The sequence below is a fragment of the Aeromonas sp. 25-248 genome (genome assembly GCF_053005425.1).
Genome location: NZ_JBRKTB010000002.1, coordinates 280,171 through 395,513, shown reverse-complemented (window position 1 = coordinate 395,513; position 115,343 = coordinate 280,171). Strand labels below are relative to the sequence as shown.

The window sequence follows — 115,343 nt, the reverse complement described above, 5'->3', positions numbered from 1 at the left end:
TGCTCGGAGAGCTGACCCACCCAGCGATCGAGCGGAGCCGGCAGACTGCGGGCATATTGCTGCAGGGCGAACACCGGATCGGCGTACTTGTTGGTCATGCGCAGCTGCACCGCTTTCAAGGCGGACTGGCCCGGCTCGGTGGCGTTGACGATGAGCTCCAGGTAGTGCTGCAGCTCCACCAGCTTCTGGTTGACCTCCTGAATGAGCGGCCCCTGCTCGCCACGTCCAGCCAATACTCCATTAGTGGCCATAAAGGGACGACCGATGCGGGCACTGATGGCCTGGGCCGGATCCCCTTCCACATCGGAGATCTTGCGAATGCGGGTGTTGTCATCCAGCGAGGCCAGCACCCGCTGGAACGGCTGATCGTTGCCGGTGATGGCAGCGAGCACGTCCAGCGCCTGCTCCGGGCTCTCCAGGGTCTGCACGTCCAGATTGGTCAGCAGTTTTTGCCACTGGTTGACGTAATCGGTGACGTAGCGGTCGTTGACCTGACGGGTGATCTCCTTGCGATCCGCCTCGCTCAGCTGGCTCAGTTTGCGCTGGCCCAGCACCCAGGCATCCATCGCGGTGAGATCGATGAGCGCCTTGTCTTGTTTCAGGAAGAAGTCGTTGAAACCGGGCCAGGTGAGCAGCCGCGGCACCTGACCGGCGTTGTCGCTGCGCAGGGCAAACACGGTGTCGAAGGTGGGGCCCACCTCGTCACGCACGTTGAGATCCGGCGGCAGCACGTCGTTCGCCTTCACCACCAGATTCTGGTAGACCCGCTGATACATGGGCAGCTTGCCGAGCTCGCGCTGGGCACCGTAAACCGGCTCCTTGAAGGGCACGAAGGCGGTGATGGCGGCCTGATCCCGCTCGGCTCTGGCGCCATACCAGTTGGTGTGATCGAGGGCATAGTCCAGGTGCCCCATCAACTGCTCCTGTACCGCCCCCTGCCCCGGAAAGGCTTTCTGCCAGCGGCTCGCCATGTACTGCGCCACCAGCTCCTTGTTGCGACCGGACGCATCATCCAGCATCCGCATCACCCGCAGGATGGCGAGCTTCTCCTCGCTCCCCGCAGGTGCCTGCTTGAGATCCTCAAGCAACCCCTGCATCTGGGCCGGCAGAAAGCGCAGGCTCAGCAGTTGCAGGTAGGAACCCTCCACATAAGGACCTATTTCGTCCCCCTGATAGAGACCGAGGTCCGCCACCAGCGGCATCCGCTCACGATAGTTGCCAAAGGAGAGGGTCGCCTCGCGAATGAGGTTGAGGCGCGGCAGCTGGCTCACACCGAAGGCGTGGGCATCGGCCACCTCATTGGTCTCCATGAAGGCCTGGGCCTTGGTCAGTACGTTGCGACCCGCCTCCTCGTTGACCCGATAGAAGTAGTGCCAGCCACCGATGAGGGCGGCCGAGAAGAGCGACAGACAGCTGAGGCCGATGGCCATGCGGCGCCGGCGATAGAGGGTGTGCAGCCGGTTCTCCCCGGCCAGATGGGCCTCCGGGAAGATGATGGAGGAGAAAAGCTGGCGCACGAAATAGGTGTTGGACTCCCCGCGCAGGGCCGAGTGGATGGGCTCTGGCAGGTTGTAGCGGCGGGAGGCCGCCTGGGCAAACGCATCGAACGGCACCCCCTGCTGATAGACGGAGCTGACATAGACCCCGCGTACCAGCAGCGGCTTGCTCTCCTCGATGGCCAGGGTCTCGGCCAGCAGGCTGGTCACGTAATCCTTGAGGCCCGCCAGCTGGCGCACGAACGAGAACAGCGCGTTGCGCTGGGCGGCATCGAGCCGGCTCAGCATCAGTTCGGGCAGATTCTGGTTGAGGTTGTCCACCCACTGATCCCAGAACAGGGCCAGATCCTGCTGCCAGTCGGCGCCAGGCTTGAAGGTCACCCCCAGCACGGCCTCGCGGGCCTCCTTGTCGAGCTGCTGGTAGATCACCTCAAAGCCGCGCAGCAGATCGAGCTTGGTAAAGGTGACATAGAGCGGCAACCGGGTATTCATGGTGGCCGACACCTCCTGCAGGCGCGAGCGCATCAGCTGGGCATAGGCCTTGCGCTCGGCCACGCTGGCGTGGGAGAGCCAGGCCAGATCCACGGTCAGCACCAGGCCGTTGAGGGGCTGACGACGACGGTGTTCATTGAGCCAGCCAAGCAGATGCAGCCAGAGCCGCTCATGCTTGCGGGCCTGCGGATCCAGTTCGGCTTCGCTCTGGGAGAGCAGCACACCGGCGGGATCCAGCATCACGGCCTGTTCCCCCAACCAGCAATCCACCAGCTGATCCTGCGCCACGTCGCGCAGCTCGGTGTCGAGTCTCGGGTTGAGCTTGTTGGCCGGGTTGGCGCGGTGAATGAGGCTGCTCTTGCCGCTGCCGGGCAGGCCCAGCACCAGATACCAGGGCATGGCGTAGAGCGCCCCCTTACCCAGATGAGTATTCAACGCCTGCAGCCAGCGATCGAGGAACAGCGCCTGCCTGTCGATGAGCCCCTTGACCGGATCCTGCTCCAGCACCACCTCGCGCTGGCGCTCGGCTTTGAGCTGCTGCATCTTGCGCCACACCCGCCAGGAGACCACTCCCAGCAGCAACCAGAGCCAGAGCAGGGTGAACACCACCCGCCCCCACAGCGGCTCGAACGGCTTGGTGCCGCGCACCTCGAGACGAGGGCCCAGCCACCACACCAGGATGAGGGCGAGCACCCAGAGCACAGCACCGAGCAGGGGCCAGGAGGGTTTCAATTTCGGCAGCTGTTGCCGCAGAAAAGTAAAAATGGTTTTGAACATAAAATGTGATCCAACTCCGACTCAATGACTCATTTCGGCACTCATTTCGACAACGGCGCCGCCAGGCTCTCCAGGCGGTTGACCAGCCCGGGCTCCCAGTGCGACAACCCGAGGCGACTGGCCTCTTGCCACAAGTGTTGATAGTGCTGGCGCGCAAGCGCCTCCATGCCTTCCTGCGCCAACAGCTCCGCCTGCACCAGCAAGGCGTGGAAGCGATCTCTTGGCTCTTTCAACTGCGCAATCCGCTCATCGAGCAGGGCAAGCGCCGCCGCGATCCCCTGCTCGCCGTGGCGCTGGGCGACCTCCTCGGCCAGCCCCGCCTCGCCACTGCCCGCACTGCCGCCCTTGGCCGGTTGCAGCCAGCAGCCGCACTCGGGGGAGAGAAACGGCGAGCCGTCGCTAAAAGCAAGCTCCCGCAGGGCCGGCAGGCGCTGCAGAAAAGTCCCGAGCTCCTCGGCGATCGCCTGGGCCACTGCCCCAAAGCCGAGCTTCTGGGCCACCTCGGCCGAGAGCCTGTGTCCCTCAAACCAGTAAGGTGCCAGGGTCAGGCTCTGCTCGATGCGCTGCCAGAGCCCCTGATCAGGAGCGTTCATGGCGGCGCGGTACTCGTCCACCATGTCCGCCGACATGGGTGCCAGCGGGGTTTTATTGCCCGCCCCGCTCATGGGGACCGCCGTGATCCCGGCCCAGACGGCATGACGGCGCAGCCGATAGCCAACCGCAGCATCAGGCTGGCGTTCGATCAGGAGCTCAGCCACCTTGAGCTGGGTCTGGCGCCAGGCGCGATCGTTGGAACTGTCGACGTCGATGCCAGCACTGCCGCCACCACCGCTGAGCACCATGGCGCCGGTACCGCTGGCGGTCGACGCCGCCAAGGCCGGGGAGCCCGCTGCCGCCGCGCCGCTGCTCTGGGGCTGCCCAGCAGCATCAGCCTGCGCCTGTGCCACCTGCTGGCGCTGGGCCCGTTTCAACCCCATCACCAACGGGTCGAGCAGCTCTCCCTTGTCGGGACACTGCGCCAGCCAGACCCGCTCCAGTTGCTCGGCCTGGGCCAGCAACTGGGCCAGCTCGGCCGCCGAAGCGCTCTCGCAAATGCGCGGCAGGGCCCCTTCGAAGCGCTTGACGATCTGCACCATCAACCGCTGTTTCTGGCTGGCATTGCCGGGCCAGGCCAGCAGCCAGTAAGCCTGGATCCAGGCCTCCAGCAGGCTGATCGCCGCCCCCAACGGGGTCGCCTTGGCCGGATGCTGCAGGCAGCGCAGCAGCTGGGCCAGCACCCGCATGTCCTTGGTGCGGCTCTCCAGCAAGCCGAGGCAGGCCTCGGCCACCGCATTGAGATCGACCTGGCTGTGAGCGAGGGAGCCCAGCTTGACCAGCTCGGTCTCCACGTAGTCCCAGCGCGGCTCGTCGGCCAGCACGGCGCTCTTTATCTGTTCATCCGGCAGACTGGTGAGCAGGCGTGCACACCAGGGGTGTTGATAGCTCATCTTCCCCCCTACCAGCGGCACTGCTGACGCAGCGGTGCCAGCGCCTCTTTCAGGCCGCTCAAATCGACCCGCAAGAGGGCACCGTTGTCGGCCCGCACCTGCAGCTCCCGATGGCCCAGCCAGCGCTTGAGCTCTTCGATGGCGGGCAGACCGCGGCCATATTCCAGCAACAGACCCTGATCCCGAATAAACCAGCTCTGGGAGCCGGCACTCGGCTGACCATCCAGCTCGACCTGCACCTTCTCGCCGCTCCAGGGCTGATCCAGCCGCAGCCGGATATGGGTGATGCTGTCGACGCAGCCGATGGAGAGCGTCGCGCCGCGCAGCGCCGGACGGGTCAGGGTTTCACTGCCACGCGTTTCATCGCTTTGCAGGAGGAAGGGGGCGCTCGCTGGCGTGCGGGCCTGCTCCTGAGCCCAGATGGCCTGCCAGGCCGCCGATTTGGGGGAGTCCCCTTCGGTGGCACTGGCCGCGCCATTGCCGATGGCGTCGTAGCAGGCGAGTCGCACCAGCGGCGAGGGCTCCTGCCGGCAGGCCTGCCAGCGCGCCATGTCCAGCGGAGCCTCGGCCGCACTGGTGGCCAGCAGCAGAGGCAATAGGGCGATGACGCTCATCAGTTCACCTCCAGTTTCTGGCACTTGTGATCCAGGGTGCGTTTGGGAATGTTGAGGCTCTCGGCCACCAGCATCCGGTTGCCGTGGAAGTGGCGCAGGCGCGCCTCGATGACGGAGGCCTCGTACTGCTGCATGGCCCGGCGCAGATCGCGGATGTGGTTGTAGTCGTCCATGTAGCCGGGCAACTCGACGCAGACCCGCTCGCGCAGCTCTGGCGGCAACGCCTCAAGCCCCACTTCCTCCCCGTGACGGGTATGGGCACAGGCCACCTCCAGCAGGTTGCGCAGCTCGCGCACGTTGCCGGGGAAGTCATAGGTCTGCAGCTGTTTCAAGAACTTGCGCTGCAAGCCGGCAAGCGTCTTGCCATCCTGGGCGGCAAACTGGGCCATGAAGTGCTGGCAGAGCAGCTGCACATCCTCGATATGCTCGCGCAGGGGGGCGATCAGCAGCAGGCACTGACAGAGACGGTGGTAGAGGTCGGCCCGAAACCGCCCCTCCTCCACATGACGGGTGAGCGGCTGGTGGGTGGCGGCGATGAGGCGAAAATCGGAGTGATACTCCTGCTCGGCCCCGAGCGGCCGGTAACTGCGGGTTTCCAGCACCCGCAGCAGCTTGGCCTGCATGGCGGCGGGCATGTCGCCCACCTCGTCCAGAAACAGGGTACCGCCGTTGGCCTGGGCCACCAGCCCGGTCTTGTTGGCTAGGGCGCCAGAGAAGGCCCCCTTCTGGTAACCGAACAGCTCGCTCTCAATGAGGTTCTCCGGGATGGCGGCGCAGTTGATGGCGACAAAGGGCTTGTTGGCGCGATCAGAGCACTGGTGCACCAGCCGTGCCACCACCTCCTTGCCGCTGCCAGTCTCACCCTGGATCAGCACGGTCAGCTTGTGCTGGCCAGCTTGATTGATCTGCTCGCGCAGCCCGCGGATCACCGCCGACTGGCCGACCAGCTGATCGCCGAGCAGCTTCTCGTGCTGGCGCAGCCGCTCCCCCTCGCCCTTCATCTGGCGCAGGGAGTCACGCAGTACCCCCTGATCCCGCCGACTGCGACCAAGATCGCGAATGAGGGTGAGCTGGTTGCAAAAGACCTGGGAGAGCTGGGCCAGCTCGGGGCCGTCGGCCCAGGCCCGCAGCACCTCCCCCTCATCCATCAGGGCCAGCACGGCAAACGGCTTGCCGTTGCCATCCAGCAGCGGATACGCGTGCAGCCCGCACTGCTGACCAAGGTTGGCCAGCAGTGCGCGAAAACCGGCGTGCTCGATGCGGGCACCGCCGTAGAGGGAGTCCCAAGTGCGGGACTGGGCCTTGTGCAGCACATAGGCAAGGGGGTGGGAAAAATCGTCCACCGCCAGCCCCAGCGCCACCTCCTTCCCCCTGACCCAGCCTTTGCACTCCAGCTGGCGGCCGCTCACATCCAGCATGCCGAGCAGCAGCCCCTTGGGCTGGAAGCTGGCATGAACGGTCGAGCTCCACCAGTGGCACAGGTGCGGCTCATCGCGCTGGGCGGTGAGGGCCAGGGCAAATGCGAGGGCTTGCTCCATACTCAAGCCCCCACCTCGGCCACGAACTGGTGATCGGCCACGGAAAAGTGGACGCGCTTGATGGGGTCACCGGCCGAGAGGCGCTGCAGCAGTTGCAGGGAGACCGGCGGCAGCAGGGCGCCGTCGATGACGGATTCGAGCATGCGGGCGCCGTTCTCGCTGCGATTGGCCCGCAGCAGGATCTCCTCGGCCACCTCGTCGTCCAGCACCACCTCGGCGCCAAAGCGCTCCTTGAGCAGCTTGACCAGCCGGTTGAGCTTGCCGCCCACGATCTGCACCAGGGTGTCGTGACCGAGCGGCAGATAGGGGATCACCTCCATGCGCGCCAGCAGGGCCGGCTTGAAGAAGGCGGCGAGCTCCGGATAGAGGGCATCCAGCAGCACGTCGGGCTGCTCGGCATGGTCGACGATGGTCTGGAAACCGAGGTTGGAGGTGAGGAAGAAGACCACGTTCTTGCAGTCGATGATGCGCCCTTCCCCATCCGCCAGCTCGCCCTTGTCGAACGCCTGATAGAAGAGGTTAAGCACATCCGGGTGCGCTTTTTCCACTTCATCCAGCAGCACCACAGAGTAGGGCTTCTGCCGAATCGCCTCGGTCAGCACGCCCCCCTCGCCGAAACCGACGTAGCCGGGCGGCGAGCCGATGAGGCGGGAGACGGTGTGCTTCTCCTGATACTCGGACATGTTGATGGTGGTCAGGTACTGGCGACCACCGAACATCAGCTCGGCAATCTGCAGCACGGTTTCGGTCTTGCCGACCCCGCTCGGCCCCACCAGCAGGAAGGCCCCCAGCGGACGGCCGGGACGACGCAGGTCGGCACGTGCGGTCAGCAGGTTCTTGTGCAGGTGGGCCACCGCCACATCCTGCCCCTTGATGAGCTCGCCAAGGTACTCCGGCAGACGGGTCACCACATCGAGCTCCCCTTGGGAGATGCGATTGAGGGGCACGCCGGTCCACTCGGCGATGACGGCGGCGATCTGGGTCTTGTCGACGTGGGCGGAGACTAGCACTTCCCCCTGCTGCAGCTCGGCCAGCTCGCGCTCGAGGGTGGCCAGCTGCTCGGCAGCGGCCTGCGGATCGAGCGGCGCATCGGCCAGATCCAGCGCCTCTCTGGCCAGCATCTCATCCTGCTGATCGGCCAGCAGGGCTGCGCGCAGCTCGACAATCTGGTGCACCAGCCCCTGCTGTTGTTGCCACCGGGCCTCCTGCTCGGCCAGCTCTTCACGGCAAGCTTGCTGGGCCGCCTGCAACTCGGCCAGGCGCTCTGCGTTGTCACCAAGACCTATCAGGCTCTGGCGCTCCAGCTGGCGGATCTCCAGCTCGCGCTGGCGCAGCGCATTTTGCAGGTGGCTGACCGCGCGCGGCGGCGTGGTGAGGTTGATAGCCACCCGGGCACAGGCGGTATCGAGCACGTCAATCGCCTTGTCCGGCAGCTGACGGCCGGAGATGTAACGGGCGGAGAGCTGGGCGGCAGCCTGCAGCGCCTCCTCATCGATCAGCACCCCGTGGGCCTTCTCGTAGATGCTGCGCAGGCCGCGCAGGATCACGGTGGCCTCGTCGGCATCGGGTTCACCGACCTTCACCAGCTGGAAGCGGCGCGACAGGGCCGCGTCTTTTTCCACGTATTTCTTGTACTCGCCCCAGGTGGTGGCGGCGATGGTGCGCAGCTCGCCCCGGGCCAGCGCCGGCTTGATGAGGTTGGAGACATCCAGCCCGCCGGCCTGGTTGCCGGCCCCGATCAGGGTGTGCGCCTCGTCGATGAACAGGATGACAGGTTGCACGGCGTCCTTGACCTCCTGCATCACCCCCTTGAAGCGCTTCTCGAACTCCCCCTTGACCGAGGCGCCGGCCTGCATGGCGCCAAGATCCAGGGTCATCAGCTCGACCCCGCGCAGCTTTTCGGGCACCTGGCCCGCCACCATGCGCAGAGCCAGCCCCTCGATCAGGGCGCTCTTGCCGACACCGGCTTCCCCCACGACTATGGGGTTGTTCTTGCGACGACGGGAGAGGATGTCGATCATCAGGTCGATTTCGTGATCCCGACAGAGCACGGGATCCAGGCTGCCCTGGCGGGCCTGTTCGGTCACATTGACGGTAAAGCGGGCCAGCAGGCTGGCATCGGCCGGCAGCGCGGCCTGGGCCGTCTTGCCGCCGGGGGTAGTGGTGACTTGTGTCTCGGCAGACTCCTTGACCCACTCGTCGAACTGCTGGCGCAGCAGCTCGCGATTGACCTTGGCAAGCAGGCGGGTCACCGAGCCCGGCAGGTAGCGCTGGGGGGTCATCAGCAGCACCAGCAGCATGACGCCGCTGCGCAGCTGGGCATGTTGCAGCTCGGCAGAGGCGAGCAGCCAGCTGTCTTGCAGCCACTCCACCAGCATGGGCGAGAAGGAGGGGTAACCCTGGCCATAGCCGTTGTCGGCAGCGGACGGTTGCAGCAGGGTCTTGAGCTCTTCCACCTCCACTTCGGCCACCTTCAGGATCTGGCGCACGTCGCTCAGCGGGGTCTCCAGCATCTTGAGCAGCAGGTGCTCGATGCGGATCTCGGCTCCCTGGTGATTGACACAGAGGGCTGCAGCCTCCTCCAGCATGTGACGGCAGATAGGATTGAGTCTTTCCACCAGTACCGGTAGCTCTATACGAATCAAGGCGTGCTCTCCTTAAGTTTTATTTTAATAATTCGCCCAGTTGACGCAGCACGTCCTGGGTCTGGTTATTGAGTTGGTGGTGATAGAGGCCGAAGATCAGCGCCAGGATCAGCGCCCCGCCCATGAACAGGCTGCGCAGGGAGACCTGCTTGCGCAGCTGATAGCGGGAGGCCTGCTGCCCCAGATCGAGGTGAAACACGCTGGGCGCCTCGCCGCCGGCCTCGGGGGCCAACTGCTTGTGCAGCTGGCGCACGATGCGCTCGAACTCCCCTTGTCCCTTGCTCATTACCTTGTAACGCCCCTCGAAACCGAGGCACAGACAGAGGTAGATGAACTCCAGAATGTCGCGATAACGCACCGGGTCTTCCTGCAGGCGGGCCAGCAGCACGAACACCTTCTCGCCGCCCCAGGTCTCGTTGTGAAAGCGGGTCAGCAGGGAGTGCTCGGACCATTCGCTCTGGCTGCCCCAGTCGCGGCCCATCACGGCCTCGTCGATGAAGGTGCAGAGGATGTAGCGAAACGACAGCACCACCCCGTTCTCGTAGCCCTGGGCCATCAGCTCCTGTTCGATGGCCTGGATCTCGGTCACCACCCGCTGGTAGAGCTCGGGCACCCAGTCGTAACGGGACAGCAGGCGCACCCGCTGCACCAGCCCCAGCAAGGGGGTCACCGCATCGATCATCGGATTGATGCTCTGGCCGCGCAGGCGGAACCAGTAGTCCGAATCCATGTCCAGCTGCTCGGCATGATCGAACAGCAGGTCGCTGAGTTGCTCGTTCTTGATAATGTCCGTGGTCATCTCTGCTTATTCCTTGGTGCGATCACTGGCTGCGAATGGCCCAGAGCTGCATGTCGAGCTCGGGGAAGTCGCCGGCGATGTGGAAGGCAAGGGTGTTGCCCACCGCCAGCATCTGCCAGGCCGGGCTCTGCCGGTCGAGCTGGAAGTAGCTGTAACCGGCGTGATAGGGCAGCTGGCGCGGCGCCACCGGCAGCGGCAGCAGCGGAATGCCGGGCAGTTGCAGGCTGATGAGCTCGCGGATCTTGTCGCTGGAGGCCACCTTGGTCTGCTGCAGCAGCTGTTTGCGCAGCTGCTCCTGCGGCATGCGGGCACGCACCGCCAGCACGAAGTCGGCGCTCTGCATCAGCTCGCTCTCGTTGACCATGGCCACCATGATGCCGTACTGGTGCTTGCGCAGCTGGATGGAGACGGCGCGCGGCGACAGCACTGTGCTGAGCGCCTGGCGCAGGGCCAGCATCACCGGCTCGAAGCTCACCTGCTGATCGTCGTGGCGATAGGCGGGGAACTCGGGCGGCAGGCGGGACTCGTCGGTAAAGGTCATCAGCTCGCCACAGAGCTGCACCAACGATTCGTGCAGCCGCTCGGGGTGCAGGGTGCCAAGGCGCGCCAGATGGGAGAGCTGGGGCTGGGCCCGGTTGAGTAGTTGCAGCATCATGAACTCGGCCACGTCGGCCACCCCCTGCTGACCCGGCGCGGCAATACGCTGGGAGAGGCTGCGAGCCCGCTCGGCCACCAGGCCAGCCGACTCGCCGAGGAAGCGCTTGAGGGTCGGGATGGCGGAGACGCTGATGCTGCAGGGCATGAAGTTGGGATCCAGCACCAGACCGCCGTCCGGACGCTTGTCCAGGATCCGGGCGATGGCGAGCGAGGCGTAGGCGCTGCGATCCTCCCGCTCCAGCATCAGCCGCAGGCTGACCCGCCCCACTTCGAGGGAGACCACGTCCCCCCCTTCGCTGTGCAGGTCGCGCACGTCGTGGCGATGGGCCTGCAACCGGGTGGCCACCTGACCGCCCTGATTGACCTCGTTGACGCCGCTCACCGAGAGCGGCAGCGCCAGATAGACCTTCTGGTTGGCCACCGAGGCGTCGGTGACTTCCAGCGGGGTCGGCAGCACGTCGTCATTGGGGATGTTGAACACGGTACCGTCCGGCAGGATGCCGGTGGCCCCCACCAGGGCGATGCGGCCAAAGCCCAGGTAATCCTCGTTGATGGCAAGCGACTGCAAGCCGTAGAAATAGTCGGACAGCGCGCTCAGGCGAGCGTGCAGCGCGTAATCCGAATGTCTTTGTTGTTGCTGGAAGTGCTGGGGCTTGATGAACAGCCCCTCACGCCAGATAACCCGATTTCGACTCGACATGGTTATTCTTCTTCTTTTTGCAGTTCCACTTCATCCAGGCGCAGGTGCACCAGGATTTGATAAGCCGTTCCCTTGCTCTTGATCTTGATGACCTTGCGCCACTCGGCGCTGTCGGGGTCGGCGTAGCGTGCGATCACCCCGATGTAGCGGGTCTTCTCGTCGAGCTTGATGGGGGGCAGGTATTTGAACTGGCCCGGCAGCAGGGTGTAGTCCTGATGGTCCAGGTAGTTCTTGCCAAGGGCCTTTTCCACGTCCGCGGTCACCTGGTCGTAGTCGGTGGCAAGCAGCTTGGAATCCTCCGCCAGCAGCACCACCTGAAACTCGATGGGCGCCGCCTCCCCGCTCTCGTTGGGGTTGACGTCAGGCTCCGCCAGCAGACTCAGCCCAAGGGTGGAGGGTTGACTGTCATTGCTGCCCACCTGGATATCCGGGTTCATGGCCACATCGGCCATTTTGCCCATGGTGGTACAACCTGCCAGGGCCAGCAGCGCGGCGCCCAGCATCAGCGCTCGTATCATCAAATCAGTCCCTGTTGCTGACGCACGGCCTGGTCATAGGCCTGGGCATACACCTGGTGGAACAGCTTGTCGAACCCCTGCTGACGGGCGGAGGTGAGCTCGCGGTAGTAGTGCTGGTACATGTCCCAGGCCCAGCCTTCGTCGGCCGTGCCCGGTGCACCGCTGCGGCGGTATTGCTCAAAGCGCCCCAGCAGCGCCTGCGGCGAAAATGCCTGCAAGATGCTGTCGAGCGCCGCGCCGATGGCCTGCTGGTTCGCCACGTGGTGGATGCGCACGTTGTGCAGGCTCTCGGCCACCGCTGCCGGTGCACTCAGGTGAACCGGGCTCTTCTGCTCGGCAAACAGCACCGCCAGGGTCTCGTCATAATCAAGGCCCAGGCGCAGCGGGTTGTCCTCAATGGGACGCAGATGCTTGTCCGCCAGCGCGGCCTGTTCGTTTTGCAGTTGCAGCAGCCCTTCCACCATGGCCCGCACCGTCTTGCCCATCTCTTCGAGCATGTCGTGGGCCTGCTGGGTGTCCTGCAGTTGCAAGGGTTGACCCAGGCCGCGCATCAGCGGGGTCAGGGCTACGTGGTCGACGCCGTCCAGCGACAGCTGATAATCGGGATGGTTCTCGATGGCGGGCATATCCAGAAATTCTTGGTTCATGGTGTTCTCGACAGCAGAAAAAGGGGCAAGAGGGGGAACGTCCACATCCGGTTGTGAACGCAGTGAAGCCTGCAGGCGACCGTCCGCCAGCGGGCCTTCCATCAACGGATTGGGCGCCCTGCGCTCCTGCTGCAATGCCAGCAAGGGATCGGCCGCCAGGGTACGCGGATCGTCAGCTGGTACGACGGGCTCATCGCTGGTCAGCCACTCATCGAGCTGCTCGGTGGGACGGTTGCCCAGCACCTGTTGCAGGCTCTGCTCGGGGGTGATGGCCCCCAGATAGGCGCGCAGCCGGAACGGGCCGATCACGAGCTCGTCCCCCTGCTCCAGATGCACCTTGCGGGCCCGCCCGATGGGCGAGGTGGCACCGTTGATATAGGTCTGGCCGCTCAGATCGCACAGGCAAAAGCGACCGTCGTTGAGCTCGATGCGGGCGTGGGCGGGCATGACGGCCCCCAGCCTGTCGCGCAGTTGCCAGTCATCCTGTTCGGAGGCCCCCAGGGTCCCCCCCATCTCATCGAAGCGGTACTGCACCTGCTGGCTGCCATCGAGCTGTTCGCTGTTGAGCACCACCAGGGAAAGTTGCTGGTTAAAATCGTCCACAGTTACTCCTGCACTGATTCCTGTAGTTAAATTTTCTGCGCTGCTGATCTCTGCACTTATTCCTGCACACAAATGGTCACAAACGGATCACTCGGCGGCTGGCCGAGAAAGGTACTCCACCCCAGGCGGGCACTCTGCTCTTCCCCCAGCCTCAGTCCCCTCGCCTGCTCCTGGCCGAAACCCAGCCGCAGATCCCAGGCCAGCTGATCGCGCAGGATGAAGGAGACGAAGGTCACCAGAGCCTGGAAGTGCTCCCCGTTCGGCAGAAAGCCGAGAAACTGGCCAAAGCTCAGGTTGTTGATCTTCAACAAGAACTTGCCGGCACAGTCGTTCACCTTGTCGCCGATGACAAAATCGCTCCCCAAGGTGGCGCAGGCGCCGCCGAGGCGATTTTGCTGATCCTGATGAATAGGCACCTTGCGCCATTGCCAGGCGCTCACCTGCACGTCGGCCAGATCGAAGCAGTGGGCCACCAGACCGGCCACCACCTCGGGGGAGCGGCTGGGGCTGGCCAGCATGCCCGCATAGGAGAGCATCTTGGCCCGGTTGACCGGCAGGCTCTGGCAGACCGCCTCATTGCCGAGCCCCACCAGGGCGAACATCAGGCGGGAGAAACCATCCTCGCCGTTGTCCTGAAACCGCACGTGGTAGCGATACTTGCGCCAGATCCGGTGCAGCAGGGTCAGCAGACGGTGGTGGAAGAAGTCCAGAAACAGGCCGAGCTTCTGCTCCCCCTGGGCGTACTCCCACGCCAGCGAATCGAGGTAATAGCCGGGCATAGGCGACTGACTGCCGTGCAGGCCGAGGAAGGCCACTTCCAGCTCGTGGCGCCCCTGCCCGTCCCGGCCAATCTGCAGCACGTCGCTGGTGGGGAACCCCAGGGAGGCGGTCGCCTTGAAGCGGATGTTCTCGTCACCGGGCAGGTAGTCGAGCCCCCGCTCCTGATCGGCGCCATCGAGCCGGTTGAGCAGTTCAACCAGCTGGAAGAAGTTGAAGTGGGGCGCCTCCCGGGCGGCGCTCACATCAGGGAGTGCTGACCGATCTGGACTGGCCATTGATAGCGCTCCTTGTTGTCGAGATTGACCACCTCAAGCAGGTGGAAGGCGTTGACGCTGGCATAGAGCGAGAAGAAGTGGGCCAGCACGGTACTGAACAGATAGAGCTCCCCTTCGCTGCCAAAGGCAGACTGACGGATGGAGAGCACCGACTTGAGTCCCCGCACCGGCATGCCGCGCACCAGCCGATCCACCGGCTTGGTCTCTATCTCCTCGATCCCCGCCAGCCGCTTGCGCGAGGCCTGCTCCGCCTGTTTGTCGTGCAGCGCCGGAAAATCGTAGGTGCGCAGCACCTGCACCAGGGCATCGCGGCGCAGCAGGGAGACATAGTTGAGCGACAGGTTGGATATCAGCGTCCAGTGCAGACTGCCGTCCAGCGCCGGGCGCAGCGGCCGGGTAGGCCGGATCAGGTTGCGGAAGGTGGCAAAGGAGGGCGAGCTGCCGGTGGGTACGCAGACGCTGCCCACCTTGAGACGGGCAGCGCGAGAGCGGTTGGTACAGGTGAGCGTCACCGAGATGGATTCATCCAGTTCGACCGTGGTGGTTTCATCCCCGCGCACGAACGAGAGGCTGTGCTCGAAACCATCCCCGCTTACCGCCTCCTTGACCCGCACCCGGTAGTAGAGCGCCAGCCGCTGTTTGGCCCGCTCGATCTGGTGCTGGAAGCTCTCGAATGGCTGATAGATGCGTGGCGTGCCGCGGGAGCGGCCGAGGTTCCCCTCGACCCAGCCTTCCACCTGATCCACCGAGAAGATCTCGAAGCTGTCGGCGTGGCGATAGCTCGCCTTGAGGGGGTACTCCGCCTGACGGCCATTGAGGTTGACCGGCTCGCTGTCGTGCTGGAACAGGTTGATGGCCGGCACGCAGTTGAGCATGAAAGAGTCGGGACGGATCTTGAGCTCCGCCGGCAATGGCCGGTCGAAGCAGAAGTGCACCTTGAATTCGCTCACCGGCAACGGCTGCTTGGGCCAGTCGCCACCGGAGAGTTCGAAGAAGAGGAAGCTTTCCGGGAAGCAGAAATACTCCTGCAGGATCCGGTAGCCGGAATAGACGTTGTTCGGGTAGGGCAAGAGCGCATCGCCGCGCTCGAAGCCGACCGGTTTGAGGGCCTTGGCCTCCTGGCGAAAGCGCTTGCCGTCGATCTCCAGCTCGATATGGGAGAGCTGGTTGGAGAGCCAGAAGTAGAGCTCGTAGGCGGTGTAGCTGTCACCACCAAGGAAGAAGCGCAGCTTGTCCAGCTGCAACTCGCTAAGCGGCAGAGGGGCATGCAGGGCGATGTCCAGCGAGATGGTGGAGAGATCGTTGCCGCTCTGGGCGGCGATCTGACGGATATCGGCCGGATAGACCCAGGTATCGTGACAGGTCTGGAAATGACAGGTCACCTCGTCCAGGGGCAGGCTGTCGAGCTGGCAGCCTTGCCTGACCAGCGCCGGCTGGGCGATGGCCCCCGGAATGACCGAAAACTGCATGATGGTCATGCTGGGCACGGGACGCAGGTAGTTGGGCCAGAGCATGTTGAGCAGACCGTGGGTCAGCTCGGGAAACTCATCCTCAATCTTGGCGCGCAGGTTGCCCGTGAGAAAGGCGAACCCCTCCAGCAGGCGCTCCACGTCCGGATCGGTGTTCTGCTCCGACAGAAAGCGGGTGAGCTCGGGATAGGCGTCGGCAAATTCGCGCCCTTGCAGGCGCAAAAAAGCCAGCTCATCCCTGAAGTAATGTTCCAGCGACATTGATCAGACCATGCGGTAGTGACGGTGACTGTCCATGTGGACGTTGAACGAGGTAACTTGCTCGATATGCTCCAGCCGCACGTGGGCCGTCACCTGAAACGTCATCTCAAGCGGGCTCGCCTGATAGTCGGGTGAACGGACTTCCACATGCACGATCCGCGGCTCATAGCGGCGGATGCATTGCCGGATCGCCTCCCGGATCCGCCCCTTGATGTCGGCACTCCCCTGGGTGGCGTCATTGAGATCGATGACGCCAAGTTCGGGGGCACTGCGACAGTTGCCGGGACGGGTGTTGAGGATCTGATCGAGCTGCCGTTTGACAGAGTCCACCAGTTCATCCACTTCCGAACGGGGGGAGGAGCCAAGCCCCTCCCCCCGGATGCGATCAAACAGACTGGCCGCATTGCCTCTATCCCAGGATGAGAGATGCGGCATCGGGCTTTATTCCTTGTCCAGACGACCTACCAGAGAGAGCTCGAAGCTCGCTCCCATGTACTTGAAGTGCGGGCGCACGGCCATGGCAACCTGATACCAGCCCGGCTCCCCTTCCACGTCCAGCACCTTGATCTGGGCGGCGCGCAGGGGACGACGGCTGCGCACGTCCGCAGGGGGGTTCTCCTGGTCGGCCACGAACTGACGGATCCAGTTGTTGAGTTCCCGTTCCAGATCCTGGCGTTCCTTCCAGGAACCGATCTGCTCGCGCTGCAGCACTTTGATGTAGTGGGCCAGGCGGTTGATGATGAACATGTAGGGCAGCTGGGTACCCAGCTTGTAGTTGGTTTCCGCTTCCTTGCCTTCCTTGGTGTTCGGGAACACCTTGGGCTTTTGCACCGAGTTGGCGGAGAAGAAGGCGGCGTTGTCGCTGTCCTTGCGCATGGTCAGGGTGATGAAGCCCTCTTCCGACAGCTCGTATTCACGGCGATCCGTGATGAGCACTTCGGTCGGGATCTTCGCCTGCAACTGACCCATGGCCTCATAGACGTGCACCGGCAGATCGTGAATGGCGCCACCACTCTGCGGACCAATGATGTTCGGGCACCAGCGGTACTTGGCGAAACTGTCGGTCAGGGAGGTGCCCATCAGATAGGCGGTGTTGCCCCACAGGTAGTGATCATGGTTCGAGCTGATCTCTTCCTGATAGTTGAAGCCCTTGATGGGGTTCTCCGTCGGATCATAGGGCAGACGCGCCAGGAAGCGCGGTGCGGTCAGACCCAGATAGCGGGCATCTTCCGACTCGCGCAGGGAGCGCCACTTGGTGTAGGCCGGCCCTTCGAATACCGATTTCAGGTCCTTGATGGAGGGCAGATCGGTGAAGCTGTCGACCCCGAAGAAGGCGGGGGCGACGGAAGAGATGAAGGGGGCATGGGCCATGGCGCCCACTGCACTGACATACTGCATCAGCTTGATGTCAGGGGAGCTGTGGGTGAAGGCGTAGTCACCAATCACGGCGCCGACCGGCTGTCCGCCAAACTGGCCATAGCCGCTGGAATAGACGTGCTTGTAGAGGCCGGACTGGGTGATTTCAGGAGAAAATTCAAAATCCTCCAGCAGCTCTTCCTTGGTGGCGTGCAGCACCTGGATCTTGATGTTCTCGCGAAAATCGGTGCGATCCACCAGGAGCTTCAAGGAGCGCCAGGAGGACTCCAGCTCTTGCAGCTCCTTGGCGTGCAGGATGACGTCCATCTGCTTGCCGAGCTTCTTGTCGAGCTCGACGATCATGCTGTCCACCAGCGCCTTGTTCACCGGCTCTGTGGTGGTGCCGCTGTCCAGAATGTTGGCAATCAGGGCTGCAACGCCCTGCTTGGCGACGCTGTAACCCTCATCCACCGGGGTGATGCGGGCCTGCGCCATGATTTCGTCCAGCAGGGACGAGGAGGCTGCACTCGCCCCCGCTTGAACCTGTTCTTCGACCAGAGACATAATTTTTCCTTATAAGTCAGTCAATTAATCTGCTGATCACTCGGCAGGCTTAATCAAATCCAGCTCCTTGAGCAATTGCTCGCGAGCGTCGTCACTGGACAGCAGATCCTGCAGACGGTTGCGGAAGGCGGGGATATTGCCAAGCGGCCCCTTCAGGGCAACCAGCGCCTCACGCAGCTCCAGCAGCTTGCGCAGCTCGGGCACTTGCTGGGCAACGCTGTCAGGGGTGAAGTCTTCCAGGGACTGGATTTTGATCGACACGGGCAACTTGTTCTGGCTGTTCTCCTCCAGGCGGTTGGGAACCGAAAAATTCAGCTCCAGTGCAGATTCTTTCATGACGGACGAAAAATTATTCTTGTCGATGGAGACGGTCTGACGCTCCTCGATGGGGGTCTCTTCAGAGCGCCCTTTCATATTTCCAACCACCATCATGGTCAACGGAAGCTCTATTTCCGCCTGTTGGCCACCGGTTGCCGGCACATATTTGATATTGATACGTTCTTTGGGCGCAACAGTGGCGCCATCAATCCCTTTTCCCATGCTCTAGATACCAAGTTGAGGATCCATGAAGACCCAAAAGCTTATAGCCAATGCTTTTGTCGGCAACTGTAAAAAATGACAGTTGACGTGCTCAGGACGAAAATGAACAAAAAAGCACCAACCAACCACGCCTTTTCGATATATTCCAGGAGAGAGCCTGGATATCCAAAAGGCAGCATTCAGCTTGTTATTCAATACAATCCGATTACGTCTCTACTCTTCGTTAGAGATCATATCTGGCTTAAGAGCCATTTGTAGCGAATGGTATATTTTTGATGATGATAACGTCAACGACAAATATATCTGCAAATGTATAAAAATCAAAATAAATGCACAAATATCAATAAAAACAATAAGATAGAGCCAACCCATCAAAATGTAAACTTGAGGCGAGAAGTGTAGGGAAGTTGTATTTAGTGAAGCGTTAAATAGGAAAAATCTGATTTTAAATCTTCATGACTTCTCATGATAAGCCATAAACCGCGCTCATTTTCCGAACACAAAAAGAGATTTTTCTGACAACATCCGATGTTATTTTTGTCAAAAAAACCGCCAGGATGTATTATCAAGGCGGTATTGGGTGGCGATAATAAGTGGGAAATGGCTTTATCCACTCACTGTTATTTTTATCACTATGTCTCATTCATGTTATAGGAATGACATCATATGCCCTCTGACGTCTGCCCCATTTCACCGTGTTTATCCAGTCTGATGAACCAGTGCTGCGCCAGTTTTTGACCGGCACTTTTTTCTTGTGCCGTCATGCCTTTTTCAAGTTCACGGCTGGCGGCGGTTGCATCAATATTGCCATCCGTTGCGGCCAATAAATACCATGCATAAGCATGCAATCTATTGCGGGGGGCTCCCCATCCCTGCTCACGCATGATGCCCATGCGATATTGTGCTTGCCGATGATTGGCGTTTGCCGCAGCCCGATACTGTTTCATGGCTTCGGTGTAATCAGCCTCACCACCCAGCCCCAGTCGCAGCATCTCGCCGTAGGCATATCGAGCCTCGACATTGCCCTGCGAGGCGGCCAGAGAGAGGCTCTTGCGCGCAGCTTTCAACTCCCCCCGTTCCTGTTGCAGGGTCGCCAGTTCAAGCTGAGCCTGACTCACACCACCCGCGGCAGCCAGATTCAGCCAGTGCTCACGTGCGGTGATATCGCTCTGCTGCAGGCTCAATTGATATTCGGCGTCATGGGAACCATTGCCTGCCGCCAGCTCCAGCCAATAACGGCCAAGCGCCAGGTCCTGGGCAACCAGATCCCCCCTCAGATAGGCCTGCCCCAACCACAGCTGGGCAGGAGCAGCCCCTGCATTGGCGGCGCGCTGATAGAGGCTGAATGCCTCTTCAGAGGGCGCCTTGCTCGCCAGTACCAACAAAGCGTCCGGCTGTTGCTGGGCTGCGGCTTTCTCATACCAGCGCAGGGCAAGATCGGCGCGCTTGATCACCCCTTTCCCTTGCTCATAGCGAGCGCCAAGCTGGAATTGGGCATCCCGATTCCCTTGTTCGGCGGCTTTCTCCAGCCACTTGACGGCCTCTTCATCGGCCCCCGCCTGATCTGCATACCACTGCCCCAGAACCAGTTGGGCATTTCCATGATCCCGCTTGGCGGCCTGCTCGAACCAGTTGAGGCACTCACTGGTAAGCTTCCCCTTGTGCCGTTGCCGGCACTCCTGACCCAGTTGATAGCTGGCCTCCGAATTGCCCAACTTGGCGGAGCGCTGCCACCAGTCATGGGCCAGCTTGGGATTCTTGGGCTCACCCAGGCCAGTCTGATACCAGCTCCCCACCTGTAGCGCGGCCTTGCCTCGTACATCCGCATCTGCCGCCAGCGGTCCTGCTTGGTCCGCAGCCCGCTTCATCCAGCGCATCGCCTCAGGATAATCCGGTTTGGCCGCCAGGCGATTAGCCAGCTCATATTGCGCCTTGCCCTGGCCCTGCTGGGCGGCTTGCAACAACTGCTGCTCATTCTGAGTTGACATGCTTACCGAGCATCCTGAAATGGTCCAGGACAATAACAGAATGCCAGTCACTGACATTAATTTTAAAAACATATTCCTGTCACTACCTTGTAATAAAAATCAAAATTGCTCAGCGCACTTATCCACTATTTCATCACAATCATTATTTACGAAATTGATAACACACTGACTGTTTTTTCAGCAAATTATAAAGCATCATTCTTCTTGTTATTACCAAACCGGCATAGATATATACCTAACACCTCTTCACTATATCATAGACATCCAAATTATCGATAAAGCCAGACACTGACGCCTTAAACCAAACTTTAAAATCTTGGCAGCACACCTTCAATTACATCTTCACATCTTCTTGTGTTTTTATATAAAAGCCGAACCTTCACCAAAGAAAACAACTCCAGTATGGAATGTTTCAACATACAAGCGATGAGTAAATATCCATATAAAAGGATGACTTATCTTCACCAACAGAATAACTGTATTCATCTTTAGAAATAAAGATAGCGTTTCCATATTTGTTTATCATAACAAAGTCATCAAGAAATCCATTTGATGTTACAGACCGTTTTATAATTCTCTCTAAAACTCCCCCGTCAGAGCTTAGCTCAACCTCAACATCTATATTCACATCTTTAGAGTTAAAGATAAGCAACCATGCGCCTCCCTCCCCTTTAGAGATATGGATGAAGTGGCGAATCAAGGCAGTTATTGCAGCATCAGAATCATGATGCTCATTAATGACATTAGCTCGAGAAAAAACCTTCTTATAAAACTCTGAAGCAGGGGATTGTTCAACAAAGCGATATTTACAGTTAAGCCCCTCAAAAAACATCGAGGTATTTTTCTGCTTCATATAGAGCTTAAGTCTAGAATTCATTTATTTACCTTCCCTTTTCTGAAACCAAACTTTATTTCAGGAAAATGCCCTGGGTACTGTTTGTACTTGCCGGGAAGCATGGGAGAACCTTTACTATCATCAGCGCCATGAAAGTGAGGGCCTCGACCAAACTTGTCATCATCATGAAGCACGATATATTTTTTGCTTCCATGAACATCAAACTCATAGACAGTTCGATTCTCATATTCTTTATCATAAACATATTTATGTGTTTTATATTGAGCTGAACGTGGGATGCCTGCTGCTTCTTTTGCAGCTCGAAAGCTCTCACGCCTTGAAGGCGACGCGTCGGGACACTGCCCCGGCACATTACTTAACCCCAGCGGATCCACCCAACCAGTGGGGTTGGGGGCATACTGGTAGTTATTGAGCCCGCCGGCCAAGCCTATCGGGTCAGGGGTGATAAATCTACCCGTGCCGGGCTGGTAGTAGCGGTGGCGGTTGTAGTGAAGCCCCGTCTCGGCGTCAAAATACTGCCCCTGGAAACGCAAGGGGGTTGCCACCTCGGCGATCTCTTCACGCCAGACATTGCCATAGGCTCGATAGCGCACCTGCCAGGCGGTGGCCCCGCTTGTGCGGGTCAGTGCCAAGGGCGTGCCCAGGTGGTCAAGCTGGTAGTGGAATACCTCGGCCTTCTGCCCCTCCCCTTCCAGCTGTGCCAGGGGTTTGAAACTGCCGGGTTCATAGATAAAGCTGCGGTACTGCTCGTCAGTACGATGCTTGTCGTCCCCGAGCAGATAGCAGCTCTCGGCAATCAGGTTGTTGGCCTGCCACAGGAATTCAGTAACCTGCTCGCCTTTTGCACCCTTTACCGTCTTGCGAATGCGGCGACCAAAGGCATCGTAGTCATAACAGGCGGTGCTGCCATCGGGCAGTTCGGCCCTCACCAGCTGGTGCTGGCAGTCGTAGTGATAGCGGGTCACCAGTTGCTGGCCCTTGCCGCGCCGCTCCAGCGCCAAGCGGCCAAATTCGTCGTACTCGAAGTGGCGATCGCCACTCAACAGCAATCGGTTCCCCTGGGTGCGAGCCCCATCGAACTGACCACCCGAACGCTCACCCAGGAGGTTGCCGGCCGGATCATGCAAGAAGCGCTCGGTCAGCTCGCCCCGTACCTCCAGCAAGCGGTCCAGCGGATCGTAGCGGTAGTGCTGCTCCCCCTGCACGCTGTCATCGATGTGCAGCAGGTTGCCCGTTCTGTCATAGCCATAGCGCCGCTCGCGGGCGACCTGCTTGCCCCGCTGCAGACGCAGTGCCGAGAGGCGCCCCTGCTCGTCATATTCGTACTGCTGGGTCAGTGCCCCCTGCTGCCTGCGCAGCTCAAGCCCACCCACCACCTGGTGGCGAGTGAGTTCGGCGCCGTTGAGATCAATGCCGCCAAGCGCCCCGTGCTGATAGTGATAGCCAAGCCGGTTGCCGTCGGGCAGTTGCCAGTGTGACAACCGTCCCATGGCATCGTATCGGAAATGGCTTGAGGCCCACCCCTGATGCTCGGCCACCAGATGACCGGCACCATCGTAGTCAAATGCCAGGGGCCAGGCGCCGTCGTCGACCCGGATGAGCTGACCATGGCCGTCGTACTCGAAGGCGATCTCGCGACCATCTGGCAGGGACTTTTTCAGCAAGCGCCCCATGGGGTCGCGCTCATAGCGGGTGACCAGTTCGGTCTCCTGCTTGCCGAACTCCACTTTTTCGCTCAGGCGTCCGTTGAGATCATAACGGTAGGCGGTGGTGCGACCATCGAAGCCGGTTTCCCGTGCCACCAGCCCGTTGGGATGGTAATGGATACGATGCTGTTCACCATGCTCGTTCTCGATTTCGCTGAGGAACAGCTTGGCATTGTCGTAGCGGTATTTGAGCTCGCTGCCATCGGGGTTGATGCGCCGACTCACCAGATGCAGGCCGGGGTGATATTCGAAACGTGTCTCGCGACCCAGCTCGTCCCACTGCGCCGTGACCTTGCCATAGGCGTTGTACTCATAGCGGCGAACGCCGCCCCCGGGCAGATGGACTGCACTGAGGCGATCTGCCGCGTCCCATTCATAGCGTGTGATTGCACCACGCGGGTCTTGCCGCACGATCTGGCGGCCCCGCTCGTCATAGCGCCAGCGGCTTATCCCGCCATCGACCCCTTTTTCTTCGATCAGTTGGCCAAGGCGGTTCCATACCAATTCGGTGCGGGTGCTGTCCGGGTGAACCACAGCGCACAGCTTGCCCTGAGGGGTATAGCCATAACGGGTTTCGTTCCCCAGGGGATCCCGCCTGGCAATCAGATCCCCTTGCAGGTTGTGCTCAAAACGCCATTCGCGCTCCCCCTGCACTACCTTGCGAACCCGGCCATCCCAGTAGTGATAGGCAGTCTGACTGCCGTCGGGAGCCACTTCGAGGGCCAACATCCCCTCTTCGTCATAGTGATAATGGGTCTCGGCCCCCAGCGGATCACGGGCCAGTACTTTCTGACCCTTGCCGTTGTAGGCAAACTCGGTTATCGCACCATCCGGATCCTGCTGGCGGACAAGACGTGCCTGGCTGTCGTGCTGATACACCTCCTGACTGCCATCGGCATTGAGTACCGTCACCTCGCCCTTGTCATCATCCCAGCCATAGGTGACATCAAAACCCGCCACATCGCTCCAGTGGCGGATGGCGCGGGCAGCCTTGCCTTCCCCTTCCCACTCCCAGAAGAAACCGGCACCGCCAGCCAGACGGCGCTCCACAATGACCCCATCATCACGATAGCGATACCACTCGCACTCCCCGGCCCCATTCTCGGCCGCTACCAGGTGACCATGGTCATCGTAGTGGTAGCGTTGCAGCGTGGCCTGGGGCTGCCAGGCAATGCCATCAAAGCGCTGCAACTCGAGCACCATGATGTGGTCGCCCTCGTAAGCGAGACGAAGGGCCAGCCCAGCGTCATTTTCAACCCAGGCGGGGCGCCCTTGACGGTCAGAACGCACTGTCAGTCGATTGCCGTAGGGATCGGAAAAACCGGTCAGCAGCCCAATCTCGCCATGCCAAGTAAAATGCAGGAACGGCGAACCGGCCTTGGCCAGGATCACTTCATCAGCCTCGTCACCGAGGTAGACCGCCGCCTCCGACAACAGGTTGGTCACCATGGGTCTGGCGGCTGATGGCAACGGCAGTTCGGTTGCCAGGGACTCCTCATCCCACCAGGTCAGGGTATCGCCGTGACGTTCAAGTCGGTGCGCAAGGGCATGCGTCCAGCCAAGCCCCATGCCGCAGGATTGCGCGACGGCAGAGGTGCGATAGAGGCGCCCGAAGACAAAGGGAAGCAGACCCGGCAGTTCGCCATCTTGCAGTGCCAGCAACTCTTCCCCCGTCACCATGGAGACCGGGCAGTTATTCTTGCAGGTGCTGGCTTCCGGTTGATGGGGCCGGTTATTCGGGGTAACTGCCTGCTTGGAGGCATCAGGTGTCTTGTTCACCTGTTTGATCTCGGTGTGCCCCTGGAATCGGCGTTTGGCCGCCGTGCCTTTTTCCACCAACGTGTTGGCATTGCCATCGACCAGCTTGAGATCCGCTTTTTTGGCCGGGCTCAACGGTGCAGCCCCGGCGACCAGCACCTTTTTCGCCTGCTGGGCGTGCTGGGCCAAATTGTGCTTTTTGGAGAGATTGACCAAGGAGGTGACCAGTCGCATGACCCGGTCACTGTTCTTGGCCATGGTGGCAGCCTTGGCACCATAGCGTGCAGCCAGGCCTGCCCCGCCGGTCAGCACCACCCCGATGATCACGTCAATCAGTACCGACGAAATCACCTGAGCACCAAACTCGGTCTGCTGATCCGGGGGCAGCATCTTGACCCAGCACACCAGGGCATAGGCATAAAGATAAAGCAGCGCCTCATCTTGCAGTACCAGCATGGCAGCTTCCATCTGGGAGGCCCCGGCCTTGGCCATGGCCGCAGCGTCCACGCCGAACTCGGCCAGCTTTTTGGCGTTGCCTACCGGATCGGCCAGCAGGTTGTAGATTGTTTTAAGATCGTCCCACACCCCGACCAGTGCCTTGCCGATACCGCTTGCCGCCGCCAGCGCATGGCTGCCAAACCCGCCACCAGTGCCGCTGTAACGGGCCCACGCAGCCTTGTGCTCACTGTTCCACTCCTTGGTAAGCCATACCTCCAGGTCTTTTTGAACCGGGGCATAAGAGGCAAACAGCGTATCCAGATCGCTCTTCTTCACATTGGGGTAGAAGGTCACCCGATAGGACTTGCCCGGGGTCAGCTTACCAACCTCGGCAATGCCCTTGGCATCCAGGGTTCCCTCCTTGACTACTGCCTCGCTGACAAAACGTCCGCGCACCAGTTTCCCCGCCTCCACCTTGTATGGGGTATTGCCGATGGGAATAAACCTGACGGATTCGAACAGATGAACCAACCGCAGCGTGCCGCTCAGCGGGCACTGCGTCACCACGGACTGCGCCTTCTTGCTGCCGAACGATGCCGTGATGGTCTTGTCGCCCACCTTGATGGTCTGCTCCATGTCCATGCTGAGCATGTCACCCAGGAAGAAACTCTCGGCATCCTTGCGATAGGCACTCAGGACATTGCGATAATCGGCGATCACTTCGTTGAAGACGGCCTGGCCGACATTGCTCATGCTTGAACCTCATTGATCAGCGCCGCTTCCAGCGCCGGAAACAGATCGATATCGGGGGATGGATGACGGGAAACAAAACGGGCGACCTTGCAGCGCAGGTTCGCCTCGGGAAACGCCCAGTAGAGCTGACCGTTGTGATCCGCCAACTGCTGCATCAGGTTGTTGATAAGAGGGGCGGGATCCTGTCTCGCCAAGGTCGCGGCAATGGCAGGGGGCAGCTCCCACCAGGGGAATGCGCGTGATGCTGCGGCTTCTGACGCAGCCCATTCGAAGCCGTCCCCCCCGACCCAGATCCCGTTCACTCCAGGCAGCAGGGCGGTGAAGCCCTCTCCCAGCTGGACCAGAATGCGTTTCAGATACACGCCATCCCAGTAACGGAAGAAGACCGCCTCCCCCTGGTGCCAGATCTGGGTCAGCCCCTGCAGATGGGCATAGAGGGCATCGACAGGCTGCTCGCTCGCCACTATCCAGCCCCAGTCTCTCGCCTCGGCGCCCTGCGCCCACTCGATAAAGGGGCTCTCCTTGTCGAGGGCCACCAGATAGGGCATGACGGGATGCCAGTCTTCATAAGGGGTGCCGAGATAGAGCCCGCGTGGCGTTTCGCGGCCATCGAGCTGGTAGTAGTGCTGCAAGGGAGCCGCATCGCAGGCCCCCGCCAGCACGGCATAAAGAGGGGCTGATTGCCTCTGTATCCACGCTCCCAGCGGTGTGCTCTCAAATCTCACAGCCACCCTCCTTGCATTTTTCACACTCTTCACAGAAAGGGGCGGCACTCTTCATGGTGGCCAGTTGGGCAGGAGTGAGCGGTACCTTGGGTTTGGGGGGAACACTGACACCCAGAGGGCCCAATGGTGACTTGCCGCCCCATCCCGAGCCGGCACCCGGGCTGCCGCCCGAGTTCATCTTGATGGTGGGCCCCACCAGGGTGACGCCGCCGCCATCGACCTTGATGAAGCAGCCGCCCACCTTGACGGTAATGTCTGAGCCCGCCTCCAGCACCACCTTGGCACCGGCTTTGACGTGTACCTCCTGCCCTGCCTGGGTGAGCCAGCGCTGGCCGAGTTTTTGATGCATGGAGGTGTCAACGCCGAGTGAGTAGTCCCCCTTGATGTGATCCCGTTTTTCACCGTTCACAGTGAGGTGATCATTGGCCTTGATGCGGGTCACCCGCTCATTGTCGATGTCCCAGTGTTCGTCGTGCTTGATGTGCCAGGCGGCATCGTTCTCGATAAGCACGTTCAGGTCTTTCTGACCGTGGATGTAAATCTCTTCCTGCCCCGCCTGGTCTTCAAAGCGCAGCTCGTTGAAGCCTTCACCCTGGTGGGTTTCGGTGCGCAGCACGGTGCGGGTCTTGTTGGCTGGCAGCTCGTAGGGCGGCCGATTGGTGGCGTGATAGGTGCGGCCGGTCACGATGGGCTGGTCGGGGTCCCCCTCCAGGAAACTCACGATGACCTCGTGGCCGATGCGCGGGATGGCCATCATGCCGTACTGACCGCCGGCCCAGCCCTGGCTCACCCGCACCCAGCAGGAGCTCTGGTCGTTGGAACTGCCATATCTGTCCCACGGGAATTGCAGTTTGACCCGGCCATGCTCGTCGCAGTAAATCTCCTCACCGTCGGGACCCACCACCATGGCGATTTGCGGGCCATCCACCATCGGCTTGTGAGGGGCCTCGGGGCTGCCGATGCGTGCTCGCCAGGTGGTGCTCGCTTTCACCACGCCAAATTCGTTGTGGTAGACGGTGGGGCCGCAGCCCCCCTCCTCTTCCAGTGCCTGCGGCTGCAAGCCGGTGTGCTGGATGCGCACCACTTGCCAGTCGGTGTTGAGGCTGCCGTTGGGGTGTTCGGTCAGTGAGAAGGTCTGGCCCGGCAAGAGGGCTGCGCTGTTGGACTTGCCACTGCCCGCCACAGCGTCATTGCGCAGGGCATCCAGCCGGTGCTGGGCAAACGCCTTGCCGCTCGGGTCCGCTTTGTAGCGGCCCGGGTAGTCGAAGTGCTGGTAGGTATCGCGCTGGTGTTCGAGCTCTGTGCCCTGCTTCTTGTGAGAGAGACCATAGGCCGGGGTCTTGAAGCTGTAGTCCTTGAGCTCCACATCCGAGGGCCGCACCGCTTCGCGGTAGTGGAACTGACGGACATAGGAGCCCTGCTCCAGGGAGCGGTTGCCGAGGTTGAAGAAGAGTTCGGGGCCAGCGGTCAGGGCGGCTGAGTCATCGGCAAAGACGATGCGGTGCTTGCCCTGCTCGAATTCGTGGAAGTAGAACATCCCCTCTTCGGCGGCGAGGCGATTGAGGAAATCGAGGTCGGTTTCCCGGTACTGAACGCAGTATTCCCGCTTGGCGTGCTCATTCTTGAGCGCAAAGGCATAGTCGGTGATGCCGTGCTCTTGCAACAGGATGGAGAGGATGTCATCGGGTTTTTGCGCCTGGAAGATGCGGGAGTTCTGGCGAAGTGACAGACGCCACAGCGCCGGTTGCACCATGAGCTGATAGCGGGTGCGGCGAAAGCCGCTATCACCCTGCGCGAAGTCACTCACCACCCCGCACACCCGGCGCTGCAGCTCGCCGTTGTACCACACCATCAGCTCGCAGGGCTGGTCCAGCACGGTGCCAACGTCGATGTCGGGCTGGGCACTCGCCAGCTCCAGGCGCAGGTTGAATGGCCGGTTGAGCGCTTCATCCAGCGCAAACTCGGCCACCACGAAGGTGCTCTCGGGCAGGGCCCCCACCTTGACGGTAAATTGTAATCCTGTGCTGTCTGCCATCGCTGCGCGCCCCTGAAATATCGTGCGGCCCCATCAGGTGGGGCACATCAAGCCATGTGAGAGCTTCGCCATCGCCTGGATTTTTCTTTCACCATGGCTGCCGCACGCCCTTGACGGCGTGCGGCAAGACGTAAACTCGGATTTTTTCTTGCACCCGCTCACACCAGGCAAACGGACAGAAGAAAAAACGCGTGGGTTGAAAAATCGGAAATACGGTCTCCGGGCAGGTTGTCCTTGCAGAGACGATAAAAGGGCACCGCAAGCAGTGCCCTTTGGCTCGGAATTACGCTTCGATCGGCGCGCGCCAGTCATCCGCACCAGAGGTGCCGGCAACGGTGTGCTCCCAGTCGATCTTGCGGTAGGCCATGGAGACCTGGATCAGCTGGGTGAAGTCGGACTTCGCCGGATCCTGGCAGTGGGGCATCTGGCAGTCGATGTCGACGATGGTGGCATCGGTCAGCACAGTGCTGAAGAAGTGCTCCTGCTTGCCCTCGACGGAGGTGCGGTACCACTTCAGGGTCACTTTCGGCAGCATCTCGCCGGAGGCCAGGGAGTTGTACATCAGCGGCACGGCCTTGTTCAGGGCAACGGTGAACTTGAACGGCTTGTGGACACGCTGACCCGCCGGCTGGCCGGATTGCGGATCGGTCGGTACGGTGACGACGTGCTGGAACTCTTGTACCAGCATCTCGTCTTCATGGCCCTGCACGAAGATGTTGCCGACGGAATCGGAGGTGAAAGCACCGGCAGTGATGTTGCCCTGGGTTTGACCTTCGATGCTGATATAACATGGAGTTGGCATGGAATTGCTCCTGATGGTTGAACGGTTATGACACTCGTCCGAATCCGTTAGCAGTGACCATGCCAATACATTTTTTTGTTTTAAAACAAATAGTTGAATAGAAAACCGATTCGCGCACCCACACCATGACGCAACAAGTTGCGCAATCAATGCATTTACCCATTAAACCTTGCACATGCAGCATAAATGACTGGTGTGAATGCAACATATTGCGCGTGGCGGAGTTTATCTCTGCCTTCAAGCTGCTTCCCCAAACCTGGCCAGCGGCATCTCCGCTTCGCCTGCGAGCCACTCCCATCACAGACATGACCAGATTGTCGCCAACTAAAACAAAAGGGCCTGTCTCGCGACAGGCCCTTTTGCTTTAGTTGGCTGTATGGGCGGGATGATTCACCGCTGCGTGGCTCACCCCTTCGGGGCGGCCTGCAGCCGTTCATCCCGGCAAGCTGCTCTGCTCGAACCCGGCGAGGGTTCTCACCCCCCCTCTTCGAGATGAGCTGATGACGCCTCCCCAAAGCAAAAAAACCGACCATAAGGTCGGTTTTAACATCTGAGGATGGGTCGGGATTGACTCGCGCCGTCCCTGGCGCTCGCCCTGCGGGCGGCCTCTGGCCGTCCATGCGGGCTATCCTGCCCGCCTGTCGAACCAGGGCCCGAACCAAGCCGCCCGTCACCGGATAAAACAAAAAGCCCCGTCTTTCGACGGGGCTTTTTGTTTTATTTGGCGGTGAGGGAGGGATTCGAACCCTCGATACGTTGCCGTATACACACTTTCCAGGCGTGCTCCTTCAGCCACTCGGACACCTCACCAAATTTTTACTTCTTTGAAGTGGCTTTCGGAGCACGTAAACGTGCATCTTGCCGACTTCGTCGGTGGGCAGCCACTCGGACACCGCACCCAATTTTGGTCTGTGCTTTAACGTGTTCAGCCAACACGAATTCGCTGCGCCGTTGCGCTGGAACGGGGCGTAATGTAAGGGATAGGCGCGAGGCGGTCAATGCAATTTTTTATCTTTTGCCACTGTTTGCTCAATAAGCGAACCAAGTGACTAAAAATATGCCATTTCCTATCCCTTTCCATCAATTTTCAACCTCTTCGTGCAAATGTTCTCCTCGAATCGCCTCTTCCAGCGAACCGTAGAACTCCAGCTCTCCCGGCACCGGACGCACCTTGGCCCGCGCCAGGGTCTTGAGGGGCTGGAATTGCAATTCAGCCACCTTGAGACGGACCCCCGCCTTGGCCATGCGTTTTGCGAACTGCTGGAAGGCGGTGAGACCGCCAGCATCCAGGATGGATACCGCCTCCATTTGCAGGATCAACTCCTTGTGGTCCTTCACCTGGGCAAGCAACTCGTCAAAGACCCGCTCGGCGGCGGCAAAGAACAGTGGCCCGTTGATCTTGTAGACAAGGGTCGAGGGGGACACCTCGCTGGCATAGCGTTTGTGAGCCGCCAGATTGTGCAGCCTGGTCATCTTGGCTATCTCGCGCATGAACAGCAAAGAGGCCAGGATCACCCCGAAGGTGATGGCGATGACCATGTCGAAGATGACGGTCAGCGACAGGCAGACCAGCAGCACCAGTACATCGGATTTGGGCGCCCGGCGCACCAGATCCACCACCTTGTGGGCCTCGCTCATGTTCCAGGCCACCAGCAGCAACAGGGCGGCCATGGCAGAGAGCGGCAACCAGGAGAGCCAGGGAGCCAGCACCAGGATGGCAGCCAGCACCACCAGCGCATGGACAATACCGGAAATGGGCGAGGTGGCACCGGCCCGCACGTTGGCGGCGGAGCGCGCGATGGCGGCCGTCGCCGTGATGCCGCCGAAGAAGGGAGCCAGGATGTTGCCAAGGCCCTGCCCCACCAGCTCGCCGTTGGAGCTGTGCTTGCGACCCGTCATACCGTCCAGCACCACGGCGCAGAGCAGGGATTCGATGGCCCCCAGCATGGCCATGGAGAAGGCGGCGGGCAGCAGCCGCTCGATGGCGGCGAGATTCCACTCCACCGGCGCCCCGTCCGGCCCCGGCAGCGCCCAGGGCATCACCAGCGTCGGCGCGATGGGGGGAATACCCATGCCCTGACTGCCGTCGGCCAAGGTATAGCTGAACTTGCTGCCGATGGTGGCGACGTCCACCCCGAACTGGTGCAGACCAAACCCGAGCCCCACCCCCACCAGCACGGCGGGCAGATGGCCGGGGACCGGCAGGCGCAATCTCGGCCAGAACAGCAGCACCGCCAGCGTCGCCACCCCGACGAGGGTGTCCCCCCACTGCCAGCTTGGCAGGGCATGGGCCAGCGCCTGTACCTTGCCCAGATAGGTTTCCGGCATCTCCACGACCTGCAGGCCGAAGAAATCCTTGATCTGCAGGGTGGCGATGACGATGGCGATACCACCGGTGAACCCCAGGGTCACCGAGGGGGGAATGTACTCGATGAGGCGCCCGAGGCGCGCCATGCCCATGGCCACCAGGAAACAGCCCGAGATGAGAGTGGCCATCAACAAGCCGCCCACGCCGAATTGCTGGGCCACCGGGTAGAGGATCACCACGAAGGCGGCGGTGGGGCCCGAAATGGAGAAGCGGGATCCCCCGGTCACGGCGATGACGATGCCGGCGATGATGGCGGTATAGAGCCCGTGCTGGGGCGGCACCCCACTGGCGATGGCCAGTGCCATGGCAAGGGGAATGGCGATGATGCCGACCGTGATGCCGGCGATGAGGTCGCGGCCAAAGCGCGCCACGCTGTAGGGTTCGTCAATGCAGGATTGGCGCAATGCGATGGCCAGCTTCACGCCTTGTAAGGAAGCTTGATTGTGCATGTCTAGGGTAATACCAGAAGAGGGAGACAAAGGCCGGGGTGAACCGGCACCCGATCATCATCAAGGGCCGGCAGAGCTGTCGACGCGGCGATGGTATCGAAGGCAACCATACCCGACCCGGCCAGATAATTCGATGGGCAGGATCAAGAAATGGCCATGAGCGCGCAATATTGTCGGTGACACCCCGAATATCAACGCCGTTTCCCGCCACGGCAGGTTTCCCCGGGCACGGTACTCTGCGGATGAACGACATCACGCCTCCTCCTGGCAGTAGGCGGGAATCAGGATACCAAGCAGGCACAACCCGACCGAAGGCGCGATCTCAAGCTCCTGATTGTGCTGAAAATAGTCCGCGCTGCCCAAGTTTTGGGCAAACGGGCCAAAAAGCCATTTTTTACGCCGACAGGCGGGTTGACACCCGGGAGATGGGCCATTAATATCCGCCCCGTCTCGACGAGACAGGCCATTCCTCCTTAGTTCAGTCGGTAGAACGGCGGACTGTTAATCCGTATGTCACTGGTTCAAGTCCAGTAGGAGGAGCCAATTCCCTCGTAGTTCAGTCGGTAGAACGGCGGACTGTTAATCCGTATGTCACAGGTTCAAGTCCTGTCGAGGGAGCCATATTCCATGCCTCAAAGGCCCGATCGCAAGATCGGGCCTTTTTGTTTTGCCTGTCTCTGGCATCCAATGCCACCACATTGGCGCCTTTTGCATGTCAATGCTCTCGCCCTGCCCCCTATACTGGTCCTCATTCCGCTAGCACTGACTTCACCTCGCACGGCAAAGGCGCACGCATGGCACACAAATCTCACTTTTCCCTGGACGTCGGATGGCAGCTACTGCTCAAAGACCTTGGCCTGCCATCCAGGCATGTCTTGCGCAGGGCACTGCTGCCGGAAGACACGTTGTCGCGCGAGAATCATGGGTTGACCACCGATGAGTATTTCCGTTTCTGGCGGGCGCTGGAGCAGGAAGCCAATGACGTCCTGTTTCCCTTGCGGCTCATCGAGACCGTTTCCAGCGAAGTCTTCAGTCCCCCCTTGTTTGCCGCCCTGTGCAGCCCGGATCTGATGCGGGCTGTCCAGCGGCTGGCCAAATACAAGGCGCTCGTTGCCCCCATGAGCCTCGAGATCTCGGTAGGCTCCTGGGGAGAGATGACGCTCTCCCCTCGCTGGCAAGGAGGGCACACCGAGGTCCCGGTCTCCCTGCAGGTGGTGGAACTCGCCTTCTTTGTCCGACTGGCACAGATCGCCACACGTGAGGCGATCTGTGCCGTGCGAGTGACACTGCCTGCGCTCCCTGCTGGAAAGGCACTGCAGCGCTACGAGCGCTTCTTCGGCACCGCCATCACACTTGGAACCCATGCCAGCATTACGTTTTCTGCCGTGGACGTGCTGCGCCCCTTTCTCACGAGCAACGAGGGGATGTGGCGAGCCTTCGAGCCCGAGCTGCGTCGCCAGTTGTGCGAAATGGACTCTGCCGCCACCACGGCGGAGCGGGTGCATGCCGTTCTGCTCGAGCTCTTGCCAAGCAACTCGGCCACCATTGAGGTGGCGGCAAGTCGCCTGGGCATGAGCAAGAGAACCCTGCAACGCCGGCTGGAAGAGGAAGGGGAAAACTTTCGAGCCCTGGTCAGCGAGACGCGAAGAAGGCTCGCCTGCCACTACCTTGAGCACACAACCCTGTCTGGAGGGGAGATAGCCTTTCTGCTTGGCTTCGAAGATCCCAACTCCTTCTACCGCGCATTCCAGGATTGGACCGGGCGGACGCTGGAAAGCACTCGCCAGTCATATCGATTCAACTGAGGTCAGCCTCATGACCACCCATATCAATCCCGTCGCGTGCTGCTCGCCGGGGCCACCTTCGCCGTCGCTGGCAGCCGGGAGGCATTTAGCGCCGTCGACTTCACGGCCAATCTGGCCGCCGCCAGGGCCGCGGTCAAGGACGGTGATCGCCGCACAGGCTGACTCGAAAGCAATAGGGATGGCGCAGTTCGATGGCGTCATGGCGCCGTTTGCCAGAACCATGGCATCACGGGTCGGATATGGTATCGATACCGCAGGCAAGCCGATTCTGGACTCGCATGCGATTCATTTTGCTCAAGGATCTTCCATATGAACTCAAACGTTGTGCTCGTCACCGGCGCCTCCTCCGGTATCGGAGCGGCCACCGCCATGAAACTGAAGGCTCTAGGATTCACCGTGTATGCCGCAGCGCGGCGCATCGAACGCATGCAATGCCTGACAGACGCGGGGATCCGCGTCATCGCCATGGATGTGACCCAGGATGCATCTATGCAGGCAGGAGTTGAGAGAATCATCACCGAAACCGGCAAGATCGACGTACTGGTCAACAATGCCGGGTATGGCTCCTACGGCTCGGTTGAAGAAGTCTCTCTCGAGGAGGGTCGCACCCAGTTTGACGTCAATGTGTTTGGCGCCGTTCGCCTCATCCAGCTGGTGCTGCCCCACATGCGCGCCCGACAGACTGGCACCATAGTCAACATCACCTCCATGGGCGGCAAGATCCACACCCCGCTAGGAGCCTGGTACCACGGAACCAAGTTCGCACTGGAGGCCATCAGCGATTGCCTTCGCATGGAGGTGGAACCCTTTGGCATCAATGTAGTAGTGGTAGAACCGGGTGGCATCAAGACCGAGTGGGCCGACATTGCCGCGCAAAAACTGCGCGAGGTCTCCGGCGAGGGGCCTTATGGTCACCAGGCCCTCCCCATGGGGGAGTCCATGATCGGACGCGCCAGCCGCCAGCGCCAGTCCCCGCCGGAACTCATCGCGGATACCATCGCCAAGGCGGTCCAGACCCGTCGCCCCAAGACCCGCTATGCCGTTGGTTTTGGGGCCAGGCCGATGATCTTCCTGCGCCGCTTGTTGCCGGATCGTGCATTTGACCGCTTCATGCGCCTTGCTACAGGGATCCCGCACCAACGCGGCTGACCCAGTCCACCGACACCTCACCCAGGATAGGCTTGCGCCTGAAAGCCCGGCCATCGGTCGGGTTCTTTCTTATCCCCCTGCCCCACCTCGGGGCAAGGGCGCTCGCCTTCCGCCCCCGCATCCCGATGCGCCCGTCCCTTGCCCTCATGGCCTGTTGCCACAAGATGGCGCAGGCTTACCCTCTATGGGGTACCACTCTGGTGCGCCCTGCCTTGACCCTTGATGACATAAAAGTCATCCATATGATTTTTCGATAAAAAATTACTGACACTGGCCTCGATAGCGACTCAATTGGCTGGCACAGCCCTTGCACTTTGTGGTGTACGCAGGGACGTCACAAGGAGTTGCCTATGCTGCCCATCAAGCCCCCCGGACCCGGTTGTTACGACGAGATGCTGCTCACCGACAACCAGTTTCGCGATCATTACCACGCCTACCTCTCGTGGCTGCACCAGACCGACGAGAAGAGCATAGAGCGCAAGCGTGAAGAGGCCGACCTGCTGTTTCACCGGGTCGGCATCACCTTCAACGTCTACGGAGACGGGGACGGCGCCGAGCGCCTCATCCCGTTCGACAGCATTCCCCGCATCATTCCCGCCCGGGAGTGGCAACATCTGGACAAGGGGATCCGCCAGCGCGTCACCGCCCTCAATGCCTTTCTGCACGACATCTATCACGATCAGCGCATCCTGAAGGCGGGGGTGATCCCGGCTGCCCAGATCCTCACCAATGCCCAGTACCAGCCCTGCATGCAGGGGGTCGACCTGCACCGGGACACCTATGTCCACATCACCGGGGTCGACATCATCCGCAACCACGACGGTGAGTACTATGTGCTGGAGGACAACCTGCGCACCCCCTCCGGGGTCTCCTACATGCTGGAGAACCGCAAGATGATGATGCGCCTCTTCCCGGAGCTGTTTCACAACCAGCCCATCGCCCCGGTGGAGCGCTACCCGGCCCTGTTGCTGCAGACCCTGCGCGAGAGCAGCCCGGTGGACAACCCCTGCGTGGTGGTGATGACTCCAGGACGCTTCAACAGCGCCTACTTCGAGCACAGCTTCCTCGCCCAGCAGATGGGGGTGGAGCTGGTGGAGAGCGCGGATCTGGTGGTCAAGGATGGTCAGGTGCTGATGCGCACCACCACGGGGCTGAAAAGGGTGGATGTCATCTATCGCCGCATCGACGACGACTTCCTCGATCCCCTCGCCTTCAACCCGGACTCCCTCATCGGCGTGCCCGGGCTGCTCTCGGTCTACCGCGCCGGCGGCGTGGTGCTGGCCAATGCCATCGGCACCGGGGTGGCGGATGACAAGTCCATCTACCCCTATGTGCCGGAGATGATCCGCTTCTATCTGGGGGAAGATCCCATTCTCAACAACGTGCCCACCTGGCAGTGCCGCGAGCCGGCTGCCCTCTCCCACGTGCTGGCCAATCTGGAGGAGCTGGTGGTCAAGGAGGTCCATGGCGCCGGCGGATACGGCATGCTCATCGGCCCCTGCGCCAGTCGCGAGGAGCTGGCCCGTTTTCGCGAACTGCTCAAGGCTCGGCCCGACAACTACATCGCCCAGCCGACCCTCTCCCTCTCCACCTGCCCGACCTTCGTCGACGCCGGCATCGCCCCCCGCCACATCGACCTGCGCCCCTTCGTTCTCACGGGGCAGGAGCTGCGCCTGGTACCGGGCGGCCTGACCCGGGTCGCCCTCACCGAAGGCTCCCTGGTGGTCAACTCCTCCCAGGGTGGTGGCACCAAGGACACCTGGGTCATGGAGGGCAGCCCATGCTGAGCCGCACCGCAAGCGAACTTTACTGGATGTCCCGCCACCTGGAGCGGGCGGAGAACACGGCGCGCATGCTGGACGTCACCCAGACCATGTCGCTGATGCCCTCCATCGACGCCGATCACAGCGAGCTGGTGGCGCCCCTCACCATCAGCGGCACTCACGAGCCCTTCCTGGCCCGCTACGGCCAGGTGAACATGGAGAACCTGCTGCAATTTTTCTGCTTCGACGAGGAGAACCCGAGCAGCATCTTCAGCTGTCTGCGCATGGCCAGGGACAACGCCCACGCCGTGCGGGGCAAGATCCCCGGTGAGGTGTGGGAGAGCATCAACGCCGCCTGGATAGAGATCCGCCGGCGCCGCCAGGCGGGCCTCTCCAGCGGCCAGGCCCAGGAGTTCTTCGACTGGATCAAGGAGCGCTCCCACCAGTTTCGCGGCGCCACCTATGGCACCATCATGCGCGGTGACGTGCTCTGGTTCCTGCGCCTTGGTACCTTCATCGAGCGGGCCGACAACACGGCACGCATCCTGACCGTGAAGTATCAGGTGATCCGGGAGGACGAGGACAGCGTGCGCGAGTTCTACCGCTGGAACGCCCTGTTGCGGTCAGTAGGCGCTTACGAGGCCCACCAGACCCTCTACAAGACGCTCTCCCATGCCTCCATCGCCGAGCTGCTGATCCTGCGCAATGACGTGCCGCGCTCCCTGCGGGCCTGCCTCGACGAGATGGAGCTGATCCTGGCCCAGATCGAGGGCAACGCCGGTCAGACGCCCCGGCGCCTGACCACCATACTCAACGCCCATCTGACCTATGGCGCCATCGACGATGTCTTTGCCCTCGGCATGCAGGAGTACCTGAGTGATTTCCTCAGCGACATCAGCGCCATCGGCCAGAGCATCCACGCCGCCTACCTGGAGGTATTATGAGACTCATCATCGATCACCAGACCCGCTACCACTATGCCGACGTGGTGCGCCGCAGCACCCAGTACCTGCGCCTGACTCCCCACAGCACGGCTCGCCAGCAGATCCTCTCCTGGGAGCTGGAGCTGCCGGGGGAGGCCACCTGCACCACGGACGGTTACGGCAACATACTGCACGTGCTGAGCCTGGAGTCCCCCCACGAGGGGATCCTGATCCGCGCCCACGGGGAGGTGGAGATCTGCGACGACGCCCCGGAAGATGAGGAGTCCTCCCTCATCTCTCCCCTGAGCTACCTGAGGCCCACCCCCCTCACCCGCCCGACCCCGGCCCTGCAGGATCTCGCGAAGGCCTGCCTGCCAGAGGAGCCGACCCTGGCCGACTTGCAGAGCCTGATGGCACGCATCCTGGTGCTGATGCCCTATCAACCTGGCAGCACGGATGCCACCTTCAGCGCCGACGAGGCACTTGCTTCGGGCAGCGGCGTCTGTCAGGACCACACCCACGTCTTCCTGACCTGCTGCCGCCACGCCGGCCTGCCGGCCCGGTACGTGAGCGGTTACCTCTACAGCCAGGACAACAGCCACGTGGCGATGCACGCCTGGGCCGAGGTGTGGATCGAGGAGCGCTGGCACACGTTCGACGTCACCAACCTCACCAGCTCCACCAGTGAGCACCTCAAGCTCGCGGTCGGCATGGATTATCTGGATGCCTGTCCGGTGCGCGGCGTGCGCTATGGCGGCGGGTGCGAACAGTTGCAGAGCCTGGCGCAGGTGACCCGCCTGGATGGACAGCAGCAATGAAGACCGGGAGAGTCCTGGCGGGAGTGCGGTCATGACCTATTGCGTCGCCATGTGCCTGCAAGACGGCATGGTGTTTGCGTCCGATTCGCGCACCAATGCGGGGGTGGATCACATCGCCACCTTCCGCAAATTGCACCTCTTCACCCGGGAGGACAGGGTGATAGTGCTGCAAAGCGCGGGCAATCTGGCCACCACCCAGAGCGTCATCAGCCTGCTGACGGAGGGGCAGGAGCTCCTTGCCCTCCCCAGCCTCTACGAGGCTGCCGCCCTCATCGGCCAGACCATACGCACCGTCATCAGCCGGGATGGGGGTCAGCAGCAGGGCCATATCAACTTCGGCTGCAACATCCTGCTGGGGGGGCAGATCCGGGGGGAGCGCCACCGCCTGTTCCACATCTACCCGGAGGGCAACTTCATCGAGGCGAGCGCCGACACCCCCTACTTCCAGATTGGTGAGAGCAAGTACGGCAAGCCCATCATCGATCGCATCATCCACCATGAGACGCCGCTTCAGACCGCATTGCAGTGCGCCCTCATCTCCATCGACTCGACCCTGCGCAGCAATCTGTCCGTGGGCTTGCCTCTGGATGCCCTGGTCTATCACGAGGGCAGCTTCTCGGCGACGAACCAGCACCGCATCACCGAACAGAACCCCCATTTCATGGCGCTGAGAAAGGCCTGGGGCGAGGGGTTGCAGCAGTTGTTCCAGGGCCTGCCCACTTTCCCCCTCTAGGCCGGGCGGGAGGCGCCAAGGCGCTTTCCCGCTCCTTTCTTTCCGGATATTCTGGCTGCCTTCCTTCTCGATGGAGTTTCCCATGCGCCGCTTCAACGTCATGCTCAACGGCAGCCGGTTGATGATGTTCCCCTTCTATGTCTGCATCCTTATCTGTGTCGCCCTCCTGATGGTGAAGTTCGCCATGCAGCTCTATGTGCTGTGCCGCGACATCATCGACATCCACTACCTGGATCTCATCACGGGGGTACTCACCCTGGTGGACTTCGTGCTGGTGGCCCAGATGCTGATCCTGGTGGCCATCTGCGGCTACGTGCAGTTCATCAAGACCCCGGAGCAGCGAGCAGCCCTTGGCGACAACTGGCTCAGCAAGATCAACTTCGCGTCCCTCAAACTCATCGTCATCAACTCCCTGGTGACCATCGCTGGCATCGAGGTGCTCAAAGCCTTCCTCGACGACGGCACCGGCAACGAGATCGAGATGAAGTGGTCGGTCATCGTCTTCCTCGCCTTCTCCACCGCGGCACTTATCTATGCGGTGACCGAGCGGCTGGCGGAGCACAAATAGGACCCGATGCCATTCAGGGTCTATTCATCAAGAGCCGAATTGATAACTCTTTTCATTACCCTTACTGCATTGTAAACTTGCTCGCCCCGGGCTGAACCGCCCGGGAGCTGGAGCACCCATGACGAGTCTTTCCCTCTCACCACGACAATGCTGGCAGTGGCTGGCCTATCACCATCAGGCGGCCGAGGGTGCCCTTTATCTGATGTTTTTCTCCGGTCTGCTGCTGTGGGAACCCCTGACGCCGACCTGGTCCCTGGCGCGCTGGAACCTGTTTTTGCACGTCGCCCTCTCGCTCACCCTGTTCCCTTTGCTGTTTGGCGCCTTCTGGCTCTCCCATCGCAGCCTGCTGCGCAAGAGCCGCAAGCCTTTTCTGCGCACCACCGGGCGCATCATCGAAGCCTTGCTGCTGGTCTGTCTGGCCAGCGGACTGGTGCTGGTGCTGCGCGGCACCCCGGGGGACAGCCTCGGCAACCTTGCCAGCTGGGCCCACTGGCTGAGCGCCCTCGCGTTGACGCCCCTGGTGCTGCGCCACGCCTGGCGCTGGACCATCTTGAAATGGCGCACCTGATCTTATGTTGAAGTTGTTGTTATCCCTGATGTTGGCCGCCCTGCTGCTGGGGACCGCCTCGGCCCGGGAGATGGGCGCCGCCATGATTGCCTATGACGAGGGGAGCGCCCCGCGCCTCGTCACCGCCAACCAGAGTGCCGGCTCCGTCACCCTGCTCGAGCGTGGCACTGGCAAGCGCCTCAACGAGGTGCAGCTGGGGGGCGACCTGCGCCAGCTGGCCCGCGCCGATGACGGCACCCTGCTGGTCACCGATTACAGCGGCGATCGCCTGCTGCTCTTGGATGATGATCTCGACCTGGACAAGGCGATCCCCACCGGCCATAGACCCTACGGCGTCATCTTCGATCCCAAGCGGCGCTGGTTCTGGGTCACGCTGTTCGAATCCGCTCGCCTGCAGGCCTATGACAGGGCGGGCAACCTCCAGCTGGATGCAAAAACCGCCGAGACTCCCCGCGGGCTGGCACTGACCGACGACGATCGCCTGCTGCTCACCCACGCCATGACAGGCCAGCTCGCCATCTATGATCTTGCCAAGCTTGAGAAGGACGCTACCCTCCCCAAGCCCAAGCTCATCACCCTGGCGGAAACCCACAGCGATACCCCGAGCGACTCCCAGGGATTGCCGCGCCTGCTGGACGGCATCGCCCTCTCCCCCGATGGCAGCGAAGCCTGGCTGCCCCATGTGCTCTGGAGTTTCGACCACCCCTTCCAGTTTCAGAGCACCGTCTTTCCGGCCGTCTCCATCATCGATCTCGATGAAGAGAAGGAGCGGGTCGATGAAAGAAAGCAGCTCTTCTTGCAGATCAACCTGCCCAGCGTCGGCAACCGCAGCCAGATCGTCTCCAACCCGTTCGCGGCGCGCTTCGCCGCCGATGGCAAGCGGGTCTACCTGACCCTGGCGGGTTCCGAAGACTTGCTGGTGTTCGACCTGTCGCGCAGCGGCAAGCAGAACAGCAACCGCCACCGCCGCAAGAAGTTTCAGGGGGGCGCCAAGGCGACCCAGCTCCTTCGCCACCTGCCGGGTCAGAATCCGCGCGATCTGCTGATCGATGGCGACCACATCCTGGTGCACAACGTCATGGGGCAGGATCTCACCCGTCTCAACACCGGCGGCAGCGGCCCCTTCGCCCGGGTCACGGTGGATGTGCCCCACTTCGCCAAACTGGTAGAGACGGATCCCCGCCCCGAGCCGCTTCAGCGCGGCGAGCGGTTGTTCAACCTGGGCAACACTGCCGCCAACAGCCGCTTCCCCATGGCGGGGGACAACTGGATGAGCTGCAACTCCTGCCATCTGGACGGGTTCAACTTCACCAACCGCTATCTGATGGCGGCCCATCGCCAGCAGAGCGGTGACAACGCCATCAACGGCCACGCCAACCTCGCCAACATGGTGGCGGGGGACTTTATCGGCGAATACCTGCGCATGACCCAGCAGACCCAGGGCGGCATGGGTCATGACACCCGCGATGGGGCCGATGCGGTTGACCCCGCGAGGCCCCAGCCCGAGGTGCAGGCGATGATGGAGGATCTGCACGCTTTCGTGACCAGTGATGGCAACCTCCCCTATCTGGCCAACTGGCTCAGGCTCGATGCCCCGCGCAGGGATCCTGCCAAGGCGCCGACCACTCACCCGAAGGAGTGGCTCAACTCCGCCTCCTGCCAGAACTGCCACCAACAGGCGTTCCAGGACTGGAGCGAGAGCAACCACCGGCTGATGGGCAACTCCCACCCCTACTACAAGGTGGTGCAGGCGCTGGCCCGCGAAACCGAGGGCGAAGCCTTCGGCCAGTGGTGCCAGGGCTGTCACATGCCCCAGCAGGTGATGAACGGCCAGACTGATCTGCCCAAGGGCTCCCACATGTTTGAGCGCGGTGGTGCCTCGCTGATCGCAGCACACCAGAAAGGCGAGCCCGTGGTGGAAGAAGGCACCGGCTGCGTGCTCTGCCATCGCATCACCAAGCTCGAGGATGCAGGCGGCAACAGCGCCTTTACGGTGAATCTGAAAGACCGCGAGAGCTATGTGTTCGAGGATGCCGCCGGTGGCAGCCTCCAGCACTGGCTGGCCGAGCGGCAGATCAACGCCCGCCCCGCCATGCACAAGGCCTCCTACCAGAAGGATTTCTACCGGGACGCGGCCCTGTGCAAGTCGTGCCACAACGAGTTTGCCCCGGGCACCGGCGCCAATATCGTCAACACCTGGGACGAGTGGGAAAAATCCAGCTTCGCCAAAGCCGAAGATCCCGCCAAGCGGCGCACCTGCATCGACTGCCACATGAACCCTACACCTGGCAACGGCGGCGCGCCGGTGGCGGGCCAGTCCACCGAAAACGGCACCGTGAAAGAGCGTCTCTATCGCCACAACTTTACCGGTGCCCAGCACCAGCTGGTGGGGCTGAGGAGTGCAACGCTCGAGCAGGAGAGCCTGGCGCTCTTGCGCTCCAGCGCCACCCTCTCGGCACGCATTGAAAACCAGAGTGGCCAACCTGCGCTGATAGTGAGAGTCGCCAATACCGGCGCCGGCCACGCCCTGCCCACCGGGGTCGCCGATTTCCGTGAACTCTGGCTGGAGCTGACCGTTACCGACGCCAGCGGCAAGTTGGTGCTTGAAAGCGGCCAGCCGGTGAACGGCGCCGTCCCTGAGGATGCGCGGCTATTTAGAAAAGTGTTCGGCGATGCCGAGGGCAAGCCGGTGGGGCTCAAGTTCTGGCGCTACGCCAAGCTCCTTGAAGACACCCGCATCCCGGCCGATGGCTGGCGCGATGAAGCCTGGCCGCTGCCGGCGGATGCCCAGGGCCCCTTCAAGGCCGATATCAGACTCAATTTCCGCACCTACCCCAAGTGGGTCAATGATGCGGTGCGCGCCGCCGAGCCGAGCTTGCCGGAGCCACCCATAGTGCAACTCAATCGGCTGCAACTGACCCTGCAGCCCCTCCCCCTCACGCCCGATACGGAGCCTCAATCCTGATGTTCGCAAGTTTTCTCATTACCCTGCGCGAGGGGCTGGAAGCCTTCCTGCTGGTCGGCATCTGCCTCTCCTACCTCGCCAAGCTGGGGGCGAGCCGCTACAACAAGTTCATCTATCTGGGGGTGGGCCTCGGTCTTATCGCCTCCCTTGTCGTCGCCTTCCTGTTCCAGGTGGTGGTGAGCCAGTTCGAGAGCGAGCGCTACAACCATTTGCTGATGGCGGGGATCCTGATGTTCGCCACCCTGGTGCTCACCTATATGGCTATCTGGATGCAAAAACAGGCCAAATCCCAGGTGGGGGCCATGACGGCGCGCATCGATGCCGCCATCGACGGTGGCAACCTGTTTGGTCTGGTACTGCTCGCCTTCCTGGCGGTGATGCGCGAAGGCTTTGAAACCGTGCTGTTCTTCTCGGCCCTGGTCTACTCCGGGCAAGGGGTGGATCTGCACCAGGGGCTGATGGGGGCGCTGGCGGGGCTGCTGGTCTCTGTGGTGCTGGTGTGGGGGCTGCTGCGCTCCACCCGCAAGGTGGCGCTGGCCCCCTTCTTCCGCTGGACCGGCCTGCTCATTATCATCATCGCCGCAGGCTTGCTCTCGTCCGCCGTCAACATGTTGCAGGCAGCGGACGTCATCACCTTCTGGACGACGCCTGTCTTCAACATCAGCCACATCCTCGACGATCAGGGGGTATTCGGCACCTTCCTGCGCGCCCTGTTTGGCTACAACGCCTCACCGGCCGGCCTGCAGTTGCTGACCTGGGCCGGCTACCTCATCATCTTTGTCACCCTCTGGCATCGCAGCTATCGCCCCCAGGGGAGCGCCGCCCCGACCAGGGGCTGAGCCCGGGGATCACACTCTGTTCGGGAGCCGCGCACAGGCGCGCTCCCCCAGCTATCACGCCGTTTCGGAACACTCATGAACGACAACAACAAGAAGCACATTGCGGTGCTGGGCGCCGGCCCTGCCGGTCTGATGGCCGCCTGGCGCCTGCGCCAGGCCGGTTTTGCGGTCACCCTGTTCGAGCAGGAGCCGGTCGTGGGCGGCATGTGCGCCACCCAGACCTTCAAGGGGCGCGACGGCGAGTATCGCTTCGACTACGGCGGCCACCGCTTCATCACCAAGAACCCCGAGCTGCTCGCCTTTATCGACGAGCTGATGGGGGACGACCTGCTCCACGCCGAGCGAAAGAGCGTGATCCGCTTTGGCGGGCGTACCTATGACTACCCCTTGAACCTGCCCAACCTGCTCAAGACGGCGCCGCTGGCACTCATGGCCGGTGCGGTGAAGGATCTGCTGCTGTTGCCCTTTGCCAGGAAGCCCACCGATTTTGCCAAGGCGAGCTTTGCCGAGTGGATCCAGAGCCACTTCGGCCGTACCCTCTACCGCCAGTTCTTCGAGGGCTACACCGGCAAGTTGTGGGGCATCAACCCGGACAAGCTCTCCGCCGACTGGGCTGGCCAGCGCATCAGCCTGATCGATCTCAAAGACGTGGCGCGCCGCCTGTTGCCAAGACGCAACGGCAGCATGTCGGTGCGCACCTATGCCCGCAAATACCGCTATCCCAAATATGGCTTTGGCCAGATTTTCACCACCCTGGGGGAGCGGCTGGTGGCAGAGGGGGTCACACTCAAGACCGGCGCCACCATCACCCGTCTCGAGCAGGCCGATGGCCGCATTGAACGGGTGTATTGGAAACAAGATGACGTGGAGCAGAGCGAGCGCTTTGATCAGGTGATCTCCACCCTGCCGCTGCCGCTCACCTGCCAGCACCTGGGCTTGCCGTGCGATCTCCACTACCGGTCGCTTCGCTTCGTCAATATGCCCCTCAAACAGGAGAACCTGTCGGACAACACCTGGCAGTACCTCTCCGACCCCCATATTCTGGCGACCCGTCTGCAGGAGCCGCGCCGGCGCAGCCCCTTTATGGCGCCTCGGGGGCAAACATCCGTGATGCTGGAGATCCCCTGCAATCCGGGGGATGCCACCTGGCAGGCACCGCTCTCTGATCTGCGCGGTCGGGTTACCGCTGATCTGGCGAGCCTCGGCGTTGATACCCAGAAGCTTGGCGATGAGACCTTCGAAGCCCGCAGCGAGTACGCCTACCCACTGATGGATCTCGGCTATCAGGCCCGCCGCAACGAAGCCATCAAGGCGCTGATGCCGATCACCAACCTCATCATGACCGGCCGTCAGGGGACATTCCGCTACATCTTCACCGACACCGCCATGGAGATGGGGATGATGGCCGCCGACATGGTGATCGACGGGGTGGACAGACGTCACGCCATCTTCAATCATCGCAACGAAAATACCGTGATCGAAACCCAGAGCGTGGCGTGAGCACGATGACTGGTGTTCAACAGGCAAACAGACGCCGCAACACCTTCAATCATCGCAACGAAAATACCGTGATCGAGACCCAGAGCGTGGCCTGAGTGCCGCGCCATGGGCATAACCTCTTGGCATAAGTAAGGAGAACAGGATGACCATCCGCCCGGGTTTACTTGCCCTCACCCTGCTGCTGACCCTGAGCGGGCAGGCGCAGGCTTACTCCTACGCCGCAGCCGGCAAGGAGCCGCTGATCGATGCCCGCGAGGCGCTGCTGGGCGCCGCCACTGACGGCAAGGATGCCAGTGCCACCTTGAGCGACATCGCCGAGGAGCTGACCTATCTGGAAGAGCACCACAAGGTCGAGCTGCAGGCACCGCTGGCCGCCGCCATCAAGGCCAAAGACGCCGCCGCTACCGCGGCCCTGCTTAACCGGGCCTACAAGGCGGAGATCGAGCGCCGCCTCGAGGGGGCCAGCCAGAACCTTGGCGACTACCAGACCGCCAAGGTGCTGGTGGTCAAGAGCAAGCGCTTCCTCGATTTGATCCTCCCCTCCCTCGATGAAGGGGATCGCAAGGCCGCCGAACAGGCGCTGGCCAAGGTGCTCGATGCCATCGGCAACCCGGGAGTGTTCGGGGTGGGTGCCAAACCTGCCGATGCCGCTGCCTTTGGCGATGCCGAAAAAGCGCTGATGGCCGTGCTGGCGCCGCTTTGATGACCTCTCATCGATGACGGCGGCCCCCCTCATCCCCAACCCTTCTCCCGCACGGGGAGAAGGGGGGCGTCGCCACGGCCGATTACGCTTCGCCAATCGACTCTACTTGCTTGCCCTGCTGCAACTGACCTGGCTTGGCTGGCTGCTGACCTTTCCGGTGGCGCTCGATTCCGACGATGCCCTCAACTTTGCCCACGGGGTGACTCGCTTTAGCGTGCTGGAGTTCTCCCCCCACTTTCCGGGCTACCCCGCCTTTATCTGGCTGGCGCGGCTGATCAATCTGGTGGTGGACGATCCGGCCCGGGCGGTGCTGTGGACCAGCCTCTTGGGGAGCTGTTTGCTGGCGCCGCTCGCCGCCTTCCTCGCGGTCAGATTGTGGCAGCGGCCCAGCCTGCTGGTGCCGGTCTGGCTGCTGGTGCTGGCCCTGCCGCTCACCCCGACCCTGGCGCTCTCCGGCCTCTCGGATGGGCCGGCGCTGGCCGCCTGGCTTGGCGCGCTCTTGGCTTTGCAACAGCGCAAGATAGCGCTGGCGGGTTTGCTGCTCGGCCTTATGCTGGCGCTGCGTCCCTCCTACTTCGTGCTAGCCCTGCTGCCCCTTTGGCTGGGGATGGCGCAGCAGGGCACGCGCGTCAGGTTTGTGCTCCCCATCGCGCTGGTGGGGCTAGCCTGCCTGCTGTTTGTCTGGCAGGCCGATGGCTGGGCCTATTTCAGCGAGGGGCGGCGCTTTACCGACGGCCACTTTACCCTCTGGGGCAACACGGCGGCGGCCCACGGGGATCGACTGCTGAGCTGGGCGAATACCTTCAACGATCAGCTGACCCCGCTCTGGCCCCTGTTGATGGGGGCCTTGCTGATACTGCCACTCTGGCAACGCTCAAAGGATCACAATCCAGCCCCCTCCGTGCTCTGGCCCCTCTACTGGCTCGTTCTGCTGCTGTGGACCCTGTTTGGCCAGAATCCGGACAATCCCCGCCATCTCGCGCCCATCACCCTGCTCGGCCTCGTGCTGCTAGTAGGCTGGCTGCCGCGCCGGGGCGAGCTGCCAGCCATGCTGGGAGCCCTGTTGCTGCTGCTCTGCACCCTCACCCCACCGGTGGCACCAGCCATGACCCGGGCCGCCAGACTGGCCGAACAAACGTGCCCGGCGCTGGTGACCCAGTGGGGAGTGAGGCTGCTTAGGGAAACCACAACCCTGCCCGTCACCGACGGCTGGTACCGGGGGGATGCCGCCCTTGCGCTCACTCAGGGGGCCTGCCGCCTCAGCCGCCGCCCCCTGGGGGCAGAGGCGCTACCAGGCCCTTATGACACCCTCTGGTTTGCCCCCCGCTTTCACGCCGAACCCGGCCTCTGGCTCGCCCTGCCCCGCTGAACCGGGCACTTGCGAGGGCATCGCACGACTCGTCTACACTCACAGCCGGGTCTGTCAGGAACCAGTGCAATGGAAAGAAACACGAGCGGAACCGGGGAGGGGATACGGGTCGCGCTGGCCCTGTTGCTGGCCTGCGCCCTGCTGATGCTGCCGCTCTGGTGGCAGGGGGGCAGCCAGGGACACGATCTGTTTCATCACCTGCTCTCCGGCCACTACTTTGCCCGCCAGCTCTGGCAGGGGGAACTCTATCCCCGCTGGCTGATGGCCATGAACGGCGGCTTCGGCAGCCCCACCTTCTTCTTCTATCCCCCGCTCCCCTACTACGTCAGCGCCCTCTTTGCCGGGCCCGATGCCCACCCCCAGCAGGCCATCTACCCTTTGCTTGGCAGCGCCACCCTGGCCCTGCTGCTCTCCGGGGTGTTTGCCTATCTGTGGCTGCGTGCCACCACGCCCCCTGGCCGGGCCCTAGCCGCCAGCCTGCTCTATCTGGCGCTGCCCTATCATGTCGCCATGGATCTCTATGCCCGCTTCGCCCTGGCGGAGTTCTGGGCCTTCACCTGGGCTCCCCTTATCCTGCTGGGGCAGGATCTCGCCCACCGCGGACGACCTCAGGGGTTGCCCCTGCTGATCCTGGGGCTGGCGCTGCTGGCCTTCTCCCACCTCCCCAGCCTATTGCTCATGATGGGGCTGGTCACCTTGCGCGCCTTCTGGTTCGCCAGACGCACCCGCACTCTGACGCCCTGCTGGCAAGCCCTCGGCGCCCAGGGGGTGGGGCTTTGCATGGCAGCCGCCCTGCTGCTGCCCGCCCTGGCGGATCAGGGGGCCATCTCCATGGAGCTGATGCGCGGCGGCATGTTCGACTACAGGCGCAACTTTCTCGACCGCCTGCCCAGCGCCTGGGAGGACTGGCGTTTTCGCGGTCACCTGGCGTGGCAAAGCATGCTGACCCTGGCCCTGCTGCTCATCGCCTGGGCCGCCGCCCGGGAGCCGCGCCACCCCGAGCTGCTGTGCTGGGGGGCGATCGGCGTCGTCGCCTTCCTGATGATGCTGCCCCCGAGCCAGCCTCTCTGGATCCTGCTCACCCCCTTGCAGCGGGTGCAGTTTCCCTGGCGGCTCAACCTGGTGCTCGCCCTTGCCACGGTCGCCGTGGTGGCGCTCGGCACCCAGCCCCATCGTCTCTGGCAGGGGCTCTGGTGGGGAGTATTTCTGCTGACCCTCCTCTCCACCCTGGCCTATGTGCGTCATGCCCCCCTGACCCAGGCCCCCGAACGGGAGGCCATGGCATTCGAGTTCGACAGCAAGCGCAGTGCCCGGGAATACAGGCCAAGGCAGGTGCCGGGGGGCATGTTCGCCCCGACCCTGCTCGCCTGGAAGGAGGAGTTCCAGCCGCCCGTCAGCGCCGAACCGCCAGGCGCGAGCTGGACCCTGACCCGCTGGCAACCCCGCGCCCTGGCGCTGGAGATCAAGGCCCGGGTGCCGACCCGGCTGGTCCTGCACCAATACCATTACCCCGGCTGGGAGGCCCGCCTCGACGGGCACCTGGCGCTGACGGTGAGCGCCAATCGCCAGGGGTTGATGCAACTCTGGGTTCCGGCGGGCCACCACAGCCTCACCCTAACCCTGGCGGCACGCTGGCCGGAGCGCACCGGCAATGCCCTCTCCCTGCTCGGATGGCTTGCCTGGCTCTGGCTGCTCTGGCGCCACACCAGACAAAAGGGCATCGGGCAGGATGCACCTGATCGCGCCCGCCAAAACTGATAGACTCAACACCTGCCTCTTAACCCGGCCCAGCCCACGACTCGGATACCCTATGCCCCAAGCCAGCTCCCTCTCCCCCCGTTTCCTCTTCATCCTGCTCGGTGCCCTGGCGGGCCTGACTCCCCTCGCGGTGGACATGTATCTGCCCGCCATTCCCGCCATCGCCCGGGATCTGGCTACCAGCATCGACGGCGCCCAGCTCACCATCAGCGCCTTCCTGGGGGGCTTTGCCATCGGTCAGCTCTTTTACGGGCCGCTCGCCGACAGCTTCGGCAGAAAGCCGGTGATCCTGGCGGGCCTGACGATGTTTGCCGTGGCCTCCGTGGGCTGCGCCATGGCGGACTCCCTGCCTGAGCTCCTCGCCTGGCGCATGTTGCAGGCCGCAGGGGGCGCCGCGGGTTCCGTGGTGGTCAACGCCCTGCTGCGCGACCTGTTCGAGAAGGATGCGTTTTCCCGCGCCATGTCCTTCGTCATCCTGGTGATGACCCTCGCCCCCCTGGTGGCCCCCGTGGTGGGCGGTTACATCAGCGCTCACAGCGACTGGCGGGTCATCTTCTGGCTGCTGGTGGCCATCAGCCTGCTCATCTGCCTGGTGATGCAGTGGAAGATTGAGGAGACCCTCAAACCCGAGCACAAGCAGCCCCTGCGACTCGGGCAGGTGCTTCGCAACTACTGGGGTGTGCTCTCCCACCGTGGTGCCATGGGCTATGTGCTGTGCGGCGCCCTGTCGAGCTCCGGCATGTTCGCCTTCCTGAGCGCCTCCCCCTATGTCTACATCGAGTATTTCAAGGTGCCGACCGAGCACTACGGCTGGCTCTTTGGCCTCAATATCCTGCTGATGATGGTGGTCACCTTCGCCAACAGCCGGCTGGTGAAAGGGGTGGGTGCCGAGCGCATGCTGCGATACGGCCTGACCGTGCTGCCGCTCGCCGGGGCCCTGCTCATCTACAACGCCTGGAGCCAGACCGGGGGCCTGTGGGGCATCGTCATCCCGGTCGTGCTCTTCGTCGGCCACATCAGCCTGGTGGGGGCCAACGCCATGACCGGCCTGATGGGCCACTTCCCCCAGTCCGCAGGCACCGCCTCGGCGCTGGCGGGTACCCTGCGCTTTGGCCTTGGGGCCCTGGTGGGGGTCCTGGTCAACCTCAATCCCCCCGAATCGCCGCTCCCCATGGCCATCGCCATCGCCGGTTGCGGCCTGGGGTCGGCCCTCAGTTACTGGCTGCTGAGCGGCAAGCGCGTCCCCTGATGCCCTGCAATGAAAAAGCCCTGTCCATGGACAGGGCTTTTTGCATCGGGGCGCAGGCCTCAGTCATCGGCCTGCAACCCGCTGCGCGCCAGGATCTCGCTCTCCAGCCCATCCAGGCTTAGTTGGTTCTTCTTGCGCCAGTAGGCCTCTATCCCCTCCTGCCCCTGCCGCTCGGACCAGTTGGCAAGATCCTCCCTGTCCCCCTGGTACTCATACAGAGGCACCGACATGCCGCACGACGTCTGGACCCGTTCAATGTTCAGCAGGAAGATCTGGCGAGCCGCGACACTTGGGGGGAACAGCGCCAGCAACGACGGCCACTGCGGATCAGTGCGGTGCAGCACCCGTGCCTGACCATAGGCCCGCAGAATAAGCGGCGCCCCCTCGAAGGCGCAGAACATCACCGTCATGCGCGGCTGTTGCAGCACCTGGGCCGCGGACTCGTTGCCGCTGCCGGTCAGGTTGAGCCAGGCCAGGGTGTGGGCATCGAGGACGCGCAGCGAATCCCCGCCCTTGGGGGAGAGATTGACCGATCCCTTCGCGGCCGCCGTACCGACGAAGAAGATCTTCTGCCCCTGGATAAAGGTGACATGGCGCGGCGAAAGCGCCTCGAACAGTTGTCCCATCTTGCCTCTCCCTGGTGCCTGGAACCGGATTCCCTAAAACAGGGCGCTGTTGAGCCACAGGTGCGCCCCTATGCCGACCATATAGCCAAGCAAAATGGCAGGCAACCACTTGAGGTGCCCGACGAAGGTATACATGCCCCTGGCCTGCCCCATCAGAGCCACCCCGGCGGCGGAGCCGACCGAGAGCAGACTGCCCCCCACCCCGGTGGTCAATGTCACCAGCAGCCACTGCCCCGTGCTCATCTGCGGCTCCATGGAGAGCACCGCGAACATCACCGGAATGTTGTCGATCAGGGCAGAGAGCAGGCCGATGGCGACGTTGGCCAGGGTCGGATCGCCACCGTCATAGAGGAAATGGGAGGCAAGCGCCAGATACCCCATAAACCCGAGGCCGCCGACGCACATCACCACCCCGTAGAAGAAGAGCAGGGTGTCCCACTCCGCCTTGGCAATCTTGTTGAACACATCGAACGGCACCACCGAACCCAGACGCAGCAACCTGGCCTCGTCCCCGGTGCGCTCATACAGCGCCCGTGCCCGGGCCAGGGTGACGGGCTGGGTCTTTCGCAGATAGAAACTGAAAAATTGCAGGTAGCCCAGCCCCATCATCATGCCGAGCACGGGGGGCAACCCCAGGAAGTGATGGCAGGCGACGGCGGTCACTATGGTGAGCACAAAGAGCAGCACGATGACAACGGCGCCGCGCCTTGGCACCACCATCTCGCCCGGCATGGCGGGCACCAGACGGGGCACCATCAGGCTCATCAGGGTGGCCGGCACCAGGAAGTTGAGCAGGGCGGGGATGAAGAGCAGCAAGAACTGCTGGAACGGCACCTTGCCCGCCTGCCACACCATCAGGGTGGTGATGTCGCCAAAGGGGCTGAAGGCGCCGCCCGCATTGGCCGCCACGACGATGTTGATGCAGGCCAGGTTGATGAAGCGGCGCTCCCCGTTGGCAACGTTGAGTACCACTGAGCACATCAGCAGCGCCGTGGTGAGGTTGTCCACCACGGGGGAGATGAAAAAGGCGAGAAAACCGGTGAGCCAGAAGAGCGTACGCAGGCTGAATCCCGCCTGCACCAGGCGTACCCGCAGCACGGCGAACAGCAGCCTGTCCTCCATGGCGTTCACATAGGTCATGGCCACCAGCAAGAAGAGCATCAGCTCGGCATACTCCAGCAGGTTGTGGCGAAAACCGGCCTGAACCAGCTCGCTGTGCCCCTGCCCCGTATAGACCAGGCCGATGGCTATCCAGATGATGCCGGCGGCCACCAGCACCGGCTTGGATTTTCGCAGCTTCAGGTACTCTTCGGCCATCACCAGGGCATAAGCCAGGGCGAAGATGGCGAGGGCAAAGAGCCCGACCCCGCTGTGGGTCAGATCGAGGGGGCCGTTGCCCGCAGCGGCGGGGGCACTGAGCAGGGCCGCCCCGGGCACGAGGCGAAGGAGTCCAGACATGGCGGCATCTCCTGGCAGGCGTCTGGCATTGAGGCTAGCAGCGCAAAGGGAAGCCGCCTCTTTGTCATCCTGATGAGCGGCCCGCCGCGGGCTCTCAGGCAAACATGAGCGAGGCCCGTTGCCGGGCCCCGTCATCAGGAGGTCTTCTTGCCAAAACCCGATTGCTTGAGGGTGTAGCCTGCGCTGTTTTGCCAGGCATCCAGCCCGCTTCGGTTGTTGCCCGCCACCAGGCTCGCGGCCAGGCTCGGGCTGTTGAAGAGCTGATCGGCGGTAAAGATGAAGCCCCCTTCGGGGTGGGGAACGAGCACCCCCTTGCCCAGCAGCTCCTGGCGCAGCTCGATCACCGCCTCGCGCAGGGAGGCCGCATCCTCGCCGTTGGCGGTGGAGCCCGCCTGGACCATGAAACCGGGGTTTTGCCGCTTGCCCACCGGATAACCATGGGCCTCTGCCCCCTTGCCGTTGAAGTGGTAGAGCTCGCGCTCCCCCGGCTTGTTGTCGGAGAGGGCCTTTTGCAGGGTCATCAGCTCGTTGTAGATATCGATGGGGACCACGGCAGCCTGCTTGACGCCCTTGCTGTCGACGATAAAACTGACTTGCTTGTGTAACATCCTTGCTCATCCTGTGACCCATGGAAGGCCCTATTCTAACCACCTCAGGCGAGCGGGATCCAGCGAGGATCCCCATCCCTTTTGCAGGCGCGATCACTAACTGGCATAGTGACGGACATTGTGAAAGCCATTGACCATCAAACGGTTATCCCATGCTTAGCCTGCGCAACCTCAGTAAACGCTTCGCCAACGGCGGCGAGACGCTCCCCCTGTTTGAGGGGCTGGATCTCGCCCTCACTCCGGGGGAAACCTGCCTGCTGCTGGGGCAAAGCGGCTGTGGCAAGTCCACCCTGCTCAACCTCATCGCCGGTCTCATCGCCCCGGACGAGGGGGAGATCTGGCTGGAAGAGACCCGTCTCGACACCCTGCAGACAGACGAGCGGGCCCGGCTTCGCGGGCGCCATTTCGGCATCGTCTATCAGGATTTCAACCTGCTGCCGACCCTGACCGTGGCCGAGAACCTCGCCCTGCCCCTTCAGATAAACAACCTGCCCCAGGACGATGGGCGCCTCGATGCCCTGCTCGCGCGCCTTGGCATGAGCCACAAACGCCACGCCTGGCCGGAGCAGCTCTCCGGCGGCCAGCGCCAGCGGGTGGCGCTGGCCCGTGCCCTCATTCATCAGCCCCGTTGGCTGCTCGCCGACGAACCCACCGGGAGCCTTGATGAACACAACGCCGAGCAGGTGATGGCCCTGATGATGAGCGCGGTGCGCGATACCGGCGCCAGTCTCTTGCTGGTGAGCCACAACCCGGGCTATGGCGACCTGGCGGATCGGGTGCTGCGCCTTGAAGGGGGGCAGCTGGTCGAGCTCAAGGGGCGCCGCCATGGCTGACGTCTGCCGGGGGGCCTGCTGATGTTGCCCCTCAAGGCGCTGCTGCGCCTCTATCGCTCTCACCCCTGGCTGCTCTTGATGAGCCTGGCCGGGCTCACCCTCGGGGTCACCCTGGTGGTGGCCATCGAGCTCTTGAACCACAGCGCCCGCACCAACTTCGTCGCCGCCCGCAGCCAGCTCGCCGGGGAGGCCAACTACCGCCTGGCCCCCCAGGGTGGCCTGGATGAGCAAGTCTACGTGAGGCTGGTGCGAAGCCAGCCGAACCTTGACGCCATGCCAGAGCTTCACGCCTGGCTCAAGGACGCCCAGGGGCGTAGCTTCCAGCTGCTGGGGATGGATCTCTTCAACCCCGGCCCCCTGCGCCGCCTCTTTGGCGATGCGCCAGACAGCCAACCCGATGTCTCGTTGAATCGTGCCGACAGCGTCTGGCTGGCCGCCCCCGAGGCCAGGCGCCTTGACTGGCAAGCGGGCCAATCGCGAACCTTTGTGTTGGGGGGCGGTGAAGGGGCGCCGCCCAGCCCGCTGACCCTCACGTTGGCCGGCACCTTCGAGCCCGGCGCCGTCCCCATGGAGCGGCTGCTGGTGACCGACATCGGCCTCGCCCAGCCGCTGCTTGGCAAGGAAGGACGGCTCGATCGCATCGTCTTCAAACTCAGCGAGCAAGAGGCCAATACCTTGCAAAGAGCCTTGCAGGCGGCCCTGCAATCTTATGCCCCCCATCAGCCCCTCTGGCTTGAGCCCATCAGCCCGGCGCTCGATGCCAGCCAGCTCGGGGATGCGCTGGCGCTGAACCTCACCGCCCTCTCCCTGCTCGCCATGGCGGTGGGATTGTTTTTGGTGTTCAACGCCCAGCGCTTCGTGCAGAGCGTGCGCCGCCCCCTGCTCGCCCAGCTCATCATCCTCGGGATGCCGCCGCGCCGGGTGCTGCGCTGGCTGACCCTGGAGATCCTGATCCTCGCCACCCTCGGCACCCTGCTCGGGCTGCTGCTGGGGAGCCTGCTGGCCCTCGCCCTGATGGGGCAGCTCACCCAGGCGCTGGCCGACCTTTATGGCCCCAACCCCATCGACCTGCTGCGCCTCTCCCCGACGAGCCTTGGCAAGGCGCTGGTGATTGGCCTTCTGGGGATGCTTGCCGCCAACCTGCCCGGCTGGTGGCAACTGCTGCGCCAATCCCCCCTTGCGCTGCGAGAGGGCAACAGTCGCCCACCGGCTCACCCCTGGCAACGCCGGGGACTTGCCATCGCCATTCTGCTGCTGTGCGCCCTGTTTCTGTGGCAGCCCTCCACCGGCCTTGGCGGCGCCCTCTTCGTGGCCGGAGGCTGGCTGCTCGCCATGGCCCTCCTGCTGCCCGATGCCCTTCGCTCCTTGCTGGGGCGGCTGCGTGCACGCGGCCCCCTCACCGCCCGGCTCGGGGTGGCCGAAACCCTCTATCACCTGGATCGCACCGCCATCGCGGTGATGGCGCTGCAACTGGCCATCGCCGCAGCCATCGGCATCGGGGTCATGGTGTCGAGCTTTCGCTCGAGCGTGGAGATCTGGCTCGGCCAGCGCCTGGCCGCCGATCTCTACGTCACCGCCCCCAAGGGGGTGGCCGGCAGCAGGGGCGCCCTCGGCGAGCAGACCCTCAACACCATCCTCGCTTCGCCAGATGTGCGTGCCGCCTCCCGCCGCGCCGTGCTCCCCGCCCGCTGGCAGGGGCAGCCCATCGAGTGGGCGCAGATGGACTTTATTCCCGAGCTCAAAGCCGCCTATCCCCTGCTGGCCGGGCGCTGGCCCGCCACCCCCGACGAGGTGCTGGCGAGCGAACCGCTGACGGTACGCCTCGGGGTCAGGGTGGGCCAGCGCCTTGAGGTGAGCGGCGAGCAGGGGCCGCGAACGCTCACCGTCACCGGCGTCTATCAGGATTACGGCAGCGACAAGGGGCAGATACTGCACGCCTTCGAAGGGGGCAAGGTGCAATCCCTTGCCCTCTTCAGCCCGGATCCCGAGCACCTTGGCGACAGGCTCAGGACCCAGTTTGGCGAGCAGGTGAACCTGTTGCCCGCCCCCGCCATCCACGCCGCCGCCCTCAGGGTGTTCGATCAGACCTTTGTGGTGACCGAGCTATTGAAGTTGCTGATCCTGGGGATCGCCTTCGTCGGCATCGGCTCGGCCTTTATGGTGCTGGGGCTGGCCCGGCGCGGCGAGTTGCAGACCCTGCAGAGCCTTGGCCTGAGCCCCCGCCACTGCCGCCGGCTGCTGGTGTGGCAAGGGGCTGGATTGGGACTACTCACCGCATTGTTGGCCCTGCCGGTGGGCTATGGCCTTGCCTGGGTGTTGATTGAGGTGGTCAACCCCCGCGCCTTTGGCTGGCGGCTGGCCTTCGAGGCCGCCCCCCTGCACGCCGTCACGGCGCTCCTGCTTGCCCCCGTCTGTGGCGCGATCGCCTCCTGGTACGCCGCAAGGAGAGTGGTATGACATATCGGTTGGCGCTCTGGCTCGGCCATGGCTTGACGATCCCATTGACCAGATCTCTGTCACCGCCCCTGATTCAGCGCAGAGAAGCGCAGAGAGCTGCCGCGAACCATCCCCTCTCCCTTCGGGAGAGGGCCAGGGTGAGGGGAATCTTGTCCTCTTTACGGACCCTGTGGCTTGCAGCCCGCTTGATCCCGCTTGTTGCCATAAGCGGCCACGCGCAGGCCAGCGATCTGGGGAGCATCCTGGGTGGCGGTAGCGATCACTTCAAAAAGGCCCTGCCGGGTCAGTCCATCCGCCTACCCGCGGATCACGCTGCCCACCCCGACTACCGCTCCGAGTGGTGGTATCTCACTGGCAACCTGAAAGACGAGCAAGGGCGCGGCTACGGCATGCAGTGGACCCTGTTTCGCCAAGGCATCGAGCAGGGGATCACCTCGGAGAACCCCTGGCTCACGCCTCAGCTCTGGCTGGCCCAGTTCGCCATCACGGATGTGAGCAAAGGCAGCCACCAGCAGGACGAGCGCACCAGCCGCCAGGGGCCAGGGCTGGCCGGTGCCAGCGGCGGTCAGTATTGGCTGAAAGAGTGGGTGTTAGCCTCTCAGGGCGAAGCGCTTTTTCCCGCCACCCTCAAGGTGCAGAGCAAGGCGGGGGATCTTGATGTGAAGGTGAGCGCCGCCAAGCCCGCGGTGCTACAGGGCAAAGCGGGTTACAGCGAGAAAAGTCCGGGCAACGCCTCCTTCTACTACTCCTACCCGCGCCTGACCATCAGCGGCACCTTGACCCTGGATGGGGAGACCCGCCACGTCAGCGGTGAGGGGTGGTTTGATCACGAGTGGAGCAGCTCGGTATTGGCCGAGTGGCAATCGGGCTGGGACTGGTTTTCGCTCCAGTTTGACGATGGCCGCGAGCTGATGCTGTTTCGCCTGCGCACCAAAGCGGGCCACACTGAGCCTGAGAGCCGCTACGGCATCCTGATTGAGCGGGACGGCAGCAGTCGGGTGCTAAGCCCTGCGCAGATCCGTCTCACCCCCGGCAAGACCTGGCGCGGCCCCAAGGGGCAAGCCTACCCCATCGAGTGGCAGCTGGAAGCCGCCGATTTGAACCTGACGATCCGTGCCCGCCAAGCCAATCAGGCCATGACGGGACGCTTTGACTACTGGGAGGGGGCGGTATCCGTCTCGGGGGATGCCAAGGGCGTCGGCTATCTGGAGATGACGGGGTATTGAAACCTTGAAATCTGTTTCGCTTCAAGAAATTATCCATTCCCCACACCCTGAGTTGCATTTTAATTCAGTAGAGATGACAGGTTATGATAAAACCTCCATCTGCTCCTTGTTAATTTATCAACCTTTTGTAAAAGAACCCAATGCACACTTTCTATTATATTTTGCCAAAATAAAGTTCTGTATCACATTTCAATGTTAACGTTTTACGTATTATTATTTATTCAACAGCAAGTTGAGGAAAAAATGAAAGTTGAGGATTTAAAACCCAAAGAACGCCTGCGTATTATGGACCTAGTTTCTGAGGCGGGTATTGACGTAAGTGATTGGGCAAATTTCAAAGGTGGTGAGGGAAAGGCTGCATCTAACCCGAAGTATTGCTATGAATGGTCTTACGAGAACACGAATAAAAATATAATCGTGTTAAACCTTTGGTATGAAGACATTAAATTTTCAAATGGCAGCATTGTCCAGAGTTTGAACATGCGAAAGGTCGCCCAAAATGTCACAACTTCGCCACAATCAAGGCGAGCGATAAAAATGGATTTTTCCCTCCAAAAAGCAGCGCGTCAAAATTGGCCACTAAGGGTAATCATCTGTGATGGAGTCCAACACGAGCAAACAACGGGCCGTGTGAAGTCTACTGCAGAAACGCGCCTTCTTGATTCTGAACTTTGGTACGTTCAGTCTTATGATTCTGACAGCGGCGATTGCCTCCTTATTCGCAGTCAACCCGAGCCAAAATATGTTGACCAGTTCCAGCATTTGGAGTTACCTGAAGGTGAAGGGAAAAGAAAGGAAGTCACTGGAATGATCTTTCAACGGGACCCCAAAATCAGGAATTATGTGTTGACCAGGGCCAGGGGACTGTGTGAATGGTGTGGTGCCAAAGGCTTCGAGACACGGTCAGGCTCTATTTATCTGGAAACCCACCATATACAGCCACTCTCAGAGGGTGGAAGCGATGCAATCACTAATGTAATTGCACTCTGCCCGAGTCATCATCGTGAAGCTCACTTCGGTAACAAGGCTGATGACTTAAGAAGTAATTTTTTAAAATGCATCATGAAAACAAGCACTCAAATGTAATCAACGGATAGATTAACTATACCGTAGGCTCGATTTAGCCACGCCAATCGAGCCTACTATATAACCCTAAACCGATGTCCTGTATTGAACCTCACCCAACTCTGTATAACTTATTATCAGCATCTTCCATTAAATAACTCACGCATCGACCATCTGGCTAGATACAGTCGTCAACAACGGTCAATTGAAGTGCTCCAGCATGTCGATTACAACCCTCTTTCGCTTTCTGCCTTGATGGCGCCCAGTATCCGGCGCCGGATCAGGCCGCTGACGGGGCGGATCAGATACCAGTAAGGTGCGAATTTGAGGCGGCAGGCCAGATCCGGGCAGAACACCCTTGTCTGGGTGATCAACCGGGTGGTGCCGTTTGGCTGGCGGCTGGCCGAAAACCCCAGGGCGAGCTTGGCGACGCCTGGCGCCGCAAAGTCCAGATACGCCTGACTGTCCGCCATGGTCACCAGACCAAAGTCCGGCCGCCAGAACCGGCCGACAAGGCCGTAGAGCAGCGTGTTGTCGTCCTGGCTGTCGAGCGGCACGAATCTGTCCAAGCCAAAGGGAGGCGGGCTGGCGCTCTGTTGGCGGCCAAGAAGATGCCCAAGGCGCATCGGCACTTCCCGCAAGCCGATCAGGTGGCGAAAGGCCGGATCCGCTTCCGGTCGATAGTTGGCCGCCGCTTGGATGACGGTGTGCGGGTCGGCGGCAATGTCGCGAGCGTGCTCTTCACAGAAGTGATAGGCAGGCAGATAGTGGTTTAGCGGCGTCATCAATCCTTCCTTGCCATCGTTCGTATCAGCATCGGCCCCTTTCATAGCACGTAGCACCAGACAAGTCCCGTTTTTAAGCCACCTTGTTCACCCCATTGAAAACGGCAGGATAGTTATCCTGCCGTTTTTATTTTTCTATCTCGCCGCCTGATCCACCAGATAGAGGATGCTGTGATAGGGAATGCCAGCGTGCTGGCTAAGCCCCATTTCGCAGGTGCGGCTGTTGCTGAATCCCTGGCGGCAATCCCTGGGGACCTGGGCGGGCAGGCTGGCGAGGGCCGCGGCGTTGAGCTCCGGGGTCATCAACCCCTTGTCGCCGGCAAAGCCGCAGCACTGGATATGCTCAGGCACGATCACCTCCCGGGCACAGGCGCGGGCCACCGCCAGCATCTTATCGCCGAGCCCCATGCGCCGGCTGCTGCAGGTGATATGAAGCATCACGGTCTCATCGATGGGGGTCAGCTCAAGGTGGGGCAGCAGGTGTTCCAGCACAAAAGTGGAGGGCTCGAACACCCGAAGGCCCTTGCCGAGCGCCCCCGAGAGCAGTCGCTGCACACAGGGGCTGGTATCGAGCAGCACGGGCCAGCGCCCCTGCTCGCTTGCCTGCCACAGCGCCGCCGCCAGCTCACTGCGCTTGGCCGCAGCCACCTCGCTCATACCCTTGCTGTCATAGGGCATGCCGCAGCAGAGCCCCTCAACTCTCTCCGGCACGATGACCCGGCAGCCCGCTTTATTGAGCAGAGATAACACCACGTCCGGCAGTGACGGGGCCTCCTCCTGCTGGCCGAACACCCGGCTGGCGCAGGATGGCAGATAGACCACGGCGCGATCCTCTCCAATGTCCTCGCTGGATCCGCCATGGCTCCCCTCCCCTTGCGGCCACCGGTAGCGGCTCGGCCCCGGCAGGGTGGGCAGCCAGGCGGGTGTGCGCTGGCCGCTCAGATGGCGAACCCCGTTCACCAACCCTGCCAGCGCTTTGTCTCCCAGAAGCTTGCCGGCAATGGATTTGAGGCCCAACGCACTGCGGGCGGTGCGGGTCACGCCAGCGAAGTGATCGGCGCTCCATCGGGCGATGGGCACGAAGCGCTGGTACTTTTCGCTGCGCAGCTTCTTGATCAGGCTGCCGGTGTTGATGCCCACCGGGCAGCGATCGGCGCACAGCCCGGTGGCGGCACAGGTCTCAATCCCCTGATAGTCAAACAGCCGGGCAAGATCCCCTGCCACTTCACCGCTGCGACCACGGCGTGACAACTCCCGATAGAGCACGATGCGCTGGCGCGGCGACAGTGACAGGGTGCGCGAGGGGCAGACCGCCTCGCAAAAGCCGCACTCGATGCACGGATCCACGATGGCATCGCTCGCCGGCATGGGCTTGAGATGGGCCAGGTGGGCCTTGGGGTCGTCGTTGATGATGACGCCGGGATTGAGCAAGCCATCGGGGTCCAGCAACGCCTTGATGCGCCGCATCAGCGCCATCCCCTCCGGCCCCCATTCCAGCTCCACATAGGGGGCCATGTTGCGGCCGGTGCCGTGCTCGGCCTTGAGCGACCCGCCAAAGCGCACGGCGACCAGCTCCGCCACCGCATCCATAAAGGCGCCGTAGCGGGCCACCTGGGCCGGCTCGTCGAACCCCTGGGTAAAGACGAAGTGCAGGTTCCCCTCCAGCGCGTGGCCGAAGATGATGGCTTCACCGTATTCGAAGCGATCGAACAGGGCTTGCAGCCCCGCCACCCCTTGCGCCAGACGTTCGATGGGAAAGGCGACATCCTCGATGATGACGGTGGTGCCGGTGGTGCGCACCGCCCCCACCGCCGGGAAGAGCCCCTTGCGAATGGCCCAGAGGCCGGCGCTGTCGACGGTAAAAGGCACCGAGGCGACCTGAGCGAACTCGGCCGCCATGGCCGTCACCTGCTCGCAGCGATCCACCAACTCCTCTTTCGATTCCCCATGCACCTCCACAAGCAGGGCGCAGGCGGCCAGATCCAGCGTCTTGATAAAGTCCGGCAGGCCGGGTTTGCCCGCCACCGAGCGCAGGGATCGCCCATCCATCAGCTCCACCGCCGCCACCGGCGCACTTTTCAGGCGCGAAGTGGCCAGACACGCCTGCTCGGCGTCTCGAAACACCAGCAGGGCCGAGGCCTTGTGGGGGTATTCGGGCACGGTATCGAGCACCACCTCGGCGATAAAGCCGAGGGTCCCCTCCGAGCCGATCATCAGGTGGGTGAGGATATCGACAGGGTCCTCATGGTCGAGCAGGGCGTTGATGGCGTAGCCGGTGGTGTTCTTGAGCCGGTACTTGTGGCGGATCTTGGCGGCAAGCTCGGCATTCGACAGCACCTCGGCGCGCAGGGCGGCGAGCCCCGAGAGCAGCTCCGGGCGCCTGGCCGCCAAGGCAGCGCGGCTCTGGGGATCGCAGCTCTCCAGCACGGTGCCATCGGCCAGCAGCAGGGTCATGGCGTGCAGGGTGTGGTAGCTGTTGTGGGCGGTGCCGCAGCACATGCCGCTCGCGTTGTTGGCGGCGATGCCGCCGAGCTTGCAGGCGTTGATGGAGGCGGGATCCGGCCCAATCTTTCGCCCCAGGGGCGCCAGATAGCGGTTGGCATCGGCGCCGATCACCCCGGGTTGCAAGGCAATGCGCTCGCCATCGTCCAGAACGCGGTGGCCACGCCAGCTGTCGGTCAGGGTGATGAGCACCGAATCGCTCAGGGCCTGGCCCGAGAGGCTGGTGCCGGCGGCGCGAAAGGTGCACGGCAGGCCCAATTCGCGGCACACCGACAGCACGAAGCGCACTTCATCCAAAGAATCGAGGCGCACGATGCGCTCTGGCACCAGGCGGTAGAAGCTCGCGTCCGTGCCGTGGGCCAATCGCAAGTCCGGGTCGCTCACCAGCCGCTCCTGCGGGATGCGCGAGAGCACGGCTGCGTCAAATTCATTCCAGCGCATCAGCAATCCTCCACCAGCACCACCAGCAGGCGGCTCGGGCCGTGGGCGCCGTAGGCCAGGGTCTGCTGGATGTCGGCGGTCTTGGAGGGGCCGGAGACCAGCAGCAGATTGGTGGGCATGGCCTGCTGCCAGCGCCCGGCCGCCACCAGCCCCGCCAGGTTGTCGGCGATGGTGGAAGCCGCCAGCAGGGCGATATGGCAGGGGGGCACCAAGGACAAGGTGCGCGGCTCGCCGCCATCCGGCAGCAACACGAGCGTGCCGGTATCGGCGATGGCGCCAGCGCAGTGGGTGATGCCCGCCTGACAGGCATCGAACAGCACGTCTTTCCAGCTCGCGAACTCGCCAGAGGGGGTCAACACAGATCGCCCGGCGCAAGCCGCCGCGACCGCCGCCTGCCAGCGACCGCCCTGGCCACAGGCCAGATGCGTCACGCCTTCTTGATCCAACCAGGCGGCCAGATCCCGGGCCAGGTTTGCCTGTTGGACTGTGAGGATCTCGGCGTGGCTGGCGCTGATCCCGGCAACAAAGCGCTCGCGCCGTGCCTGATCATCCTCCCCGCGCCAGGGCTGCCAGCCATGGGGGGCGTGGGCAATGGGGGTGGCGGCGCCGCGCAGGCGGCTCAATATGGCCTCTTTGCTCGACATCTCAGGACTCCTTCTTCTTCTGGCGCAGCAGGGCGTGCAGGCTCTGGGGGGCGGGTTTGGGGGCTTCGCGGCACTGGGTCCAGGGGCCCAGGTGTTTGGGCATCAAGCCCCGCAGGCGACCGGCCACCCCGGTTGCGGCGTGGTAGAGGCGCGGGTGGGTGGCGGCAAAGGCAAAGCCCTGCATGGCAAGGGTCTCGAGCCGGCTTTTGGCCGTCCCCTGCCCCGCCAGCGGTTCGTGACCGGGCTGTGCGTCGTGCTTGGCCTCCCGGCGCAGGCGCTGCAACAGGTCGGGAATGGGGATGCGCACCGGGCACACCTCGCCGCAGGCACCGCACAGGCTCGATGCCGTCACCAGATCGCTCGTGCTCTCCAGCCCCAGCAGATGGGGGGAGACTATCTTGCCGATGGGGCCCGGGTAGATAGTGCCGTAGGCGTGGCCGCCGATGCGGGTGTAGACCGGGCAGTGGTTCATGCAGGCGCCGCAGCGGATGCACTGCAAGGTCTTGCGCAGCTCCTCGTCCCGATAGGCCTGGCTGCGGCCGTTGTCCAGCAGCACCAGGTGCACCTCGTCCGGGCCGTCCAGCTCCCCAACCCGGCGCGGGCCGCTGATGACGTTGAAGTAGGTGGTGATGGCCTGCCCGGTGGCCGAGCGGGTCAGGGCGCTGTAGAGGGGCGGCACATCGGATAAGCACTCCACCACCTTCTCGATGCCGGTGATGGCCACGTGCACTTTCGGCACAGTGGTGCACATGCGCCCGTTGCCCTCGTTCTCGACGAGGCACAGGCTGCCAGTCTCGGCCACCGCGAAGTTGACGCCGGAGAGCCCCATGCCGGCGCGGCGAAACTCTTCGCGCAAGGCCCGCCGTCCGGTCTGGATCAGCTCGTCCACGTCGGTGGTAGGGGTGAAATCTGCCAGATTGCCGGCGAAGGTATCGCTCACCTCCTGCTTGTTCTTGTGGATGGCGGGCATGATGATGTGGGACGGGGTGTCACCGTCGAGCTGGACGATAAACTCCCCCATGTCGCTCTCAAGGCAGCGGATGCCGTGGCGCGCCATCTCGTGGTTGAACCCCACCTCCTCGCTCACCATGGACTTGCCCTTGACGATGCTGCTCACCCCGTGTTGCTGGGCGATGCCGAGGATGATGGCGTTGGCCTCGGCCGGCGTCTGGGCCCAGTGCACCCGGATGCCGTTGCGCTCACAGTTGGCTTCGAGCTGCACCAAAAGGTCCGGCAGGCGCGAGAGACAGCGCAGGCGGATTTGTTCCGCCGCATCGCGCACCGCCGCTTCTTCCTGCGGGTCGGCGAAGGCATCCCGGCGCTTGGCGCGCAGGTAATCCATGGCGCCGCGAAAATTCTGGCGCAGCACGGGGTCGGCCAGGGCCGCCTCGGCCTGGGGATGGAAGCGGCGCGGCGAATACTTGGCGTGATCAGACATGGGGCAGGGCCTCTTTGGTATGAGCCAAATCGCTAACAGCGGCGCCGTTATGAGCTATTTCGTCACTGTCGGGGCGGCTGTGGGCGAGCAGGAAGCTCGCCAGGTGGGTGGCAGGCAAGATCCTGCCCTGATAGGCCAGGGATCCCTTGATGTTCAAGAGGCACCCCCAGTCGGCGCTCACCAGGGTGTCGGCGCCGGTCGCCAGCAGGTGGCGGGTCTTGTCCTCCACCATGGCCTGGCTGATGTGGGGATGGCGCACCGAGAAGGTGCCGCCAAAGCCGCAGCACTCGCTCTCGTAGGCCTGCTCATGCAAGGTGACGCCATCGAGCTGCCCCAGCAGGCTGCGGGCCGTGGTGTGTACCTGCATCTCGCGCCGGGCCGAGCAGGAGGTGTGCATGACGATGCTCGCCTCCCCCACCCCGTGCCAGCGCACCCGGCAGACCCGGGCCAGAAACTCGGTGAGCTCGAACACCCGATCGCAAAAATCGGCCACCTCGGGGCTCTCGGGGAAGAGGCGGCGGTAGTGGTGGTGCATCATGCCGCCGCAGGAGCCCGACAGCACCACCACCGGCCAGGGCTCGGGGAAGAGCGCCATCTGGCTTTGCGCCACCTTGCGCGCCTCCTCCTCGTGACCCGAGGTGTAGGCCGGCTGCCCGCAGCAGGTCTGCTTCTCGACAAAGTGCACCCTTATCCCTTCCCGCTCGATCAGGGCGATGGCATCGAGCCCCGCCACCGGGTCGAACAGGTCCACCAGACAGGTGGCGTAGAGATAGACATCGGCCGGCTTGGCCGGGTAGACCCGCATTACCTTCATCACTTGCTCTCCTTACTTGAGCTGCAGCAGTGCGTCCGAGATGTGGAAGCTGTACATGAGCACCAGCCCGATAAGGCCGGTGACCAGCAGGTAGTAGAGGGTCGGCAGCGCCGTCTTGCGCAGCGTCGCCCCCTCACGGCCGAGCAGCCCCACGGTGGCCGAGGCCGCCACCACGTTGTGAATGGCGATCATGTTGCCCGCAGCGGCGCCGACTGCCTGCAGCGCCAGCATGGCGGCGGTGGAGACCCCCAGGGTCTGGGCCACCTCGAACTGGAACTGGCTGAACATCATGTTCGATACCGTGTTGGATCCGGCGATGAAGGCCCCCAGCGCGCCGATGGTGGCGCTGAGCGCAGGGAAGAACTCCCCCACCAGCCCGGCGGCAAAGTTGGCGGTGGTCACCGGCATGCTGGCAAGATCCGCCCCGTTGACGCCGGAGTTGATGAAGATGCGCACCATGGGCACGGTGAAAATCAACACGAAGCCGGCGCCGATCAGGGTGCGGCTGGACTCCCCCAATGCCCGCCCGAAGGGGGCGAGGGAGCGCGATTGCAGCCAGGTGGCGAGCAGGGCGCAGAGCACCAGCAGGCCCCCCGGCAGGTAGAGCGGCTCAATGGAGGCGCTGACCCCCTTCTCCCCCAAAAGGTCTGTGAAGGCGAGGCTCACCGACAGGAGGCTTGCCTTGAATGCCGGGCTCACCCGGCTCGCCACCAGCAGGAGCGCCAGCGCCACATAGGGGAGCCAGGCCAGCATGAGCGACATGGGGCGGCCGGCGGCCTCTTTGAGATCGAGCTTCAAGGAGCCCAGCCACTCGGCGGGCCACTCGTTCTCGGGGGCGAAATCCCAGGAGTTCTTGGGCACCAGAAAACCGGCTCGCGCCGCCGTCACCACCAGGGCCAGCCCCACCAGACCGCCGATGAGGGACGGGAACTCGGGGCCGAGCAGCATGCCGGTGAGGGCATAAGGGACGGTGAAGGCGAGCCCGGCGAAAATCGCGAAGGGCAGGATGGAGAGCCCCTCGGTCCAGCTGCGGTTGCGGCCGAAGAAGCGGGTCAGCATCATCACCATCAGCACCGGCATCAGGGTGCCGACGGTGGCGTGAATGAGGGCCACGTTGGTGGTCACCTGCTGCAGGTAGATGTCCCAGCTGCTGCCACCGGCGCTCAGGGTCTGGCCGATGGCCTGGTTATCCAGCCCCTTGTTGATGCCCACCAGGATGGGGGTGCCCACCGCGCCAAACGACACCGGGGTGGACTGGATCATCATGCCGAGCAGCACGGCGGCGAGCGCCGGAAAGCCGATGGCCACCAGCAGCGGCGCGGCGATGGCGGCCGGAGTGCCAAAGCCCGAGGCCCCTTCGATAAAGGCGCCGAAGCACCAGGCGATGATGATGGCCTGGATGCGCCTGTCCGGCGAGATGTTGGTAAAACCGCCGCGAATGGTGCTGATGGCGCCGGTGTGTTTGAGGGTGTTGAGCATCAGGATGGCGCCGAACACGATCCAGAGCACGGTCACCGTGATCACCAGCCCCTGCAGGGTGGAGGCAAAGACCCGGGTCGGGCTCATCTGCCAGCCCCAGAGGGCGATGAACACGGTCAACAGGAAGGCGACGGGCATGGCGCGCTTGGCGGGCCAGTTGAGGCCGACCAGCAGCACGGCGGCCACCAGGATCGGCGAGAAGGCCACCAGGGCCAGCAGGGTGTCTGTCATCATTGCGTCCTTGTCCAGAGGGGTGCAGAGGCGCACCTTGTTGTTGTTTTGTTAAACGGACGTGACCTTACCCTGTTCCTTTTTCGCGATATATGGAAATAATGAACAACATTCGTTCCAAAAGTTGATCAATATGGCCAGTACCGACGACCTCATCCTCTTCGCCCAGGTGGTGGAGGCCGGATCCTTCAGCAAGGTAGCGGAACAAAATTCCCTGACAAATTCAGTGGTTAGCAAGCGGATCGGGCGTCTTGAAGAGGAGCTCGGGGTGCAGCTCCTCTATCGCACCACCCGCCGGCTCACCCTGAGCGAGGCGGGCAAGGCGCTCTATCAGGGTGCCAAAAATGTGAAGGCCGCCGCACTGGATGCCTTCGACGCGGTGGCGGGATTTGGTGAAAAGGTGAGCGGTCATGTGCGGATGTCGGTGCCCACCATCTCGGGGGAGCTCTTGCTCGCCGATGCGGTGGCCGATTTTTGCCAGCAGCACCCGGGGCTCACGGTGGAGATGTCGCTGGACAACCGCTTCGTCAACCTGGTGGAAGAGGGGTTCGACCTGGTCATTCGCACCGGCTATCTGGATGACTCGAGCCTGATTGCCCGCCACATTCTCGACTCCCAGTGGGTGATCTGCGCCGCCCCCGCCTATGTGCGCCGCTTCGGGGCGCCGCGGGAGCCATCAGACTTGCTCACCCACAACTGCCTGCGCTACGCCTACCAGAGCACGGGGGCCTCGGAGTGGGCCTTCAAGGGGGAAGAGGGCAACTATCTGGTGTCGGTGTCGGGGAGCTTTTCAACCGACAACGCCGGAGCCCTGCGCAAGGCGGCGCTGGGGGGACGCGGCATCGTCTATGTGCCGCGCTGTCTGGTCTATCACGACCTGATGCAGGGGGATCTGGTGGACTTGTTTCCCGACCGGGTGGGCAAGAAGCTCGGCATCTACGCCGTCTACCCCTTCACCCGCCAGCCGCCGCGCAAGATAAGGCTGCTCATCGAGCACATCCGCCAGCGCTATCTGGAGATTGGCCACTACTTCCTCTGAGGCCCTTGTCGGGCTTCAAAGAGCGGACGACGCCGCCTGACGGGAGAGAAACGCCAGGGACTGGCGGTTGAAGTGATCCGGCTGCTCCACGTTGCAGACGTGGCCGCACTTTTCGATGATTTCGAGGCAACTGTAAGGGTCGCGGGCCACCTGCTCGCGCACCGGGGCGAGGAACATGTGATCCTCCTCCCCCATCACGTAGAGGGTGGGAATGGGCAGGGCCCGCTCGCGAAAGTAGCGCATCAGGGGGTTCACCTCGGTGGCGAGACGGAACCAGCGCTTGAACTCCTTCTGGCACAGCTTGCGAGCCTCGCGCACGAAGAGGTTGCGGGACTCCTGATGGTGCTGGCGCGGCATGATGATGAAGGCGAACAGGCGGTAGAGCCACATGTAGGGCAGGAAGTGCTGGCCGAGGCGGCCAAGCTGCACCAGCACCCGGGAGCGGATGTCGAGACGCAGGATGGCGCCGCCGAGCACCATGCTCTTGACCCGCTCGGGGCGAAGCTCCGCCAGGTGGCGGATGAGGATGGTGCCAAGGGAGATGCCGACAAAATGGGCGTGGGGGATGCGCAGGTGATCCAGCAGGCGCAGGATGTCCTCGGTCACGGCCCGAAAGCTGTAGTGCCCCTTTACCACCTGCTGCAGCTGGTTGGACTGGCCGTGACCACGAAGGTCCAGCAGCAGCACGTTGAAGTGCTCCCGGTAGGCCCGCAACTGCTTGAACCAGATGGAGGAGCTGCCGCCCGCACCGTGCACGAACACCACCCAATCCCGATCGGGACCCAGTTCAAAGGTCTTGTGGTACAACATCTCATGGGCTCCCGGGGTGATGGGGGGTATACTCGGCGCGCATATTAACAGAAGGCTCACCCCGGTGAACATGCTTCCACCATGATCGGACCAGCCTGGAGTCCCCATGACCCTCGTTCAATTGCGTGAATTTTTGCTCAGCCAGCCCGGCGCCACCGAGGACACCCCCTTCGGCCCGGAGATCCTGGTCTACCGCATCGCCGGCAAGATGTTTGCCCTGGTGGACTGGCAGGCGGAGCCCCTCTCCATCAACCTGAAGTGCGAACCCGAGCTCGCCCTGCTGCTGCGGGAGATCCACCCCGAGGTGAAACCGGGCTGGCACATGAACAAGCAGCACTGGAACACGGTGACCCTGAGTGAAGGCCTGTCTGACGATCTCTGGCAGGGCTGGATAGTCCACTCCTATGAGCGGGTGGTGGCGGGTCTGCCCAGGGCGAAGCGGCCCCAGGCTCCCCGCGCGACCATCAGGGAGGATTGACCCATGCCGTCTCTTTCTTCTCCTCGCATCGTCCCCCTCGAGGAGGCGCACATACCAAGGCTGCTGGATCTGTTCGAGCAGTCGGTACGCCGCCTGGGGCCTGCGCACTACAGCCCGGAGCAGGTGGAGCAGTGGGCCAGGGGCGCCCATCACCCGGGGCTTGCCAGCCAGTTGCGCGAGCACCATGGCTGGGTCATCGAGCAAGACGATGTGCCCCTTGGCTTTGCCACCCTGAGCGATGACGGTCATCTCAGCCTGCTCTACGTGAGCCCGGATCATCCGCGCCAGGGGCTTGGCACCCTGCTGCTGGAGCGGGTGCTGGCAGCCGCCAGCCAGATGGGGCTTGGCAGCCTCACCACGGAGGCGAGCGCCTTCAGCCTCGCCCTCTTCCTGCGTCACGGCTTCCTGCTGACCGGATTGGAGACGGTGGAGCGCGGCGGTGTCCAATTTATCCGCCATCGGCTCCACTGCCGCTTGCCATGACGGGTTCAGCCACTAAAATACGCACCATTTCCCCAAGGCAATGAAGAAAGGGCAGCCATCATGGTGGTAGAGAGCGACGGTTACATTGCGCTGATCGAGTATCTGGTAGAGAGTCTGGGTCTGTTCGAGAGCCAGCAACAAGGCGGCGGCGTCCAGACCATCGAGGATCTGGTGAGCAGCCGGGTGGCCGACAACCTGATGGCCATCTGCGAGCAGAACCCCCAGCTCGACCCCAAGGTGCGCTTCCTGATCATGCAGGAGGCCGATGCCGTGGTCGCCGATCTGGAAGAGGTGCTCTCCGCCGTCTGGTTGTCCGCCCCCAGCGAAGCCCAGCAAGCCTTCCTCATCGAGTTCATCGACCTCATCAAGAACCTGTTCGACAGCACCATCGGCTGACCCCGCCCCTGCCGTGACGGCAAGGGGACGAGATGCAATGAGGCGAGGAGTGAGGCGGGACGCCCAATGAAAAGGGCCGCCTCATCGGGCAGCCCTGCTTGCTAGCATTGTCAATTCATCGCGCTTGTCAGAGTAATGAATTTCGGGGCAAAAAAATGTGTCTGGTCTTGGCAACCATCCGTGGTCGCTACCCTATTGGTCAGCCAGGGTTCAGTTTAGTTCCCCACCTGACGCATTTTTTTCAATTATTTTTCATCACAATGACACGGGGGCCTGATGGCCCCCGTGGTATGCAATGACGCCTCAGCGATTCAGGCTGGGAGGCAGGCAGACGCCGATGCCCCCCAGGCCGCAATACCCCTCGGGATTCTTCTCCAGATATTGCTGGTGATAATCCTCGGCGTAATAGAAGGGGGCCAGCGGCAGGATGCGGGTGGTGATGGTTCGCCCGTCACCGCTCGCCGTCATGGCCTGCTGGTAGGCGGCCAGGCTCTGCTGGGCAATCGCCTCCTGGGTGTCGTCCCCGACGAAGATGACGGAGCGATACTGGGTGCCGATGTCGCCACCCTGGCGCATCCCCTGGGCCGGATCATGGTGTTCCCAGAACAGCTTGACGAGATCCCCATAGCTGATGACCTTGGGATCGAACACCACCTGCACCGTCTCGGCGTGGCCGGTCAGGCCGCTGCACACCTCCTTGTAGGTGGGATTGGGGGTCAGCCCCCCCTGATACCCGGCGGCGGTGGAATAGACCCCGGGCTGCTGCCAGAACAGACGCTCCACACCCCAGAAACAGCCCATGCCGAACCAGGCAAGCTCCATCCCCTCGGGCCAGGGCCCCTGGGTCGGGTGGCCGTTTACTGCGTGCACCTGGCCAATCTCCAGCGCTTCCCGCCGTCCCGGCAGCGCCTCTGCCGGTGAAATAATCTGCTCCATATGCCCTGTCCTTGTATAAAACCCCGCGCAATGCGGCTGACGAAAAGGAACACCGAAGATATCAGGTTATAAGCCCGGATCAACCAGGGAGCGGCCCCCGGGGCGACCCTCCCGCCCTCGCCTGCGTCTTCCCCTCCCCACCCGCACTGGTCAAAATGGCGACAAAAAAACACCAAGTCGATATTTAGTCTTGATTTGTGAATTTATTTTCATATATTGGGCGAATTGCTGCTTTTTTATGGAATGAAACACGTGCGTGAACGCGAACCCAGCCTGGTCCATGCCTTTCGGCAATCCACCCCCTATGTCAATGTGCACCGGGGTGCCACCTTCGTCCTGATGATCGGCGGGGAAGCCATTTGTCACCCCAATTTCGCCAACATCGTCAGCGACATCGCCCTGCTGCAGACCTTGGGGATCCGCCTGGTACTGGTGTTTGGTTCGCGTCCGCAAAATGACGAGGCCCTGGCCCGTGCCGGCATCCAGGCCCAGTATCACAAGCGGATCCGGGTCACCGACGATGCCAGTTTCGCCATCATCAAGCAGGTGTGCGGCGGTCTGCAATACGACATCACCGCCCAGCTCTCCATGGGCCTCGCCAACACCCCCATGCAGGGGGCCCGCATCAGCGTGGTGAGTGGCAACTTCGTCACCGCCCAGCCGCTGGGTGTGGATGACGGCATCGACTTCTGCCACAGCGGCCGGGTGCGTCGCATCGATGTGGAGGGGATCACCCGCCAGCTGGATCAGCACGGCCTGGTGCTCATCTCCCCCATTGGCTGCTCGGTCACCGGCGAGAGCTTCAACCTGAGCTCGGAAGAGGTAGCCCGCCGGGTGGCGGTGGATCTCAAAGCCGACAAGCTCATCTGCTTCAGCAGCACCCAGGGGGTAATGGACAGGCACGGGGAGGCCATCTCCGAGCTCTTCCCCGAGCAGGCCGAAGAGCTGCTGGTGGCGCTGGAGCAAGCGGGGGAAGAGATGTCAGGCACCGCCCGCTACCTGCGCGCGGCCATCGCCTCCTGCCGGGGTGGCGTGCCCCGCTCCCACCTGGTGAGCTATCAGGACGACGGCGCCATGCTGCAGGAACTGTTCAGCCGCGAGGGGCTGGGTACCCAGATCGTGCGCGAAAGCGCCGAGCGGGCGAGGGCCGCCACCATTGAGGACATCGGCGGCATCCTGGATCTCATCCGTCCGCTGGAGGAGGAAGGGATCCTGGTGCGCCGCTCCCGGGAGCAGCTGGAGATGGAGATAGACAAGTTCACCATCATCGAGCGGGACGGCCTCATCATCGGCTGCGCAGCGCTCTACTGCTTCATGGAAGAAGCCATGGCCGAGATGGCCTGCGTCGCCATCCACCCGGAGTATCGCAACTCCAACCGGGGGGACACCCTGATCGCCAAGGTGGCCGAGCGGGCCAAGCGGCTCGGCATCCGTCGCCTGTTCGTGCTCACCACCCGCTCCATCCACTGGTTCCGGGAGCGGGGCTTCGATCCCCTGGAAGTCGAAGATCTGCCGGTGGAGCGCCAGCGCTTCTACAACTGGCAGCGTCGCTCCAAGGTTTTGTCCAAGACCATTTCGTAACTGATTGATCTTGTGCCTGGTTACCGTCAATTTTGTTCTTTTTTACGAACTCGATTGACAGTGCAATCCAGACCAAGGTATTTGTACATGCACGCCACCTGTCACAGGTGGCACCAGAAGAGGAGCGCTGCCCAGGCAGCCCAGGGGAGGACACCAGTGTCCGGTGAACTTGGGTCAGGGGGAGCAGCGCCGAGACGAGGCGAGTGACTGGACACCGCCACGTCGGCTGCGGGGGCTGAATCCCCCGGGTTGTCATCGGTAGTGGTCATCCCACACCGCGCCCCACCTTGGGGCGGGTACGGGATGGGCTCTGCAGGTGGAGTGCTTCTGGCCGGGATCCTCGCGTTTTCCTGCCATTTTTTGCCTCCTCCTCTCTATTTGCCCGATGAAACCGGATTTTCACCTTGAGACAGGAGTATGCAATGAACCCGATCAATGTCGCCAAGTTTGGCGGAACCAGCGTCGCCAATGCTGCGGCCATGAACCACTGCGCCGACGTGGTGCTGGCCAATCCGGCGACCCGGGTGGTGGTGCTGAGCGCCAGCGCCGGCGTCACCAACCTGCTGGTGAGCCTGGCTCAGGGTGAACTGGACGAAGCCGGACAGGATGCCCAGCTTGCCAGGCTTGCCGACATCCAGCTGGCCATTCTGGCCGCCCTTGGCAACCCGAGCGACGTGAGCGCCCTCATCCATGCCCAGCTCGGCGACATTCGCACCATGGCCCGTCAGGCCAGTCAGCACACCGACGCCGAACTCGCCGATCGCCTCATCGCCTGCGGCGAGCTGATGTCCACCCGTCTCTTCACCGAACTCCTGCACCAGCGCGGGGTCAAGGCCCAGTGGCAGGATGCGCGCCAACTGCTGCGCACCGACAGCCGCTTTGGCAAGGCCACCGTGGATCTCGCGGCGACCCGCGCCCTCTGCCAGCAGGCGGTGGGCCCGTTGCTGGGTGACAGCCTGGTCATCACCCAGGGCTTCATCGGTGCCGACGGCGATGGTCGCACCACCACCCTCGGCCGTGGCGGCTCCGACTACAGCGCGGCCCTCCTGGCCGAGGCACTGGACGCAGGCAGCATCGAGATCTGGACCGACGTGCCCGGCATCTACACCACGGATCCCCGCCTGGTCACCCGCGCCCGCCCCATCCCCGAAATCAGCTTCGTGGAGGCGGCGGAGATGGCCACCTTCGGCGCCAAGGTGCTGCACCCGGCCACCCTGCAACCCGCGCTGCGCCAGGACATCCCGGTGTTCGTGGGCTCCGCCAAGGACCCCGCCGCCGGTGGCACCTGGATCCGCGCCACCACCCGCAGCAACCCGCTGTTCCGGGCCGTGGCCCTGCGCCGCCAGCAGGTGCTGGTGACCCTGCACAGCCTCAACATGTTCCACGCCTACGGCTTCCTGGCCGAGGTGTTCGGCATCCTGGCCCGTCACCGCATCTCGGTGGATCTCATCACCACCTCCGAGGTGAGCGTCTCCCTGACCCTGGATCACACCGGCAGCCAGAGCAACGGCGAACCCATCCTGAACGACAAGGTGCTGGCGGAGCTCGGCCAGCTGTGCAAGGTGGAAGTGGAGACCGGCTTCGCCCTGGTGGCGCTCATCGGCAACCGCATGAGCGAGGCGGCCGGGGTGGGCAGCCAGGTGTTCGACGCCATCCGCGAGCACAACATCCGGATGATCTGCTACGGCGCCAGCGCCCACAACCTCTGCTTCCTGGTCAAAGAGGACGAGGCGGGCCACATCGTCAATTGCCTGCACCGGGAACTGCTCGACTGAGTCGCCCCGGCGCTGGCACACAACGAGCCTCCTCCGCCCCATCACCCGGGGCGGCCTTCCCCACTCAGCAAAGAGGGGCGCCACGGCGCCCCTCTTGTCACTCTTCTTTCACCATCAGCTGGTGACCAGGGTGGCCCGGGTGGGCAGCAGATTGGCCCGGATCTGCTCGCGCAGCCCTCCCAGCCGTTGCAGCAACCCGGCCTGACCGAGCCCCGCTTCGTCAGGGGCCAGATTGTCCATCAGGGCCGGGAAGTGCTCCCGTACCGCCTGCTCCAGCCAGTCGAGGCGGCGCAGGGTGAGCGGGCCGCAGCTCTTGCCGCTGAGGTCGTCCAGGATGTCGAGCCGATGGCTGCGGTACATGTCGCGCCACCAGTTGGCCGCCAGCGCCTCGTCGCTTGCCAGCGCCGCACTCCACTCCCCCACCAGTCCCTGCATCCGCGCCAGCACGGGGGCGCTCGCCCCCTCCCGCGACAGGTATTGCAGCTCTCCCCTGGCCCAGGCGAGGCAGAGCTCGCGCCAGCGGCGAAACAGCGGCAAGGGATCCGCCTCGTCCAGCCAGAGCCCGGAGAGGGTGCGGGTTTCCAGTCGCTCAGGCACATGGAAGTCGGGATCGGTGAGGCCGTTGGAGTTGAACTCGTGCAGGGGATCGAAGGGCCACATGTAGCCAAAATCGAACACCGAGATATGCTGGCCGTCATCCAGCAGGTTGCCCGGGCTCGGATCCCAGTCAAACCAGCCCCAGCGGGCCAGCTCCGCCTCCACCGCCAGCATCTGCGACAGGTTGCGCTCGCAGAGCGTGCGCACCGGCTCCCCCCGCAGCCAGGGGGAGACCAGCACCCCGGCCCGGGCGGAGCCGAAACTGGTACAGACCACGTTGGAGAGGATGGTGGGATGCAGTTCCCGCAGGCTCTCTATCTCCCGACGCCGCTCCAGCTCGGTGAGAAAGGCGGTCTTGCCGTCCACATTGGCCACCAGAGAGTCCTGGCGGCAGCGTTTCAGGCACCAGTGGTGCCCCTCCACCTTGAGATGGAACACCTCGGCGGTGAGCCCGTGACCGTAGACCTTGACGACATCCGGGTGATCCTCGGTCAGCCGGACGAGCTGGGGCAGCGGCAGGGGGCAGTCCCGCTCCCGCCCGATCCGGATCTCTTCTTTGCTCTCCAGCATCTGGAGCAATCTGGCCTGACGCGCCGCAACTTTGGGATTCATACATGTACCTCCAACCGTTACTGAGAGACTAAACAGCGCCCCCCTCCCAGACCAGCGGCAAAGGCTCATGATGACGCTTTCATCACAGAATGAGTGCCCCTGGCGGATCGGGATCACAAATTGCTTCACAGTGCTCATCACGGAATATTCATCTTGTTGTCATTAAATTGACATCAAGGAACAAGCCACGCACCATCGGGTCAAAATAGAGGCAGTCGTCGCTGCCATGACCGCTCCAAGGATGAGCCCTTATGAATGCCCCCGTCACCGGCCACCGCCCCGCCTCCCAGCCCCTGGCCGGGCTGTTGCTGGGTCTGCTGACCGCCCTGCTGCTGCTGACCCTCGCCCTGCCGCTGCTCAACCCCGTCAGCTGGCTCGGGCGTGCCGCCCCCCTCATTCTGGGCCCGGCGGATCAGCCCATCGCGACCCTCAATCGCTACAGCCTGCTCTACAAAAGTGACAACCGGGGCTTCTATCTGGTGGTGCGCAGCCAGTGGCAACTGCTCAAACCCCTGCAGGAGGGGGACAAGGTGCGGGTGGAGCTGCTCAACGACAAAGGGGTGCGCATCGATCAGCTGAGCCAGGCGGTGGACAAGCGCCAGAAGTGCCGCAAGGAGCGCTGCACCCTGAGCCTCAACAGCGCCCTGCGCGCCCCCGACGACGCCCTGGACAGCCGCTACCAGCTGCGCATCGGGCTGCTGCTGGCAGACAGGCCGGAGAGCGCCGAATACAGCCAGATCCTCCAGACCCTGCCGGAGCGCGGTTTCAACCTCCTCTACCTGATGACCAGCCTGCTGCTGGTGCTGCTGGTGAGCGCCGCCGTGCTCAAGGCCCTGCTGCCGCGGCTGCGCCGAAGCTACCGCGCCCGGGTGGCAGGCAGCCTGCTGCTCGGCAACCTCACCTTCGTGCTGCTCCACGGCTTCGTGGTGTTCAAGCTGGGGGAATTCCTGTTCTGGTCGGGCTTTCGGCCCGAGCACTACTACCTCGCCTGGGGCAGCATGGTGCTGGGCTGGAGCCTCTGCGCCCTCGCGGGCTTCAGCCTCTATATGGGGCTGCTCTTCACCGCCCTCTCGGGCATCGGGCTGCTCGCCAACTTCATGAAGATCGCCATCTACGGGGTGCCGCTGGGGGGGGACGATCTGGGCAACCTGCTGGCCCTGCTGCACATCCTGCTCGATCAGCACCCTGTGGTGCCGGTGCTCGTCGTGCTGGGGCTCCTTTTTCTGGTGTGGCGCTTCGCCCTCTCCCGCTGGATCCTGCGGGGCTTGCTGCGCACCACCGCCGCCACCGCCGCCTTCTTCGCCCTCTGCGTGTTCGCCACCCAGACCGGCAACAAGCTGCTCGGGGCCAACATCCGCTACGTGGACAGGGCGGTGAACTACCACAGGGACATCATCCGCGCCGGCCCCGGCCTCTACCTGTTCAACCTGGTGGACGAGATGCTGCAAAGCGGCAACGTGTTTCGCTACCCCTTGCAGATCAACGAGCGCACCCCGGAGCTGAGCCTGCCCGCCCAGCCCAGGGCTCCCCGCTTCGATCTGGTGATCGTGCTGCAATACGAGTCACTCTGGCTTGACTGGCAGGGCCGTCTCTGCGCCCCCGCCCCCACCTTGAGCCTGCCCGCCAGCGTGGCCCAATGGCGCAAGACCATCCACTCCCCCACCACGGGCGGCATGACGGTGCTGGCGGAGTTCGAGATGAACACCGGCCTGCCGGTGGGCCTGCTCAAACAGGGAGTGGTGCCCTACTACTACCTCTCGGACAAGGTGCCCGGCCTTGCGCGCAGCGCAGCCCAAAGCGGCTACCAGACCCTGTTCGCCCACCCCTATGTGGAGAAGTTCTGGGGCCGCGCCAAGGCGATCCCGGCCCTCGGCTATGAGGAGCGCTGGTTCGATACCCGCTTCACCGCCCTCGAGCACAAGGGGCTCTACATCTCCGACGATGCCCTCATCGATCACCTGCTCAAACGCAGCAACCAGGACGATCAGCCCCTGTTCGCCTACGCGGTCACCATGCAGGGGCACGGCCCCTTCGACGGGGATCGCTACCGGGCCCAGCAGCGCAGCGGCGCCTGCCCGGATCAGAGCCCGGCGGATACCCAGTTGCTCAACACCTACTACACGGGGGTGGTGGATGCCATGGCCTCCCTGGAGCGGCTGCTCAAGACCCTGGACAACTCCGGCAAGCGCTACCTGGTGGTGGCCTTCGGGGACCACCAGCCCTTCCTGATGTCGGCCGGCAAGGGCATCCACGGCGCCAAACCGCCACGGGATGCCAGCTACCAGATCCCCATGATGGCCTTCACCCGGGCCGGGGACGGGCTGGATCTCGCCCGTCAGTTCGACCCGGTGCGCCAGCTCTACCAGATGGGCCAGGCCACAAGGCAGCTGCTGGCGGGGGACCTCACCCCTATCCGGGACCAACCCCTGCTCCACCCGGTGCTCGGGGAGGAGAAAGGCTTCGACCCCTCCCCCCTGGTGCCACAGATCCGCGCCAGCTTCCGGCCCGATGCATTGCCCTGATCGATTGAGACACGAGGGACACAGATCCTTGCAACACCTTCCGGCCCGATGCCCTGCCCTGATCCGCAGCGAAGTCGCAGACGACAAAGAGGTCGCCCGGGCGACCTCTTTGTCTCTGTGCCGATGCAACTATGGCAGGCAGTGCAGTGACTCACTCCCCAAGCCAGGACTCGCACAGGGTGAGGCTCTGGGCATCGAGATCCAGTTCGGCCTCGATGCCAAGGGGCAGGGTCAACATGGGGTGGGTGTGGGCACAGTCATACTCCGCCAGAATGGGGAAGGTCGGCTCCCCCACGACCTCCAGCAGGATGTCGAGGGGCCGCCTGCCGCTGCCCTGACTGTCGAACAGCTCGTGTTTGCCGAGCACCAGGGCACCGATGCGCTCAAACACCCCGCACAGCTTGAGGTGGGCAAAGGAGCGCTCCACCGTTTCGGCGGTTTTGAGGCTGTCTTCCAGCAGCAGAATGTCGCCCCGCTCGATGGACGGCATAAAGGGGGAACCCCAGATCCCCGCCAGGGTATTGAGGTTGCCGCCAATGAGCCGACCCCGCACCCGGCCAGTGCCCACCGAGATCAGCCGGTTTGGCCAGCACTGCTTGGCCCGGGTCTGATGCTCCCAGTCGAGCCGCTCCTCAGTCCATTGCGTCGGAGTCGGCAACCGGTGGGGCAGGCTGGCGCCACCGGCCATGCAAACGGACAGGAAGCCGGCCAGGGTCTCGTCCACCAGCGGCGAGAGCTCGCCAAAGGAAGCCACCAGCGCCGGGCCATAGAAGGTGACGAGGCCGGTCTGGGCATGAATGCCGAGCAGCAGGGCCGTTACATCGGAGTAGCCGATGACTATCTTGGGATCCCGCTTCAGCGCATCAAAATCGAGGTAGGGCAGCAGGGAGTTGGAGTTGCTGCCACCAATCACCGACATGATTGCTCGCACTTGCGGATCGCGAATGAGGGCATTGAGCTCGGCGGCCCGCGCCGCGATGGAGCCGGAGCGCCAGTGATCCTGTTCGCCGGTCAGGCTGCCCGCCTTGAGTTCGAAGCCCTGCGCCGCCAGATAAGCCTTGGCGCGAGCAAAGCGGTTCGGCGCCCAGGCGGTGGCCGCGCTGGAGGGGGAGAAGAAACCTATGGTGTCGCCGGGGTTGAGCCCCGGCGGTTTGAGTAAGGTCATGGATGCAGCCCTGCAATATGAGATGAACGCCGCCGGGAGATGCGAGCCCGGCGCCAGACTGCATCCTACTGCGGCCTTTGAACGCCCGGCAAGGGCGAAAAATCGCACTCACAGTGCTCGTTTTTGTTTAGAAAAATTAAATGACTTTCGCTACATGCACACAAAAACTGAACAATAACAGCACAGATCGCGCCCTTTTCCCGGCTTTAAGGTGCCTATCACGCGCTGATACATGGCCGCGAGGTCAGTTCCCGCCTCTCCCGACGACATCCCGCCGCCGTTCCCCAATAAAAAAGCCGATCTCGCGATCGGCTTGGGCATTGGCTTCTAACGGCGTGAGCGCAGGCTCACACCACCACGGCGGTGCCGCTGATGCTGACCATCAGCATGCTGCCGTTCTGGCCCACCACCTCGTAGTCGATGTCGATGCCCACCACGGCGTTGGCCCCCAGCGCCTGGGCACGCTCCTTGAGCTCCTCGAAGGCGATCTCCCGGGCCCGGGCCAGCTCTTTTTCGTAGGCGCCGGAGCGACCGCCGATGATGTCGCGGATGCCGGCGAACAGATCCTTGAAGATGTTGGCGCCGAGGATGGCTTCGCCCACGACGATGCCGCGGTACTCGCGAATGGTCTTGCCTTCCAGGGTGGGGGTGGTTGAGAGGATCATGAGGTCTCCTGTGAGTTGGGCTGGGTGCGCGAAGCACCGTTGCCGTCATGGTAGCAAGGCGCTGGCCAAAGCATAAGCCCGGTGTGGCGGGGCGCCCCGTGCATCGTGCCCGCCACGCTCATCAAGGTGCCATCTATACTGCCTGTGTCGTGCCACTTTCCCCGGGAATGCAAGGATGGGCACCGACGCTGGGGAGAGGGCTTCTCAACCACGATGAAAGAGGGACCTTGATGAAACGGACACTGCTGCTGTTGCCCCTGACCGCCATGTTGAACGCCCCCGCCGAGGGGGCCGGTCTCTACCTGTACGAAACCGGCACCAATGATCTCGGCCTGGCCGCCGCCGGCATGGCCGCCAGGGCCCAGGATGCCACCGTGCAACTGGTGAACCCCGCCGGCCTGACCCGGCTGGAGGGGCGCCACCTCACCCTCGGCGGGCAACTGCTCTACGGGGACCTGCCCTACGATCTGGACGATCCCGCGAAGGGGGATGTCGATACCGTCGTCGGCTGGTTCCCCGCGGCCTCCGCCTACTACAGCCAGCAGCTCGATGATCGCTGGTCGGCGGGCCTCGCGCTCTATGGCAACTTCGGGCTGGGGCTCGATTTTGGTGACTGGGCTGGTAAGCAGCTCATCAAGAAGGCCACCCTGATCGGCCTCACCCTGCAACCATCCATCGCCTATCGCCTCGACGAGCACTGGTCGCTCGGGGTCGGGATCGGCATCAACTACGGCCTGTTCTCCCTCACCCGGGAGGGCAGTGGCGGGGAGCAGAAGCAGGACGACGGAGACTGGGCCCTCAATGCCAAGCTGGGGCTCCTCTATGAGCACAATCCAGAGACCCGATTCGGGCTCGGCTATGCCAGCGAGGTGACCTACCACTTCGCCATCGACCGCACCATCACCTTCTCGCGCCCCAACCTGCCCGGCATCAGCGCCACCCTGCCCCTGTCCGGCATGGTCAACAGCCCCCAGCAGCTGATGGTGAGCGCCTTTCATACCCTGGCCCACGACTGGGCCATCATGGGCAATCTGGGCTGGCAGGACTGGAGCCGCTACAACGACAACGAGGTCACCATCTTTGACCGCACCGCCCCGCAGCAGGGGCTCTATCAGGACAGTTACCACCTGGCGCTCGGGCTCCAGCACGCGCTGACGCCCCAATGGACCCTCAATGGCGGCGTGGCGTACGACACCAGTGCCTACCGGGATCAAGATCACACCTCCCTCACGGCGCCAAGCGGCAGCGCGTTGCGGCTCGGCACCGGTGTCACCTATGCGCTCACCCCTCAGGAGACCCTGGGAGCCGGGTTTGAGTACATCCACATGGAGAGCGCCAGCGTCGATGAGCAGGATCTCTCGGGCCGCTACCCCACCCCGGCCCTCTACTTCTTCGCCCTCAACTACGGCAGACGTTTCTAGCGTCGCCCCGCGTCGGCCATAAAAAAAGGAGAGGCAAGCCTCTCCTTTTTGATGTTCGCAGCGGCAGCCGCCATGCACTCAGTGCAGCTTCATGCTCGGGCGCAGCACCCGGTTGATGCGGCCCACCAGCATGATGAGGCCGGTCTTGATGTAGCCGTGCAGGGCGACCTGGTGCATCCGGTAGAGGGAGATGTAGACGATGCGCGCGATGTAGCCTTCTACCATCATGGAGCCGCGCATCAGGTTGCCCATCAGGCTGCCCACGGTGGAGAAGCGGCTCAAGGAGACCAGGGAGCCATGATCGTGATAGCGGTAGGGCTTCATCTCGCCGCCGTTCATCTTGGCCAGGATGTTCTTGAACGCCTGGGTCGCCATCTGGTGGGCGGACTGGGCGCGGGGCGGCACGAACTTGCCGTCCGGCTGCGGGCAAGCGGCGCAGTCGCCGATGACGAAGATGTTCTCGTCCCGGGTGGTCTGCAGGGTCTCGTGGACCACCAGCTGGTTGATGCGGTTGGTTTCCAGGCCCGCGATCTCCTTCATGAAGTCCGGCGCCTTGATGCCCGCGGCCCACACCATGAGGTCTGCTTCAATCAGCTCCCCATCCTTGGTGTGCAGACCCTCGGCGGTCGCTTCGGTGATCATGGTGGCGGTGCGCACGTCCACGCCCAGCTTCACCAGCTCCTGATGGGCGGAGCCGCTGATGCGCTCCGGCAGGGCCGGCAGGATGCGGGGGCCCGCTTCCACCAGGGTCACCTTGAGACTGTCGGTGGTGAGGTTCTTGAAGCCGTAGGCGTAGAGCTGCTCCACCGCGTTGTAGAGCTCGGCAGAGAGTTCGACGCCGGTGGCGCCGCCGCCAACGATGGCGATCTTCACCTTGTCACCGGGCTGGTATTCGGTGGCGAACTGCAGGAAGCGGTTCATCATGCTGTTGTAGAAGCGGTGCGCCTGGGAGGGGCTGTCCAGGAAGATGCAGTGATCCTTGATGCCCTTGGTGTTGAAGTCGTTGGAGACGGAGCCGATGGCCATCACCAGGATGTCGTAAGCCACTTCCCGCTCGTTGACCACCAGGGCGCCGCTCTCGTCGTGGATCGGCGCCAGCACGATGCGTTTCTCGTCGCGCTTGATGTCGGTCAGGCTGCCGAGCTGGAATTCAAAGCCGTGGTTCTTGGCGTGGGACTGGTAGCTCAGGGCGTCGATGCCCGCATCCATGGAGCCGGTGGCCACTTCGTGCAGCAGGGGTTTCCACAGGTGGGTGCGATTGCGATCCACCAGGGTGATCCTGGCCTTGTTCTTCTTGCCCAGCTTGCGGCCCAGGCTGGTCGCAAGCTCGAGACCACCGGCGCCACCGCCTACAACGACAATATTCATCATGATGATTTTCCTTGGTTCCTCAAAACGAAAGGGAGCCATTGGCTCCCTAAAACGAAATCGGTTGACGTGATGGCTCAGGCTTCTTTGAAGGCCTTCATCCGTTGCAGATGGTGCGAGATGTTCTTGAACTTATGGGTCTCGCGCTCATCCCATACGATGTCGTAATAGTTCTTCAATTCACGTTCAGTGTCCCGATTATCGCGGATTTCATCCTGAACGGAAAGGATGCACAGGCAGTTTCCTGAATTTTTATTACGAAATTCGGTTACACACTTGGTGCCGATGTCCTCGTACTCCTCCGGCCTGTCGATCTTGCCCTGCATGTTCTCTTCCGGGTGCAAGTTGGGGTTGAAGACCACCTGCTTGATGCCGCACAGAAACCCGATCCGCTCGCTCCAGTAGCCACCCAGGCCCACACCGCAGATGAGAGGTTTGGGATCGGTGCTCATGTCGAGCTGCTTCTTCACTTCCTTGAGCAGATGGCTCATGTCGTGGCGGGGGTGAACCGTGCTGTAGTGCACGAAACGCACATCATCATCGATAAACTGCAACTGCAGCACTTTTTCATGATTGCCGGGGCTGGTGGCATCAAAGCCATGCAGATAGATGATCATGGACAAGACCTCAAAAACTGTGTCGGTTCTATCGAAACTACCCCAGCGACAGGGCCTTGCGCCACCAAAACATCCCACTTTCTTGCTTTGGATCACGCCCCTTCGGGCCACCAAACCGCGCGCCGGGGCCGCTGTGGCAGCGCCATGCCCCGGCGGGACATGGCGCAAACCGGGTCTGGCGAGGTTAACTGCCGCACTGGGCGAAGCGCGCCACCGCCGCTTCCACCAGGGCCAGGCTCCCCTGCCAGAAGGCGGGCTCGCGAATGTCCTGCCCCAAATGCCGTTCGACCAGCTCTTCGGCGCTCATGCGACCTGTGTCTCGCAGCAGAGCGCGGTAGGCCTTCGCCACCCCCGCCTCCCCTGCGGCCTGGCGGCTCATCAGTTGCTGATAGACCCCGAGGCTGAACAGATAGCCAAAGAGGTAGGGGTAGTTGTAAAAACCGAAGCCCGCGATGGAGAAGTGCGCCTTGGCGGCCCAGAACAGGGGGTGATAGCGATCGAGGCTCTGCTCGTACCAGCGCCCCCAGGCCTCGTCGGTGAGCCCCTTGAGCCGGGCCGACGACACATAGCCCTGCTCGCGCTCGGCCACCAGGGCCCGCTCGAAGTCGAAGCGGGCCGGGATGTTGACCAGGAAGGTGGCGGCGCCGTCGGCATCCGCCCAGGCGATGGCCAGACGCTCCTCGACGCTTCGGGCCTGCTCGTAGAGGGCGCTGCGCACCAGGGTCTCGGCGAAGATGGAGGCGGTCTCCGCGAGCGTCATGGGGTAGCTGCGCTGGCTCATGGGCAAGTCGCGGATGAGCCAGTTGTGCCAGGCGTGACCGAGCTCGTGGGCCAGCGTGATGACGTTGTCCATGGTGCCCGCATAGGTGATGAAGACCCGCGGCTCCACCGGCTCGGCAAACTTGGTGCAATAGGCCCCGGTGCGCCGGTTGGGGGTGGGGGCGGCATCAATCCAGCCGCGCTCGGCCATCATGCGGGCAAAGTCCCCCATCTCGGGGTCAAAGCGCGCGAAGGCCTGGGCGATGATGTCGACCGCCTCCTCGAAGGGGATCTCCCGGCGGCTGGCGGCAGGGGGCGGCGCAAAGAGATCCTCCGGCCCCAGCACCTCGAGGCCGAGGTGACCGGCCATCAGCCCCAGGGCCCGCTGGCCCAGATGACGGGCCTGCCAGGTCTCCGCCATCAGGGTATCCAGGGTCGCCCGCTCGATGTGGCTCTGGTGGCAGGAAACGTCCAGGGCATCGAGGCGCCGGTGTTTGCCGCGCTGGCGCGAGAGCTCCAGGCGCCAGCCGTTGAGGGCGTTGAGGATGGCCGCCACCGTCTCTTGCTCCCCTTCCCAGCCGGCGCTGATGGCATCGAAGGCCTCTTTGCGCAGGGCACGATCCGGGCTGGAGAGCAGGTTGCTCGCCTCTGCCAGCCCCATCTCGCGACCCGCGATCACCAGCCTTATCTTGCCCACCAGATCGTTGTAGAGGTTGCCCCAGGCGTGCAAGCCGTCGGTGCCAAGGCCGATGACCAGCTGCTCCGCCTCCACCGGCAGCCGCTGATCCTGCAGGCGGCGCTCGTGGCGCAGCCGGTACCCCTCCTCCCCGAGCAGGGGGTCGGCCATCAGTTGCTCAAACTCGGGCGCAGGCAGCCCCAGCATCAGATCTTCGATGGGGGCAAGCGTCTTGAACAGATCCGCATTGAGGGCACGGGCCCGGGAGGCAACCTGCTTGGCGAGGGGATCCCGGGCGTCCTGGCTCCCCTTGCAGGCGGCCAGCACGGCGATGTTCCAGCCGATGTCGCGAATGCGCCGGGCCCGCAGGCGTACCTCCCTGAGGAAGTCCTGCAAGGCGCCTGGAGTGCGAGGAACCTGGCCCAGTCCCTCGATAAAACCGCTCAGCTCGGCCAGGCTGGCGCGGGCCAGGCTCATGTCCGCCTCGAGGACACAGCTGTCGAGGGAGGGGTAGATGTGATCATTTTGCCACTGCTGTGGATAGACTCGTTGTTGCATCGAACGCTCATCGTCAGGGACGGGCCTGGCCCGTCGTGAAATCCAGGTGGCCAGAGCCACCACCTTCGCGGGCAGGCATCACACCAGCCGCTCGAGGCGCACCACCGCCTCTTCCACATAGCGCAGACTCTCCTGCCAGAACCCGGGTTCGCGGATGTCGACCCCCAGGTGCTTCTCCACAAGCGCCTCGGCGCTCATGCGGCCGGTATCTCGCAGCAGGGCGCGATAGGCGGGCACAAACTCGCCCCCGGCCCGCGCATGCTGGGCATAGAGCCCCAGGCTGAAGAGATAGCCAAACAGATAGGGGTAGTTGTAGAACCCGGACTCGGCGATGGAGAAGTGACCCTTGCTGGCCCAGAACAGCTCGTCATACTGGCTGAGGGCGTCACCATAGCACTGCTGCTGCGCCGATTTCATCATCTCCCGCATCTGGCTCGCCCCCACGTAACCCGCCTCCCGCGCCGTCACCAGGGCGCGCTCGAAGGCAAAGCGGGCGGGGATGTCGAGCAGCAGGCTCGCGGCCCGCTCCCCGTCCAGCCAGGCGATGGCCCTGCGCTGCTCCACCTTGTCGGTGGCGGCCAGCAGGGCATCGCGCACCAGGATCTCGGCAAAGAGGGAGGCGGTCTCCGCCAGCGTCTTGGGGTAGCCCCGCTGTTCGAAGGGAAGATCCCGCAGCAACCAGCTGTGCCAGGCATGACCGAGCTCATGGGCCAGGGTGATGACGTTGTCCATGGTCCCCTCGAAGGTGAGGAAGACCCTTGGCTCGGGCGGATCGGCATACTCGGTGCAATAGGCGCCGCTTCGCCTGTGCTCGCTCGGGGCGGCATCGATCCACCCCTTGTCGGCCATCATGCGGACAAACGCCCCCATCTCGGGATCGAAGGCGGCAAAGGCCTCCATCACCAGATTCAGCGCCTGCTCGAAGCCGAACTTGCCGTGCACGGCCTGAGGCGCCGGAGCAAAGAGATCCCAGGGGGCGAAGTCGGTGATCTGCTGGGCACAGGCCATGGCCCGCAAGGCGCGGCGCCCGAGCTCCCTGTGCTCCCCGGCCGCCGCCATCAGGGTCTCCAGGGTCGCGCCCGTGATGTGCTCCTGATGGCAGGTAACCTCGAGGGCATCCAGCCTGCGCCCCTTGCCGCGCTGGCGGCCGAGCTCGTTGCGCCAGCCGTTGATGGCGTTGAGAATGGCGGCCACCGTCTCCTGCTCCGCCTCCCAGGCGCCCTGGATGGCGTGCCAGGCACTGGCGCGCCGCGCCCTGTCCGGGTGGGCGAGCAGGTTGTCCGCCTGGGCAAGCCCCATGGGCACCCCCTCCACCACCGGCAGCAGCCGCCCCACCAGGTTGTCGTAGAGATCCCCCCACCCCTGCAGGCCGTCCACCGCCAACCCCTCGATGAGCTGCTCGCTCTCGAGCGAAAGCCACTGATCCTGCAGCGCTCTGTCGTGATGGATGTGGTAGGCCAGCTCGAAGAGTTCGGGATCTTGCAGCAGGGTGCGCACCAGTGACTCGGGGGCGCGAACCCAGAACAGGTCCACCGGCTTGCTGCGCTGGGCCAGGGTCGCCTCCAGCTGCTGGCCCCGGGAGAGCAGTACCCGGGCCTCCTCGTCGCGCCCGTTCTGGCTCAGCCGGTTGTAACCATAGACCTGGCTGTTCCAGGCCAGGGTCTTCACCCCGTTGGCCTCGCGGCGGATGGCCCGCAACAGGTGGCGCAGGGCATTGGCATCCGCAACGGGATGGGCGGGATCCGGCAGGTCCGCCAGGAGAGCGTCAAGCCGGGTAAGGGCGCGGGCAGCCTCCTGGAAGGCGGCCTCGATGGCAGGATCGTCGGGGGCGGCATAGATGTGATCATCTCGCCAAACGGGTGGTTTCATGGTTGTCCTTGTCTGTTTGCGTCCATATCGGGTCACCCCGCCTCTGCGGGCGGGTGAAACCGGATAGTACGAAGGGGGCCAGGCACTTGCCTAGCCCCCATTCGAGGCAACCAGCAGAAGAGCGCCCCCCAGTGCGACGGCCCCTGTCGGCCCTCTCCCGACAAGCGACCTATTTGGCGGGCTGAAGCTTGCTCACCAGGGTCATGGCCACCACCAGCACCAGCCCTGCCACCACGCCGGCCAGGGCGCTCAGCAGGGTGGGCGTCACCACGGCCAGTACCCCGCCGACCCCGGGCAGGGCGGCCACCGTGCCCGCCGTCCCTTCGATGAGATGATGGAGGAAGGGCCAGCCATGGACCAGAATGCCGCCGCCGACCATGAACATGGCGATGGTGCCCACCAGGGCAAGCAGGTGCATCAGACGGGGCGCTGTCACCAGCAGCCCCTGCCCCACCGCCCGGCGCACGGCGCCCCCATCGGGCTTTTGCAGCAGGTGCAGGCCGATGTCGTCGAGCTTGACGATGAGCCCCACCAGGCCATAGACCCCGACGGTCATCAGCAGGGCGATGCCCGCTACCACGGCGATCTGCAGGCCCAGGCTCGACCCCTGCACGGTTCCGAGGGCGATGACGATGATCTCCGCCGAGAGGATGAAATCGGTGCGAATGGCCCCCTTCACCTTCTGGCGCTCATAGGCCGCCAGATCCTCGGGCACCGGCGCCGCCTGATGCGCCTCCTCCTCGTGGGGCAGGAACTTGTGGACCAGCTTCTCCGCCCCCTCGAAACAGAGGTAGGCCCCCCCCAGCATCAGGAGCGGGGTGATGAGCCAGGGGATAAGAGCGCTGATGGCGATGGCGGCAGGCACCAGAATGAGCTTGTTGCGAAACGATCCCTTGGCCACCGCCCACACCACCGGCAGCTCACGCTCGGCCCGCACCCCGGAGACCTGTTCTGCATTGAGGGCGAGATCGTCCCCCAGCACCCCGGCCGTCTTCTTCGCCGCCACCTTGGTCATCAGGGCGACATCATCGAGCACGCTGGCAATATCATCGAGCAGGGTCAACAAACTGGCTCCGGCCATATCTGGCATTCCTTCTATTGAGTGGGACACATCCGGGCTGCCCCGGTCAGGGTGATGAGGAGATCAGGGGACCACGGGCCCATCCGGGGATCACCCTTTGGGGCAAAAGATGGCACAGTGTAACGGGAAGCCGCCACGGCGGCAGCCCCCCATGGCAGATCCCCTGCTCCGTTTTCACCTCACGGCCACCGGCCCAAGGAGTTCCCATGCAACCCTGGCAACCTCTGCTCGATTTCTGGTTTGGCGATGACGCAGACGACGCTCCCCGTGCCGCCCGTCAGGCCCCCCTCTGGTGGGGCAAGAGCAGCGAGACCGATGCCCTGCTGGCCTCACGCTTCGGCGAACTGGCGGCCCGTGCCGCAGCGGGCGAGCTCGCCCATTGGGAGGGCGATCCCGCAGGGCGCCTGGCCCTCATCCTGCTGCTGGACCAGCTGCCGCGAAACCTTCACCGCCACACTCCCGCCGCCTTCGCCCAGGACGACAAGGCCAGGGCGCTGTGCCTCAAGGGGCTCACCCTCGGGGTCGACAAGGGGCTCTCGCCGCTGGCCCGGGTCTTCTTCTATCTGCCCCTCGAGCACGCGGAGTCCAGAGAGCAGCAGGCCAGAAGCGTCGCCCTGTTCGAGGCCCTGGCCGACGAGCAGGCCACAGGCCCGGCCCGGGCCACCTTCGAAGGCTTTGCCGACTTTGCTCGGCGCCACCAGGTGATCGTCGATCGCTTTGGCCGCTTCCCCCACCGCAACGCCATCCTGGGCAGGGCGAGCACGGAGGAAGAGGCCGCCTTCCTGCAACAGCCCGGTTCGGGGTTCTGACATAAAAAAATCCCCGCCATGGGCATGGCGGGGAGAGAACAACCGATCCGCGTATCACTGGATGCGATAGCGGGAGATCTGCTGGTGGATATTCTCCGTGGTCACGTTCAGCTCCTCTGCGGCGGCGGAAGTCTCCTCCGCCGTGCTGCTGGTCTGCTGCACCACCTGGGCTATCTGCTCGACCTGGAGGGCGATGGATTCCGCCGCCGAGGTCTGCTCGCGGATGGCCAGGGTGATCTCGCCGACCTGATCCATGACGCGATGGGAAGCCTGGCGGATCTGGGTGATGATGGCCCCGCTTTCCGTCGCCATGGCCACCCCTTGCGCCACCTTCTCCTCCACCAGGACCATTCTGGCCACCGTGGCCTCGGACCCTTGCTGGATAGCCTCCACCGTCCTTGAGATCTCCTGGGTCGACTGGGCCGTCCGCTCCGCCAGCTTGCGCACCTCGTCGGCGACCACCGCAAAGCCGCGTCCCTGCTCACCGGCCCGCGCCGCCTCGATGGCGGCGTTGAGCGCCAGCAGGTTGGTCTGCCCCGCCACATCGTTGATGACGTTCACCACCCCACCGATGCGGGAGATCCCCTCCCCCAGCGCCGTCACATCGCGGGAGGCCTGACGAATGGCGTCGGCGATGTCGTTGATGGCGAGCACAGTGCGCTCTATGGTGGCCCCGCCGTCACTGGCGAGCTTGCCGGATTCATTGGTGATGCGGCTGGTCTCCTGGGTGCGCTGGGAGATGTCCGTGATGCTCACGCTCATCTCCTCCACCCCGGCGGCGATAAGGCTGGTGGCGTCATTGGCCTGACTCGCCGACTCCGCCATGTGCTGGGCCGCCTGGGAGAGGGACTCTGCCGTGCTCTTGATCTGCAGGCTGCCCACCGAGAACTCGGTGAAGGTCTGCTGCAAGGTGTCCAGCAGGCGGTTGACCGCCGTCAGCGTCTGGCCGATCTCGTCCTGCTGGCTCACATTGGCCCGCAGGGTGAAGTTCAGGTCGCGCTGGATCTCGGACAGGGTCGCCATGGCCAGACGGAGGGGATTGGCGACCTGCCTGAACAGCCAGAGAAAGAGCACCAGCGTGAGGGCACCCGTGCCCACCGAGATGAACAACAGGGCCTGCATGCTGCTATCGGCATTCTGCTCGCCTCGCAGCTTGACGGCGTCACCTTGCTGGATGTTGAAGTGGACGTGCTTGTCGATGGCCTGGGAAAGCTGCTCAAACAAGGGGGCAAGCTCCTTGTCGATCGCCTCTCTGGCCTCCACATTCTTGTTCTCGCGGGACAGGCGCAGGACGTCTTCAGAGGCCTTGCCGTACTGGGCAACCAGGCGCCGATCATCGGCGACGAGCTGCCTGTCCTCCTCATTGGAGATCATCCCGTTTTCATACTGGCTCAGCAGGGCGTCCATCTTGGTGTGAAGGGATGCAATGCTCTGCTCTATCTGACTCATCTTGCCGTCGTCGGTGTTGAGCACGTGCGCCTGGATCAATGAATGCAGGGCGTAGAAGTCTGTCTGTATCTCCTTGATCGTGGAAATGCTGGGGACTGTGTTGTCTGTTACATAGCTGAGATCCGCATTGGCGGAGGAGAGTCTGCTGATGCTGAACCAGCTGAGACACCCCAGGGCCAGCATGACCAGCAGGGCAATGAGTTGAAGCCGACGAGCGATATTCATGAGTGCTTACTCCATCCATAGACTCCCTGCCAGTGTAGCCGATGCGGGCCCCGAAAATAGCGCCTAAAACATGCATTTCATTACACTTTTCAACTTCTGCTCGGCCGCGTCACACCCGCCGCCCCAACCCGGCCTTCGGGGCCGCCGCCCCCCCTCTGGCAGAATGGAAAAAGGAAGGCATTCGCCTTCCTTTATTTGCCCGGGGCGGCCACACTGGCCGCCCATGTGCCCCGTGACGGGGGGCTCGGCGGTCACGCCGCCTCGGCCAGCTCCTCCTCTTTTTTCTGGTAGGCCTGGGGGGAGAGCCCCAGCAGCTCCTGCACGGTGGAGGCCACCGTGATGGAGGAGAGCGTCCCCACCAGGATGCCGGCGAACAGGGTGAAGGAGAAGCCGTAGAGGGCGTCGCCGCCGAACAGGAGCAGGGCCCCAACGGTGAAGAGGGTGGTGCCCGAGGTGATCATGGTGCGGCTGAAGGTGGCCTTGATGGCCACGTCCGAGCACTCGTGGATCCCCATGCGGGTACGCGACCCCAGCAAGTCCCGCAACCGGTCCGAGATGACGATGCTGTCGTTGAGGGAGTAGCCTATCACCGCCATCAGGCCCGCGATGACGTTGAGGTCGAACTCGATGTCAAAGAGCGCGAGCAGCCCGATGGCCACCAGACCGTCGTGCAGCACCGACACCAGGATGCCGATGGCCTGGCGCCACTCGAAGCGCACCGCCAGGTAGGCGGAGATGGCGAGCGAGGCCACCAGCACCGCCAGCATCCCCTGCTGGAACAGCTCTGCGCCCACCTGGGGCCCGACGATGGTGGTGCGCAAGAGCTCCACCGGCAGGGCGAGTTGCTGCCCCAGCATGGTCGCCAGATCCTCCGCCGCCCAGGGCAGCGCGTGGGGGGGCAGCTTGATGAGCCACTCGCCGGGCACACCGGCGCCGTGCAGCTCCACCACCCCCGCCAGGGGCGCCGTCAGCAGGGCGTTGAGCTCATGGGCCTCCTTCAGGGTCTGGATGCGAAACTCCAGCAGGATCCCGCCGGTGAAATCGAGCCCGAGGGCGAGCCCTTTTGTCGCAAGGATGGCTACACAGGCCAGGGTCAGCAGCACGGAGGCCCACAGCCCGATATAGCGCCAGCGGGTCAGCCCCATGGCCAGGATCATTCTCAGCATTGTTCTTCCCTCGACGTCAGGTGGTTCAGGCTTCCCGGCAGGAAGCGGTCGGTGCGCAGGTCATGCAGACTCACGGGCGCGGCGTCATGGTGGTGAAGTCGGTTCATGGTCATACCCTCAGCAGCTTGGCGCGGCTGTTGCCCCACAGGGGGTTGATGATGGCGCGGGTGCCCCAGATGCCGGTCACCATGCTGGAGATGAGCCCCAGGATCAGGGTGATGGAGAAGCCCTGCAGCGGCCCGGAACCAATGGCATAGAGCACCACGGCGCAGATGAGGGTGGTGATGTTGGCATCGAAGATGGTGCGAAACGCCGAGCGATAACCAAAGTCGATGGCGTTGGCCAACGAACCCCCTTCCCGCAGCCGGTCCTTGATCCGCTCAAAAATCAGCACATGGGTATCCACCGCCATGCCCACGGTGAGCACCAGACCGGCGATCCCCGGCAGGGTCAGCACGGCCCCCGGCAATACCGCCAGCATGCCCACCTGCATCAGCAGGTTGGCGACCAGCGCCGTGATGGCGACCCAGCCGAACTTGCGATACCAGGCCATCATGAACAGCATCATGCCCGCCATGCCGAACGCCAGGGCGGTGAAGCCCGCCTCGATGTTCTGCAGACCCAGGGTCGGGCCTATGCTGCGCTCCTCCAGGATCTTCAGCGGCGCGGTGAGGGCCCCGGCCCGCAGCAGCATGGCGAGCTCCTGGGCCTCGGGCAGGCTGCCAATCCCGGTGATGCGGAACTGGTTGCCAAGGGCGGTCTGGATGGTGGCGACGTTGATCACCTCGCTTCGGGCGCGCAGCTTGCCTTCGGCGTTGGTCTTGTACTCGGTGAAGACGGTGGCCATGGGCTTGCCCACGTGCTGGCGGCTGAACTGGTTCATCTTGCTCCCCCCCAGGGTGTCGAGCACGATGTTGACCTGGGGCTGCCCCATCTCCCCCATGTTGGCGCGGGCATCGACGATATGCTCGCCGCTCAGCACCGGCTGGCGGGCCAGTCCCACCGCCTGGCCGCTTCGATCCGCCATGAAGAAGCGGCTGTCGGCCTTGGCTTCATAGAAGGCCAGGGACGCGGTGGCGCCGATCACCTCTTTCGCCTGCTTGGGGTTGTGCACCCCCGGCAGCTCGATGCGGATGCCGTCCTGCCCCTGACGCACCACCGAGGCCTCGACGATGCCGAGCTCGTTGATCCGCTTTTTCAGGATCGACAGGTTCTGGGTCACGGCGTTGTTCACCAGCAGGGTGCGCTCGGCGTCGCTCAGCACCAGGGTCAGTGCGTTGCCGGAACGGCTCAGTGTCCACTGATCCTGGCGGGTACCGGCACTCTCCTTGATGATGGAGAGCCAGGCCTCCTGCCCCGCCACGTCGGGCAGGGTGACGGCCACGCTCCCCTGGGCGGTGCGCATCACGCTGGCCCCCCGCAGGTTAGCCTCGCGAAAACGGGTGCGCAGGGTATCCACCAGGTTCTTGGTCTGGTTGTCGATGACGAAATCCACGTCCACCCCGATCAACAGCTGGGAGCCACCGCGCAGGTCCAGCCCGAGCTTGATGGGATCGGCGCCGAGCCGGCTGATCCAGGCCGGGGCGTTGGAGTAGAACTCCAGGGTCAGGGCGGCGCTGTCCAGCCCCTGCTGCTCCAGCAACTGCTTGGCCAGTTGCTGCTCCCCCTGGCTGGCGAACACCAGCGCCATCCGGCCACCCTGGGCGATCTGCTTGAGGGGGTCGATGTGGTTCTCGGCCAGCAGGGTGCGCTGCGCGTCGCTCAGGCGCGACTGGCCGTGCAGCCCGAGGGAGGGCTGCTCACCGAAGAAGGTGGGCAGGGAATAGAACGCGAACGTGACCAGCATCAGCAGCAACAGGGCGTACTGCCACAGGCTCATGCGGTTCAACACGGTATGACTCTTTTTTCTCATGAAATCGGCCTCTGTCAGGCGATGGCAAGGGGCGACACCGGGGTCGCACCGTGCAAAAAAATGAAACAAGACAGCCTAGCCGTTCACTAAAAGTGAACAGCAACAGAGAGAAGATGAGGCAACAGGTGGCAAGCTGACCCCATCGGGGTCAGGCGAGGAAGCTCTGGGCGAAGCGGTACTGCAGATGCCGGCGCTGCAGGCGGCGCCTGTGAATGCCGGCGAAGTGATCGCGAAAGCTCGTCCCCGGGTAGAAGAGGGCGGCATAGAACAGCAGGCCGCACAGCAGCAGCAGGATCGCCTGCTGGGACCAGCTCATCACCAGCTCGTAGACCACGCTGCCGGGCTGATGATCGCGGCTCAGGGAGTGCTCGAGGCGCAGCAGGTGATTCTGGTGGGAGCCGACGAACTTGACGATGCCATCGTCACCGCCGCTGACACCGTGGGCCGCCGGGCTTGCGTCGGCAGGCGCCGCCCCCTCCGCCAGCGAGTGGGCCTGCTGGGCCGAGGGCTGGAACGCGGGTACCTTGACCCCCTCCACCGAGAGGGTAGAGAACAACAGTGCGAGGGTGATGAGCAGGGTCATCGCCGCCAGTTTCACGTTGTCGGTCAGGTTCAAAAGTTAATTCCCACACAATAGAAAGGGCAAGCTACCACAGCCTGCCCCACAAGAACAAGGGCGGCAGGCCCAGTGCCCGCCGCCCTTGTGTTGTCTCACCGCGTCCTCAGCGGCTGCGGGTCATGCCCTCGAAGTCCTCGGCATAGTCCTTGAGCAGGGTGTAGAGGTGGGCCCGCTGGGAGAGATCCATGGAGTGGCTGAGATCGCTCAGCCACTGGATGGTGCGCTGGCGGGACTGGTCCGTGTAGCCGGTGAAGCGGCCATCCATCAGGCCGTCCCCCTGCTGGAGCAAGCGGGTCAGCTCCTGGCCGAAATCCGGGCTCTGGCGCTGTTTCATCAGCCGATCCAGCTCCTTGGTCCAGGCCTCCTGAAAGTCGAGCCAGGGGGCCATCATCTCGTATTGCCACTCGGCCCACTGCGTGATGAGGGGCTCCTGGGCCGGTTTCACCTTGCCAATCCAGAACACCAGGCGCTCATTCATCTTCTCCCGAAAGCCCTTGATCATCTCGGCCTTCGACTGGGTGGCAAAATCGTGCTGGCGCTCCTGCTGGCGCTTCACCCTATCGGCCATGAAGCGAGCCACCTGATCGTCGGTCAGGGTCTTGGCGAGGCGCACCGTGCGGGGAATGGCATTCTCCAGAGTACGGGTCAGGCTCGCCTGGGTTCTGTCCAGATGCAGGGTCACCTGGGCCGGGCTCATGGGGCTGGCCACCGCCTTGGCCAGGGCGTCGAGATCCCGGGCATAGATGGGCAGCTCATGCTGCCGGTGCCAGGCCATCAGCCCCTTCACCTCCTGGTCAAGCAGCTTCTTCTGGCTGCGGTCCAGGGAGAAGTAGTCGTCCAGTTGCCAGACGATGGCCGAGTCGAGCCAGTAGTAGATCACCCGGGTGGCGCAACCCGTCAGCAGCAGGCAGAGCAGCAGCAGGCTCCAGCTACGCGGTTGACGCCATGAGAATGTGGTCACCATGCATGCCTCCCATTCATTGAATACACGCGTCGCGCGGGCCGTTGCCTGGCATCACTCCAGGCGCTGGCGGTTGATATCGATCAGGGCCTGATACTCGGGCCCGGGTTGCTGTTCGGCCATCAGCAGCGCCCACAGCAGGCCGATGTAATCGACCCAGGGCAGGAAGGCATCGGCCTGGAATCCCCGGGGCCCCAGCCCCGTCGGTGCCCCGTCCATGGCTTCAAGATAGCAGCTCTCCAACTGGCACCGCTGCTCTTCGCTCCAGCCGTGGGTGCGCTGGATGCTGGCGACCTCGAACCCAGGATGACCGGCGGCGCCGTACTCCCAGTCGATGACCCAGGGTCGCGACCCCAACAAGTTAGCCGGATTGAGATCGTGATGGCAAGGGAGCCAGCAGTCGTCCGGCTCCCGGCTCGCGAGCAGGGCCCGCTCCAGCGCGGGCAGCCAGGGAGGGATATGGGCCAGACGCTGCCGATAACCGCCGCTGTGGGCCCGCACCGCCATCACCACGGTCGGCACCGGCAGGCGGTGCAGCCGCACCAGCACCTCCGCCATCAGGCGGGGTTGCGCGGCGAGAGGCGGCGCCTGCTCGGCCCAGTTGGGTTCGTCGCACCACGCCAGCAGCATCAGGCCGGTGGCGGGATCGCCGTGATGACAGGGCAACGCCAGCCCCTGCCCCACCGCCCCCTGGTAGAGCTGCCACTCGGTGGCCCGGTCGATGCCAAGGCGCACCGGATCAGGATGACCGCGGCGCAGGAAGACCTGCTCGCCAGTGGGGAGGCAGAGCCGGTAGTTGCCGTTGGTCAGGCCCTGACCCAGCGGCTCAAGGCGCCCCTGATACCAGGGCGCCGGCAGGCTGGCGAGGAGCGCCAGCTCCGCCAGATCCCCCTGCCCCCGCGGGTTCTCACCAGCCAAAGGTGGACTTCTTGGCCTGTTTGCGGATCTCTTTCTGATCGGCCCACAGCAGTTCGCCGTTCTCCACATCCATCAGGTTCATGGTCATCTGGTAGTAGACGTCCTTCACCTTGCCGTTGTCCTTGACGATGCTGGCGAGGTTGCCATAGACCATGTAGCGGGCACCGGTCTGCTTGCCGAGCCGCACCATGGTGGCGGGATCCACCATACCGCTGCCCTGCTGGTATTCGAGCTGCTGCTTGACCGCCGCCACCTTGCTCATGTCCACGAAGCGGAACTTGCCCGAGCGCAGCAGCTTGGTGCGGATGGTGTCGGTGATGGCCTCGGTGTCGATGTGCTCCGAGGTCTTGTTGCGGATGGAGTCCATGAACATCACCGGGCGGCCCCCGGCGGTGATCTCGCTGGTGGCCGGGGACGCCAGCATGGAATCCGCCATCTTGTCGGCGATGGCCTGCAAGTCGGAGGAGCCGTAATCGACGGTCACCGTCTCGGTCTCGGTGGGATCGCCATAGCTGACGGTGGTGCTGGAGCAGCCGCCCAGCAGCAGGGCGCCGGTCAGGATCAGCAGGGCATGATTCATTTTCATCAGTAGGATTCCTCCATCACTTCGCGAACGTAAATCCGGTAACCCCGTGCAGCCGGGCTCGGCGCCAGGGCGGACAGGGTGCGGGTCTGGTAGCCATGCAGCTTGAGGGGGGTCCAGCCGCGGCCATCGCTGGCCACCTCCTGCCCCGCGTCGTCATACCAGTAGAAGAGATATTGCAGCGTGTGGTCACCACGCTGGGTACTGGCCGCCGCCACGTTGACCTGCAACAGGCCGTTCTGCTGGCGCCGGCTGAGTTCGGTCAGGGTGACGTTGACGTTTTGATGCTGCTCGGCCACCGCCGCCGAACCGGCCGCGCCATAGAGCGCCACGCCGGAAGTATTGGTGGCACAGCCCGTCAGCAGCAGAACCAGGCCCAGGGCCAACCCTTGTGCTTTCATCTTGCTCTCCTTGCCGGTGGCCGTCGGCCTGACCGGTCATTCATCTGAGTTGCCATATCCGGTTCCCCCTAGAGGGGCATCACCCGGGTCGTGAGCCCGCTCCCCAGGCGCTGTACCCACACCAGGGTGGTGCGCCCGGCGTGGACGCTGAGTGGCAGGGTGCGCATGGCGCTGCCCGCCCCCAGGGTCAGGGTGACGTTCCCGGCCGGGACCATCCCCTGCCAGCTCGAGGCCTTGGCGGGCAGCGTCAGCCAGCTGCGGGTATCCGCCCGCTCCGAGAGGGTGTTGAAGATCCCCACCAGGATGTTGCCCACATCCCCCCCCTCCTTGGCGGCGGTGCGCCGTACCTGCTCCTTGGCCACCAGCCGCAGGGCCTGCCGGGTCAGCATGCCGGGCAGCCGCTCCTGCAGATCCTTGGCCGCCAGCGCCTCCAGCCTCACCAGCTCGCTGGTCTGCGCCACCCCCTTGCCCACCGACAGGGTGAGCGGGGCGCCATCGCTGGCCCGATTGTCGTAATAGGGCACCGCCACGGTAAAGGTACGAAAATCGCCGCTGGAGGTGGAGATGGGCAGCGGCAGGAAGAGCTCCCGGCGCGCCGGGATCAGGCCATCTTCAAACAGCACCACAAGCTGTCCTTCATCCTTGACCGGCTGCGGCGCCTTGCGGCCCATCCGTTGCTCGGTCTCCTTGAGCTCCTCGGGAGAGCCGCGAAGCCGGGCCAGGCGCAGCAAGGCATCCTGCAGACTCTGGTTGTCCGGCGCTATCTGGTAGCCGCGCTGGTAATCGACCCAGGCATCGTTGAGATCCCCGGCCGCCTCGTAGAGCACGCCGGAGAAATAGAAGGTGTAGGCGTTCTGGAAACCGTTTTTCACCTGGCCTATCAGGCGATCGAGCTCGGGGGCGCCGCGCGACATCAGCTGGCGCATCTCCCCGGCTTCGTCCTCCTGCTCCCCCTCCTGCGCGGCCTTGCGCACCTCGTCGGCCCGCCGTTTAAGGGCCTGCTCCTGCACCTGGTTGGCACGGCGCACCTCTACCAGGGCGCCGTCGGCATCCCCGCGCTGCAAGTAGTTGAGCGCCAGATAGTGGTGCAGCATGGTGCGCTCGTAATCGGGCGCCTGGTAAGCCAGGGTCTGATCGTTGGTGAGCAGGCTGCCCGCCTGGGCCAGTCCCTGGCTCAGGCGGTACTCGGCCTGACTGTCTTCCCACGCAAGCCGGCTGTCGGCGGCGGCAAAGGCCTGCTTGCTGGGGCCGTCCTGACCCGCCAGCCAGGCGATGCGCCCCTTCTCCAGCTGGTCGAGCACGAAGGTGTCGTCCCCCGGGGTCGATTCGCGCACCTCGGGCAGGGCCTCGGCGGCATGGCCCAGCAGCAGCTGGTTGCGCAGGGGCACCATCTGATCCGAGTAGGAGACGAACATGTCTTTCCACTGGGAAGCACAGCCCCCCAGCAGCAGACCGGCCAACAGCAGGCCGGTCGACGGGACGAGGCGCATCACAGGCTCAGCAGGGGTCCCAGGGGCTCGCCACCGACCAGGTGCAGGTGGATGTGATAGACCTCCTGCCCGCCGTGGCGGTTGCAGTTCATGATGAGGCGGTAGCCGTCCTCGGCGATGCCCGCGTCGCTGGCGAGCTTGCGGGCCACAGTGAACATCCGGCCCAGCGCCAGCTCGTGATCCGGCTCCACGTCGTTGACGGTGGGGATGAGGACGTTGGGAATGATCAGGATATGGGTCTTGGCCTTGGGCTGGATGTCGCGAAACGCGGTCACCAGATCGTCTTGATAAAGGATGTCGGCGGGGATCTCCTTGCGGATGATTTTGCTGAAAATGGTTTCTTGCGCCATGGGTAACTCCTTTATAGGAAAAAGAAAATTCAATACAAAGCTCAAGCGGCTCCCAAACAGGCCGCCGCAACGCGCCAAGTGTGACACAAGCCGACATTTGGCACAGCCGTTGTCCCAATCGCTTCAGTTATTGTGAAGAATACCGATAGCGAGGAGACGTCCCGCGAACCACAACGGCATCCCCTTCGGGGCATGCAGGGTATCAAAGGGACGGGGTACTCAGGCAAGGGACTTTTGCACAGACAGCGGGACAATAATGAAACAAACAATGTCAGACCTCTCGATCTTACAGAGAGTCTATCTGGGCTTTGCCATCCTGGTCGCCGTCATGGTCGCCAGTGCGGTACTGACCTTTCGCGGCCAGAGCGAACTCAGCGGCGCCCTGGATCAGGTGACCCAGGAGTCCATGCCGCTGGTACTCGCCAGCAGCCAGACCCAGATAAGCCTGCTCAGCGCCAACAAATGGCTCACCGACGTGCTGACCGAGCAGGATCTCAAGCAACTGCCGGCGGAAGTGGCCGAGTTGCAACAGGCCAAGGGCCAGGTCGACAAGATGGTCGCCAGCCTCAAGCAGCAGGTGGCGGTTCATCCCCAGTTGCAGGCGGACATGACTGCCCTCGTCAAGCTGGTGGATGACTACCTGCAACTGACCCAGACCCTGCCCGGCGAACACGAGGCCCTGCTCACCCGGCTGCACAAGGTCAATCAGGCCAAGGGCCAGTTCCAGGTCAGCCTGCCCCAGTTCAAGAAGAACCTGGGGGACATGATGGTCACCATCGACGACAGCTTCATCAAGATGCTCTCCGAGACCCTGACCACCAAGCTCTCCGCCATCGAGCTCTCCACCATGGATGCCCTCAACCAGAGCATCCCCGCCCCCATCGAGGCGGCGCTCAAGCGCAACAAGATGCAGATCGAGGGCTTCAACAGCACCATCAAGGATCTCCAGGGGGAGCTCAAGGACTTCGACAACAACATGGGCCACTACGTCCATGGCTTCGTGCGCGACACCACGGGTAATGACGGCGTGCTCTCCCAATACCTGGCCCTGATGAAGCAACAGCAGGCCATGCGCGAGCAGAGCAAGCAGGCGAGCCAGCTCATCCTCAGCATCCAGAACAAGCTGGAGGGGATCACCGCCCAGAGCCAGCAGCTGATGAACGCCAGCATCCAGGCCTCCGATCGGGTGCAGACCCAGAGTACCCTGACCCAGGGGATCAGCATCGCCATCGCCATCTTCGTCGCCATCCTGGTGGCCTTCACCCTGGGCAAGGCCATCCGCCGTCCCCTGAAAGAGCTGCTGCGGGTGCTGACCGAGGTGACCCAGGGTGACATGACCCAGCGGGTCGGCTTCAAGAGCCAGAACGAATTCGGCCAGCTCGCCAGCCAGATCAACCTGCTGATCCACCAGATGGGGGATGTGCTCAAGCAGCTCTCCCAGGCGTCGACCCAGCTCAACAGCGCCGCCCACGACAACCGCCACACCACCGAATCGGTGCGGGCGGATCTGGAAAAACAGCGTCAGGAGACCGCCTCGGTCGCCGCCGCCATGACCCAGATGGAGGCCTCGGTGCGGGAGGTGGCCCAGGCCGCCAACCAGACCCTGGAGCGGGTGCAGGATGTGGAGAAGGCCTCCGAGATGGGGCGCAAGGTAATGGCAGGCAACATCACCACCACCCATCAGCTCGCGGGCAAGCTGCAGCAGACCGGCAAGGTGATTGGCGACGTGAGCGCCATGAGCGGCCAGATTGGCAACATCCTCGACGTCATCCGCGGCATCGCCGAGCAGACCAACCTGCTGGCCCTCAACGCCGCCATCGAGGCGGCCCGTGCCGGCGAGCAGGGACGCGGGTTTGCGGTGGTGGCCGACGAGGTGCGCAACCTGGCCGGTCGCACCGCCCAGTCCACCAGCGAAATCCAGACCATGATCGAGAACCTGCAGCAAGGCGTCGCCCGGGCGGTCAACGTGATGCAGGAGTGCTCCCGCGAGATGGACAGTTGCGTGGATCAGAGCTCCCAGGCCAACAACGCCATGGAAGAGGTGCAGGGCATCGTGGTGCTCATCAGCGACATGTCGAGCCAGATAGCCTCCGCCGCCGAGCAGCAGCAGGCCACCAGCGCCGACATCGCCACCAACCTCAACCGCATCTCCGACATCTCGGATCTCAACTATCAGGGCATAGAGCGGGTCGCCGAGACCAGCCAGCAGCTCGACTCCCTTGCCGAGCAGCAGGAGGGGCTGGTCCAGCGCTTCCGCCTCAGTGCCTGATGGCCACGACCCGATACGACAAGGCCCCGCATTGGCGGGGCCTTGTTTTTTACTGGCATGCGGCGCGGGATCAGGCGTAGGCGATGGCTCCCTTGCCGACCCCTTCATAGGCGACAATCTTGACGAACTTGTCCCCTACCTGCTTCTTCACCTCGCGGGCGATGTAGTGGGCCAGCAGCTCGATGGTGGTGTCGGTGTCGATCATCTCCACCTCCGCCGCTGGCATGGCGAGCTGGAACAGCCCCTGGGGCGCCACATACTTGAAGCCGATGTAGTGAGCGTCCCCTTCTTTCAGTGACGCCTCGGCCCGCTCGCTCAGGGCGAGTTCGCCAAGGGCCGCCCTGTCCTCTTCAGTGCCCAGGTAGATGTCGGCCCAGCGCTCGGCCCAGTTGAACTCCAGCTCCTCGTCACGCTCCCCGTCCACCAGGATCTCGACGGGAGAGCGGTGGCCGTGGGCGATGCGCTGGCAGTTGCCGTCGTGCTTCTTGAGGCCGTGGCTGTAGTGGTAGAAGGCGCCCTCGATGCGCTCCTGGCGCAACGTCAGGGAGAGATCCTTGATGTTGCCGGGCAGGCGCTTGGCCAGTACCCCCAGCAGATAGCGGGTCACCGACTCTTTATCCACCTGGGGGGCGGGAATGAAGGCAAAACCCTGGGTCGGGCAGCGCAGGTGGATGGCGCGACCCGGGCGCAGCAGATCCACGGTGCTCTCGTCGTTCTCCAGCGCGTGGACATGGACCAGGGGACATTCCGTCGGCACCAGCAGCTTGTGATCCACCTCTTCATCGATGATCGACTTGATGAGCTTCTTCACCCGACCGAAGTCCAGCAACATGCTCATCTCGTTGAGCTCGCCACTCATCTCGATGTCCACCAGCCAGCTCTCGCCCACCATGCCGCGGCGCTCGCATAAATAGCTGGAATCGATCACAGTCAAATCTCTAACAAATAACTTCATTACTCAGGCCTTGCTACAGAGAAAGTGCAGTTTGCGATATTATGACCCCGGATTATCGGCAAAGGAATGATTGATTTCTATCAGGATCCATTGCCAAGCCGCTTGGCATAAGGCTTGAGGCCAGTTTTATTGCCTCGGATGTATCCCATCAAACACCGCATTTCCCCGTATTTTACCCCTCTTTTTGCCCCAAAAATGCCCCAAAAATGCCCCAAGAAATTACCTAAGAATCTCGTATCACGCAGGCATAGAAAAGCCCGCGCAGTGGCGGGCCAATCCGAATCCTTCCGCATCACGCTGACACGGTGGCTTCATCGCGAAGTTTTTCCAGAATGCGCGCGATCTTGCTCTCCTCCTCAGGCGCCAGGTCCAGCGTCTCAACAAACTCTTCCAGTTCGCTTAGCAGTGATTCCATCCGATTTCCTCCTAGCTCTCCCAGTCTCTCGACTGTGAAATACTGTATACCCATACAGTACATTTCTTGAATTTATCATTTTTGGACTGATTTGGGTATTAAAAATGGGGCCATAGCCCCATCAGTATCATTCAGCTAGGTCAGGAATCAGACGCAGTATCCTGTCAACAAGAGCCCTGCGCTCCTGGGGACAGAGATCGATAACCTCCAACTCCCCCAGCAGTGCATTCAACTCAACCTGTAGTTGGGCGGCACTCATTGCACACCTCCTACACTGAACTGCTGGGCTAACTTCGTAAGCCCCTTCGGGGTGATGCGAACCTGCTCACAAAGGCGCTCACCGCCATCAGCCAAGGGCACCATCGTCACCTTGTGCTCAAGCAGCCCCTGCTGCACTTAGTCTTGGTCACTGCTTGCCAACGGCACGCTTGTAGATCCAGCGCTGGCTGCAGAGGTGCTGGTTGAACTTCCTCGGCTGTTACTGCAACGCCTTGGCAGCCTCGGTCAGATTCAGTAAACCTTCGGCCACAGCGATCCGCTCCAACTCGTGATTGCCTGCCTCCAGGCGCAGCGTTCTTGCTCTGGCTGCATGGCGATCTGCACTTTCACTGCCACTCGACATTGTCCTCACAGCCCATGAGATCGACAAAGATGATCCTCGCGACACCCCTTACGTTCGACGCGAGGAAAAACAGGACGTGCTTGACTACATCAGACAGGAAATGATTAACAAGAAGAGCTGATGTGATCGCAATCACTGACGCACAGCCTCAAACGATGCAGCATTTGAATTTTGCAGATAGAGAAGGAGAATCTTGATGCGTGTAGCATTCATCGCAGCGCTGGTGCTTTTGTCTGGTTCAGTATCAGCAGACTGCATTGGAACTGGTAACTTTAAGACCTGCTATGACGATAGCGGGAATACATATACAGTTCAGAAATTTGGCAACTCTACTTATGTCAACGGACAGAACCCCAGCACGGGATCAAGCTGGAATCAGCAGAGCCAGCGACTTGGCAATAGTACCTATACCACCGGCCAGGATGCTGATGGTAATTCTTGGAACAGCACTGCTACAAGAGTTGGAAATTCAACCATCATCAACGGTATAGATAGTGATGGCAATGCTTTCAGTCAGACCTGTAATGAATATGGCTGCTACTAGCTATTCACCAAACTGATATCAACACATTCAATGCAAATCCAACCAGAGCAATAAAAAAGCTGAATGCCATAAAGTCATCCAGATCGCTCCGGCTGGATTTGCTGAAACACCAGCATCCTGCTGCAAAAGGAATAAGTGCTAGGGTGAAGCTGAAACTAAAAGCTTTCAGCGCCACTACCATCATTATCAGCGCAAGCAGTATCCACATGGTCTTTTCCTTCTAGAGAAAGACCTAATTTTACCTCCAATATCTGTGACGAAACCAGGGCCGGATTTCTGGACCGCCTTGCTGCCATCAACTTCACTCTCAATCTCTATCCACTTTAGAAATTTGCAAATATTGAAATATTTTCTTTTTTCTGAGTGCAAGTAGTCTTGCATCAGCCAAAGTAGTGGCACTACCCCACCCAAGAAGAAAACTACAAGGGAAAAAACAAAGTCGCCATTACTTTTGACTATCTCCGTAGATACAACCAATGATGCAATTGTAGATAAAAACAATATGAAGATTGGATTATGAAAAACACTGGATACATCAATTTTTTTAAATCTAGCATCATTCCATTCCAGTAGGTCTTTTATAGGAAGGTTAGACAGCACGCTATTCTCTTTAAAATCCGATCTGAACATACGATAGCGTGCATACAACTCTCTTTCAGATGCGGGCAACATTGAACACTCTCTAACCTCCCTGCCATTCTTCCAAGAAAGGATATAGCCTACAAGCAAAGCGAGTGTAAATTCAGAGAAAATAGTTGCCACTAAGTTGTATGCGCTCTCATAAGTTACCCAAAAGACACAAAATGACATTACTGCATAAAATGTCATGCCTGATATATACCACATGGAGTTCCCATTACGCTGCAACAAACCAATGCGACTGCACTGCTTATATATGTAAAACAATTCATTCCAATGATTAACGTAATCCATTACGGCTCCAGATAAATGTCATCTACTTCTGAGAAGTCAAATCTATTATTTCCCCCAAAGCAAACGATTTTTGTTTACTGCCAGATACACCAGGTCATTACGGCGGGCCAGCATCTCATCGATGCGCCGGCGCTTCTCTTCTGCGGTCAGTGTGCGGTCGCGCTGGATCAGCTCGATCTTGTTGCGCACCACCCGGACCTGCTGCTGAGTGCGGCTCAGGCTGCGGCGCGCCTTCAAGATCCCACCCTGCTCCTCCAGCAGCTCGCGGGCCTTATCTGTGAGCCCCTCACTGCGGTACTGGTCAACGGTGCGCTTGAGCTGGTTCACCTCGTTCAGCATCCGGTAGAACTCCTCCATGTGCTGCGTGGACTTTGCAGGGCCAGTGCCGCGGTACACCGCTTTCACCAATGGGATCTCGTCGGCCCTCCAGCTCGCGGACTCACCCGGTCGAGAGGCTCGGATCAGACCGTCAGCGGCAGCCATCACATAGCTACCCATGGTGCCGGTATAACCGATAACCAGGTGCTCAAGCTGCTTCGGCGAGAAGCCAGTGAGCTCCCCCAGCTCGCGCATCAGCAGGCTGGTCTGCTCGTTGTAGCGTGCCTCTGCCTGGACGTTCAGGTCTTGCGGACCGTCGATGGGGCCACCTCGGAAGCTGTCATAGTTAAAGGCAGCCTCTACCATCGGCTTGACGAGCTGGGGGGTTGGGTTGAGGGCGAAGGTATCACCTATCGCCCTGGCCACCGCCTTCCCGAACTGTGCTCCGGTATCCTTGTCACCCAGGGCCCGGGCCATGCGCTCGGGGATGGTACCGAACAGCACGCCAATCTCGAACGGCTTGGGGATCCGCCAATGGTGATCACCAAGCCAGAAGTGCCAGTTGGCGTCTTTATCCCAGTCCGGCAACCCTTCATAGCGCTCATCGTCCCAGTTGTGGGCCAATAGCGCCATGCTCGCTGCCGTGATCATGCCTGCGCGTTTGGCGATGGCTCTCGGGTTGTCTCGCAGCTCGCGGGTCAGCTTGCCAAGGCCCTGCACCCGGGCATTGAAGAACGGCAGCACCTGGGTCATGACCTGCATGGTGCGTGAGGCACCCAGCATGGAGAAATCCATAAGGTCCTTCGACTCGAACGCCGCCTGGGCGTGGCTCTTCCCGGCCTTGATGGCAGCGTCATATACAGCTTCACGGTTCCCGTTTTCAACCGCCTCACCCACCCTGCTGTATTTCTCCCATGCGTCTGCCACCACGCCCTTGGCATGCGCCGCATTGCGGATGATGCTCTTCTCGTATCGGGCGATTTGCTCCGGGGTCATCCCCTTGCGTCGCAGCGACTTACGCACGGTATCGGCCATCGCCTCTGGGTCATTGCCATTCACATAGCCGCCCAGGAAGGAGGCTCCGCTGAACATCACGTCAATGGTGCTGCCGTCCATGCGCCAGGTTTTCCTCACCCCCTTGATGGAATCAATCATCGGCTTGAAGCCATCCTTGCTGATGGCCCAGCTGGAGAGGGAGTCGCGCAGGAAGTTGCGCAGCATGAATTCGGGAGATGCCGTGACCCCAGCAGTCAGCAGGCGCTTGGCCTTGGCCGCCACATTGACCATGGCGCCGAACGGCTTGCGGTCGAAGAAGGTCATAGCGCGATAGAGGTCCGGATCCTCAACCCGGATCATGTAGTCCTCCCCCTCCAGCTTGACTATGATCCTGTCTTTGCCATTGGCAAGGGCCTGGTAATCCATCTTGTTTGGCTTCGTGATGACCTCGATGATGCCGGTGTCAGCCAGGTTCCAAATCGTCTTCTGGGCCGCCATGTTCTTCATGGAGGCGTCGATCAGCTTGGAGGTGGAGGTGAAGATGTTCTCGAGTAGGTCGTTGGTGTTGGCATCGCCCCCCTTGAGCTTCTTGATACCGGCGTTCTGGTTGGCAATGCCCCTCGGTTTGAAGGGAGCGATCACATCGCCATCGTCGGATTCACGGAAGAAGGGGATATACCACTCGCTTTCGAACTCCACCCGGGCCTCTTTGGTGAAGAGCCCAGCGTCTTGTGCCAGGTCCAGAGTGGCGGCATTGAGCCGATTCCAGCGCGCTTTGGCGTCAAGAAACTTGGCCTCTTTGCCTTTACCTTGAGCCTTGAGGGCAGCGATGTCCTGGGCGTCGAGAAGGTTCTCACGCCCTTGGGCCAGCAACAGCTCGGCCTGGTGGCCGGCCATCCAGCCCAGCCAGTTGTGCAGGTCAGCTCCCAGGTCGGCAAAGATTCCCAGCAGCGCATCCTTCTCGCCGGTGCCCGCCTTGCGCTGGATCACCCCATCCTTCCACTCCGGCAAACCGTAAAGCATGGTCGCCTGCATCGTAGAGGCTAAGCCAGTCGCCATCCGTGCAGCCACATAGCCGGAGTCAGCAGCATCGGTAATGCCGGCAGCCTCCTCGGCGTACTTGATGGGGGCCAGCGCGTCGAGCACCTCGGTGTTGGCTTTCTTGATGACGCGATCGAACCATGAGCTGACCACGCCTCGGTCAACTTGACGGAGCTTGCTCAGACTGGCCTTGGTCTTGTCGATGATGTCGGGTTTGGGGCCCAAATTGAGCTTTTGCAGCGCTTCGTCGGCCGCGGAATTGGTTTGACTGAACTTCAGACCATCAGGTGGGAAAGGTCCATCGTCTCGAGCGCTTTCTTGTTCGCTTCGTGACGGCGCCGCATGTCCTGCCGCAGTGACTCTATCTCGGGCTTTGTCAGCATCCTTGGCAAGGTCTCCTCTGGAGAGTATATTTGAGTCATAAACCCGTTCTGGTGAACCACGCTTGGGCAATTGGAGCCCTTGGGTCGTACCGAGCGGGTTTTGTTTTTCTTTGGCATATCTAAGCAATCCCTCTTCTACCCAGCCCATCAGCACGCGATGGCTATTGTCCTTCCCGTAGACGCTGGCAATGCGGTTGACATCAATACGTCCCGCTTTGGCGTTCAAATGGACTGCCGTAATAATCGGGCGACCAGACGCATCACGGGCATCGATCAAGATAGTCTTTGCGCCCTGCTCTGTTTTGGAATCGAATACTGCAATCGGATCATGCAGTAGCTCAGGCAATTGTTCAATCACGGGCATGGGGACATCATGTTTGACCCCGTTTGTGGCTTTACGAACAATGTCCCGGGTAATCCGTAGCGGCAGGTCGGGCGCGCCAACGGCTTGAAGCACGAGCGGGGTGCGTCCCATTTCGATAACCAATTCCCCGCTTTTTGGTGACGCCATCATCTTGCCTAGTTGCCGACGATATTCCTCCGCCTCCCCAGGATATGGTTTGAATGTATCCTCACCAGGTTTCTCCTCTTGGCTAAATTTCTTGCCGCCAGAGCCTCCGTCATCCTGTCCAGTTCGCTGCAACTGCTTACCCAGTCCTTCGATAAGGGAACGGGTCTCAGCAGCAGTGATGCCATCCGGCACGAAACCAACGGTGCGCAGCGCCCGTGTCACCCAGGCCACAACCCGATCCCAGCCACGGCCCCAGGCCCCCTGCTCAAATTCTGCGAGATGAGCCACCACTTCCTCGGCTTGGGTGCCGATGTCCTCATCGGCGTAATGGGTGTTCACCCAGTCCCACACCGGCTTCATGCTGGGGTCCTTCTGGGACTGGATGAGGCGGCTCATCAACTTGGTGTATTCCCCGTCACCCAGGACGTTGGCCAGGCCATAATGGGCCAGCACCTCATGGCGCAGTATCTCGCGCATCCGCTTGGGGTCGGAAATAGTGTCCGCAGCTACGTGCAAGGTGCCGGCATCGTCGTCAAACGCCGCTCTCCGGATAAGCCCCTCCTTGGCTTCCAGTCCCAGGGCCCCCTCAAGCTCCCCTTGGGTGGCGTGGATCTGCACCTTGATACCACTCGCCCCTCGGTACTGTTTGAACCAGCCACGGGAAACCAGCTCAGCCTCCTTCCGTGTCAAGTGCTTGATTGGCTTGTCGCCCTGGGCCATCGCCTGCTTGGAGAAACGAACAGAGTTCACGGTGCCAGCAACAGGCTGAGCAGCAATAGGGGACCTCGTATCCCCTCCCTTCACCCAGCGCTTGAACGCATCCACCGACATCGCCTTGATGGCACCCAGGCCTTTCCAGCCCTCCTCGTAATTGCCAAGGTAGCCAGCCCTGGCGGCCTGCTCGTCGGCGAACCCCATCATCACCTTGTGCTCGTCAAACTTTCCGGTTTTGGGGTCCACCTGGTCCACCACGTAGACCATCTCGCTTTCCGGCTTATCGCCGATGAACACATCGACATGATCGCCATCAGCCCCCAGGGTGCGCTTGATGTACCCATAGTCATGAGCCATGGTTGACTGCCACGCCCTGCCATCCTGATCGGTACCGGATCTGGTGGAGCCTTTGGGGTTCTCGAGCGCAATGTCCAACCCTTGAAGCGTGAGGTGACCCTTCTTGTAGTTCCCCGCCTCCTTCTGCGCCTCGGTGGGCTCCGGCGCAACCTCGGCGCGGGCCGCTTCAATCTGCCGCACCGGTTCACTGGTAACAGAGGTGGTGTGTTGTCGCACCTTCGCCACCGATGTCGTGGACACTACTAGGCCACCCTTACCCGGGATCGCCTTCACGCCGTTATCCTTGGCCCACTGCTTGATGATCGGCACTTCGCCTTTCAGGGTGATGGTGCCATCAGGGTTATCAATCATCTCCGACCAGGGTGTCGGCGCCGCCGCTGACCCGGCAGTCGTGCGAGCTTGCTCAGGTTGCACCTCTTCAGATACAGCAACCCCGGCAGGTGCCGGGGCTGTCAGTGAATTTTCCTCTCCTGGTTGGGTGACAGGTACAGGTGCAAGAGAAGCGCCATCTGCCGGATCTCCGGGTCCAGCTCGCTCCGCGAGTTCGGCAGGGGTTTGTCCAACACCTGTTGCAACCGGATCGCCTGCGCCAGGCTGATCACCTGGTCGCTCACTGCTGATTGCAGGTATCGGGGTAGGCTGGCCATGGGTCACCTCGGATTGTTCGCTGGAAGGGATAACATCGCGGTAGCCGGTATCGACGGCCGGTGCGAGTTGTTGGGGCTGGCTGGGGGTGGGCTGTTCGGCCCTCACCTGCTCTATCTCGGCAATCTCTGCCACGCCGAAACCACCACTCTTGAGGGGAACCGGGGTTTCCTTGCCCTTGCGGCTGGCCATGGCGGCCTCTTTCTCGCTGGCGAACGGCTTGCCTTTGCGGGTAATGCGAAGGGTCTTGAGTGGGCCAAAAATGGTGTCAGTACCCGCGCTGGCAGGCACATCATCTTTGATCGACGTTGCATCTGGCTGGCGGTTATCGGCGCCGTAGACCACATCGCGGTGCGGGAGCTCGGAACCGACCTCGCGCCCCTCCCCCTCAATGACCGCCCCAGGAAGCGCGGTTCGGACTTGCTCCGCAACCGGCTCGGACGGGAGCAGCTCCCCCTCCTGTCCGCTCTGCCACCGGGTGCGCTCACCGCCTCGGAATTGCGGGCCAGGGCCTGCCTGTTGGTCATCATGATCCCCAGGAGCTGCCACAGCCTCCCCCGCGGGTTTGGCATTCGCATCGCCGGCGAAGATCACATCCTTGAGTGGCAGCGCCGGACGCTGGCCCTCTACCGCCACCTGCAGGGCGCTCTTGTTGCCAGCGAAGGGGTCAACCCCGAGATCCCCAGCCTGGGCGAGTTCATAAAGGCTCTTGCCCTGGTCGCCAGCCTGCATCTGGGCCGTGACCAGATCCTGCACCGACCGACCGTATTCACCGGCCAAGGCTCGCTGAACGTCGCTATCCTGCGCCATCCCCTTGAAACGATCAGCGGTATCATCTTGACGCAGATAGGCGGGAACATCACGCAGCTCGTCAAACTGGCTGCCGCTGGGACCGAGCGGGTTCAGATCTCCCTCAGCCTGTGTGGCGGAGGGCGCCTGCTCGCCACCCTCCTGTGGACCGAATGCAGAGACCGGATCCACTGCCAGGTCAGCAGCGTCCTCCGTCATCGGCGCGGCAGGCTCTGAAACCGGATCGGCCCCGCCCCCCTCCTCTGCGCTGGCATGCTTGCCGCCTCGTGCTCCACCGACAGCCCCCACCGCACCGCCAGTGCCCATACCGATCAGACCACCCTCGATCGCGCTCGACACCACCCCCTTCATCGGGTCGATCTCGGCGGCGGCCACTTCATTCAACGATTCGTTGATGGCGTACTGTTGGACTCCCTCTTCCAGGGTCTCACCAACCCCCTCACCTACCGCCCCCTTGCCTGCTCCTTTCAGCACACCACCTGCTGCTGCCTTGCCAGCGAGCATCTTGAACAGCATGGCGTCGCCCATCATGGAGCCCATGGCGGCAGCTCCCCACACCTTGGCATCACTCATGGTGGCGCGGCTGGCCAAGTTGGCCGTTTCCTCCCGGGCCAGCCCCAACTTTTCCTCATCAGAGAGATGGGCGGTCTGCTGATCCTGGTCGATGCGAGTAAACGACTGGCGGAAGGTATCGCTGCCCGCCAGCTCGTCAAAGCTCATTCCCAGCACAGTGTCGCGGGTGTTCACCCCAGCACTTCCCACCGATCCGGTCGCCCCAGTGGTCACAGCGGCGCCGGTGGCAATTTTGGATACTGCCTTGGCGGCGACCGCTTCGGCTACCTCCTGGGTCGCGCCACGCTTGACCATGGATGCAGTGACAGCGCGGCCGATAGAGGCTTTGGCGGCCACCCCAGTCACCCCGCCAGCAGCGAGTGTCGGCAGCAAAGAGCCCACGCCCTGCGCCATTTTCATCGCCCAGACATCGATATCCCCTGCGCCATCCCCCAGGGTCAGCCGGCCTTCTGGCGTTTCATCGACCAGTCGGCGTCCCAGTGCCGCCTTGGCGTCTGCACTCATCCCATCATTCAGAGATTCCGCCCCAGACGCGGCCAGATCACCTGCACCTGCGACCACATCCAGCACCGGGCTCAGCTTGTTGGCCATATTGGCACGAGCCTGTTCCAGGTAGTCGCCCCCCTGCTTCCCGGCATTCTCTTTGCCGAAGTTGCTTGCCTGCCGTGCCAGCTCACCAATGCCGCCCACCAGATCAAGTGCGCCAGCGCCCACCCCGCGGGCGACATCGCCCAGGCCGACATCAAGATCACGTTTGGCTACAGGCTCGGCTGGCTGGGGTGTTGCAGCCGCTGCGGCAGACAGGCTGCTATCGAGCGAGCTCCAGAAGGGGTCATTACGAGTGTCAGATTGTCGCGGTTGTGGCAGGGCGTCACGCAGTCCAGGTTTGTCCATGGTGTCCTCGGATTTCGAGCAAAAGAAAAGCCCCGAGCGGCGAACCGATCGGGGCTTTTGAGATGGGGCGATCAGCATGCAGACTGACCGACGATGGAGAGATGCTAACGCTGGGGGGCGCCTTTAACAATAGCTGAGCGAGTTTCGCTCTGGTTGTACACCACGCGCGCATTAGATTATCATCACATTGATGTCGATATGACGTCAATTTGACGTCGTGCGGTGTCTAAAGTTAATGGAGGTTGATATGCCGCGATATACAGTTGAAATCTCTGACAAAGTAGTGAGCGAACTTGATGACTTTGCCAGTCGCCATCACATCAGCAGGGCTGAAGCTGCCCGCAGGGCCTTTGCGCTGCTTGCACTTGCAGAAAAAGAGGCCGCCAAAGGAAACTCACTTGGCATTGTGAAAGAAGAAGATGATCACTTGCGTGCCATAGGCCGAGTTGTAGGCGTGTAAAGGGGCACTATAACTTATGTCTAGAGACATGGAACCACGTCAGGATTTCAATTTATCAGACTATGAAGATAAAGATTCTGGCGCGGTTAACGAAAAAGAGCGGTTACTTTTTGCAAAGTACATCTTAGGGGCGCTATTTGTCCTTGTGATAATAGTATTCACTTGTAGCTACAACTTTGTTGACTCAAACCCTGAGAATAAAGAGCTTGTTGCTGTAGTAAATACCATATTGGATATCACTAAAACGGCAGTGCCATCGATAGTTACCCTTGTATTGGGTTTCTATTTCGGTAAAAAAGACACGTAATATAGGCCCTAATAGGGCCTATATTTTGCTATTCACTTCCTTGCCTGAGCCAGGCCCATCGCCTGATAGGCGTTGGCTTCGGTGTCTCGCAGTCGATTAGCTGTGACCGCCGCCTGCTCAGCCTGCCTCTGCTTGGCTGCCTGCTGGCGCCATAGCTCAAAGGCCGTGTTCATCCTGGCCGGGGAATCCAGCAGACTACTCAGTTTGCCATGTTGGTTGGCCTCCTTCACGAACTGCAGGCGCTCGGGATCGCCGCCAGTCCACTCCTTGATGGGGGCCTCCTGCCTGGGCGCTTCGGCAATGCGGGTCTTGCCGTAGGTGTCCGCCAGTGAGGCCTTGCTCCGCTCAAACTGGGCATCCAGAGCCTCCTGTTGTAGGTCCTTATCCTCTGCATTGCTGGCAGATATGCGCGCCTTGTTCTGGCCGTGCTGCTTCTCCAGCTCGGTGACAGCCTTCTTGAATCCAGCGTCATCCGGACCAGCCGACAACCCCAGGGAAACCCGCAGTTGCTCGGCATTGCCAATCATGTGCTTGGCCAGTGCCGCCCGCTGGTAGGCAGGCTTCAAGAAGTCGTTGATGGGGATGACCTTGGGGTGATCATCGGGCGAAGAAGTGCGGTTGTTGGTGACAGGACGCACGGCCTTGCTGCCATCGTCATAGGTGACTTCCACTCCCAATACCACGCCACGCCCGTCCGGGGTGATCATGATGTTGTTCAACTGCTTGCCGGTGATGGTCTTGCCGCTTTCCGGATCGATGTCGCCCACACCTTTGCTGACCTCATCCTGATAGAGGGTGCCGGCCGCCTTGATGAAGTCAGGGTTATTGACGGCAGCGTGCCCCTCGGGCGTAGTTGGATCCAGTTTTCCTTCCTGCGCCTGGCGCACCAAGTTGCCCGCATAGGTGACAAAAGTCTTGCCAGCCTCGGCGTAGTCCTGCTGCAGATAGCGCTCCGGATTGAATGAGCCTGCGCGCGGGTCGCGCACCACGCTCCAGAATTGCTGGCCCGGGTCTTTGCCTTCGGTCACAGCCTGCCAGCCAGACTGGATAATCGGCAGGTTCTCCTGTTGGAACACTTGCTTGTCTCGCAGGTCTTTTTGCCACTCATACTCCTGCTGCTGCCGAGCTTCCTGTGCCACTGCACGCCGTTCAGCAGCACCGGCTCTCGCCTCGGACGCCTTCATCTGCCGCTCGGTGAGGGCAAGCTGCCTGTCATACCTTGCATCTGCCAGCTTGTCGCGCCCCTTGCCGTACTCCAGCTCGCTCTGGTAGCGCTCATCTGCCACTTTCTGCCGGTCCTGTTCGTTCTGCCACATGGCATCTCGCAGGCCCATGGACCTCTCCATCCGCTCATCTTCTTTCTGGCCCCGCTGGTAGCGGTCCATGGTGTTGAAGCCAGCCAGAAAACCTTCCGCCAATCCCGATACGCTCATCATGCCCCCTTAAAACAAGCTGTCTGCCAGAAACCCAACCCCAGCACCTGCCAGTGCGCCCAGAGGGCCACCGAGTGAACCTGCCATGCCCAACACGGCGCCCATCGATGCGCCGGTACCGATTGTGCTCAGGGTTTGCCCTTTGCGAGCGGTCTTGAGACTCTTATTGGTAGCCTCCATCTCCGACTCTCGGTTGGCAGCATCGCGCAACCCCGCCAGACCTTGCTGGCGTGTCTGGCCGCCGATATCCAAAATGCCGTACCCCATCACACACCCCCTCCGGTTTTGATTGCCTCACGCAGCCCCGCATCCGCGCCGGTCAGGATCCCCATTTGTCGGGTCTGCTCCTGTTCACGAAGGCCGTTCTCGGTACCCGCCGTCATCAGCGCCATCCGCAGCCCCTGGCTGTTATCGTTGGCATTGCTACTGGTACCCAGCCCCATTCGCGCATTGCGGTTG

General features: G+C 62.6%; 90 protein-coding genes, 3 tRNA genes, 1 other RNA gene and 1 riboswitch (2 of these 95 only partly in view). Of the genes, 34 read left to right on the top strand and 60 right to left on the bottom strand.

Going from position 1 to position 115,343, the window contains the following annotated elements:
* The 23 genes from tssM to dauA form a co-directional block, all read right to left on the bottom strand.
* Positions 1–2,765, bottom strand: partial view of a type VI secretion system membrane subunit TssM gene (tssM, locus tag ACVDHI_RS05215; RefSeq protein WP_447211803.1) — the 5' portion only. The gene continues 721 nt to the left of window position 1, outside the view; the window shows 2,765 of its 3,486 coding nt (coding positions 1–2,765); its start codon is at positions 2,763–2,765; its stop codon lies off the left edge, out of view.
* A 41-nt stretch (positions 2,766–2,806) separates the two neighbouring features.
* Complete coding sequence (gene tssA, locus ACVDHI_RS05210; protein ID WP_447211802.1) at positions 2,807–4,252, bottom strand: type VI secretion system protein TssA; 1,446 nt, start codon at positions 4,250–4,252, stop codon at positions 2,807–2,809.
* An 8-nt stretch (positions 4,253–4,260) separates the two neighbouring features.
* Positions 4,261–4,866 (bottom strand): type VI secretion system-associated protein VasI, encoded by a 606-nt coding sequence (gene vasI, locus ACVDHI_RS05205; RefSeq protein ID WP_139724146.1) that lies wholly within the window; start codon positions 4,864–4,866, stop codon positions 4,261–4,263.
* On the bottom strand, positions 4,866–6,404 hold the full coding sequence (gene vasH, locus ACVDHI_RS05200) for a sigma-54-dependent transcriptional regulator VasH (RefSeq protein WP_447211801.1): 1,539 nt from the start codon (positions 6,402–6,404) through the stop codon (positions 4,866–4,868). The genes vasI and vasH overlap by 1 nt, the downstream gene beginning before the upstream one ends.
* Before the next feature lie 2 nt (positions 6,405–6,406).
* On the bottom strand, positions 6,407–9,049 hold the full coding sequence (gene tssH / locus ACVDHI_RS05195; RefSeq protein WP_447211800.1) for a type VI secretion system ATPase TssH: 2,643 nt from the start codon (positions 9,047–9,049) through the stop codon (positions 6,407–6,409).
* A gap of 19 nt (positions 9,050–9,068) precedes the next feature.
* Positions 9,069–9,848: a type IVB secretion system protein IcmH/DotU gene (icmH, locus tag ACVDHI_RS05190; RefSeq protein WP_447211799.1), complete on the bottom strand. Its 780-nt coding sequence runs from the start codon at positions 9,846–9,848 to the stop codon at positions 9,069–9,071.
* 22 nt (positions 9,849–9,870) lie between these two features.
* Positions 9,871–11,205 carry a type VI secretion system baseplate subunit TssK gene (gene tssK / locus ACVDHI_RS05185; RefSeq protein ID WP_102988949.1) on the bottom strand — a complete coding sequence of 445 codons (1,335 nt, stop codon included), beginning with the start codon at positions 11,203–11,205 and terminating at the stop codon, positions 9,871–9,873.
* A 2-nt stretch (positions 11,206–11,207) separates the two neighbouring features.
* The gene (gene tssJ, locus ACVDHI_RS05180) at positions 11,208–11,723 is read right to left on the bottom strand and encodes a type VI secretion system lipoprotein TssJ (RefSeq protein ID WP_253584731.1); all 516 of its coding nucleotides are present in this window, start codon (positions 11,721–11,723) and stop codon (positions 11,208–11,210) included.
* Positions 11,723–12,973: a type VI secretion system-associated FHA domain protein TagH gene (gene tagH / locus ACVDHI_RS05175; protein ID WP_447211798.1), complete on the bottom strand. Its 1,251-nt coding sequence runs from the start codon at positions 12,971–12,973 to the stop codon at positions 11,723–11,725. Before tagH ends, tssJ begins: the two co-directional genes overlap by 1 nt.
* Before the next feature lie 56 nt (positions 12,974–13,029).
* Complete coding sequence (gene tssG, locus ACVDHI_RS05170; RefSeq protein WP_447211797.1) at positions 13,030–14,028, bottom strand: type VI secretion system baseplate subunit TssG; 999 nt, start codon at positions 14,026–14,028, stop codon at positions 13,030–13,032.
* Complete coding sequence (gene tssF, locus ACVDHI_RS05165) at positions 13,992–15,758, bottom strand: type VI secretion system baseplate subunit TssF (protein WP_447211796.1); 1,767 nt, start codon at positions 15,756–15,758, stop codon at positions 13,992–13,994. Before tssF ends, tssG begins: the two co-directional genes overlap by 37 nt.
* Positions 15,759–15,761: 3 nt before the next feature.
* Entirely contained in the window at positions 15,762–16,193 is a 432-nt protein-coding gene (gene tssE / locus ACVDHI_RS05160; RefSeq protein WP_139736899.1) for a type VI secretion system baseplate subunit TssE, read from the bottom strand.
* A gap of 6 nt (positions 16,194–16,199) precedes the next feature.
* On the bottom strand, positions 16,200–17,678 hold the full coding sequence (tssC, locus tag ACVDHI_RS05155; protein WP_042015701.1) for a type VI secretion system contractile sheath large subunit: 1,479 nt from the start codon (positions 17,676–17,678) through the stop codon (positions 16,200–16,202).
* Between the two features lie 36 nt (positions 17,679–17,714).
* The gene (gene tssB / locus ACVDHI_RS05150) at positions 17,715–18,218 is read right to left on the bottom strand and encodes a type VI secretion system contractile sheath small subunit (protein ID WP_447211795.1); all 504 of its coding nucleotides are present in this window, start codon (positions 18,216–18,218) and stop codon (positions 17,715–17,717) included.
* 662 nt (positions 18,219–18,880) lie between these two features.
* On the bottom strand, positions 18,881–20,278 hold the full coding sequence (locus tag ACVDHI_RS05145) for a tetratricopeptide repeat protein (RefSeq protein ID WP_324062637.1): 1,398 nt from the start codon (positions 20,276–20,278) through the stop codon (positions 18,881–18,883).
* A gap of 340 nt (positions 20,279–20,618) precedes the next feature.
* A complete protein-coding gene (locus tag ACVDHI_RS05140; RefSeq protein ID WP_201888960.1) occupies positions 20,619–21,083 on the bottom strand; it encodes a hypothetical protein in 465 nt (154 codons plus the stop codon).
* Positions 21,080–25,717, bottom strand: a complete 4,638-nt coding sequence (locus ACVDHI_RS05135) for an RHS repeat-associated core domain-containing protein (RefSeq protein WP_447211794.1) — start codon at positions 25,715–25,717, stop codon at positions 21,080–21,082. Before ACVDHI_RS05135 ends, ACVDHI_RS05140 begins: the two co-directional genes overlap by 4 nt.
* A complete protein-coding gene (locus ACVDHI_RS05130; protein WP_447211793.1) occupies positions 25,714–26,442 on the bottom strand; it encodes a DUF4123 domain-containing protein in 729 nt (242 codons plus the stop codon). Before ACVDHI_RS05130 ends, ACVDHI_RS05135 begins: the two co-directional genes overlap by 4 nt.
* Positions 26,432–28,477: a type VI secretion system Vgr family protein gene (locus ACVDHI_RS05125; RefSeq protein ID WP_447211792.1), complete on the bottom strand. Its 2,046-nt coding sequence runs from the start codon at positions 28,475–28,477 to the stop codon at positions 26,432–26,434. Before ACVDHI_RS05125 ends, ACVDHI_RS05130 begins: the two co-directional genes overlap by 11 nt.
* A gap of 283 nt (positions 28,478–28,760) precedes the next feature.
* Positions 28,761–29,279, bottom strand: a complete 519-nt coding sequence (gene hcp1 / locus ACVDHI_RS05120; RefSeq protein WP_042015720.1) for a type VI secretion system effector Hcp1 — start codon at positions 29,277–29,279, stop codon at positions 28,761–28,763.
* A 369-nt stretch (positions 29,280–29,648) separates the two neighbouring features.
* A non-coding RNA gene (locus ACVDHI_RS05115) (RtT sRNA) lies at positions 29,649–29,777 on the bottom strand.
* Between the two features lie 224 nt (positions 29,778–30,001).
* A tRNA-Ser gene (locus ACVDHI_RS05110) sits at positions 30,002–30,089 on the bottom strand.
* 270 nt (positions 30,090–30,359) lie between these two features.
* On the bottom strand, positions 30,360–32,096 hold the full coding sequence (dauA, locus tag ACVDHI_RS05105) for a C4-dicarboxylic acid transporter DauA (RefSeq protein WP_447211791.1): 1,737 nt from the start codon (positions 32,094–32,096) through the stop codon (positions 30,360–30,362).
* 467 nt (positions 32,097–32,563) lie between these two features.
* Between dauA and ACVDHI_RS05100 the strand changes: the two genes are divergently transcribed.
* The 17 genes from ACVDHI_RS05100 to ACVDHI_RS05020 all read left to right on the top strand — a co-directional run bounded on the left by ACVDHI_RS05100 (position 32,564) and on the right by ACVDHI_RS05020 (position 50,806).
* Positions 32,564–32,639: transfer RNA gene (locus tag ACVDHI_RS05100), tRNA-Asn, on the top strand.
* A gap of 2 nt (positions 32,640–32,641) precedes the next feature.
* Positions 32,642–32,717, top strand: a tRNA-Asn gene (locus ACVDHI_RS05095).
* Between the two features lie 173 nt (positions 32,718–32,890).
* Positions 32,891–33,901 (top strand): AraC family transcriptional regulator, encoded by a 1,011-nt coding sequence (locus ACVDHI_RS05090; RefSeq protein WP_167825141.1) that lies wholly within the window; start codon positions 32,891–32,893, stop codon positions 33,899–33,901.
* Between the two features lie 309 nt (positions 33,902–34,210).
* Complete coding sequence (locus ACVDHI_RS05085; RefSeq protein ID WP_039038935.1) at positions 34,211–35,050, top strand: oxidoreductase; 840 nt, start codon at positions 34,211–34,213, stop codon at positions 35,048–35,050.
* A 350-nt stretch (positions 35,051–35,400) separates the two neighbouring features.
* Complete coding sequence (locus ACVDHI_RS05080; RefSeq protein ID WP_447211790.1) at positions 35,401–36,837, top strand: circularly permuted type 2 ATP-grasp protein; 1,437 nt, start codon at positions 35,401–35,403, stop codon at positions 36,835–36,837.
* The gene (locus ACVDHI_RS05075) at positions 36,831–37,757 is read left to right on the top strand and encodes an alpha-E domain-containing protein (protein WP_447211789.1); all 927 of its coding nucleotides are present in this window, start codon (positions 36,831–36,833) and stop codon (positions 37,755–37,757) included. The genes ACVDHI_RS05080 and ACVDHI_RS05075 overlap by 7 nt, the downstream gene beginning before the upstream one ends.
* Complete coding sequence (locus ACVDHI_RS05070; RefSeq protein WP_322146512.1) at positions 37,754–38,554, top strand: transglutaminase family protein; 801 nt, start codon at positions 37,754–37,756, stop codon at positions 38,552–38,554. The genes ACVDHI_RS05075 and ACVDHI_RS05070 overlap by 4 nt, the downstream gene beginning before the upstream one ends.
* A 31-nt stretch (positions 38,555–38,585) precedes the next feature.
* Positions 38,586–39,287 carry a peptidase gene (locus tag ACVDHI_RS05065; protein ID WP_128345214.1) on the top strand — a complete coding sequence of 234 codons (702 nt, stop codon included), beginning with the start codon at positions 38,586–38,588 and terminating at the stop codon, positions 39,285–39,287.
* An 82-nt stretch (positions 39,288–39,369) separates the two neighbouring features.
* Positions 39,370–39,855 (top strand): YqhA family protein, encoded by a 486-nt coding sequence (locus ACVDHI_RS05060; RefSeq protein ID WP_010674393.1) that lies wholly within the window; start codon positions 39,370–39,372, stop codon positions 39,853–39,855.
* 118 nt (positions 39,856–39,973) lie between these two features.
* Positions 39,974–40,423 (top strand): hypothetical protein, encoded by a 450-nt coding sequence (locus tag ACVDHI_RS05055; RefSeq protein ID WP_279986461.1) that lies wholly within the window; start codon positions 39,974–39,976, stop codon positions 40,421–40,423.
* A gap of 4 nt (positions 40,424–40,427) precedes the next feature.
* The gene (locus tag ACVDHI_RS05050; RefSeq protein WP_447211788.1) at positions 40,428–43,388 is read left to right on the top strand and encodes a YncE family protein; all 2,961 of its coding nucleotides are present in this window, start codon (positions 40,428–40,430) and stop codon (positions 43,386–43,388) included.
* On the top strand, positions 43,388–44,227 hold the full coding sequence (locus ACVDHI_RS05045; protein WP_128345219.1) for an FTR1 family iron permease: 840 nt from the start codon (positions 43,388–43,390) through the stop codon (positions 44,225–44,227). The genes ACVDHI_RS05050 and ACVDHI_RS05045 overlap by 1 nt, the downstream gene beginning before the upstream one ends.
* Positions 44,228–44,302: 75 nt before the next feature.
* Positions 44,303–45,727 (top strand): NAD(P)/FAD-dependent oxidoreductase, encoded by a 1,425-nt coding sequence (locus ACVDHI_RS05040; protein WP_323919232.1) that lies wholly within the window; start codon positions 44,303–44,305, stop codon positions 45,725–45,727.
* A 142-nt stretch (positions 45,728–45,869) separates the two neighbouring features.
* On the top strand, positions 45,870–46,430 hold the full coding sequence (locus ACVDHI_RS05035; protein WP_323890851.1) for a hypothetical protein: 561 nt from the start codon (positions 45,870–45,872) through the stop codon (positions 46,428–46,430).
* A 106-nt stretch (positions 46,431–46,536) separates the two neighbouring features.
* Positions 46,537–47,799: a hypothetical protein gene (locus ACVDHI_RS05030; RefSeq protein WP_447211870.1), complete on the top strand. Its 1,263-nt coding sequence runs from the start codon at positions 46,537–46,539 to the stop codon at positions 47,797–47,799.
* Positions 47,800–47,868: 69 nt separating this feature from the next.
* Positions 47,869–49,557 carry a hypothetical protein gene (locus tag ACVDHI_RS05025; RefSeq protein WP_447211787.1) on the top strand — a complete coding sequence of 563 codons (1,689 nt, stop codon included), beginning with the start codon at positions 47,869–47,871 and terminating at the stop codon, positions 49,555–49,557.
* A gap of 52 nt (positions 49,558–49,609) precedes the next feature.
* Positions 49,610–50,806 carry a Bcr/CflA family multidrug efflux MFS transporter gene (locus ACVDHI_RS05020; protein WP_010674385.1) on the top strand — a complete coding sequence of 399 codons (1,197 nt, stop codon included), beginning with the start codon at positions 49,610–49,612 and terminating at the stop codon, positions 50,804–50,806.
* A gap of 59 nt (positions 50,807–50,865) precedes the next feature.
* Here ACVDHI_RS05020 and ACVDHI_RS05015 read toward each other — a convergent pair whose 3' ends face one another.
* The 3 genes from ACVDHI_RS05015 to ACVDHI_RS05005 form a co-directional block, all read right to left on the bottom strand.
* Positions 50,866–51,432, bottom strand: a complete 567-nt coding sequence (locus tag ACVDHI_RS05015; protein WP_447211786.1) for a pyridoxamine 5'-phosphate oxidase family protein — start codon at positions 51,430–51,432, stop codon at positions 50,866–50,868.
* Positions 51,433–51,465: 33 nt separating this feature from the next.
* Entirely contained in the window at positions 51,466–52,890 is a 1,425-nt protein-coding gene (gene nhaD, locus ACVDHI_RS05010) for a sodium:proton antiporter NhaD (protein ID WP_042863679.1), read from the bottom strand.
* Positions 52,891–53,024: 134 nt separating this feature from the next.
* Positions 53,025–53,498, bottom strand: coding sequence for a DUF4357 domain-containing protein (locus ACVDHI_RS05005; RefSeq protein ID WP_010674381.1), 474 nt, complete (start codon positions 53,496–53,498; stop codon positions 53,025–53,027).
* Positions 53,499–53,650: 152 nt separating this feature from the next.
* On the opposite strand from ACVDHI_RS05005, the gene ACVDHI_RS05000 reads away from it, so the two are divergent.
* The 4 genes from ACVDHI_RS05000 to ACVDHI_RS04985 all read left to right on the top strand — a co-directional run bounded on the left by ACVDHI_RS05000 (position 53,651) and on the right by ACVDHI_RS04985 (position 59,100).
* On the top strand, positions 53,651–54,331 hold the full coding sequence (locus ACVDHI_RS05000; RefSeq protein WP_447211785.1) for an ABC transporter ATP-binding protein: 681 nt from the start codon (positions 53,651–53,653) through the stop codon (positions 54,329–54,331).
* Between the two features lie 21 nt (positions 54,332–54,352).
* The gene (locus ACVDHI_RS04995; protein ID WP_447211784.1) at positions 54,353–56,788 is read left to right on the top strand and encodes an FtsX-like permease family protein; all 2,436 of its coding nucleotides are present in this window, start codon (positions 54,353–54,355) and stop codon (positions 56,786–56,788) included.
* A 185-nt stretch (positions 56,789–56,973) separates the two neighbouring features.
* Positions 56,974–58,014: a lipocalin-like domain-containing protein gene (locus ACVDHI_RS04990; protein WP_164882934.1), complete on the top strand. Its 1,041-nt coding sequence runs from the start codon at positions 56,974–56,976 to the stop codon at positions 58,012–58,014.
* 243 nt (positions 58,015–58,257) lie between these two features.
* Positions 58,258–59,100 carry an HNH endonuclease gene (locus tag ACVDHI_RS04985; protein ID WP_447211783.1) on the top strand — a complete coding sequence of 281 codons (843 nt, stop codon included), beginning with the start codon at positions 58,258–58,260 and terminating at the stop codon, positions 59,098–59,100.
* A gap of 206 nt (positions 59,101–59,306) precedes the next feature.
* On the opposite strand, the gene ACVDHI_RS04980 is transcribed toward ACVDHI_RS04985, so the two are convergent.
* From ACVDHI_RS04980 to ACVDHI_RS04955, 6 genes are all read right to left on the bottom strand, one after another.
* Complete coding sequence (locus tag ACVDHI_RS04980; RefSeq protein WP_042015744.1) at positions 59,307–59,864, bottom strand: hypothetical protein; 558 nt, start codon at positions 59,862–59,864, stop codon at positions 59,307–59,309.
* A gap of 135 nt (positions 59,865–59,999) precedes the next feature.
* Positions 60,000–62,807, bottom strand: a complete 2,808-nt coding sequence (locus ACVDHI_RS04975; protein ID WP_447211782.1) for an FAD-binding and (Fe-S)-binding domain-containing protein — start codon at positions 62,805–62,807, stop codon at positions 60,000–60,002.
* Positions 62,807–63,451, bottom strand: coding sequence for a LutC/YkgG family protein (locus ACVDHI_RS04970; RefSeq protein ID WP_447211781.1), 645 nt, complete (start codon positions 63,449–63,451; stop codon positions 62,807–62,809). Before ACVDHI_RS04970 ends, ACVDHI_RS04975 begins: the two co-directional genes overlap by 1 nt.
* A gap of 1 nt (position 63,452) precedes the next feature.
* On the bottom strand, positions 63,453–64,889 hold the full coding sequence (locus ACVDHI_RS04965) for a LutB/LldF family L-lactate oxidation iron-sulfur protein (protein WP_447211780.1): 1,437 nt from the start codon (positions 64,887–64,889) through the stop codon (positions 63,453–63,455).
* A complete protein-coding gene (locus ACVDHI_RS04960; protein ID WP_368173413.1) occupies positions 64,882–65,703 on the bottom strand; it encodes a (Fe-S)-binding protein in 822 nt (273 codons plus the stop codon). The genes ACVDHI_RS04965 and ACVDHI_RS04960 overlap by 8 nt, the downstream gene beginning before the upstream one ends.
* 12 nt (positions 65,704–65,715) lie before the next feature.
* A complete protein-coding gene (locus ACVDHI_RS04955) occupies positions 65,716–67,413 on the bottom strand; it encodes an L-lactate permease (protein ID WP_447211779.1) in 1,698 nt (565 codons plus the stop codon).
* Between the two features lie 61 nt (positions 67,414–67,474).
* On the opposite strand from ACVDHI_RS04955, the gene ACVDHI_RS04950 reads away from it, so the two are divergent.
* Positions 67,475–68,452, top strand: coding sequence for a LysR family transcriptional regulator (locus ACVDHI_RS04950; protein WP_080944316.1), 978 nt, complete (start codon positions 67,475–67,477; stop codon positions 68,450–68,452).
* A 15-nt stretch (positions 68,453–68,467) separates the two neighbouring features.
* Here ACVDHI_RS04950 and ACVDHI_RS04945 read toward each other — a convergent pair whose 3' ends face one another.
* Entirely contained in the window at positions 68,468–69,262 is a 795-nt protein-coding gene (locus ACVDHI_RS04945) for an alpha/beta fold hydrolase (RefSeq protein ID WP_104452773.1), read from the bottom strand.
* Positions 69,263–69,368: 106 nt separating this feature from the next.
* Between ACVDHI_RS04945 and ACVDHI_RS04940 the strand changes: the two genes are divergently transcribed.
* From ACVDHI_RS04940 to ACVDHI_RS04930, 3 genes are read left to right on the top strand one after another with little or no spacing between them, the layout of a single operon-like run.
* Positions 69,369–69,740, top strand: a complete 372-nt coding sequence (locus ACVDHI_RS04940) for an MmcQ/YjbR family DNA-binding protein (protein WP_010674368.1) — start codon at positions 69,369–69,371, stop codon at positions 69,738–69,740.
* A gap of 3 nt (positions 69,741–69,743) precedes the next feature.
* Positions 69,744–70,223 carry a GNAT family N-acetyltransferase gene (locus tag ACVDHI_RS04935; RefSeq protein ID WP_227263574.1) on the top strand — a complete coding sequence of 160 codons (480 nt, stop codon included), beginning with the start codon at positions 69,744–69,746 and terminating at the stop codon, positions 70,221–70,223.
* A 60-nt stretch (positions 70,224–70,283) separates the two neighbouring features.
* A complete protein-coding gene (locus ACVDHI_RS04930) occupies positions 70,284–70,619 on the top strand; it encodes a DUF3802 family protein (protein ID WP_201968844.1) in 336 nt (111 codons plus the stop codon).
* Between the two features lie 303 nt (positions 70,620–70,922).
* On the opposite strand, the gene msrA is transcribed toward ACVDHI_RS04930, so the two are convergent.
* Positions 70,923–71,555: a peptide-methionine (S)-S-oxide reductase MsrA gene (gene msrA / locus ACVDHI_RS04925; protein WP_010674365.1), complete on the bottom strand. Its 633-nt coding sequence runs from the start codon at positions 71,553–71,555 to the stop codon at positions 70,923–70,925.
* 252 nt (positions 71,556–71,807) lie between these two features.
* Between msrA and argA the strand changes: the two genes are divergently transcribed.
* Together argA and lysC are read left to right on the top strand one after the other, a co-directional pair.
* Entirely contained in the window at positions 71,808–73,136 is a 1,329-nt protein-coding gene (gene argA, locus ACVDHI_RS04920) for an amino-acid N-acetyltransferase (protein ID WP_041215931.1), read from the top strand.
* 109 nt (positions 73,137–73,245) lie between these two features.
* A riboswitch (Lysine riboswitch) is annotated at positions 73,246–73,471 on the top strand.
* An 87-nt stretch (positions 73,472–73,558) separates the two neighbouring features.
* Entirely contained in the window at positions 73,559–74,911 is a 1,353-nt protein-coding gene (gene lysC / locus ACVDHI_RS04915; RefSeq protein WP_010674363.1) for a lysine-sensitive aspartokinase 3, read from the top strand.
* Positions 74,912–75,025: 114 nt separating this feature from the next.
* Here lysC and ACVDHI_RS04910 read toward each other — a convergent pair whose 3' ends face one another.
* A complete protein-coding gene (locus ACVDHI_RS04910; RefSeq protein WP_447211778.1) occupies positions 75,026–76,120 on the bottom strand; it encodes a hypothetical protein in 1,095 nt (364 codons plus the stop codon).
* A 251-nt stretch (positions 76,121–76,371) separates the two neighbouring features.
* On the opposite strand from ACVDHI_RS04910, the gene ACVDHI_RS04905 reads away from it, so the two are divergent.
* The gene (locus tag ACVDHI_RS04905; RefSeq protein WP_447211777.1) at positions 76,372–78,642 is read left to right on the top strand and encodes an LTA synthase family protein; all 2,271 of its coding nucleotides are present in this window, start codon (positions 76,372–76,374) and stop codon (positions 78,640–78,642) included.
* Positions 78,643–78,793: 151 nt separating this feature from the next.
* On the opposite strand, the gene ACVDHI_RS04900 is transcribed toward ACVDHI_RS04905, so the two are convergent.
* Both ACVDHI_RS04900 and ACVDHI_RS04895 read right to left on the bottom strand, forming a co-directional pair.
* Complete coding sequence (locus tag ACVDHI_RS04900) at positions 78,794–79,807, bottom strand: S66 family peptidase (RefSeq protein WP_447211776.1); 1,014 nt, start codon at positions 79,805–79,807, stop codon at positions 78,794–78,796.
* A 347-nt stretch (positions 79,808–80,154) separates the two neighbouring features.
* A complete protein-coding gene (locus tag ACVDHI_RS04895) occupies positions 80,155–80,472 on the bottom strand; it encodes a heavy metal-binding domain-containing protein (protein ID WP_124244354.1) in 318 nt (105 codons plus the stop codon).
* A gap of 230 nt (positions 80,473–80,702) precedes the next feature.
* Here ACVDHI_RS04895 and ACVDHI_RS04890 point away from each other — a divergent pair, with 230 nt between their 5' ends.
* Entirely contained in the window at positions 80,703–81,893 is a 1,191-nt protein-coding gene (locus tag ACVDHI_RS04890) for an OmpP1/FadL family transporter (protein WP_447211775.1), read from the top strand.
* Positions 81,894–81,971: 78 nt separating this feature from the next.
* On the opposite strand, the gene ACVDHI_RS04885 is transcribed toward ACVDHI_RS04890, so the two are convergent.
* The 5 genes from ACVDHI_RS04885 to ACVDHI_RS04865 all read right to left on the bottom strand — a co-directional run bounded on the left by ACVDHI_RS04885 (position 81,972) and on the right by ACVDHI_RS04865 (position 88,821).
* Positions 81,972–83,264, bottom strand: coding sequence for an NAD(P)/FAD-dependent oxidoreductase (locus ACVDHI_RS04885; protein ID WP_041212859.1), 1,293 nt, complete (start codon positions 83,262–83,264; stop codon positions 81,972–81,974).
* Between the two features lie 74 nt (positions 83,265–83,338).
* Positions 83,339–83,878: an alpha/beta hydrolase YcfP gene (ycfP, locus tag ACVDHI_RS04880; protein WP_005331594.1), complete on the bottom strand. Its 540-nt coding sequence runs from the start codon at positions 83,876–83,878 to the stop codon at positions 83,339–83,341.
* Positions 83,879–84,062: 184 nt separating this feature from the next.
* Positions 84,063–85,871, bottom strand: a complete 1,809-nt coding sequence (locus ACVDHI_RS04875; RefSeq protein WP_447211774.1) for a M3 family oligoendopeptidase — start codon at positions 85,869–85,871, stop codon at positions 84,063–84,065.
* A 78-nt stretch (positions 85,872–85,949) separates the two neighbouring features.
* On the bottom strand, positions 85,950–87,740 hold the full coding sequence (locus ACVDHI_RS04870) for a M3 family oligoendopeptidase (protein WP_048207425.1): 1,791 nt from the start codon (positions 87,738–87,740) through the stop codon (positions 85,950–85,952).
* Positions 87,741–87,909: 169 nt separating this feature from the next.
* Positions 87,910–88,821: a DUF808 domain-containing protein gene (locus ACVDHI_RS04865; RefSeq protein ID WP_039038966.1), complete on the bottom strand. Its 912-nt coding sequence runs from the start codon at positions 88,819–88,821 to the stop codon at positions 87,910–87,912.
* A 206-nt stretch (positions 88,822–89,027) separates the two neighbouring features.
* On the opposite strand from ACVDHI_RS04865, the gene ACVDHI_RS04860 reads away from it, so the two are divergent.
* Positions 89,028–89,630 carry a DUF924 family protein gene (locus tag ACVDHI_RS04860; protein WP_125117211.1) on the top strand — a complete coding sequence of 201 codons (603 nt, stop codon included), beginning with the start codon at positions 89,028–89,030 and terminating at the stop codon, positions 89,628–89,630.
* A gap of 54 nt (positions 89,631–89,684) precedes the next feature.
* On the opposite strand, the gene ACVDHI_RS04855 is transcribed toward ACVDHI_RS04860, so the two are convergent.
* The 10 genes from ACVDHI_RS04855 to hinT form a co-directional block, all read right to left on the bottom strand.
* Positions 89,685–91,304: a methyl-accepting chemotaxis protein gene (locus ACVDHI_RS04855; RefSeq protein WP_167825098.1), complete on the bottom strand. Its 1,620-nt coding sequence runs from the start codon at positions 91,302–91,304 to the stop codon at positions 89,685–89,687.
* A 251-nt stretch (positions 91,305–91,555) separates the two neighbouring features.
* Complete coding sequence (gene secF / locus ACVDHI_RS04850) at positions 91,556–92,470, bottom strand: protein translocase subunit SecF (protein WP_174213908.1); 915 nt, start codon at positions 92,468–92,470, stop codon at positions 91,556–91,558.
* Between the two features lie 109 nt (positions 92,471–92,579).
* Positions 92,580–94,382 carry a protein translocase subunit SecD gene (secD, locus tag ACVDHI_RS04845; protein WP_029314367.1) on the bottom strand — a complete coding sequence of 601 codons (1,803 nt, stop codon included), beginning with the start codon at positions 94,380–94,382 and terminating at the stop codon, positions 92,580–92,582.
* Between the two features lie 148 nt (positions 94,383–94,530).
* Positions 94,531–94,998, bottom strand: a complete 468-nt coding sequence (locus ACVDHI_RS04840; protein ID WP_103259905.1) for a hypothetical protein — start codon at positions 94,996–94,998, stop codon at positions 94,531–94,533.
* A gap of 106 nt (positions 94,999–95,104) precedes the next feature.
* Complete coding sequence (locus tag ACVDHI_RS04835) at positions 95,105–95,965, bottom strand: DUF6279 family lipoprotein (RefSeq protein WP_042017226.1); 861 nt, start codon at positions 95,963–95,965, stop codon at positions 95,105–95,107.
* Between the two features lie 51 nt (positions 95,966–96,016).
* Positions 96,017–96,880, bottom strand: a complete 864-nt coding sequence (locus ACVDHI_RS04830; protein ID WP_447211773.1) for a phosphotransferase — start codon at positions 96,878–96,880, stop codon at positions 96,017–96,019.
* Positions 96,870–97,466 (bottom strand): penicillin-binding protein activator LpoB, encoded by a 597-nt coding sequence (gene lpoB, locus ACVDHI_RS04825; protein WP_010674346.1) that lies wholly within the window; start codon positions 97,464–97,466, stop codon positions 96,870–96,872. Before lpoB ends, ACVDHI_RS04830 begins: the two co-directional genes overlap by 11 nt.
* Positions 97,466–97,864 carry a YcfL family protein gene (locus ACVDHI_RS04820; protein ID WP_226044403.1) on the bottom strand — a complete coding sequence of 133 codons (399 nt, stop codon included), beginning with the start codon at positions 97,862–97,864 and terminating at the stop codon, positions 97,466–97,468. Before ACVDHI_RS04820 ends, lpoB begins: the two co-directional genes overlap by 1 nt.
* A gap of 68 nt (positions 97,865–97,932) precedes the next feature.
* Entirely contained in the window at positions 97,933–99,354 is a 1,422-nt protein-coding gene (locus tag ACVDHI_RS04815; RefSeq protein WP_447211772.1) for a COG3014 family protein, read from the bottom strand.
* Entirely contained in the window at positions 99,354–99,704 is a 351-nt protein-coding gene (gene hinT, locus ACVDHI_RS04810) for a purine nucleoside phosphoramidase (RefSeq protein ID WP_010674343.1), read from the bottom strand. The genes ACVDHI_RS04815 and hinT overlap by 1 nt, the downstream gene beginning before the upstream one ends.
* Positions 99,705–99,960: 256 nt before the next feature.
* Here hinT and ACVDHI_RS04805 point away from each other — a divergent pair, with 256 nt between their 5' ends.
* Positions 99,961–101,973 (top strand): methyl-accepting chemotaxis protein, encoded by a 2,013-nt coding sequence (locus ACVDHI_RS04805; protein WP_041215416.1) that lies wholly within the window; start codon positions 99,961–99,963, stop codon positions 101,971–101,973.
* Between the two features lie 70 nt (positions 101,974–102,043).
* Here ACVDHI_RS04805 and ACVDHI_RS04800 read toward each other — a convergent pair whose 3' ends face one another.
* Positions 102,044–102,928, bottom strand: coding sequence for a 6-carboxytetrahydropterin synthase (locus ACVDHI_RS04800; RefSeq protein WP_041215417.1), 885 nt, complete (start codon positions 102,926–102,928; stop codon positions 102,044–102,046).
* Positions 102,929–103,220: 292 nt separating this feature from the next.
* Positions 103,221–103,343 carry a hypothetical protein gene (locus tag ACVDHI_RS04795; protein ID WP_258039730.1) on the bottom strand — a complete coding sequence of 41 codons (123 nt, stop codon included), beginning with the start codon at positions 103,341–103,343 and terminating at the stop codon, positions 103,221–103,223.
* 818 nt (positions 103,344–104,161) lie between these two features.
* Between ACVDHI_RS04795 and ACVDHI_RS04790 the strand changes: the two genes are divergently transcribed.
* A complete protein-coding gene (locus ACVDHI_RS04790) occupies positions 104,162–104,509 on the top strand; it encodes a hypothetical protein (protein WP_447211771.1) in 348 nt (115 codons plus the stop codon).
* A gap of 4 nt (positions 104,510–104,513) precedes the next feature.
* On the opposite strand, the gene ACVDHI_RS04785 is transcribed toward ACVDHI_RS04790, so the two are convergent.
* From ACVDHI_RS04785 to ACVDHI_RS04775, 3 genes are read right to left on the bottom strand one after another with little or no spacing between them, the layout of a single operon-like run.
* Entirely contained in the window at positions 104,514–104,717 is a 204-nt protein-coding gene (locus tag ACVDHI_RS04785) for a hypothetical protein (protein WP_221366580.1), read from the bottom strand.
* Positions 104,696–105,442, bottom strand: a complete 747-nt coding sequence (locus ACVDHI_RS04780) for a hypothetical protein (RefSeq protein WP_447211770.1) — start codon at positions 105,440–105,442, stop codon at positions 104,696–104,698. The genes ACVDHI_RS04785 and ACVDHI_RS04780 overlap by 22 nt, the downstream gene beginning before the upstream one ends.
* A gap of 45 nt (positions 105,443–105,487) precedes the next feature.
* On the bottom strand, positions 105,488–112,684 hold the full coding sequence (locus ACVDHI_RS04775; RefSeq protein ID WP_447211769.1) for an LPD38 domain-containing protein: 7,197 nt from the start codon (positions 112,682–112,684) through the stop codon (positions 105,488–105,490).
* Positions 112,685–112,931: 247 nt separating this feature from the next.
* Between ACVDHI_RS04775 and ACVDHI_RS04770 the strand changes: the two genes are divergently transcribed.
* Together ACVDHI_RS04770 and ACVDHI_RS04765 are read left to right on the top strand one after the other, a co-directional pair.
* Entirely contained in the window at positions 112,932–113,144 is a 213-nt protein-coding gene (locus ACVDHI_RS04770) for a hypothetical protein (RefSeq protein ID WP_328222391.1), read from the top strand.
* Between the two features lie 16 nt (positions 113,145–113,160).
* Positions 113,161–113,451 (top strand): hypothetical protein, encoded by a 291-nt coding sequence (locus ACVDHI_RS04765; RefSeq protein ID WP_328222389.1) that lies wholly within the window; start codon positions 113,161–113,163, stop codon positions 113,449–113,451.
* Positions 113,452–113,483: 32 nt separating this feature from the next.
* Here ACVDHI_RS04765 and ACVDHI_RS04760 read toward each other — a convergent pair whose 3' ends face one another.
* The 3 genes in view from ACVDHI_RS04760 to ACVDHI_RS04750 are tightly spaced (at most 9 nt apart) and all read right to left on the bottom strand, a layout consistent with a single transcriptional unit that may run on beyond the window.
* Positions 113,484–114,884 carry a hypothetical protein gene (locus tag ACVDHI_RS04760; RefSeq protein ID WP_447211768.1) on the bottom strand — a complete coding sequence of 467 codons (1,401 nt, stop codon included), beginning with the start codon at positions 114,882–114,884 and terminating at the stop codon, positions 113,484–113,486.
* A 9-nt stretch (positions 114,885–114,893) separates the two neighbouring features.
* The gene (locus tag ACVDHI_RS04755) at positions 114,894–115,151 is read right to left on the bottom strand and encodes a hypothetical protein (protein WP_045525832.1); all 258 of its coding nucleotides are present in this window, start codon (positions 115,149–115,151) and stop codon (positions 114,894–114,896) included.
* Positions 115,151–115,343 carry the 3' portion of a hypothetical protein gene (locus ACVDHI_RS04750; protein ID WP_324046026.1) on the bottom strand. The gene runs 188 nt beyond the window's last position, so the window shows 193 of its 381 coding nt (coding positions 189–381); its start codon lies beyond the right edge, outside the window; the stop codon is at positions 115,151–115,153. The genes ACVDHI_RS04755 and ACVDHI_RS04750 overlap by 1 nt, the downstream gene beginning before the upstream one ends.

What these genes read in the sequence shown, in the direction of transcription:
- ACVDHI_RS05125 (WP_447211792.1), bottom strand. Translation starts at nt 28,477, where the DNA reads ATGGCAGACAGCACAGGATTACAATTTACCGTCAAGGTGGGGGCCCTG.
- ACVDHI_RS05070 (WP_322146512.1), top strand. Translation starts at nt 37,754, where the DNA reads ATGAGACTCATCATCGATCACCAGACCCGCTACCACTATGCCGACGTG.
- secF (WP_174213908.1), bottom strand. Translation starts at nt 92,470, where the DNA reads ATGCTGAGAATGATCCTGGCCATGGGGCTGACCCGCTGGCGCTATATC.
- ACVDHI_RS04900 (WP_447211776.1), bottom strand. Translation starts at nt 79,807, where the DNA reads ATGACCTTACTCAAACCGCCGGGGCTCAACCCCGGCGACACCATAGGT.
- ACVDHI_RS04780 (WP_447211770.1), bottom strand. Translation starts at nt 105,442, where the DNA reads ATGGATTACGTTAATCATTGGAATGAATTGTTTTACATATATAAGCAG.
- ACVDHI_RS04775 (WP_447211769.1), bottom strand. Translation starts at nt 112,684, where the DNA reads ATGGACAAACCTGGACTGCGTGACGCCCTGCCACAACCGCGACAATCT.
- ACVDHI_RS05015 (WP_447211786.1), bottom strand. Translation starts at nt 51,432, where the DNA reads ATGGGACAACTGTTCGAGGCGCTTTCGCCGCGCCATGTCACCTTTATC.
- ACVDHI_RS04930 (WP_201968844.1), top strand. Translation starts at nt 70,284, where the DNA reads ATGGTGGTAGAGAGCGACGGTTACATTGCGCTGATCGAGTATCTGGTA.
- ACVDHI_RS04835 (WP_042017226.1), bottom strand. Translation starts at nt 95,965, where the DNA reads ATGGTGACCACATTCTCATGGCGTCAACCGCGTAGCTGGAGCCTGCTG.
- vasH (WP_447211801.1), bottom strand. Translation starts at nt 6,404, where the DNA reads ATGGAGCAAGCCCTCGCATTTGCCCTGGCCCTCACCGCCCAGCGCGAT.
- ACVDHI_RS04815 (WP_447211772.1), bottom strand. Translation starts at nt 99,354, where the DNA reads ATGCGCCTCGTCCCGTCGACCGGCCTGCTGTTGGCCGGTCTGCTGCTG.
- tssG (WP_447211797.1), bottom strand. Translation starts at nt 14,028, where the DNA reads ATGGCCAGTCCAGATCGGTCAGCACTCCCTGATGTGAGCGCCGCCCGG.
- ACVDHI_RS05050 (WP_447211788.1), top strand. Translation starts at nt 40,428, where the DNA reads ATGTTGAAGTTGTTGTTATCCCTGATGTTGGCCGCCCTGCTGCTGGGG.
- ACVDHI_RS04785 (WP_221366580.1), bottom strand. Translation starts at nt 104,717, where the DNA reads ATGTGGATACTGCTTGCGCTGATAATGATGGTAGTGGCGCTGAAAGCT.
- ACVDHI_RS04895 (WP_124244354.1), bottom strand. Translation starts at nt 80,472, where the DNA reads ATGATCCTCTCAACCACCCCCACCCTGGAAGGCAAGACCATTCGCGAG.
- icmH (WP_447211799.1), bottom strand. Translation starts at nt 9,848, where the DNA reads ATGACCACGGACATTATCAAGAACGAGCAACTCAGCGACCTGCTGTTC.
- ACVDHI_RS05090 (WP_167825141.1), top strand. Translation starts at nt 32,891, where the DNA reads ATGGCACACAAATCTCACTTTTCCCTGGACGTCGGATGGCAGCTACTG.
- ACVDHI_RS04805 (WP_041215416.1), top strand. Translation starts at nt 99,961, where the DNA reads ATGAAACAAACAATGTCAGACCTCTCGATCTTACAGAGAGTCTATCTG.
- ACVDHI_RS04875 (WP_447211774.1), bottom strand. Translation starts at nt 85,871, where the DNA reads ATGCAACAACGAGTCTATCCACAGCAGTGGCAAAATGATCACATCTAC.
- ACVDHI_RS05055 (WP_279986461.1), top strand. Translation starts at nt 39,974, where the DNA reads ATGACGAGTCTTTCCCTCTCACCACGACAATGCTGGCAGTGGCTGGCC.
- ACVDHI_RS04955 (WP_447211779.1), bottom strand. Translation starts at nt 67,413, where the DNA reads ATGACAGACACCCTGCTGGCCCTGGTGGCCTTCTCGCCGATCCTGGTG.
- ACVDHI_RS04790 (WP_447211771.1), top strand. Translation starts at nt 104,162, where the DNA reads ATGCGTGTAGCATTCATCGCAGCGCTGGTGCTTTTGTCTGGTTCAGTA.
- ACVDHI_RS04975 (WP_447211782.1), bottom strand. Translation starts at nt 62,807, where the DNA reads ATGCGCTGGAATGAATTTGACGCAGCCGTGCTCTCGCGCATCCCGCAG.
- ACVDHI_RS04860 (WP_125117211.1), top strand. Translation starts at nt 89,028, where the DNA reads ATGCAACCCTGGCAACCTCTGCTCGATTTCTGGTTTGGCGATGACGCA.
- ACVDHI_RS04965 (WP_447211780.1), bottom strand. Translation starts at nt 64,889, where the DNA reads ATGTCTGATCACGCCAAGTATTCGCCGCGCCGCTTCCATCCCCAGGCC.
- ACVDHI_RS04935 (WP_227263574.1), top strand. Translation starts at nt 69,744, where the DNA reads ATGCCGTCTCTTTCTTCTCCTCGCATCGTCCCCCTCGAGGAGGCGCAC.
- ACVDHI_RS04760 (WP_447211768.1), bottom strand. Translation starts at nt 114,884, where the DNA reads ATGAGCGTATCGGGATTGGCGGAAGGTTTTCTGGCTGGCTTCAACACC.
- ACVDHI_RS04995 (WP_447211784.1), top strand. Translation starts at nt 54,353, where the DNA reads ATGTTGCCCCTCAAGGCGCTGCTGCGCCTCTATCGCTCTCACCCCTGG.
- msrA (WP_010674365.1), bottom strand. Translation starts at nt 71,555, where the DNA reads ATGGAGCAGATTATTTCACCGGCAGAGGCGCTGCCGGGACGGCGGGAA.
- tssB (WP_447211795.1), bottom strand. Translation starts at nt 18,218, where the DNA reads ATGGGAAAAGGGATTGATGGCGCCACTGTTGCGCCCAAAGAACGTATC.
- tssA (WP_447211802.1), bottom strand. Translation starts at nt 4,252, where the DNA reads ATGAGCTATCAACACCCCTGGTGTGCACGCCTGCTCACCAGTCTGCCG.
- ACVDHI_RS04960 (WP_368173413.1), bottom strand. Translation starts at nt 65,703, where the DNA reads ATGAAGGTAATGCGGGTCTACCCGGCCAAGCCGGCCGATGTCTATCTC.
- ACVDHI_RS05040 (WP_323919232.1), top strand. Translation starts at nt 44,303, where the DNA reads ATGAACGACAACAACAAGAAGCACATTGCGGTGCTGGGCGCCGGCCCT.
- ACVDHI_RS04765 (WP_328222389.1), top strand. Translation starts at nt 113,161, where the DNA reads ATGTCTAGAGACATGGAACCACGTCAGGATTTCAATTTATCAGACTAT.
- ACVDHI_RS04970 (WP_447211781.1), bottom strand. Translation starts at nt 63,451, where the DNA reads ATGTCGAGCAAAGAGGCCATATTGAGCCGCCTGCGCGGCGCCGCCACC.
- ACVDHI_RS04910 (WP_447211778.1), bottom strand. Translation starts at nt 76,120, where the DNA reads ATGAATCCCAAAGTTGCGGCGCGTCAGGCCAGATTGCTCCAGATGCTG.
- secD (WP_029314367.1), bottom strand. Translation starts at nt 94,382, where the DNA reads ATGAGAAAAAAGAGTCATACCGTGTTGAACCGCATGAGCCTGTGGCAG.
- ACVDHI_RS04885 (WP_041212859.1), bottom strand. Translation starts at nt 83,264, where the DNA reads ATGATGAATATTGTCGTTGTAGGCGGTGGCGCCGGTGGTCTCGAGCTT.
- ACVDHI_RS05000 (WP_447211785.1), top strand. Translation starts at nt 53,651, where the DNA reads ATGCTTAGCCTGCGCAACCTCAGTAAACGCTTCGCCAACGGCGGCGAG.
- tssC (WP_042015701.1), bottom strand. Translation starts at nt 17,678, where the DNA reads ATGTCTCTGGTCGAAGAACAGGTTCAAGCGGGGGCGAGTGCAGCCTCC.
- ACVDHI_RS05045 (WP_128345219.1), top strand. Translation starts at nt 43,388, where the DNA reads ATGTTCGCAAGTTTTCTCATTACCCTGCGCGAGGGGCTGGAAGCCTTC.
- ACVDHI_RS04945 (WP_104452773.1), bottom strand. Translation starts at nt 69,262, where the DNA reads ATGTTGTACCACAAGACCTTTGAACTGGGTCCCGATCGGGATTGGGTG.
- tssF (WP_447211796.1), bottom strand. Translation starts at nt 15,758, where the DNA reads ATGTCGCTGGAACATTACTTCAGGGATGAGCTGGCTTTTTTGCGCCTG.
- ACVDHI_RS05085 (WP_039038935.1), top strand. Translation starts at nt 34,211, where the DNA reads ATGAACTCAAACGTTGTGCTCGTCACCGGCGCCTCCTCCGGTATCGGA.
- ACVDHI_RS04800 (WP_041215417.1), bottom strand. Translation starts at nt 102,928, where the DNA reads ATGAAGTTATTTGTTAGAGATTTGACTGTGATCGATTCCAGCTATTTA.
- tssK (WP_102988949.1), bottom strand. Translation starts at nt 11,205, where the DNA reads ATGTCGAGTCGAAATCGGGTTATCTGGCGTGAGGGGCTGTTCATCAAG.
- ACVDHI_RS04865 (WP_039038966.1), bottom strand. Translation starts at nt 88,821, where the DNA reads ATGGCCGGAGCCAGTTTGTTGACCCTGCTCGATGATATTGCCAGCGTG.
- ACVDHI_RS05140 (WP_201888960.1), bottom strand. Translation starts at nt 21,083, where the DNA reads ATGAATTCTAGACTTAAGCTCTATATGAAGCAGAAAAATACCTCGATG.
- ACVDHI_RS05065 (WP_128345214.1), top strand. Translation starts at nt 38,586, where the DNA reads ATGACCTATTGCGTCGCCATGTGCCTGCAAGACGGCATGGTGTTTGCG.
- ACVDHI_RS04820 (WP_226044403.1), bottom strand. Translation starts at nt 97,864, where the DNA reads ATGAAAGCACAAGGGTTGGCCCTGGGCCTGGTTCTGCTGCTGACGGGC.
- lpoB (WP_010674346.1), bottom strand. Translation starts at nt 97,466, where the DNA reads ATGAAAATGAATCATGCCCTGCTGATCCTGACCGGCGCCCTGCTGCTG.
- ACVDHI_RS05075 (WP_447211789.1), top strand. Translation starts at nt 36,831, where the DNA reads ATGCTGAGCCGCACCGCAAGCGAACTTTACTGGATGTCCCGCCACCTG.
- lysC (WP_010674363.1), top strand. Translation starts at nt 73,559, where the DNA reads ATGAACCCGATCAATGTCGCCAAGTTTGGCGGAACCAGCGTCGCCAAT.
- ACVDHI_RS04770 (WP_328222391.1), top strand. Translation starts at nt 112,932, where the DNA reads ATGCCGCGATATACAGTTGAAATCTCTGACAAAGTAGTGAGCGAACTT.
- ACVDHI_RS04795 (WP_258039730.1), bottom strand. Translation starts at nt 103,343, where the DNA reads ATGGAATCACTGCTAAGCGAACTGGAAGAGTTTGTTGAGACGCTGGAC.
- ACVDHI_RS04755 (WP_045525832.1), bottom strand. Translation starts at nt 115,151, where the DNA reads ATGGGGTACGGCATTTTGGATATCGGCGGCCAGACACGCCAGCAAGGT.
- ACVDHI_RS04985 (WP_447211783.1), top strand. Translation starts at nt 58,258, where the DNA reads ATGAAAGTTGAGGATTTAAAACCCAAAGAACGCCTGCGTATTATGGAC.
- ACVDHI_RS04855 (WP_167825098.1), bottom strand. Translation starts at nt 91,304, where the DNA reads ATGAATATCGCTCGTCGGCTTCAACTCATTGCCCTGCTGGTCATGCTG.
- tssJ (WP_253584731.1), bottom strand. Translation starts at nt 11,723, where the DNA reads ATGATACGAGCGCTGATGCTGGGCGCCGCGCTGCTGGCCCTGGCAGGT.
- dauA (WP_447211791.1), bottom strand. Translation starts at nt 32,096, where the DNA reads ATGCACAATCAAGCTTCCTTACAAGGCGTGAAGCTGGCCATCGCATTG.
- hinT (WP_010674343.1), bottom strand. Translation starts at nt 99,704, where the DNA reads ATGGCGCAAGAAACCATTTTCAGCAAAATCATCCGCAAGGAGATCCCC.
- ACVDHI_RS05025 (WP_447211787.1), top strand. Translation starts at nt 47,869, where the DNA reads ATGGAAAGAAACACGAGCGGAACCGGGGAGGGGATACGGGTCGCGCTG.
- ACVDHI_RS04940 (WP_010674368.1), top strand. Translation starts at nt 69,369, where the DNA reads ATGACCCTCGTTCAATTGCGTGAATTTTTGCTCAGCCAGCCCGGCGCC.
- tssE (WP_139736899.1), bottom strand. Translation starts at nt 16,193, where the DNA reads ATGCCGCATCTCTCATCCTGGGATAGAGGCAATGCGGCCAGTCTGTTT.
- vasI (WP_139724146.1), bottom strand. Translation starts at nt 4,866, where the DNA reads ATGAGCGTCATCGCCCTATTGCCTCTGCTGCTGGCCACCAGTGCGGCC.
- ACVDHI_RS05020 (WP_010674385.1), top strand. Translation starts at nt 49,610, where the DNA reads ATGCCCCAAGCCAGCTCCCTCTCCCCCCGTTTCCTCTTCATCCTGCTC.
- ACVDHI_RS04905 (WP_447211777.1), top strand. Translation starts at nt 76,372, where the DNA reads ATGAATGCCCCCGTCACCGGCCACCGCCCCGCCTCCCAGCCCCTGGCC.
- ACVDHI_RS05145 (WP_324062637.1), bottom strand. Translation starts at nt 20,278, where the DNA reads ATGTTTTTAAAATTAATGTCAGTGACTGGCATTCTGTTATTGTCCTGG.
- hcp1 (WP_042015720.1), bottom strand. Translation starts at nt 29,279, where the DNA reads ATGCCAACTCCATGTTATATCAGCATCGAAGGTCAAACCCAGGGCAAC.
- ACVDHI_RS05005 (WP_010674381.1), bottom strand. Translation starts at nt 53,498, where the DNA reads ATGTTACACAAGCAAGTCAGTTTTATCGTCGACAGCAAGGGCGTCAAG.
- ycfP (WP_005331594.1), bottom strand. Translation starts at nt 83,878, where the DNA reads ATGATCATCTATCTGCATGGCTTTGATGCCACCAGCCCCGGCAATCAT.
- ACVDHI_RS04870 (WP_048207425.1), bottom strand. Translation starts at nt 87,740, where the DNA reads ATGAAACCACCCGTTTGGCGAGATGATCACATCTATGCCGCCCCCGAC.
- ACVDHI_RS05135 (WP_447211794.1), bottom strand. Translation starts at nt 25,717, where the DNA reads ATGAGCAATGTCGGCCAGGCCGTCTTCAACGAAGTGATCGCCGATTAT.
- ACVDHI_RS05035 (WP_323890851.1), top strand. Translation starts at nt 45,870, where the DNA reads ATGACCATCCGCCCGGGTTTACTTGCCCTCACCCTGCTGCTGACCCTG.
- ACVDHI_RS05080 (WP_447211790.1), top strand. Translation starts at nt 35,401, where the DNA reads ATGCTGCCCATCAAGCCCCCCGGACCCGGTTGTTACGACGAGATGCTG.
- ACVDHI_RS04890 (WP_447211775.1), top strand. Translation starts at nt 80,703, where the DNA reads ATGAAACGGACACTGCTGCTGTTGCCCCTGACCGCCATGTTGAACGCC.
- nhaD (WP_042863679.1), bottom strand. Translation starts at nt 52,890, where the DNA reads ATGTCTGGACTCCTTCGCCTCGTGCCCGGGGCGGCCCTGCTCAGTGCC.
- ACVDHI_RS05060 (WP_010674393.1), top strand. Translation starts at nt 39,370, where the DNA reads ATGCGCCGCTTCAACGTCATGCTCAACGGCAGCCGGTTGATGATGTTC.
- ACVDHI_RS04980 (WP_042015744.1), bottom strand. Translation starts at nt 59,864, where the DNA reads ATGACGCCGCTAAACCACTATCTGCCTGCCTATCACTTCTGTGAAGAG.